The organism is Peptoniphilus indolicus, from assembly GCF_900454665.1.
Taxonomy (GTDB): Bacteria; Bacillota; Clostridia; order Tissierellales; family Peptoniphilaceae; genus Peptoniphilus; species Peptoniphilus indolicus.
Map to the genome: position 1 here is coordinate 977,769 of NZ_UGTH01000001.1, position 115,343 is coordinate 1,093,111.

A 115,343-nucleotide genomic window follows, 5' to 3' on the forward strand; every position below is an offset into this window, starting at 1 on the left:
ATATTGCGATTTTGCAGATTTTAATTTTTCTTTTCCACTCTCTATCTCAAGTTTTGCAGCATCTAATTTTTGCCTTGCTGTATTTAATTCTCTCTTACCTTCTTCGTACTTAGCTTCTCCATCTTTAAATTTTAAAAGATTTTCTCTGTATTCTCTTTCTCCGGCCTCAGCTGCTTTTATTCCCTCTTCAAGCTGTTTCTTTCCCATTTCTATAGTCTTCTTCGACTCTTCCAATTGAACAGCAGCTCTGTCTAATTCTCTCCTGCTTTCTTTTAATTTGTCCACGCCTGCTCTTGCTAACTTCAAATTCGCAAGTAATGAATCATATTCTTTTACAATATCTACTCCGCCATATTTCATGCTCAACTTTGAAATTTCACTTTCAAATTGTTTTTTTAATTCCATTGCGGCATTGTAACTTTCTCTTGTAGTTTGCACGTCCATCTTCAGCGAATCTATCTGAGCTCTCTTTTTAATTATTTCACTTTCTAACTCAGCATATCTTGAGCTAGAAGAATCTATTGAGTTTTTTTCAGTTTCCAATTTTTCTAAATCTTGCTCATAAATTTTTATTTGGTTCTCTTTTTCCTTTATACTTTGTTCTATGGACTTAAGTTCTGCTTCGGCTCTTCTGTACTCTGACAATATCTTTTCAACTAACTTAATATAACTTTCATTTTCTGTTAGCTTTCTATCCACTTCATCTATATTGGCACTTGTTCCAAGTTCAGTTGCTATTTTTTGAAGCCCTTCTGAATATTTTTTCTCTCCTTCTTGATACTGTTGCAACCCCAATTGGTATTTTTGTTCTCCGGCTTCTAACTCTGCCTTTGAACTTTCTATTCTTTGAAGTCCTTCATCAAGTTTTCTACGTCCTTCTTCCAATTGTTTTTTAGCTTGGTCCAAAGTCTTTCGAGAACTATCTAACTCTCCGGAGCCTCTTTCATATTTCTTTTCGCCCTCGTTGTACTCAAGCTCACCATCTTGTAGCTTTTTATCAGCTTCTTCAATTTTTGCTTTCCCGTCTTGTAACTTTCTATTGCCATCTTCAAGCTCTATTTTAGAAGAGTCTAATTTATTTTTTCCATCTTTTAACTTTTTTTCATTTTCTTTTATTTCACGTTCTGATTTTTCTAACTTGTCTTTTGCTTCATCTAACTTATCTCTTCCAACTTTAGATTCCTTGCTTAACTTACTTTCTCCATCTGAAATCTCTGCTTTTCCCTTTTCCAACTTTTCTTTTCCGTCTTCAAGTTCTTCTGCCCCATCTTTAATTTTATCTTCAGCTTCCTTAATATCAGCTTCTCCTGAAGATATTTTATTTTTTAAATCGTCTTTTAAATCATCATATCTTTCTTCGGGTCTACGATTAAAATCTACTTTCAAACTATTTATATGAGGTTTTAATATTTCTTTGTATTCTTTAGATGACGTTTCAATGCCTCGTGTTCCGCTATATATTAACTTTGCAAATTTGACATTAGTATTAAAATTTGCAGGGGATATGTAGCCAAATCCCTTTATTTCTCCAAGCCCTTCAAGGGAAGTTCCCCTACTCCTATTTGAAATATAAGACATACTTTCTACAAAGCCAACGACCTTGTACTCATAACTTATAAGTTTATTTTCATCACTCTTGTCAAAAATTCCGGACTCTTTTCTAAAAGTTAGAGTATCACCTAATTTAAATTCTTTTTCTAACTCTGCATCTAATAAAATTTCTCTGCCATTTCTTATATTTCGACCTGAAACTACAGTAGGTCTTCCAATTTTATATGGCATACTAAAAAGAGACACAAGTTTTCCTGTCGTGTCTTCTTTTAATTGAACTTCATATCCATACTCAAGCTCCTCAATTCCATTTTGAGATTCAATAGAATTTAAATCACTGTCTTCAAATCCTATTACTGAGCTCACCAAAATATCTTCTGTATTTTCTTTTTTTATTTTGTCTTGGGCATTATTTCTCATAGTTGGGGCAGTTGATGTAAGTCCTACCAACACAAAAACACCCAACCCTACAATTATAAGTATGGAAATATATCTTGATAATGAATTTTTTATTTCTCTCAGAGTATCTTTTTCTATATTCTTCATAAAACTACCATTCTATTTCATCAATATTCATTGGCTGTTCATTTATTGTTATTGATTTCACTTTAGCGTCCATAATTTCAATCACTTTATCAGCTATAGGTGCAACAGCCTTATTATGTGTTATTACTATTACAGTTGTGTCCGTTGTCTTAGCTGTGTCTTTTAAAATTTTTAAAACTTGTTTACCTGTTTTATAATCAAGTGCTCCAGTTGGCTCATCACACAATAATAATTTCGGTTTTTTCGCCAAAGCTCTTGCTATTGAAACCCTCTGTTGTTCCCCGCCTGATAATTGTGATGGAAAGTTAAACATTCTATCCTTAAGCCCCAAAGATTCCAAAACTATTTCAGGCTTTAATGCGTCTTTTACTATTTGAGTTGCCAATTCTACATTTTCTTTAACCGTTAAATTTGGAATTAAGTTATAGAATTGAAAAACAAACCCCATATCATTTCTTCTATACATTGTAAGTTCTCTATCGTTTAATTTTGAAATGTCTTTGCCATCTATACTTACAATACCTGAAGTTGGACTATCCATTCCTCCAAGAATATTGAGAAGTGTAGACTTACCTGCTCCTGATGGACCTATTATCAACACAAATTCATTCCTGTCTATTTCAAAATTAATCCCATTATTGGCAAAAATTGTGGTTTCTCCCATTATATATTTTTTATAAAGGTCTTTAACTTCTATAAATGCCATTTTCTCACCTCGGCACAATTATATCACTTGTGTTTTTACATTTAAATGCTTTGAAATTTATACGCTTTTTATAATTATATCCATTATTTAATTTTATTAAATCACTAAATATAGTTAAATCAAATTTTCAATAATTTAACAACAATTCTATATAGTATACTTTTTACAATATATGGGTATATAAAATGTATATATTTATTTTATATAGTACATTTAATTAGATAAGTAGTATCATTTATTAAAAAAGAAAGGCTAAAACATGATTGAATTTAAGGAAATAGCAAAGGTTTATCCCGGCAATCAGGTTGCCTGTGAAGATGTAAACATCAAAATTGAAGACGGTGAATTTGTGTGTTTCATAGGTACATCCGGATCAGGGAAAACGACTTGTATGCGTATGATTAACAGAATGACAGAACCAACTCACGGCTCAATATTAATTGACAACAAGGATATTAAACAAGAAAACCCTGTTGAACTAAGAAAAAAAATAGGTTATGTGATCCAACAAATTGGATTAATGCCTCACATGAGCATTTTTGACAATATTGTTATGGTCCCAAGACTACTCAAATGGGACGAAACTAAACTTAGAGCAATCGCTGAAAATCTTATAGAACGTGTCGACTTGCCTAAAGAATACTTAGATAGATATCCTTCAGAATTATCTGGAGGGCAACAACAGAGAATAGGTGTAATAAGAGCTCTAGCTGCTGACCAAGATATAATCTTAATGGACGAACCATTTGGAGCACTTGACCCTATTACAAGAAATTCTCTACAACAACTTGTAAAATCTCTTCAAAAAGAAATGGGCAAGACAGTAATTTTTGTAACTCACGACATGGACGAAGCCCTTCAACTTTCAGACAAGATAGTTATTATGGACAAAGGCCATGTAATTCAAATAGGATCTCCAGAAAACATACTGAAAAATCCGGCAACTGAATATGTCAAAGAACTCCTTGGAGAAGAAAAATTAAATGAAGCTAAAACTTCTTATAATACAGTAGAAACTATCATGCTCAAAAATCCGGTACATGCTAATTTACACACCACAACTCTTGAAGCTATAAGACTTATGCGTAACAAGCGTGTAGATACATTATTTGTAACAGATGACGACGGAGTACTATTAGGACATATCGGAATATTTGACCTAGTTAAAATAGGTAAGCGAAATGTTCCACTTAGAACTATCTTAACTAAATCTCATCCTATTTTAAATAGCACAAAAGTTATAGAGGCTATTCACCAAATATACAAATTAAAAGTTAAAAATCTTCCAGTTGTAGATTCTAAGCGAAGATTAGTCGGTATAGTTACAAGAGCTTCTATTGTAGATACAATTTACGAAAACTTATGGAGTGAAGATGATATTGTCGAGGATATTATCGATACTTCTTCATCTGATGAACTAAAAAAACTTACCGAGGAAGCACAGGTGAATTTAAATGATTAATTATTTTGTATCCAATGCTAATGAAATTCTTTATAAATCTTTGGAACATCTATTCATCGCAAGTATCGCTCTTTTACTAGGTATCTTATTTGCAATTCCCATCGGAATTTTAATTACTAAAAATAGAGCTGTAGCTAAAATTGTGATGGCTTTTGCATCAGTTTTACAAACCATCCCATCTTTTGCACTTCTTTCCATTATAACTATTATTGGAGTTGGAAAGCTTCCCGCTATAATAGCACTGTTTATATACTCTCTTCTCCCAATTTTGAGAAATACTTATCTTGGGATTGTATCAGTCGATAAAAATTCAATTGATGCTGCAAGGGGAATGGGAATGACTGAAAAACAGGTACTCTTTAAAGTAAAAATACCTCTTGCGCTTTCAGTTATAATGTCTGGAGTAAGACTTAGTGCCGTATATGTAATAGCTTGGACAACCTTAGCTTCTTATATAGGAGCAGGTGGCCTTGGAGATTTTATCTTCAACGGACTTAACAACTATATCCCTCCAATGATCGTGTGGGGAACTATACCTGTTAGTATAATGGCTCTTTTTGCTGATTTTGTTCTTGGAAAAATTGAAAAGAAGCTATCCCCTTACAAAGTATCGGGAGGTGCAAAATGAAAAAGAAATTAATATTATCTATGCTATGTCTATTGCTAACAGCTTGTTCTATGCCTGGATTAGGTGGCAATACTGACACTCAAATAGTAATTGCAGCTGGAAATACAAGCGAAAGACAAATACTTTCTCAAATTGTTTCAGAGATGATTAAAAAGTATACCGACTTAAAAGTTACAATAATAAATAACCTTGGTTCGACCACTCTAATACACACTGCAATGAATGAAGGTGATGTAAACTTAAGTGGTGGAATGTATACTGGTACTTCTATAACCGGCGAACTCGGTTTAGATGCTATAATGAACCCAACAGAAGCATTGAGAGTCTCACAAGAAGAGTATCTAAAGAGATTTAACAGAATTTGGTATGATTCTTATGGATTTTCAAATACTTATGCTTTTATGGTTACTAAAGAATTTGCCAACGAACACAACATCACAAAAGTTTCTGAACTCGAACAATTTAAAGATACTTTAAAAGTTGGTGTAGATTCTTCTTGGATACAACGTCAAGGAGATGGATACGATGGCTTCCAAGAAAAATATGGTTATGGATTTAAAAACATATATCCAATGGAAATAGCTCTTGTCTACTCGGCAATAAATAATGGTGAAATGGATGTTGTGCTTGGATATTCAACTGATGGTAGAATAAACTCCTATGGTCTACAAATTCTTGAAGATGATAGGCAACTCTTCCCTCCATATGATTGCTCCCCTGTAGCAAGTGCTGAAATAGTTAAAAAGCATCCCGAGATAGATGTTATATTAAAAACTTTGAGCGGCAAAATTTCTAGTGAGCAAATGCAATATATGAACAAGAGAAGTGATGAAGATTTAATCGAGCCACAAATTGTAGCTAAAGAATTTTTAGAAGAAAATAATTACTTTAAAGATGAGGTGAAATTATGATTAAAGAAATGTTCACCTATTACTCAATAAATGGGTTGTATGTTGTAGAACAATTCATAAGACACTTTTTAATATCCATTTACGGTGTTTTATTCGCTGCTATTGTTGCGATACCTCTTGGTTTTTTCATATCAAGAAGATATAATTTGTCAGATGTTATAATAGGGTTTGCCAATGTTTTACAAACTATACCATCTCTTGCACTACTTGCAATTTTAATGCTTGGATTAGGTATAGGCTCAAACACTGTTATACTTGCTGTGTTCTTGTATTCTCTACTTCCTATTTTAAAAAATACTGTTACAGCTATTAATTCCATTAAACCTGAAATTATGGATGCAGCAAAGGGAATGGGAATGACTCGAATACAAAGTATATTCAAAGTAGAAATTCCTCTTTCAATTTCCGTAATAATGGGTGGAATCAGAAATGCATTAGTAGTTGCAATAGGTGTCACAGCCGTTGGTACTTTCATTGGTGCCGGTGGCCTTGGAGATATAATTACAAGAGGCATAAATGTTGCACATGGTCAGGCAATAATTTTAGCAGGAGCTCTTCCTACAGCTCTTATGGCAATTCTTGCAGATGTATTACTTGGTTGGGTTGAGAAAAAACTACTGCCTGTATCTTATACTAAAAATAAATAATAAAAAATCCGCTAATGATTTAATCCTATATACTGTACAACACAGTGTAAAGGACGCTTACCATTAGCGGACTTTTTTATTTTACTCTCTTTAAAAACTTAAAGAACTTTATACCTACAAATATAAGCCATATCCACCCAAACAGTGTGATTCCCAAAGAGCCATACTTAATAAACTTAGCTTGAGAATTCTTTTCTACTTTAACTTCTTCTGTATTTTCAGGTACACTCACTACTCTTTCGCAATTTACGAGTAATCTATGTGGCCTTGGTGGTAAAAATGGATCACACGTCAGCAACGTGACCATATCTTTTCCAATAATTGGAATTAGCTTTTCCCATTCAGAAGGATTTATTATTTCTTTATCCTTTACTTCATATTCTAAGCTCTCTCCATTTCTTTCGATAAATATCTTATCTCCAGCAGTTAACTCATCTAAATTCAAAAACATTATACTTTGATAATATCCTCTGTGCCCTGCTATGACACTTCTGTTGTTCACTCCACCAACCGGTAGAGAAGTCCCATCTACATGAGCCACACCTTCTGCCATGTGTTTATTAGATGCATCTAATCTTATTGGTTGAACTAAATCAAGCTTTGGAATTTTTAAATAGGCAAATATTTCATCCGGGTCTTCTGAAATTTCATATTTTGTATTAAATTTATCCGTTGCAAAAGGGTCTACAATCGTAATCTCTTTTCCTTGCAAATTTTGGTTATAAACCTCTATTTTATTTTCTTGTAGCTGTCTCTCTTCATCAGACACCACCCTTTTAGAAAATGAATTGTATTCACTTTTATTTACAAAAATATTTTTTGAAATTCCAGTGAATCCATAGAGAGGTATTGCTATTCCCAATAGAATTAAAATATATCCCAATATTTTTCTATTTTTCTTTTTATTTGTCATCTAAGTCACCCCATTCTTGTTTAAGGCTTTCTAATTTCTTTCTCTTTTTTCTGTATTCATTCCTATAATATAGTGCTAAAGCTGTAGACAATATAGCTACTGGTATCTCAAACATCAACAAGTCTCTATAGCTCATATTAACAATTAATGAATCTGCCACTCCATCATCAAATGGTGGTACATAAGGAATTCTATGTCCTCTCACCAAAAGTCTATGGCTGTTTATCATATATGGTGTACAAGTTAAAAGAGTTGCATAATCTTTCTTATCTTGTACCAATACAGGCTCAAAATCTGAGGGTTCAACTGTCAAAACTTGATCAACTTCATAGGCAAGAACCGTTTCAATATTGTGAAGATAAAATACATCCCCCTCTTTTAGTTTATTTAAGTTCCTAAACAATTCAGCTGTTGGCAAACCCCTATGCGCAGTTATTACAGTATGTGTACTCTCTCCTCCTATTGGAAGTGATGTCCCTTCTAAATGCCCTGCACCCTTTTGTAAAATAGATTCACTTGTACCTGCATATATCGGTATATTAGTGTCTATTCTTGGAATTTCAACATAACCTACCTTTTCTCCAACCTCCAACATTCTCGCATACTCCGATATACCTTCTTTTTCCCTGTCAGTATATGGGTCGGCTAATCTTGACGGGTCAAGAGTATCATTATACGCTCTTGCCAATTCTATTCTTCTCAAAATTTCATTTGAGTCTAAATCTTGTCTCTTCGTTTCAAATTCTACTATTTGTTCATTTGCTTCTATTCTATAGTAATATTGAGAAACCAATGGATACATCAAAACTAAGAATCCAACTATGAACATAATTACAAAAGGCCAAGTACGCTTTTTATTTTTTCTCTTCATAGTCAACTCCTAACTTTTCATTGTTCAAAACAAGAATTTTATTTATTTCACGAGTATATTTTTTGGCTCTTTTTCTATAATGTAGTATCAAATAGATCATTATAAGAATATATACTCCAAGTCCAAAGAATAAATACTTGTACATAAAACCTGTTTGATTTTCAGCAATTAACTTGTTGTCAATAGCCGGGTCATAAGGCACTCGATGCCCACGAACTATCAACCTATGTGTGTTAATCATTATAGGTGTACAAGTTAGTAAGGTTGCATAATCGTGTCCTTCACTTATCAATAAGTCTTCAAAATTCGAAGGTTCTATAACTTTTATTTGGTCTACTTGATAAGCTAAAATTTCTCCCAAGTTGTGTACATAAAATCTGTCCCCCTCTTTTACTTTTCTAAGGTCCGTAAACAACTTTGCAGTTGGCAAACCTGAATGTGCAGTTATTACAGTATGTGTACTATTACCACCAACCGGAAGTGATGTTCCTTCTAAATGCCCTGCTCCCTTTTGCAAAACTTCTTCTGCTGTTCCTGCATATATTGGAATGTCTACATCAATATTCGGTATTTGTATATGGCCTATTTGCTCATGTATCTCAAGCATTCTAGCATATTCCGCTCTGCCTTGATTTTTTTGGTCTTCAGAATAAGGGTCTTCTAAATTATTATTTATTAAAGATGAATTAAATGCTTTTGCAAGTTCAATTCTTCTCTTTACTTCATCAGATGTCAACTTCGCCTTTTCAGCATCAAATGTTGCCACTTGCTGACTTGAGTCTACACGATAGTATATTCTCGAAACTTGTGGATACAACAAAACTAAAAATCCTATTGTAAATAAGATTACGAAAGGCCATTGTCTCTTTTTTCTTTTTTTCTTTTCCTTCTTTATTTCAGACATACTACTCCTCTCAAATTATAAAAATAATAATCTATACAAGCATACTATTAAATTGTGATAGATTCAATATTTTTGCAGCTTTAATTAAATTAATCATCTAATATCTATTTGTATTAAAAAATTTAGCTTTATATAAAAATAGGATGTCACATTTTCACAAGACATCCTAACTGGCTACACTTTAATTAAAATTTTATAACATTTATTCCTATCTCTTCAGAGAATTCTCTATCAATCTTGCCAGATAAAACTTCAACTATAAGTTCTCCCGTTACACATATTGTGGCGCTATTTAAATGACCACCAAATGTATTTTGGTCTTTATCAGAGATTGCCATGTGAAGATGTAGATAAGTTTCTCCATGCATTGTAGAGATATTTCCATGTAAGCTTGTAATTTCGTAATCTTCTTTAAATTTTTTAGAATAGTATTTCTTTTCAGACGTGTTAAAAAGACCTATTTCAACATCTGTAACTGCCCCAAGACCCGTTATATATCCTAAATCTATTTGCTCCTTTATTACAAATTCTTTAAGTTTAGAAATTATTTCTTCGCCTTTGTCCATTCTAACAATGTATCTTGTTCCAAATTTTCTATATTCCATAAGCCTCCCCTAAAAATACTCTTAACTAAATAACACTTAATTGAATTTTATCATTAAATCAGTAATATTAACAGGGTAATGACTAAAAATCATTCCCTAACACTACTCTTTTAGATTTAAGATGATAACTAGCTTCTAATACTAATCACTGACTATGTATTGACAAAATGATATAATAACATCATGGATAATTTAACTAAAGAAATGGTTAAAAATATTACTCATAGGAATTAGCTGAATATAAAAATTTAATTAGTGGTTAATATTAATTAAAAATAAGTTCAGCATAACAGCATTTTTAATGCCCATCTAAAGTTTTATTTTCTATTACATCAATTATACTTTCTATATTAATACTAATATCCGTTAAACAATAGATACAATTGTGTGATTTAATGTAGTATAATAATATTATGAAAGATATACAAAAACAAATTCAAGAATTAGAAGTAGAACTCAAAAAAACTAATAACAAAAGAGAATATATAAGGATTAAAGCCATAATACTAAAACTTAAAGGCAACAGTGCCAAATCCATATCTGAAAAATTAGATGTTGGAAAATCTACAGTATTCGCATGGTTAAAAGCATACAGAGAAGATTCTGTAAACGCATTAAAAAATAAAAAAAGACAAGGCAATCATAGAAATCTCTGCTTTGAAGAAGAAAAAGAATTCCTAAAGCAATTTGAAGAAAAAGCAGAAAGTGGACAAATAGTAACAGCCAAAGAAATAGAAAAAGCATATGTAAAGCTTGTAGGACATTCCATAGGAACGGGTCAAATATATAGAGTACTAAAAAGACACGGATTTAGAAAAATAATGCCAAGAAGTAAACATCCTAAGAAAGCAAGTAAAGAGGTCATAGAGATCTCAAAAAAATTAACAGCAGAGCAAAAGAACTTAGAAACGTTAACCTAGATAAAAAAGTAAGAATAATGTTCCAAGATGAAGCAGGATTCGGTCGCATAAATAAGCCGAAATACTGTTGGTGTAACCATAAAATAAGACCATCAGTACCTTGTCATCATTTAAGAGAATACAGATATACTTATGGAGCAGTAGAACCAACAACAGGAGAAAACTTCTTTTTAATATTGCCGTATTGTAATACAGACTGTACGAACATATTTTTAAAAGAACCCTCCAAAACCTATAAGAATGATATGATACTACTAGTATGTGATGGAGCAACATGGCATAAATCCAAAGGATTAAGAATACCGGAAAACATAGAAATAATGCATATACCACCATATACACCAGAAATGAACCCCATAGAACAGATTTGGAAACAAATTAGGACTATGGGATTTAAAAATGAATTTTTCCACACATTATCAGACGTAGTGGATAGGTTGTGTGAAACGATAAATAAATTAACAAAAGAGATGGTTAAAAGTATCACCAATAGGGATTGGTTATATATCTAGATTTAATAGGATAATAGTATTAGATATCTCCAAAGAATTGTTTTAGAGTAGAATCTTTGAACAGAGTTAACATCAAGCAACTCTTTAATTACATCCTTAAACTTGTCTATTTTAGAAGATTTGTTTCTAGAAAAGGGTTTTTCATAACCATGATAATATTTTTTAATAGTACGTCTATCCACACCAAGTTCTTTAGATAAAGCAGAATAGTTTGGTTTTAAATCATTTGAATCCATAATTATTTTTAATTTTGATAAATCTTTTAACTTTTGTATTTTAATTTTCAAGTTATTTATTAATGAATATTCCATTATTTCCTCCAAAATGTTATATTCATTATTTTATCAAATTGTACATTCCTATTTAATCATTTTTATACATTCTTATTTTACTGTTTACAAATATGTTCTTACTCAGCCTAATAAAAAGATGGCAAGTATATGTTTGAGTGAGTGGATAATAAGGGCTAAGGAGTCCGGTTTAAAGGAATTTAGTTCTTGTATTACTGCTTTTAATAATTGGTTTGATGAGATATGTAATTCTTTTGATTATCCTTGGGCTAATGGTCCTCTTGAGGGTACTCATACTAAGATAAAGACTTTAAAGAGAAATTGTTTTGGTATGAGGAATTTTGATTTATTTAGAAAACGAATTATGTTTTCGTGTAAGTAGTTGGCAAAAGAGTATTAAATTTTCTGAAAACTCCTAGGAGTTTTGTTTGCTATGCTTATTTTTAGTGGTTTTTGCTTTATTTTAGTTTTGGACTTATTTTAGCTGCTATGTGTTGATTTTTACATAAAATGAGAGGCTCGATTTTATGAGCCTCCCCAATGTTTGACATAGAGCCTTAATAAATTATTAAAGCTATTAAAATGCAAACAAACCCAGGGAAAATTCCTGGGTTTGTCTACAATCTGAGGACTTCTATTAAAAGTCCTTTTTCAGAATATATAATTTGAAATAGCTTTTTTCAAGCTCATCAATAATTATACTAATTGAATTATAGCCTTTTCTGCGCCATCTCCAAGACGATTGCCAAGCTTTAATATTCTTGTGTATCCACCGTTTCTTTCTGAATAGTTTGGAGCTATTTCAGTAAATAATTTAGTAACTACATCTTCATCATATATATAAGCTAAAGCTTGTCTTCTTGCATGAAGATCTCCTCTTTTTCCAAGAGTAATCATTTTTTCAGCCATTCTCTTAGTTTCTTTAGCTCTTGTAACTGTAGTAGTTATTTGTCCTTCTCTTAATAGTGAAGTTACAAGATTTCTAAGCATAGCTTTTCTATGTGCAGTTGGGCGACCAAGTTTTCTTAACTTTGCCATGTGTCCCTCCTCTTTATTCGTCTTCTTGTCTCAAACCAAGTCCGAGTTCATTTAACTTATTAATAACTTCTTCTAAAGATTTTCTACCTAAATTTCTAACCTTCATCATTTCATCTTCAGTTTTAGAAGCAAGTTCCTCGACTGTATTGATGTTGGCTCTCTTTAAACAGTTAAAACTTCTAACGGATAAATCCATTTCTTCAACTGTCATCTCTAGAACTTTTTCTTTATCATCTTCCGGTTTTTCAACCATGATGTTGACCTGATCCACATGGTCAGTTAAACCAATAAACAAATCTAAGTGTTCTGTTAGGATTTTTGCAGCAAGAGATGTTGCTTCATCAGCTTTCATAGATCCATCAGTTGTAACTTCGAGTATAAGTTTATCAAAGTCAGTTCTTTGACCAACTCTTGTGTTTTCAACTTTCCAATTAACTTTTTTAATTGGAGTGTAATTTGAATCTATTGCTATAACGCCTATCTCAGAAATTTCATCCTTCTTAAGTTCAGCAGGTTCATAGCCACGTCCCTTTTCTACAGTCAATTCCATATAGACTTCCGCATCTTCATTAAGTGTAGCAATGTGGTGATCAGAGTTTACTATCTCCACTTCTGGTCCTACTTGAATATCAGATGCAGTAATTACCCCTTCGCCCTTCTTTTCTATAATAAGCTTTACAGGTAGCTCTTCATCCATTCTTAGAACTATTCCCTTAATGTTCAATATGATTTGCGGTACATCTTCAAGAACTCCCGGAATTGTATCAAATTCATGCTCAACACCTCTGATGTTGATAAATGAAACTGCAGCACCGGGTAGTGATGAAAGAAGAACCCTTCTAAGAGAGTTCCCTATGGTAATTCCGTATCCACTTTCAAGTGGTTCTACTATAAACTTACCATATTCACCGCTATCACTAATCTCTTCTATTTCAATGCTCGGTTTTTCTATTTCTATCATGGGTCCTCCTCTTTGCGACTACAGGAGTTCGTTAAACTCTCCTACGTTTAGGTGGTCTACAACCATTGTGTGGAATTGGTGTTACATCTTTGATCATTGTTACTTCCAAACCAGAAGCTTGTAATGATCTGATTGCAGCTTCTCTTCCTGAACCCGGTCCCTTAACATAAACTTCTACTTGCTTTAGTCCATGTTCTTTAGCTTTGTTTGCAGCTTCTTGTGCTGCTTCTTGTGCTGCAAAAGGAGTCGATTTTCTTGATCCTCTAAAACCAAGTTGACCAGCACTTGCCCAAGATATTACATTTCCTGACATATCAGTTAGGGTAACCATGGTATTGTTGAAAGTTGAAGCTATGTGAGCTTGACCTTTTTCAATATTTTTACGTTCTCTTCTTCTTACACGAGTCGTTTTTTGTTGTTTTTTAGCCATTATACCCCTCCTTTACTTCTTTTTAGAAACTAATTTCTTAGGGCCTTTTCTTGTCCTTGCATTAGTTTTAGTTTTTTGGCCTCTTACTGGAAGGCCTTTTTTATGTCTCATACCTCTGTAGCAGTTAATGTCTCTAAGTCTTTTAATGTTCATTTGAACTTCACGACGTAGATCCCCTTCTACTTGGTAACTAGCTATTTCTTCTCTTATACGAGCTACTTCTGCTTCAGATAAGTCCTTAACCCTTGTATCAAAATTTACATCGGCTTTAGTTAAAATCTCTTGAGATCTTTTTCTTCCGATTCCATAGATATAGGTAAGACCTATTTCAACACGCTTTTCTCTGGGTAAGTCAATACCAGCGATTCTTGCCATAAGTTCCCCCTTAACCTTGTCTTTGCTTGTGCTTAGGATTTTCGCAAATTACCATTACACGGCCTTTTCTCTTTATTATCTTACATTTTTCGCACATCTTTTTTACAGATGGTCTAACTTTCATTCTGTATTCCTCCTAGTTCATGTGCCCCTATGGGGTATCCCTTTCGGATATAGGATTATTTCTTTCTCCAGGTAATTCTACCCCTAGTCAAATCGTACGGGGAAAGTTCAACAGTTACCTTATCACCTGGAAGTATTCTTATATAGTTCATTCTCAGTTTACCTGAAATATGAGCTAAAATAACGTGTCCATTTTCCAACTCAACTTTAAAATGAGTGTTTGGAAGAGCATCAACTACTATTCCTTCAACTTCAATTACATCTTCTTTGGCCACTCTAAGGCTCCTTTCTCTTAGATATATTGCTTTAGCAACTTTTGTATGTGAGCATCTAAGATATTTGGATGAATTTCTTCAACAGCCTTATAAACTATTAAATGCTTCATCTTCTTTTTCTTAGGCTTTTCAAGCGTTCTTCTCTTGCCATCTACAATCTCAACATATTCGCTGTCTAAAACTTTATAGACTAAAAATATTCCCCCTGCATCACGCCCGGTTTTCGATTTGACAACTTGACCAATATTTATATTATTTGTTAACTCCATTAGTCATTTTCTAACCCTTTTACTACTGCATTAAATACTTCGCTTATTTCTTGTTCGCCATCAACATTTAATAATAATGATTGAGCTTTATAGTAATCAATAAGCGGTGTAGTTTGATCCAAGTAAACTTGGATTCTTGTGCTCACTGTTTCTTCAGTATCATCTGCTCTTTGAATTAGAGGTGTTCCGTCCTTGTCACAAACTCCTTCAACTTTTGGAGGATTGAACTTAACATGATATGTTGTGCCACAAGTCTTACAAATTCTTCTGCCAACTGCTCTTTCAACTAGAATTTTAGGGTCAACTTCAATATTTATAACACGGTCAAGTTTTGTTCCCATTCTATCAAGCATAGCGTCTAAACTAACTGCTTGTTGCACTGTACGAGGAAACCCGTCTAATAGGAATCCATCTTTACAATCATCACGTTGTAATCTATCTTCTACTATTTCAATTACTACTTCATCTGGTACTAAAAGTCCTTTATCCATATAACCTTTAGCTTTTTTACCAAGTTCTGTTTCATTGTTTATATTTTCTCTAAAAATGTCTCCAGTTGATATATGAGGAATATTATATTTCTCTATAATTGACTCTGCCTGAGTACCTTTACCAGCCCCTGGAGGCCCTAGTATAACGAGTTTCATATTCTCCTCCTATTTCTTTAAGAAACCTTTATAGTGTCTCATTAATAGTTGTTGTTCAAGAGTTCTTGTAGTTTCAAGGATTACACCTACCACGATTATCATACTTGTACCACCAAAAGCAAATGGAAGCCCACTAATTTTGTTGAGTAGTATAGGAAGTATCGCTAGTATAGCAAGTGCTATAGCTCCTGGAAATACTAATCTGTTAACAGTTCTTTGTAAATATTCACTTGTTGGTTTTCCAGATCTTATACCTGGAATAAAACCACCATTTTGTTGCATTTGTTTAGAATATTCTACAGTATTAAATTGAATTGATGTATAGAAATAAGTGAAAAAAACTATTAAAAGTACTGTCAATACAATGTAAAGTATAGTTCCAACTGTACCTTGTGTTGTGAAATACTTTAATATGAAATTCTTAGTTGACTCATTTCTTGTAAACATTGCAAATGTAGCAGGTATAGCTACAATTGAACTTGCAAATATCATTGGCATAACACCAGTCATAAGTACCTTAATAGGTATATGAGTTGATTGTCCACCATACATCTTTCTACCTACAACTCTTTTTGCATATTGTACTGGAATTCTTCTTTCTCCTTCGTTAAGAGTTACTACAAAGAAGATAATTCCGATTACAATCAATAAGAACAAAGCAAGGAATATAGGATTTGCTCTGCCTGCTTTTACTAAAGCTATTGATTGAGCTATATCTTTAGGGAATCTTGTAACGATACCCGCGAATATTATTATTGAAATACCATTTCCAATTCCATGTTCTGTAATTTGCTCTCCAATCCAAATTAGGAATGCCGTACCGGCTACTATAGATAAAACAACTACTGCTTTTTCTATAAAGTTTGTTGCCATAACAGCCTTTCCAAAGAATCCAAAAGAATATCCCAAAGCTTGTACTAAAGCTATTACTATAGCTAAATATCTTGTGTACTTTGCTATTGTCTTTCTTCCAGTTTCTCCTTCTTTAGCAAGAGCTTCTAATGAAGGAATTGCTATTGTCAAAAGTTGTAATACAATCGATGCGGTAATATATGGATATATATTTGCTGCAAATATTGTATAATTACTCAAACTACCGCCGCTCATTAAATCTATTAGAGCAAATACTGATTGATTTGCTCCGTTAAATAGTTTTTGAACAACTTGAGCATTCATATATGGAACCGGTATATGTGAACCAAGTCTATACACCAAAAGCATTAAAAGAGTGAATATCATCTTTTTACGCAAATTTGGTATTTTCCAAGCATTTCTAAAAGTAGAAATCATTAGATCACCTCGGCCTTTCCTCCCGCAGCCTCAATTTTTTCCGCCGCAGACTTTGAGATATGTTGAGCTTTTACAGTTAGCTTAACATTAATGTCGCCGTTGCCTAGAATCCTAACTCCGTCTTTAGCTTTTCTTGCTTTTACAAGACCTTGTTCAATTAAAAGTTCAGGTGTAACTTCTGTTCCTTCTTCAAATACATTTAGAGCTTCAAGATTTATTACAGCCCACTCTTTTGCGAAGTTGTTAGTGAAACCTCTCTTAGGTAAACGTCTGAATAAAGGCATTTGACCTCCTTCAAATCCAGGTCTTACTCCGCCGCCACTTCTAGCGTTTTGCCCTTTGTGTCCTCTTCCGGCAGTCTTTCCTGTACCAGAACCGATACCTCTACCAAGTCTTTTTTTGGCTTTAACTCCGCCGCCTTCTGCAGGTCTTAAGTCATGTAATTTCACGTCTTACACCTCCTTATTCTTCGATTTCAAGCATATATGCTACTTGCTTTATCATACCTCTGATTTGAGGATTATCTTCTTTTTCAAGTACTTGTCCTAATTTCTTGAATCCAAGCGCTTTAACTGTTTTTTTGTGAGTCTTTTGTCTACCGATAGGGCTCTTTACTAATTTAATTTTCATAGTCTTCTACCCCCTTATCCTAAAATCTCGTCTACAGACTTATTTCTAAGTCTTGCTACACTTTCAGCACTCTTAAGTTCAGATAGTGCTTTAACTGTAGCATTAACTACATTTCTCGGATTTGAAGTTCCCAAGTTGTGAGTACGAATATCAGTAATACCTGCTAATTCACATACCGCACGAACAGGTCCCCCTGCGATAACTCCGGTACCTTCACTAGCTGGTTTTAAAAATACTTTACCCGCTCCAAAAATTCCTGTGATTTGGTGAGGGATACTTGTTCCTAGTAAGTTTACTTTTATTAAGTGCTTTTTAGCATCTTGTGTTGCTTTTCTGATTGCCTCTGGTACTTCTAGTGCCTTACCAGTTCCAATACCTACGTGACCATTTCTATCACCAACAACAACAAGTGCAGAGAATCTGAAGTTCTTACCGCCCTTTACAACCTTAGCAACTCTATTTATTGCTACTACTTTGTCTTCAAGGTCTAGTTCTCTAGCATCGATTAATGAACGTTCCATATTTCCCTCCCCTGTTAAAATTTTAGTCCGGCTTCTCTTGCTGATTCTGCAAGAGCTTTTATTTTTCCGTGATATAGATATCCGCTTCTGTCAAATACAACTTCAGAAATGCCGGCTTCTAAAGCTTTCTTTGCTACAGTTGCTCCAATTACCTTTGCTGCTTCAATATTTTTAGTGTTTTCAAGTCCTAGTGACTTATCTAAAGTTGAAGCACTTACAAGTGTATTTCCGTTTACATCATCTATAACTTGTGCATAAATATGTGCACTTGATCTGAAAACAGAAAGTCTTGGACGTGACTCGGTACCGGAGATGTGATTTCTAATTCTTTTGTGTCTCTTTATTCTATTCGCATTTTTGTCGATTTTTTTAAACACTGTTTACCTCCTACTTACCTGTCTTACCAACTTTACGTCTTACATATTCATCAACATATCTGATACCTTTTCCCTTGTACGGTTCAGGTTGTCTATATTTTCTGATTAATGCAGCGTATTGACCAACTTGTTGTTTATCAATACCTGATACGACGATTTTAGTTGGAGCTGGTACTTCTGTTTCAATGCCTGCTGGATCTTCAAGCTCTAATGGATGAGAAAAACCTAAATTTAGGGCTAATTTCTTACCATTTTTAGCTGCTCTATATCCTGTACCAATTATTTCTAATTCTTTTTTATAACCTTCAGTAACTCCCACAACCATGTTTTGAATCAAAGTTCTTACAAGGCCATGTAATGACTTATGTTTTTTGCTATCGGATGGTCTTTCTACAGTAAGACTTCCATCTTGTAAGCTTATTTTCATGGAGCTATCAAAAGTTTGAGATAATTCTCCTTTGGGACCCTTTACTGTTACAGTGTTTCCGTCGAACTTTACGTCAACGCCACTTGGGATCTCAATAGGTTTTTTTCCAATTCTTGACATATGTCCTCCTTACCAAACGTAGCAAATAACTTCTCCGCCTACGTTGTTTTGTCTCGCTTCTTTATCTGTTAACATTCCCTTAGAAGTTGAGATAATTGCGATTCCAAGACCCCCTAAAACTTTTGGCACGTCTTGACTCCCAACGTACACTCTAAGTCCCGGCTTTGAAATTCTCTTTATACCACTAATTACTTTTTCGTTATTTTCACCATATTTTAAATCTATTCTAATAACACCTTGTTTGTCATCATCAATTACTTCAACATTCTTGATGTAACCTTCTTTTAATAAGATGTTTGATATTTCCTTTTTAATGTTTGAAGCAGGTATATCTACAGACTTATGTCTTGCATTGTTACCATTTCTTATTCTGGTGAGCATATCTGCGATTGGATCTGTCATCATGTGCTTTCGCCTCCCTTCTTAGGTTTACCAGCTGGCTTTTCTTACTCCGGGGATTTGTCCTTTGTAAGCCAATTCTCTAAAACAAATTCTACAAATACCGTATTTCTTAAGTACGGCATGCGGTCTCCCACAAATACTACATCTTGTATATTCACGACTGCTGAACTTTTGTTTTCTTTTTTGTTTAGCAACCATTGATTTCTTTGCCACAGTTACCTCCTACTATTTTGTAAATGGCATTCCCATTTTTTCTAGGAAAGCTTTAGCTTCTTCGTCTGTGTTAGCAGATGTTACTATAATGATATCCATACCTCTTATAGCATCAACTTTATCATATTCTATTTCAGGGAATATAAGTTGTTCTTTAAGACCCAAAGCATAATTTCCTCTGCCGTCAAATGCTGTTGGCTTAATTCCTCTGAAGTCTCTAACTCTTGGAAGTGCAACGTTCATTAACTTATCTAAAAAGTCATACATCTTGCGACCTCTAAGTGTTACTTTACATCCTATTTTATGACCTTCACGAAGTTTGAAGTTCGCGATACTCTTCTTTGCATAAGTTATAACAGGCTTTTGTCCTGAAATAAGAGTTAAATCATTTATTGCTGATTCAAGAAGTTTAGGATTATCTTTAGCTTCTCCAAGTCCAATGTTAATTACGACTTTTTCCAGCTTAGGAACTTCCATAATATTCTTATAACCAAACTTTTCAAGTAGATAGTTTACTACTTCATCTTTATATTTTTCTTGTAGTCTTGAAGTCATATTCTACCTCCTTACTTAATAGTTTTTCCGTTAGATTTTGCATATCTAACTTTCTTGCCGTCTTCAATTCTGTAACCAATCTTTGAAACTTTTCCGTCTACAAAGTATTGTACATTTGAAACATGAATTGGAGCTTCTTGCTTCTCAATACCGCCTGCTTGTTGTGGTCCTCTAGGTTTTAAATGTTTAGTTACTACATTTACCTTTTCTACTACAACTCTATCTTCTTTTGGGAAAGTCTTAAGTACTTTACCGGTAGCTCCTTTGTCTTTTCCGGCAATTACTTTAACTGTATCACCTTTTTTAATACGCATTTCTACCTCCCGATTATAGTACTTCCGGTGCTAAAGAGATAATCTTCATGAAGTTTCCGCCTCTAAGCTCTCTTGTAACCGGTCCGAAGATACGAGTTCCTACCGGACTCTTATCATCCTTTATTATTACTGCTGCATTATCATCAAATTTTATATATGATCCGTCTGCACGACTAATTCCTCTGCTTGTTCTTACGATTACTGCTTTAACTACAGAACCTTTTTTAACAACACCGCCCGGTGTTGCACTTTTAACAGAACATACTACAACATCACCAATGTTTGCGATTCTTCTGTTTGTACCACCTAGGACTTTAATGACAAGTAGTTCTTTAGCTCCGGAATTGTCAGCAACACGTAGTCTAGTTTCTTGTTGTATCATTGATCTCTCCTTACTTATTGAGCTTTCTCAATAATATTTACAAGTCTCCATCTCTTGTCTTTAGATAGTGGTCTTGTTTCCATAATTCTTACTTTATCGCCGATTCCACATTCATTCTTTTCGTCATGTGCTTTGAATTTAGTAGTCTTCTTGAATCTCTTCTTATAGATCGGGTGAACTTTGAAAGTTTCCACCGCTACTACTATTGTTTTATCCATTTTATCGGAGACAACTGTTCCTGTGATTTGTTTTCTATGATTTCTTTCCATGGATTATGCCTCCTTTCCAACTTCTAATTCACGTTCTCTAAGAATGGTTTTAACTCTGGCAATATCTTTTTTTACCGCTCTAATACTTGCAGGATTTTCAAGTTGTCCTGTTGCAAGTCTGAATCTTAAGTTAAAGAGTTCATTCTTAAGTTCATTTGCTCTCTTATTTAGTTCTTCACTTGACATTTGGCGAACTTCTTTAGCCTTCATTAGATTCACCATCCTTTTCTTTCATAACGAATCTTGTCTTAATTGGAAGTTTCATAGCTGCAAGTCTCATAGCTTCACGAGCTACTTCTTCGCTTACTCCACTCATTTCAAACATGATACGTCCCGGTTTTACAACTGCTACCCAATATGAAGGAGCCCCTTTACCAGAACCCATACGAGTTTCAGCTGGTTTTTCAGTTACTGACTTATCAGGGAATATCTTAATCCAGATATTACCGCCTCTTTTGATATATCTTGTCATAGCACGACGTGCCGATTCTATTTGATTTGAAGTAATCCATGCAGGTTCAAGTGCTTGAAGACCATATTCTCCGTAAGTAAGGGTGTTTCCACGAAGTGCCTTACCCTTCATTCTACCTCTATGAACTCTACGATACTTCACTCTTTTAGGCATTAACATACTGTTTTCCTCCTTTTAAAAAGCTCAGTTTGATCTTTCTTTAGAACCTCTTTGGTTATTACGATCGTTTCTAAAGTTTCTCTTTCTGTTGTTCTTGTTATCTCTATCTTTTTGATCTTTGTTTTTAGGTCTTCTCTTTCTGTTGTCATCGTTAACTCTGTTTCCTGACACTCCTGGAAGAACTTCTCCCTTATAAAGCCATACCTTTACACCGATCTTACCATAAGTTGTATCAGCTTCAGCAAATCCGTAATCAATGTCAGCTCTTAGTGTTTGTAGAGGTATAGTTCCTTCTGAATAACCTTCAGTTCTCGCCATATCAGCTCCCCCCAAACGACCTGAAACAGCTGTTTTGATACCTTGCGCTCCTGATCTCATACTTCTTTGGATAGCTTGTTTCATCGCTCTTCTGAAAGAAACTCTTCTTTCAAGAGATTCAGCAATTGATTCAGCAACAAGTGTTGCATCTAAATCTTGGTTTTTAATTTCTTCTATATTAATAACTACGCTTTTACCTGTTAATTTTTCAAGTTCAGCTCTAAGTTCTTCAACACCTACTCCGCCACGTCCGATTACCATTCCCGGTTTAGCAGTAGATATTGAAACTTTAACCTTGTTTGCAGCTCTTTCAATTTCTATTTTAGAAATTCCGGCTGTATAAAGTTTTTTCTTTACATATTTACGAATTTCGTTGTCTTCAAGTAATAGTCCCGCAAAACTCTTCTTGTTTGCATACCATTTTGAATCCCAATCTTTGATTATGCCGACACGAAGTCCATGTGGGTTAACCTTTTGGCCCATTAATACCCTCCTTATTCCATTTCTGCTACTACAACGCCGATGTGACTTGATCTCTTAAGTATCGGATAAGCCATACCCTTAGCCTTAGGGCGAAATCTCTTCATTGTAGGACCGTCATTAGCAAATGCATTCTTAACGTATAAATTTTCTCTATCTATATTTAAATTATTTTCAGCATTAGCTACAGCAGAATGAAGCACTTTATAAAGTTCTTTAGCTCCTCTTTTTGGAGTAAATTTCAACATTGAAAGGGCTTCGTCAACTTGCTTTCCACGAATTTCAGCACAGATGTAGTTTACTTTGAGCGGTGAAATTCTTACATATTTTGCAATTGCTCTTGCTTCCATCTTATCCCCTCTCTTACTTCCTTGTAGTCTTTTCGTTCTTAGCAACATGTCCTCTATAAGTTCTTGTTGGAACGAATTCACCAAGTTTGTGACCAACCATATCTTCAGTTATAAAAATTGGCACGTGCTTTCTACCGTCATGAACTGCAATAGTATGTCCTACCATTTCAGGGAATATAGTTGAACGGCGAGACCATGTTTTTACAACTTTCTTTTGATTTGATTCATTTAATTCATCTATCTTCTTTAGCAAATGTTCATCTGCAAAAGGTCCTTTTTTAAGTGATCTACTCATTCTATACCTCCCGCTTACTTAGTTCTTCTTCTTACGATATACATATCGCTCTTCTTGTTTTTCTTTCTTGTCTTAAGACCAAGAGCCGGTTTACCCCAAGGAGTCATTGGCGAAGGTCTACCTACCGGAGCTCTACCTTCCCCACCACCATGAGGGTGATCAACAGGGTTCATTACAGTTCCTCTTACATGAGGTCTCTTTCCAAGATATCTGCTCTTTCCCGCCTTACCAAGAGTGATAAGTTCGTGAGATGCATTACCTACAGAACCAATTGTAGCTTTACAGTTTAAGAATACTCTTCTAAACTCACCAGATGGAAGTCTAAGTTGAGCAAATCTTCCTTCTTTAGCCATTAATTGAGCTTCTGTACCTGCACTTCTTGCAAGTTGTCCGCCCTTTCCAGGTGTCATTTCAATATTGTGTACTGTTGTACCAACAGGAATATCTTTAAGCTCAAGAGCATTACCCACTTTGATATCAGCTTCTGAACCTGATTCAACAGCATCTCCAACTTTTAATCCTTCCGGAGCGATGATATATCTCTTTTCTCCATCGGCATAATTTAAAAGTGCGATGTATGAAGTTCTATTTGGGTCATATTCAATTGATGCAACCTTTGCAGGTACTCCATCTTTATTTCTCTTGAAATCTATAATTCTGTATCTTCTCTTTACTCCGCCGCCTCTGTGACGTGAAGTGATTCTACCTTGAGCATTTCTACCGCCTGAACTCTTTAAGCTTACTGTTAAGCTCTTCTCAGGAGTGGTTTTTGTTATTTCCTCAAAAGTAGAAACAGTCATCTGTCTACGCGCAGGAGAGGTTGGTTTATATCCTTTTATAGCCATTGTCTACCTCCTTATTCCATTCCTTCAAAGAATTCAATTGCCTTAGAATCCTCTGTAAGTTGAACTATTGCTTTTTTCCAGTTAGAACGTCTTCCTTGGTGAGCACCTTGTCTCTTAAGCTTTCCTACCATGTTCATAGTTCTTACAGTCTTAACCTTTACGCCAAAAACAGTTTCAACCGCTGCTCTTATTTCAGTTTTAGTTGCGCGCTTATCAACTTCGAAAGTGTACTTACCATTTTCGATAAGATCCATACTTCTTTCAGTTACTATCGGTTTTTTAATAATGTCATAGTAATTCATTAGTTAAATACCTCCTCAACCACTTTAAGTGCATCTTGAGTGATTACTAATGAGTTGTACTTTAATAAGTCATATACATTGATGTTACGAGCTTCAGAAATTTGAACATTAGCTATGTTAGCTCCAGCTCTTACAACATCTTTATCATTCTCAGCAGTTACCACTAATGCTTTTTTGTCAGCACCTATTGCGTTTAACATTTTTTGGAAGTTCTTTGTCTTAAGTTCATCAAATTTGATGTTATCAAGTACAATTATTTCTCCATCTCTTAACTTAGAAGTCAATACACTCTTAAGAGCAAGTCTTCTAACTTTTTTAGGAGTTGTGTAAGAGAAATCTCTTGGTTTTGGTGCAAATACAACTCCACCACCTCTGAATTGAGGAGATCTTATACTACCTTGACGAGCACGTCCTGTACCCTTTTGTCTCCAAGGTTTTCTACCGCCACCACGCACTTCTGAACGAGTCTTAGCACTCTTTGTCCCTTGTCTCTTATTAGCAAGAATGTTCTTTACTACTAAGTAAACCGCGTGTTCATTTACTTCTATATCAAAAATTTCTTCGTTTAATTCAACTTCAGAAATATTTTCACCGTTCATATTAATAACTTGAACTTTAGGCATTTAAAACCCTCCTTTCACTTACTTATGGTTCTTTACAGTTTCTTTAACTGTTACAAGACCTTTTTTATTTCCCGGAACAGCTCCTTTTACAAGAATTAGGTTCTTATCCGCATCAATTCTAACAATTTCAAGATTTTGAACAGTAACTCTGTCATGACCCATTTTGCCAGCCATTCTATGACCTTTGAATACTTTTCCAGGATAAGAAGCAGCTCCCATACCACCAGGCATTCTATGGAACTTAGAACCGTGAGTTTCTCTACCACGAGCAAACCCATGTCTCTTAATAACACCTTGAGTTCCCTTACCTTTTGAAGTTCCAGTTACATCAACAAATTCTCCAGCTTGGAAAATATCAACTTTAATTTCATCACCAACATTGTAAGAATCTACATCTTCAGTTCTGAATTCTCCGAGATGCTTTTTATAAGCAACAGACGCTTTGTCAAAGTGTCCTTTCATTGGTTTGTTTACTCTTCTATCTTTAACTTCACCAACAGCTACTTGAATAGCGTTGTATCCGTCAACCTCTACAGTTTTCTTTTGAACAACTACATTAGGTTCAACTTGAATAACTGTAACCGGTGTAACAACTCCACCTTCATCGAAGATTTGAGTCATTCCGATTTTTTTACCCATTAATAATTTCAATGTCTACCTCCTAAATTTACAGCGGATTGCTTAGCAATCATATAAAGAACAATTATTAAAGCTTGATTTCTATCTCAACACCAGCCGGCAAATTGAGTTTCATTAGAGAATCAACAGTCTTTTGATTTGGATTAACTATGTCAATTAGACGTTTGTGAGTTCTTTGTTCGAATTGTTCCCTTGAATCTTTGTACTTGTGAACAGCTCTTAGAATTGTTATGATTTCCTTTTCTGTAGGAAGTGGAATTGGACCTGAAACAGTAGCCCCTGTTTGCTTTGCAGCTTCCACAATTCTTGAAGCAGAACTATCTAATAGTTCGTGATCGTAAGCTTTAAGTCTGATTCTAATTTTTTGCTTGTTTGCCATTTTATTCCTCCTAATCGCTACGTTTTGCGAATAGGGTTATTGATACACACTCCCCGGTGTTTCATGCCAGGGATTAAAAAAAGAAAAAATAACCCACGCTGAAGTCCAGCTTCAACTTCTCGTTCATAATTACCTTAAAATCCCTTTTTCCCTCAAGATTTCAAGCAACTTATGAAGTCATCGCATATAAATATATTTCAAACGCCTATACATTATACAAAAGCCAGACTTAGTTGTAAAGAGCTTTTTTTGTGTTTTTATAATGTTTTTTCTAGAGGTAATTGTAAAATTGAATTAAACTAAAAAATTCCTTTGAAATTAAATTTAGTATAATTGAATTGTCTCAACACAAACCCAAAAATAAAAAACTATGGAATATAATAATATTAACAACCTCAATGAAAAATAAATATTTAAACCACTTAGAAATAAGCCAAATTCAAACTTTACACCACAAAAATATCCAGTATATAGAATAACAAAAAAGTAAAAATATATGTTAGGACTTTTATGAAATTTTTTCTAATTCAATTTAACATACACAAAAAATAAATTGGCCGGTTTCCCGACCAAATTAATTCTCAGCTCTTAAAATATTTATATCTTTTCCTTCTATTATTCTATTCATATTTCTAACAGAACACATCTTTCCACACATAGTACAAGAGTCTCCATGCATAGGCACACTCTCTTCTCTATATCTCTTACATTTTTCAGGGTCCATTGAAAGTTCAAATTGAGCGTCCCAATCCAAAACTCTACGAGCTTCTCCCATCTTTCTGTCCCATTCAATTGCTCCTTTCACTCCCTTAGCTATATCCCCAGCATGAGCGGCAATTCTACAAGCTATAATCCCCTCTCTCATATCTTCAACAGTTGGAAGCCTCAAATGTTCTGCCGGTGTTACATAACATAGAAAATCAACTCCAGCCGCAGCAGCCATAGCTCCTCCTATAGCCGAAGTGATGTGGTCATAACCGGGAGCAACATCAGTTACTAAAGGTCCTAATACATACAACGGAGCTTCATGAGTTAATTTTTTTGCTACCTTTACATTTGTAACTACATCATTTATCTGAATATGTCCGGGTCCTTCAATCATGACTTGAACGTTCTTATTCCAAGCTCTCTTAGCAAGCTCTCCTAACAAAATCAACTCATGTATTTGACTTGCATCAGTTCCGTCCACAAGACAGCCCGGTCTCATTCCATCCCCCAACGAGATAGTTATGTCATGCTCCGCACAAATTTCAAGCAACTCGTCATAGTATTCAAAATAAGGATTTTCTTTCTTATTCAATTCCATCCATGCATAAGTTAAAGAACCTCCCCTTGAAACTATATTCAACAATCTTGGATTTCTTTTAAAAATTTCTGCCGAAGAAAGATTCACACCCGCATGGATAGTTACAAAATCCACACCATTTTCCCCATGCTTTCTCACAACATCCAAAAATTCCTTAGCAGTTATATCTTGTAATTCCTTATCATAAAATCCAACTGCATCATATATTGGTACAGTACCTATCATAGCATCTGAAACTTCGATAAGTCTTTTTCTAAACTCCTCAGTTTTTCCAAAAGAAGAAAGGTCCATTATCGCATCAGCTTTCATTTCAAGCGCATCTTTTACTTTTACAATCTCACACTCAACATCAGGACAATCCCTTGAAATCCCAAGATTTACATTTATCTTAGTCTTAAGTCCCTTACCAATGCCCGCATAAGTTTTTCTCTTGTGATTTTTATTCGCCGGAATTGCAATCTTGCCCTCTTTTACTCCATTTAAAATAAAATTTACATCTAGCTCTTCTATCTCTGCAACAACTTTCATTTCATCAGTTACAAAACCTGCCTTTGCAGCTTCCATTTGTGTCTTATAGTTCAAGTTATTCTTCCTTTCTTAAAAATAATAAATTTTTAAATTGCTCCTAGCTTGACTAACTTTTCCCCATATAAAAAAACATAGAATCCTCGTCAAAAAGTATTCTACGTAAATTACGAATATTCCCCAACGTTGGCATTATCCAAATCTGGTTATAGGTCAAAGCTTTTTAGCTTACTCTCAGCCCACTACTATGAGCTCCCTTTTATAATTAAATGATAACACAATTTTTTTATTAATGACAAACTTTTACAACAAAAACTCTCGAGTTCCCCCGAGAGTTTTAAAATTAGTTATATTCATAAAAACCTTTTTTAGTTTTTCTTCCAAGTTGTCCGGCTCTAACCATTTTTCTAAGAAGAGTGTGCGCTCTGTACTTAGGGTCTTTAAATTCATCATAAAGAACGTCCATTATAGCAAGAACTACATCTAATCCAACTAAATCCCCTAATTCAAGAGGTCCCATTGGATGATTAGCGCCAAGTTTCATTGCGTTGTCGATATCCTCAACACTTGCAACTCCCTCAGCATAAATTCCAATACCTTCGTTGATCATCGGAATTAAAATTCTATTTACTACAAATCCCGGAGCTTCAGCAACTTCAACAGGAGTCTTTCCAATCTCATTTGAAAGGTCAATTATAGTTTTCTTAACAGCTTCATCAGTAAGTTGTCCTGAAATAACTTCTATAAGCTTCATTGCAGGAACCGGATTGAAGAAGTGCATTCCAATTACTTTATCAGGTCTTGATGTAGCAGCCCCTATGTCAGTAATTGAAAGAGAAGAAGTATTTGATGCAAGAATTGTAGATTCTTTGCAAACTTCATCAAGTTCTTTAAAAATCGCTTTTTTAATAGTCGGATTTTCAGTTGCAGCTTCAATAATTAAATCTGCATCTCTAATATCCTCTATTGAATCTGAAACAGATAAGTTTTTAAGAGCTTTATCCATTTCATCTTGAGTCATCTTACTCTTAGATACATTCTTTTCATAACCTTTTTTTATTCTTTCTTGAGCTGCTTTTAAAGCTTCCGGTGCTATATCTCTTACAACTACTTCATGCTTTGGAGCTAAAACTTGAGCTATTCCAGAACCCATAGTACCTGATCCTATTACTGCTATCTTCATCTTTTCCTCCTTATTTATTTTGAAATTCCGGCTTTCTCTTTTCAAGGAAAGCTTTCATGCCTTCTTTTTGGTCCTCAGTTGCAAAACATAGACCAAAAAGTGATTTTTCTATATTCATGGAAGTATCTATATCAACCTGCATACCTGTATTCATTGACTCTTTACAGTTTCTAATCGCAATCTTAGAATTTTTAGTTATTTTTTTTGCTATTTCATAAGCCTTATCCATCAATTCTTCAGGTTCAACAACGTGAGCCACAAGCCCTATTTCATAAGCTCTTTCAGCCTTAATAGGTTCAGCTGTAAAAATTAATTCCTTAGCTTTAGAGAGTCCAACAGTACGTGCAAGTCTTTGTGTTCCACCAAATCCCGGAGTAATTCCAAGCCCTACTTCAGGTTGCCCAATTAAAGCCTTAGTTGATGCAACTCTTATATCACATGAAAGAGCTAACTCACATCCACCGCCAAGAGCAAATCCATTTATAGCTGCAATTACAGGTATCTTTAGCTTTTCTAATTTTAAGAATACATCCATACCTCTCTTAGCAAACTCACTTGCTTCAGCAGCATTTAAAGTAGCCATTTCAGAAATATCCGCACCGGCTACAAAAGCCTTTCCAGCTCCAGTTATAACTACAACATCTATATCCGTTGATAACTCAATTTCAGTAAGACATTGATCAAGTTCATTGATAACTTCAGTGTTAAGGGCATTCAAACTCTTTTCTCTGTTTATAGTAAGAGTTAAAATATTGTCGTTATTTTCAAGTTTTAAAAATTTGTAATCCATTATATCATTTAGCCTCTTTCAACTGTAAGTGCAGTTCCTTGTCCCCCACCTATACATAGAGTAGCTAAACCTTTCTTAGCATCTCTCTTCTTCATTTCGAAAAGTAAAGTAGTTAAAATTCTTGCTCCACTAGCTCCGATAGGGTGACCAATAGCAATAGCTCCACCATTTACGTTTACTTTTTCCATATCAAAACCAAGTTCTTTAGCCACAGCTCCAGCTTGTGCAGCAAATGCTTCATTAGCTTCAATTAAATCAAGATCTGCAACACTCCAGCCAGCCTTGTCAAGAGCCTTAGTTGATGATGGTATTGGACCAGTCCCCATAATTTGAGGGTCTACACCAGCTGATGCATAAGATACAACAGTTGCAAGAGGTTCAATTCCAAGCTCTTTAGCCTTTTCTTCAGACATAACAACCATAAAAGCTGCTCCATCATTTATACCAGAAGCATTACCAGCTGTTACTGTACCATCTTCTTTCTTAAATGCAGTCTTTAATTTAGAAAGAGTTTCTTCAGTTACGCCGTCTTTAATATATTCATCTTTATCAACAACAGTTACATTTCCTTTTCTGTCCTTTATTTCAACAGGAACTATTTCATCAGCAAATCTACCATCTCTACGAGCAGCTTCAGCTCTGTTTTGAGAAACAGCTGCGATGTGATCTTGTTGTTCTCTTGTAATACCAAATTTTTCAGATACATTTTCAGCAGTTATACCCATGTGGTAATTGTTAAAAGCATCCCAAAGACCGTCTTTAATCATAACATCGACCATCTTTCCATCTCCCATTCTGGCTCCCCATCTCGCATTAGTAAGAACATAAGGTGCCATAGACATGTTTTCAGTACCTCCAGCAAGAATTATTTCAGCATCTCCAGCTTTTATAATTTGTGCTGCTAAAGAGATAGCTCTTAAACCAGAACCACAAACCTTGTTTATAGTTAATGAAGGAACTTCCTTAGGTATGCCAGCTGCCATCGATACTTGTCTTGCAACATTTTGTCCAAGACCCGCTTGAAGAACATTACCAACTATTACTTCATCAATTGTTGCAGAATCTATTCCAGCTCTCTTAATAGCTTCTTTAGCCGCAACTTTACCAAGTTCTATAGCTGTAACATTTTTAAAAGCCCCACCAAACGAACCTACAGGCGTTCTAGCCGCACTTGCAATAACTACTTTTGTCATAAATTTTCCTCCTAAAATTAAATCCTATAAGCCTTTAAGCCAATTGATTTATTTGCATTTTTTCTTCATACTTTTCCATTAGAATACATTAATCCCCTAATTAGAATCCCCTAAAAATTCTTGAAATTATATATCCTAAAATTAACTTCAAAACAATTAAAATACTATTTTAAAGTTATGTATAAGCATAATATACACTTTTTAGCACTTAGAATATACTTTATCCTTTAAAAGGATATCTATCCTATCAAATTAAAATCAAACCATAGTACTAACCCATACTAATATACCCATTAGAAAACTCTAATCAACATCAAATGAGATAAAACCATATCTCATATTGTGGAATACGATCGAAAGTTTTCCATTAAAAATTTTAACATATTACACAATAAAAAGCACCCTATATTCTAAGGTTAAAACTCTAAAAATAAAATTCAACACCTCTTAAAACGTACTAATTTAAATTTGCATATAAGACACAAAAGTAGAAAAGCGCCCCGTCGCCAAGGCACTTCTCCATTCAAAGTTTATATATTTTTGGAGTTTTATTTAAGGACAATCATAAACTTTTATTTTTAAAAGCTCTTACTTTTCGGAAATAACCTTAACCATTTGATGTGTTCCATCAGCTTTTTCTTTTGATTTTGCGTATTCATAAGAATTAGTTGCTGAAACCATATCTAAATAGTACCATGCGTTTTCGTCTAAGTCAGAGAATTTCGATACGTCTGATGGTAGGTTTTCTTTCCCAAGAGTTCTGTTTTGCATTCTGTTTAGTATTGTTACTACTTCTGCTCTTGTTATGCTCTTTTCCGGCTTGAATGTTCCGTCTTCGTATCCTTTGATTCTTTGGTTTGCGAATGCTTGGTCAATTGCTTTTTCTGCCCAGTGCCCTTTTACATCGCCAAATGGTGATACTGCTGTATTTGCTTTATCTAAGTTCTTTAGAATTTGTGCAAATTCTGCTCTTGTTATATATTCGTTTGGCTTGAATGTTCCATCTGGGTAGCCTGACATTATTCCTGCTTTTACTACTGCGTTGATATATTGGTTATACCATGCGCTTTGAGTATCTGCGAATGCTGGTTGAGACATATCTGTTAATGAGTATCCCATTAATCTCGCTACCATTGCAGCTGCTTCTGCTCTTGTTATTTCTCCATATGGTCTCACACTTCCATCTTTGTATCCGAAGATGTATGCTTTGTGTGTTCCTATTACTTTTGCTATTGCTTCTTCTTTCTTTGGAGCTACAACTTGAGCTTTTTCTCCCCTCTTTTCTGCTGGGGCTTTTACAAATCTAAAGTCTATTGAGCCTGCGTTATAGTTGTTGTCGTTTCCGTCTCTTTCACGAGGTTCTGGTCTGTAGTTATCTCTTCCATCTATTATTGTTTGTGATGGAGTTAATACTACTCTATCTTTTCCATTTTCTCTAATAGTTACATTTCCTCTATCATCAACTTTGATACTATTTGAATCAATTGTTGGATTTGTTTTCTTAACAGCTTCTTTGATTAAATCTTTTTCTAAATCTGTTAACCTGTTAGGGTCTCGTACTACAATCTTAGAAGATGGAACATTTATTTTTATTTCTTCTTCTCCAGGTTCTACTGGAGCAGTTTTCTTAACAAGTACTTTTCCCGGCTCTAGTTCTGCTTTAACCTTTTCTGTATCTACTGTTACTTTTCCACTCTTCGGATCTACCTTGATATTATCTTGTGTTAATCCAAGATCTGGATTTGCTTTTAGAACAGCTTCTTTGATTTGTTTTTGTTCTTCTTCGCTTAAGTTTGCCGGATCTTCTACTTTTACGACATCTGTTGGCGCTTTTAATTCTCTAATTACTGGAGCAGTTTTCTTAACAAGTACTTTTCCCGGCTCTAGTTCTGCTTTAACCTTTTCTGTATCTACTGTTACTTTTCCACTCTTCGGATCTACCTTGATATTATCTTGTGTTAATCCAAGATCTGGATTTGCTTTTAGAACAGCTTCTTTGATTTGTTTTTGTTCTTCTTCGCTTAAGTTTGCCGGATCTTCTACTTTTACGACATCTGCTGGCGCTTTTAATTCTCTAATTACTGGAGCAGTTTTCTTAACAAGTACTTTTCCCGGCTCTAGTTCTGCTTTAACCTTTTCTGTATCTACTGTTACTTTTCCACTCTTCGGATCTACCTTGATATTATCTTGTGTTAATCCAAGATCTGGATTTGCTTTTAGAACAGCTTCTTTGATTTGTTTTTGTTCTTCTTCGCTTAAGTTTGTCGGATCTTCTACTTCTACGACATCTGCTGGCGCTTTTAATTCTCTAATTACTGGAGCAGTTTTCTTAACAAGTACTTTTCCCGGCTCTAGTTCTGCTTTAACCTTTTCTGTATCTACTGTTACTTTTCCACTCTTCGGATCTACCTTGATATTATCTTGTGTTAATCCAAGATCTGGATTTGCTTTTAGAACAGCTTCTTTGATTTGTTTTTGTTCTTCTTCGCTTAAGTTTGCCGGATCTTCTACTTTTACGACATCTGCTGGCGCTTTTAATTCTCTAATTACTGGAGCAGTTTTCTTAACAAGTACTTTTCCCGGCTCTAGTTCTGCTTTAACCTTTTCTGTATCTACTGTTACTTTTCCACTCTTCGGATCTACCTTGATATTATCTTGTGTTAATCCAAGATCTGGATTTGCTTTTAGAACAGCTTCTTTGATTTGTTTTTGTTCTTCTTCGCTTAAGTTTGCCGGATCTTCTACTTTTACGACATCTGCTGGCGCTTTTAATTCTCTAATTACTGGAGCAGTTTTCTTAACAAGTACTTTTCCCGGCTCTAGTTCTGCTTTAACCTTTTCTGTATCTACTGTTACTTTTCCACTCTTCGGATCTACCTTGATATTATCTTGTGTTAATCCAAGATCTGGATTTGCTTTTAGAACAGCTTCTTTGATTTGTTTTTGTTCTTCTTCGCTTAAGTTTGCCGGATCTTCTACTTTTACGACATCTGCTGGCGCTTTTAATTCTCTAATTACTGGAGCAGTTTTCTTAACAAGTACTTTTCCCGGCTCTAGTTCTGCTTTAACCTTTTCTGTATCTACTGTTACTTTTCCACTCTTCGGATCTACCTTGATATTATCTTGTGTTAATCCAAGATCTGGATTTGCTTTTAGAACAGCTTCTTTGATTTGTTTTTGTTCTTCTTCGCTTAAGTTTGCCGGATCTTCTACTTTTACGACATCTGCTGGCGCTTTTAATTCTCTAATTACTGGAGCAGTTTTCTTAACAAGTACTTTTCCCGGCTCTAGTTCTGCTTTAACCTTTTCTGTATCTACTGTTACTTTTCCACTCTTCGGATCTACCTTGATATTATCTTGTGTTAATCCAAGATCTGGATTTGCTTTTAGAACAGCTTCTTTGATTTGTTTTTGTTCTTCTTCGCTTAAGTTTGTCGGATCTTCTACTTCTACGACATCTGCTGGCGCTTTTAATTCTCTAATTACTGGAGCAGTTTTCTTAACAAGTACTTTTCCCGGCTCTAGTTCTGCTTTAACCTTTTCTGTATCTACTGTTACTTTTCCACTCTTCGGATCTACCTTGATATTATCTTGTGTTAATCCAAGATCTGGATTTGCTTTTAGAACAGCTTCTTTGATTTGTTTTTGTTCTTCTTCGCTTAAGTTTGCCGGATCTTCTACTTTTACGACATCTGCTGGCGCTTTTAATTCTCTAATTACTGGAGCAGTTTTCTTAACAAGTACTTTTCCCGGCTCTAGTTCTGCTTTAACCTTTTCTGTATCTACTGTTACTTTTCCACTCTTCGGATCTACCTTGATATTATCTTGTGTTAATCCAAGATCTGGATTTGCTTTTAGAACAGCTTCTTTGATTTGTTTTTGTTCTTCTTCGCTTAAGTTTGCCGGATCTTCTACTTTTACGACATCTGCTGGCGCTTTTAATTCTCTAATTACTGGAGCAGTTTTCTTAACAAGTACTTTTCCCGGCTCTAGTTCTGCTTTAACCTTTTCTGTATCTACTGTTACTTTTCCACTCTTCGGATCTACCTTGATATTATCTTGTGTTAATCCAAGATCTGGATTTGCTTTTAGAACAGCTTCTTTGATTTGTTTTTGTTCTTCTTCGCTTAAGTTTGCCGGATCTTCTACTTTTACGACATCTGTTGGCGCTTTTAATTCTCTAATTACTGGAGCAGTTTTCTTAACAAGTACTTTTCCCGGCTCTAGTTCTGCTTTAACCTTTTCTGTATCTACTGTTACTTTTCCACTCTTCGGATCTACCTTGATATTATCTTGTGTTAATCCAAGATCTGGATTTGCTTTTAGAACAGCTTCTTTGATTTGTTTTTGTTCTTCTTCGCTTAAGTTTGCCGGATCTTCTACTTTTACGACATCTGTTGGCGCTTTTAATTCTCTAATTACTGGAGCAGTTTTCTTAACAAGTACTTTTCCCGGCTCTAGTTCTGCTTTAACCTTTTCTGTATCTACTGTTACTTTTCCACTCTTCGGATCTACCTTGATATTATCTTGTGTTAATCCAAGATCTGGATTTGCTTTTAGAACAGCTTCTTTGATTTGTTTTTGTTCTTCTTCGCTTAAGTTTGCCGGATCTTCTACTTTTACGACATCTGCTGGCGCTTTTAATTCTCTAATTACTGGAGCAGTTTTCTTAACAAGTACTTTTCCCGGCTCTAGTTCTGCTTTAACCTTTTCTGTATCTACTGTTACTTTTCCACTCTTCGGATCTACCTTGATATTATCTTGTGTTAATCCAAGATCTGGATTTGCTTTTAGAACAGCTTCTTTGATTTGTTTTTGTTCTTCTTCGCTTAAGTTTGCCGGATCTTCTACTTCTACGACATCTGTTGGCGCTTTTAATTCTCTAATTACTGGAGCAGTTTTCTTAACAAGTACTTTTCCCGGCTCTAGTTCTGCTTTAACCTTTTCTGTATCTACTGTTACTTTTCCACTCTTCGGATCTACCTTGATATTATCTTGTGTTAATCCAAGATCTGGATTTGCTTTTAGAACAGCTTCTTTGATTTGTTTTTGTTCTTCTTCGCTTAAGTTTGCCGGATCTTCTACTTTTACGACATCTGCTGGCGCTTTTAATTCTCTAATTACTGGTTTTACAGTTGCTTCAACAGTACTACTTTCACTTTTCCCTGTCACAGCTTTTAATTCAAGAACTTCTTGTTCTTTCAATTCTCTATTTACAGCAACTGAGAATTTTCCATCTGAACTGACTATTCCACGACCTATTTCAGTTTGATTTTTATCTTTTACAACAATAATATCCCCTGATTTTCCTGTTCCTTCTACTAATTTTGTTTCTGGTTCCGCTACTATATCTTTAGGTTCATGTGCAGCTTTGTCATAACTTTCTTCATCATAGAACACTACTTGAATTTTACCATCTTTTAATTTTTGTCCCCATTTTTCTGCCGTTAAACTTACTTCAAAAGAATCTCCGGCTTTTGTAATTTGATTATCTTTAACAACATCTCCTAAAGTAGCTGGTACAGGATTTTCGTTGTTGTTCGCATCCACTACGATTCCTTCTCCAGGTTTATCACTATTAAGAAGATCTTTAAGAGTAGTAGTTTCTATATCCTTTAAAATATAACTAGCTTGTTTATTCTTATTATTTCCTAGAGGTACTTGAATAATACTTTGTTTTATTTTCAAATCCGGTGTAGCAGGAACCAATCTTGCATATACTACACGTATATCTAAATCATTCCCTTTCTTAGGTGTTCCTTTGTTGAAATATGCATAAAAAATTGCATTTTCAGCTGCTTCATCCCCTTGATATACTTTCTTATCATTTTTTGTTAAGATATTATAAGTTTTCGGAATATATGAACTTGTTTTCCCTAATTCATATCCTTCACTCTTTCCAGTTTTAAACTCAGAACCATTTACTTCGCTAACACCCTTAATCCCTATAGTCCCATTTTTTGCATCAAAATATGAAAATTCTAATTTATAGTTTGTATTACTATATACCTTTTGTGTAAGTTCATATGCCGATTCACTATTTTTTCCATTATCCCAAAATCCACCTTGATGCACTCTAAGCACTTTTTTACTTGGCGCTTTATCTTCCTTAAGCTCACTTACTTCAACCCTTGTATTCGCTTTAACTTTTCCCTTTTCAATACCTTTTTCAGTATTTTTAACGAAATAAACTACAGGAATTTTACTTTCATCAACTTGAGTTGGCGGAGTAAATTTATCATCTATTTGTGACTCTACTATACCACTTGAAGCAAGCAACAAACTCCCCACTCCATTTGCACTTGCCGTTGCAACATCTCCAAAAAGAATAGCAAATCCTAACATACATGACACAAATCCAACACTTAGTTTACGCATTGCATATTTGGGTTTCTTTTTAGTTTCTAGTTTCTTCCTTAGATTACTTTGATTTTCCATTTCTACCTCCATTTTCAAAATACAATATAATTTTGTTTTCACAAAACATTTATATATATATATATATATAAATGTTTTTGAGATGCTTAGACATAATTTTATTTAGAGTAAGACCATGCAATTTTTATCAATAGTACCTTTAGATTTTATAAACTTTATTTCTTCTAGTTAAATTTTCGCTTATAGTTAAACTAAAATCTATTAATATACAATTTCCATTAATTATACGTTCTTGTTTCTAAATAATATTTTATTTGCTTATAAATAGATGTTATCATTATTCAAACGCGGGGTCAACGGCTTTTGAGCCATATTTTTAGTATAATTAATCAAATTTATTATGTATAAATTACACTATCTAAATATCTTTCACGACTTTTGCTTATATCATTCTTGTTGTTAAGGTTAATATAAACTATTCTACTAATTTATAAGTATCAAAAGTTAAATATAAACCCAAATTACTGCGAATATATTTTTATTAAATGTTGCAAATTTACGATAATTTACTACCTATTTTGAAACAAATCATTATAAATCTCTCCAATTTTTTTATAGTTTATTTTAAACTTTATATGCTTTTTATTTTAAACATCTACTTAGTTTTAATTAGGTATTGATTTTCAAGCTTTAAGACAAATAAAAAGGAGCTTTCGCTCCTCTAAAATTTCTTTTCAATTATATCTATTATTCTAACTGCTGCTCTTCCATCTCCGTAAGGATTTACTGCGTGCGCCATTTTATTATATGCTTCTTGATTATCTATTAGTTCTAAAAAGTTTTTATATACATTTTCGTATTTTGTTCCAACAAGTCTGGCTGTGTTTGCTTCCACACCCTCCATTCTCTCTGTCTCTTCTCTTAGAACTAATACAGGTTTCCCAAGTGCCGGTGCTTCTTCTTGTACTCCACCTGAATCAGTTAATACTAAGTGGACTTTGTTCATCAAATTTGAGAAAGGTAAATAGTCAAGAGGCTCTATCATGTGAACTCTCTCTTCTTCTTCAAAATATTTTTTAGCTATCTCTCTAACTTTTGGATTTAAATGAACAGGGAATATAACCTCTATTTCTTCTCTTTCTCTCACAACCTCTTTTACAGCTTTAAATATATTTTCCATAGGTTCGCCTATGTTTTCTCTTCTGTGTGAAGTCAACAGTACTACTTTTTTTGAATAGTCTATATTGTTTAAAACATCATCTTCAAATACAAAATCTTCTTTTATAGCTATTTTTAAAGCGTCTATTACTGTATTACCTGTGATGTAAATTTTATCATCACTGTAGCCTTCCCTTAAAAGGTTTTGTCTATTTCCATCTGTTGGGCAGAAGTGAAAATCTGTCAACACTCCTGTCAACATGCGATTTGCCTCTTCCGGGTATGGCGAATACAAATTTCCTGATCTCAGTCCCGCTTCAACATGACCTATTTTTATTTGCTTATAAAATGCCGCAACTGCTGATGCAAAAACTGTTGTAGTGTCGCCTTGAGTTAAAAGCAAATCCGGTTGTTCTTTATCTAAAATCTCTTCAAGCCCCAATAATGAATTTACCGTTATTTCTGTTAGAGTTTGACCGGGTTTAAATATATTCATATCATAATCCGGAACTATATTAAATATTTTCAAAACTTGGTCTAACATTTCCCTGTGTTGTCCTGTTACGGCGACTATAGTTTCTATATTTTTTCTCTTTTTAAGTTCCAAAACTATCGGAGCCATTTTTATAGCCTCAGGTCTTGTCCCAAAAACACAAATTACTTTCATCTATTCCTCCTTGGACTTAAACATTCCACTAAATATACCCATAACTATAATTGCCGCTATTACCAGTGCTGATATGAAAAGTCCCATCTTAGCATCTACTTCAGCTACTACTATTGCAAGTAATCCGAATATAACCGATATTACATATAGGATTAAAACGGTTTGTTTTTGTGTTAGTCCTAAAGCCAGCAGTCTATGGTGTAAATGTCCTTTGTCTGCTTGCATTATCTTTTTGCCGCTCAGTTTTCTTCTTACCATAGCAAATGTTGTATCAAAAACCGGCACTCCAAGTATCAACACAGGCACTATAATTGTAAGTGCAGCTGCTGATTTCATTATCCCTTCAATCGATATATAAGACAACATAAACCCTAAAAACAAGGCTCCTGTATCCCCCATAAAAATCTTTGCCGGATTAAAATTGTACGGCAAAAATCCTGCACAAGCCCCCGCCAAAAGAGCCGCTATTGTAGCTATGTTCCCGTATCCAAACTTATTCGCTATAAACATTAGAGAAATCGAACAAATCAATGACACACCAGCTGCCAATCCGTCCATTCCATCGATAAGATTAACTGTATTTGTAATTCCAACTATCCAAAAAATTGTGATTGGAATTGACAATGCTCCTAAAAATATTACACTCTCTCCTATCGGAAATGGATTTGTAAAGAATTCTACTCTAACATTTCCAAATATCAGTATCCCGGCTGCCGTTAGCTGAAACAACAATTTCATCTTAGGGCTCATATCCGTTTTATCGTCTATAAGCCCTGATAGTAAAACTAATGTTGCCCCTAGCATTACGCAGATTAGTTCTCTATTTAGTTTTAAAAATACAATCATTCCAATCATTAGGGCAAAATACATTGCCACCCCACCTGAGAGTGGTATTGGTTTGTTGTGCATTCTTCTGGCATCCTTAGGTATGTCTAAAAACCCAAATTTTTTAGCAAGCTTTATGACTATAGGTGTCATTGCAAGCGATACTAAAAATGCCAGAACAATAGGTTTTAAGAGTTCTGCCATTTCAAATACCTCTTACTTAGTCCCAAAAAGTCTGTCTCCTGCATCCCCAAGTCCCGGTAAGATGTAGGCATGATCATTAAGTTCTCTCTCAACTGATGCAACATATATATCAACATCCGGATGAGCTTCTTGAACTGCTTTGATTCCCTCCGGCGCCGCTAAAATATTAAGCGTTCTTATGCTTGTTGCTCCTGCTCTTTTCACTTCATCTATCGCTTCTATTAGCGACCCCCCTGTTGCAAGCATTGGGTCTAATAGAATTATTGTTCTCTCTTCTATATCTTTGGGGAATTTTGAATAATAAGTAACCGGTTTTAAACTTTCCGGATCTCTATACATCCCAATATGTCCAACCCTTGCACCCGGAACTACTGATAAAACCCCATCAACCATTCCAAGCCCCGCCCTTAATATTGGAACAATACCTATCTTCTTTCCCGATATTTCTTTTCCTATTGTCTTTTCAAGTGGTGTTTCTACTTCTATATCTTTAAGTTCTAGATCTCTTGTAACTTCGTACCCCATAAGAGCTGCCATTTCTGTTACCAATTGCCTAAAATCCTTAGATGATGTATTCTTGTCTCTTAAAATTGTAAGTTTGTGTTGTATTAATGGATGGTCTGTAACTACTAATTTCCCCATATTTCCTCCTTTAAAGTCCAAATACTACTCTACCCGAACAAGCTTTTAAAAGCCTGTTCATAATGCTAACTCCAAGGCCTCGTAACTCAAAGCCTTCTACATAAATCATATCTACTTTTTCATCATCGCACTTTCTCAAATCTTCAAATAGATTTGATGCTATCTCTTCTAAATTTTCTCTTGATCCAAGGGAAGTTATGAAGTGTGCTCCCTCGTAGCCATCTATTGTCTCATCTGTGGCTAACACTGCTATTTTTTCGTTCTTTTGTTCGGCAATTCGCTTGTTGATTTCTTTTACAACATTATCTAAGTTCCCAACAAAGCAATATGCTTCTGCTTTTGGTGCATAATGTTTATACTTTTGACCGGGAGATTTTGGAATTATCGATTCATCTTTAGATATAATTGACTCATCAATACCTATGTTAGGTACTATTACTTCCAAATCCTCTCTTGTAATTTTACCCGGTCTTAATATCAAAGGAGGATTTACTGTGGTGTCCACTACTGTTGACTCTATTCCAACTGAAGCTTTTCCTCCATCAACTATTATTTCAACCTTGCCATTTAAATCTTCAAATACTCTTTCAAAAGAAGTGGTTGAAGGTTTGCCTGAAAGATTCGCTGAAGGTGCAGCAATAGGTTTATTACAATATGAAAGTATATCTCTGGCAATTTCATGTTCCGGCATTCTGACCGCAACTGTTTCAAGTCCTGCTGTTGCTTCATTTGGAACGTCTTTAGTCCTATTCATTATCAAAGTCAATGGCCCCGGCCAAAACATTTCCATCATATTTTTAGCATCTTCACTAATATTTTCTACGATACCTTCTAATTGAGATGTTTCTGCAATGTGTAGGATCAATGGGTTATCTCCAGGTCTGTTCTTAGCTTTATAAACTCTTTTCAAAGCTTCAGGATTCAATCCATCTGCTCCCAGGCCGTAAACTGTTTCTGTAGGAAAAACTACTAATCCACCCAAGTCAAAAACTTCTTTTATATCTTTAAGTTGGTTTTCTGTAATTTTATTATCTACTTTTATAATTTTAGTTTCCATGATGTTCAACCTTTCTTTCTGCATTAAATTATAACAATTAGTCAAATATCATACAAGTTAAGATAGTCTTAAATTTGTTATTGCCTTTTATTACCATTCCCTTTGTGATATACTTTTACTTAAGATTACATATGGAATATTTTAGGAGGTTTACATGGCTAATCAATTTGAATTTGATGATTTTATTATCAAAGGTGACACTCTTGTTGGAATGACAAGACAAGGTAAAGACAAAATTAAAAACGAAGGTATTACTCATATGCCTATCCCTAAGGAAGGTCCAGATGGAACTCCAATTAGAAAAATTGCACAAAACTGTTTCTACCGTAGAAAGTTATCTACTTTTGAAATTCCTGAAACAGTTGAAGAAATTGGTTATGATGCTTTTGGCGTTAACAACATTTCTGAAATCACTATTCCTGATTCAGTAAAGAAAATAGACGGTTTCGCTTTTTATAGAAATAAATTAACTTCTTTAAAACTGCCTTCTGAACTTACTCATATCGGGCCAAGTGCTTTCGCTCTTAACAACATTTCAAATGTTGAATTTAATGACAAACTTGAACTTATAGATACATCATCTTTCTATGCAAATGCACTTGAAAAAGTTGAATTACCAAGTTCATTAAAGAAAATTAATATGTTTGCTTTTAGAAAAAATAATATCTTTGAAGTTGAAGTTCCAAGCTCTGTTGAAGAATTACACAAAGATGCTTTTGAAACAACTACAGTAGTTAACAAATAATTAAGTTATTTTATTCCCGAGAAATCTCGGGAATTTCTATTTTTCTTGATTTTTGAGAAAGCTCCTCAACCTTGACTTTTAATTTAGCTTAAAATATACTTTTTAAAAAAGATAAAGAGGAAGTTTATGATATATATACTCACCGGTCCCTCCGGTTCCGGGAAAACTACACAAGCAAATATTTTAAGTAAAAGAGATGACTTTAAAAGAATAATAACCTGCACAACTCGACCAATGAGAGATGGCGAAGTTAATGGAATAGACTATTTTTTTAAAACTAAAGATGAATTCAATTCTATGTTGGAACAAAACGCTCTATTAGCTGTTACTGAATACTCAGGAAATTTGTACGGCGTACCAAAACAAAGCTTACAAAAATATGTAAACTCAAAAGAAGAACATATCGTAATAGTACTGGATGTAAATGGTGTTAGAGAATTAAAAGAAATGGGAGCATACTGTATATGTTTAACTTTAGATGCCCCAACTTTAAAAGAACGTATGCTTGAAAGAGGCGATGATATAACTGATGTTATGTCTAGGTTAAACGATGGCCTCGGTCTAATAAGTTATTGTGATTTCTTTGTGGATTCAAGAAGACCCATTGAGTTTAATTCAAATGCAATTAGTGAATTTATAAAATCTACATGCAAATAGGACCCCAAATTGGGTCCTAAAATTTTATTTCTTCTTTTAATGTCATTATAGCTTTTTCAAGCATTTGTGTTGTTAACTGATGTGCTGTCGCTTCCCACTTAGTAAATCTAATTCTGTCTTTTTCCAGATAGTATTCCTTGGCTTCTTTATAAAAATTTTCTTGTGTTGTTGGAGAAATTATATCGTCTTCTTCACCATTATACATTATCATTTCCCTATCAACCAAATTAGATAGGTGTTCTTTAGGGCTCATCTGCAACATGAATTCATTTATTCTCATCATTTCATATGAAACTTCTCCGCTTGCAGTTATTTCATCAACTATCCACTTCCAATCACATACTCCATTAAACAACATTGCCACTTTCAAACTCTGTTTAAAAGTAAATAGTCCCGATGCTGTGATAGCTCCCATAGAATGACCCCCAACCGCTATGTGTTCATCATCTGTATCTAAATTTTCAACTACATATTTGTGGATTTTAGGGAACTCTTCTATGTTATGCATTATCACTTCACAAATTCTGTTTCTAAATACGTCCTTGTCTTCGTAGTCAAGTTCACCTCTTGTACCATGGTATCTAGCCTCTGGAAGTATTACTTGATAGCCATAGCTTGCCAAGATATTAGCTCTAAAAATTTGGTTTTGTGCACTTGACCCCCAACCATGATAAAAGATAATTGTCTTATACTTCTCAAAATCTCCTTTTGGTCTGACTACATATACCGGTACATCATCTATTTCAATTAAATTTATATTTATAAAATCACTTCTTAAAAAATCCATTTAATTATCAATCCTCCAATCTATTGGCCTGCATCCGTTAGCTTCCAAAAATTCATTGGTTTTGGAAAAAGGCTTTGATCCAAAAAATCCTCTGTTTGCAGACAGCGGACTTGGGTGTGGTGCCTTTAAAATCAAATGTTTTGGATTGGTTATCAATTTTTCTTTGGAAGCTGCATGTCTTCCCCACAAGATAAATACTACTGGAGAATCTTTTTTATTTAATATATCTATCACACTATCAGTCAGTATTTCCCAGCCTATTTTAGAATGACTCATTGGTGTATGTGCCCTAACGGTCAATGTTGTGTTTAAAAGTAACACTCCACTTTCAGCCCATTTTACAAGACTTCCATGTCTTGGCGGTTCATATCCCAAATCGCTTTTTAACTCCTTATAAATATTTACAAGTGATGGTGGAATTCTCTGCCCCACTTTAACTGAAAAGGACAATCCTTCAGCTTGATTTATATTGTGGTAAGGGTCTTGCCCCAAAATCACACACCTCACATCTTCGTAAGGAGTCTTTTTAAATGCATTGAAGATATCTTCAGGCTTTGGAAAGATTTGAAAATTTTTGTATTCTCCTATCAATAACTGTCTTAAATTTTGATAATATGGTTGGTTAAATTGCTCTTCTAATAATTCATCCCAACTATTCCCTATTATTTTATTCATATTCTCTCCTTATGAAAAAATGCTTTGTATAAAACTTCTCCTATTGTCTATTCCCAAAAATCTGTTTAATTTATCTTTACTTTCATTTTTACAGAATATAACAAGGTTGTCTCCATTTTCAATCACTGTCTTTCCTCGCGGAATAACTGCCATTCCATCTTTTCTTATTATCCCGCCAACCAACATTCCTTCCGGAATATTTATCTCCATCAAACTCTTTCCAATTAAATTAGAATCGTCTTTTAATTTAAATTCATATACTTCAGCTTGATTATTAAATGCCATATATATTGAAATCCCTCTATCAGACCTAAGTTCTTTTATTATTTGATTCGCAACTACATCCATTGGCTTTAAAACCAATGTAAAATTCATCTCATCTATTATGGACTCATAGCTTATATCTGATAATTTTACCATGACTTGGTTTATTCCCTGTCTATTTGCAATTATTCCAAGTACTATATTCATCTCGTCATTTTCAGTGGTTATAATTGTAGCGTCGTAATTTCTAAAATTCTTAAAGAATTCTCCACCTTTTAACTTAGCTTTGTGAATGTATACATTTGAATAAGCTGTTCTATACTTTCTAATTTTTTCTATATCTTCTTCTATTATTGTGATGTCATATTCTTTAAAGACTTCTGCTATTTGCAAGCTAAATTCATTTACACCAACTAACAATATTTTTCTATTTGGCTTGTGTTCCAATCTAAAATGTTTATGTTTGAAGTTCAATATATCTTTTGAAAGCCCCATAATATATAGATAATCATCTTCTTCTATTACGGTTTCTCCATTTGGAATAAGTATTTCGTCTTTTCTCGTTATACCTACAACTAAAACAGTCTTTAACTCTCCTATATTTTTAAGCTGTTGACCAACAAAATTTTTATCCATTTCTACAGAATGCCCAACAACTTCTATTCTGCCCTTTCCAAAAACATCTGATTGATAACTCAAATTATCCTTTATAATTCTTTCAACTTCAGATGACATTTCAATTGCCATATTATACATCCTGTCAATTCCTATACTTTCTTTTAAAAATGTCAGCTGTTCTACAGAATCCTTTTGAAATATCGAAGCTATTGTACATTTCGTCCCACTTTTCTTAGCCATTGTAGACAACAAGATATTAGTTTTGTCGGAGTTTGTAACAGCAACTACAAAATCGTACTTTTGCTTAAACAAATTTAAGGCAAAATTTCTGTCTTCTATATTTCCATACACAGGATGTATATTATCAGTCTCAACAATTTCCTTTATGCTGTTTCTGTCTTTATCTACTACAGTTACATCCATTTCTGAAGAAATTGCCGATAAAATTTTTAATCCAATGTATCCATTTCCAACTAAAAGTACTTTTTCCATTAAAAATCTCCTCTTATACTTTGCTTAGGTGTTATCAATGCTATTACTGTGAAAAATTCCAATCTTCCAAGCAACATTAAAAACGAAAATAACAATTTATATCCCCCTGAATAGAATTCAAAAGTCCTTGTCGGACCTACTAACTTAAATCCGGGCCCAACATTCGATAGCATTGTGGCAACTGAAGAAATTGAAGTCATTATATCAACTCCACTAAATGTAATTAATATACTCGCACCTATGAAAACTGCCATATATATTCCCAAAAATGCAAAGATTCCCATAATAATTTTGTCATTTATAATTTTTCCATTTACCTTTATAGGTATTACCGCTTTTGGATGGATAACTTTTATAATTTCTCTTTTGATAGTCTTTAAGACTATCAATATTCGTATTATCTTTATCCCGCCGGCTGTTGAGCCTGCACATGAGCCGAAGAAATATAAAATTAGTAGAGTAAATTTTGATGCTGATGGCCAAAGATCAAAGTCTGCATTTGCAAAACCTGATGTAGAAGCTATAGATGTTACTTGAAATATGGCTTTTATTAAAACTTCTTTTAGTGAACCAAAGCCATTTAAAAATAAATTTAAAGATATTATTAAAATTGCAAAAATTATTATTGTATAAAAAGTTTTTAATTCTTCATCTTTAAATACTAAACTTAATTTCTTTTTATAAAGATAATAATGCAGTGTAAAGTTAGTCCCGCAAATCATCATAAATGCGCTCATTACAAGTGGGATATAATCCCCCTTAAAATATCCTACTGATTCTACTTTTGAAGAAAATCCACCCGTACCCACAACTCCAAAAGTATGTATTATGGAGTCAAACGCATTCATCCCGCCTAACATCAACAATACAAATAAAATTAATGTTATCACTATATATATCGAATACAATCTCTTCGCCGTTTGGCTCATCTTAGGGTCTATTTTCCCCGCTATTGGTCCAGGCGACTCAGCTTTAAAAATTTGAAATCCACCGACGCCGATCTTTGGCAAAAGTGAAAGGGTTAGGACCAAAATCCCCATCCCACCGATCCAGTGGGTTGTACTCCTCCATAAAACTACTGATTTTGGCACAGCAGATATATCTGATATTACACTCGCCCCTGTAGTTGTGAATCCTGATACTATTTCAAAAAATCCATCAATATATGTCGGAACAGAATCAGATAAATAAAGTGGCAATGCTCCTAATAAAGAAACTATAATCCACCCACAAGTGACTATTGCCAACCCATCTTTTGGTGTAACTGAGGCCTTTGTATTTATTAAAAAATATGCTGATATCCCAACCACAAATACTACTGCCAACGCTATCAAAAATGAATTCAGTGCTCCATCATTAATGAACGCTGAATGCATAGCTGAAGGGAGCATAAAAACTCCCTCTATCAAAACTAATATTCCCAATATTTTTATAATAAATAATTTATTCATATAAACCACCTCTTCTTTTTATTGAAGAAATAGTTCTTGAGATTTCCAACTTGTCTATTAGTTGCCAATACTATTATCCTGTCGCCTTCTCTTAAGATATCTTCTCCTTTTGGAATTATTACACTATTCTCTCTCACTATTGATGTAATTAACATTCCCTCAGGTAAATGTATATCTTTTATTGGCTGGTTTAAAACTTTAAGCCCGCTATTTAATAAAATTTCTGAGAATTCAGTTTCTCCATCACTCATCAAGTTTACAGTTATAGAACCTGAGCCCCTTATAGTTCTGATTATCTCATTTGCAGTTATATATGCCGAATTAAAAGCTGCGTCAACTTCTAATCTATCAAGTATTTTTTTGTAATTTTGTCTGGAAATTTTAGCAACTGATTTGTACATACCAAACTGTTTTACGGCAAGAGCCATTAATAAATTTGTCTCGTCTATTCCCGTAGCGCAAACGAAAGCATCGTACTCTTTTAACATTTCTTCTTGCAATACATTAAAATCTGTCCCATCAGCATTTATAATCATACTTTCAGGTAATTGTTCCATTAATTTATAACATCTACTCTTAGAAATCTCGACAATTGTAGTCTCTATCTTTTCTTTACTTAACAACTTCCCCAGATATAAGCCAAGCTTCCCTCCGCCTACTATCATAACTTTTTTAAGAGAACGATGTTTATTTATACCCGAATGTTCTTCGTCAAACTTTTCAATTGTGCCGCTTTCTCCAACAATCATTATAACATCTTTGCTCTCTAAGACAGTTTCTCCATTTGGGATTATAGTTCTTCCACTTCTTGATACCGCTGCTATTAACATATCTTTAAAACCTGTAAGTTCTTTTATTTTTTTGCCTACAAAAGTTTCATCTTGTCCTATGTTAAAATCTACAAGTTTGACTTTTCCACCGGCAAATTCATCACTCATAAGCATATATCTCTTCAATAGATATTTCTCTATTGCCACTGCCGTTGCATAGTCAGGATTGATTACATAGTCTATTCCAAGTTCCTCTTTAATTATTTGAATTTGATTGTTGTACTCAGGATTTCTAACTCTTGCAATAACTTTATTAACTCCAAGTTTTTTAGATATACTTGACATCAAAACATTTGACTCATCACTATTTGTAGTCGCAAGCAATAAATCATATTCTTCAATTTCAAGTTCCTTTAGCACTTCAAAATTAAGTGCATTTTCATTTACAGTTAAAACATCAAGTGTATTATTTACATAATCTATTACCGTTTCATCTGAATCTAAAATTGTCACATCACAATTTTCTGCTATAAGCGTTTGGGCTAATTTTATTCCAAGTTTTCCCGCTCCTGCCATCAATACTTTCATCCTAAAATTCCTCTTTAAACACCCTGTCTATTTTTACAACTTTTCTTAGTCCCTCTTCACCTAAAATTTCTAATACTATATTTTTAACTCCAGCTTCATCTCTGTCAGTCTTTACTAATTTACCATCTACAACAATATCCACGCTTATCTCATCTCCATTTAACGACAAGTCGTGGAATGAATAAAATCTTTTATCTTCTTCTATAAGTTTATTAAGCTTTGATATAATTTTGGTTTCAACTTCTGAATATGAACCAACAGGGTCTAAGTGTATACTCGCATGATACCCCTTTGTTTCATATATCTCTCTTTCAATTTTATCAATTATATTATGTGCTTCAATAATGCTCATCTTATCGTCAAGCTCAACGTCCATCCACGCGTAAACTTTTTCAGGGCCAAAATCTACTATCATAATATCATGTACATCTATGATTTCACTATAAGACATTACAATTTTTTCAACCTCTACCATTTCTTCAGGATTAGTTCTACCAATAATTGCACTTATAGTCTCTTTTATCAAATCATAACCTTGATACAAAATAAAAAAGCTGACCAAAAGGCCTGCCCATCCATCTACTAAATAACCTGTAATTTTGTATACAAAAATTGAAATTATTACAACTCCTGTCACAAAAACATCTGATATAGAGTCTTTTGATTGAGCTAAAATTGGATATGAGTTAATTTTAGTCCCCACTTTTTTATAGAACAAACTCATAAAAAATTTCACTACACACGAAACAAACATTATCGCTATACTCAAATTAGTATAGCTAACACTTGATGGATTTATTATCTTTCCTATTGATGCCCTTATAAATTCAAATCCTGCAAAGAGAACCAACGCTGATACAACTAATCCCGCAATATATTCCATCCTTCCATGTCCATAAGGATGCTCTGAATCTGCAGGCAAATTTGACATTTTTGCTCCTATAAGTGTTATGAACGAAGACATTGAGTCCGTGAGATTGTTTATTGCATCTGCCAAAACTGAAACTGAACCAGTTCCAAAATAAACAAATACTTTCAGCGTAACTAAAAATAAATTAGACAATATGCCAACAGTAGCTGTCCTAAATACTGCACCCTCTCTATTATCTTTTAAAATTATCTTTTCTATTTCAATACCCCCCTTATTTTAACGTTATTATACAATAGATATTTTTTTTATTAAAGCTTTATAATCTAAAAGTTAGATTGAAGTTACTAACACTCTAATGTAAAATTAATATAGAATTTATGTTTGTTAAACATAATATTATTTTGAATCAAAGGTGATGAACATGACAAGTCTTGTTATAAAATGTGACCATTCAATAATTGACGATTTTAAATATGAAGTTTTTGATGATGATAGACTTATTTATGAGGGCTATGTAGATATCTATTCTCCAATTGTAAATTTAGTTCGTGGAGAGGGTTTCTATTCTTCCAAAATAAGAGTTTTTAATAGGTCTGACGAACAAGTTTTAATAATTTATAAACATATTAAAAATATTGTAAACGACAATTTATTTACTATTAAATCAAATGCTTCTTCAATTACTGTTCGAGAAGGTAGAAATTTTCGAGTTCCCGATTTATACTTTAGAACTCCTCTTGGTAAAGTTACATTATGGGGAGAAGTAAAATCTCAAACATATTCCCTTATGTTAAAAGACAAAAAAATCGCGTCTATAAATGGAAAGTTAATCCGTTCTCAAAAAGTCTACACATTGTCTTTTGATGAAAAATATTCAGAACATGAGCTTATTTTTTTATCCAGTGTATTTATCCTGGATTCTATGTACCATGATTATTAAGGAAAAGGATGATTTATGAAAGAAAATTTAAAATTGCAAACACAAGAACATGATGGGCAGATTGTATATTCAACCTATTCACATAAGTCTCTTGCACTTATTGTATTTGGAGGAATATTACTATATTTCTTCTTTTTGAAATTCTCATCTGTTCAACTTATATTCTCCAAAATCATATCTATTTTGTTCCCATTCTTGCTTGGGGGTGCAATTGCATTTGTACTTAAAATACCTATGAATTTTTTTGAAAAGTTAATATTAAAACACACCAATTCAAAGTTTTTAAAGAAAGCTGCAAGAGGTATTTCACTTTTTGTCTCAATACTTTTGGTAATATCAATTATTATCTTTATGATGTCAATGGTTATTCCTCAACTTATTATATCTTTGCAATCATTAGAAAAACAAATACCTGCTTTCTTTGAAAAATTAATAGAATTTGTAAACAGATTCCCAAAACTGTCCCCTATTGCTGAAAAAATTCAAACTTTTTACAACTCTTTGAGTTTAAATTATATTTTTGAGCAAGTTAAACACTTCTTCTTAACTGAAGATTTAAGTTTTAATACAAATGCTGTGCAAACTGCCTCAGGCATTGCAAACACAATTTTTTCAGGTTTTACCAATGCGCTTTTGGCTTTTGTGTTTAGCATCTATGTACTTTTGGATAAGGATAGACTTGGCAGACAAACTAAGAGGATTTTATATTCTGTTGGCGGAACTAAAATTGGAGCGTTTATAATACACATTGGACACTTGATAGATTTCTATTTCTTCAACTTTGTAAAAGGTCAATTACTCGATGCCCTCATCATAGGTGTTATGACATTTGTATCTATGTTTGTCTTTAGAATGCCTTATGCAGCTATGATTTCAGTGCTGGTTGGATTCTCAGATTTAATTCCAATCGTAGGACCGCTTATTGGAGCGGCAATAGGTTTTATATTTATCCTAATAGACTCTCCATTCCAAGCCATGCTGTTCTTGGTGTTGATGGTAGTTCTACAACAGATACAAGGAAATATTATCTATCCTAAAATTGTCGGCGACAAACTTGGCATACCCGCTATGTGGTCCCTATTTGCAACTATTGTAGGTGGTGCACTTGGAGGAATTGTAGGAATGTGGGTATTCATACCGTTGGTTGCCGTAATATATACCTTACTCGGTGAATATACCGAATATAGATTAAAAAAATTAAACATGAACTCAGAACTTCAGGAGGATTAGATTAAAATGAGTTATCGCATCTGTTCACTTTATTTTTCAGCAACAACTACCACAGACAAAGTTGTTCACGAATTTATTTCAACATTAAAAAAAGAGTTAGAAATATCTGAGCACACAGACTATGATTTCACTCTACCCCATGCAAGAAAAACAATGCCCGAATTTAACGAAAATGATATCGTAGTAGTTGGAGTACCTACTTATGCCGGACGTGTTCCAAACTTACTTCTGCCATATCTAAACCAAATAAATGCAAAAGGTGCACTGGGAGTTTCAATCGTACTATATGGTAATCGAAACTTTGACGACTCACTTATAGAACTTACTGAGTTGATGACAAATGGCGGAATGAAAGTTGTCGGCTCCGGTGCATTTATCGGAGAACACTCTTTCTCCACAACACTTGGCGCAAAACGCCCTGACGAAAGCGATATGAAAATTGTCAGAGAATTTGCAACCTGCGTAGCTCAAAAAATTAAGACAAATAACTTATCAGAATCAAAGCCAAAGGGTGAAAGCCCTATAAGACCTTATTTCACACCACAAGACCGTCATGGAAATAAAATTAACTTTGTAAAAATAAAACCTATGACAAATCTTAAAGCTTGTATAAACTGTAAAATTTGTGCTAAATCTTGCCCACTTGGTTCAATAGACTTCGAAGATGTGTCACAAGTTCCGGGAAAGTGCATGAAGTGTTGTGCCTGTGTTAAAAAATGTCCTACCGGAGCAAAATATTTTTCAGATGAAGGATATTTATTCCATCAAAGAGAACTTGAAGAAATCTATGAAAGACGTAGCGAGCCAGTTTATTTTTTATAAAAATTTCTGACTTATCCTAATTGGAAAAGTCTTTTAACTATAAAAGGAGTCAAAATGAAAAAATTATTAATTCTATCTGTACTTACATTTCTTTTAGTAGGTTGTTCAAAACAAATGTCAGATCCAACTTATTCAAACTTAGTTGACGACAAAATGATTGAGTCCATTTCTGAAAAACTTGTTGCAAATGGAGTTTCATCATCACAAGTTGAAACTTTTAAAAAACAGCTTTCAAATTTTTATGACACTGTAGGAACCGAAAATATGGTATCAGATTTTGAATCTATAAAAGAGCCAACATATGACCCATATACTTTACAAGATAAATGGTTATCTAAAAATAACTATGTTGGATATAATTGCAGAATAACCTCCTACACTCTATATAAAGATTTATTCCAAGGAAATGGGTTCGATGAAAATTCCACATCTCATCTCTTATTTGACTACGAAACTTTAAATCAGGATAAGTTTTCACAAGACGATATAAATAAATTCAACACTTTATTCCAAAGTTTTGATACTGAAAACGCCAAAGATTTGAAAGTTCATAAAGAGAATATCAAAAATGGTTTTAAAAAATATGGTTTTAAATTTGCCGACTCGAATATAAAATTAGTTTCAGTTTATTTGCACGACCAAGTAATAAAACCCGACACTGATATTTTATTTGTAGGGCACACAGGTATATTAATCGAAGAAAAAGACGAATTATTATTTATTGAAAAACTAGCTTTTTCAGAACCTTATCAAGTTGTAAAATTTAGTGACTTAAATCAACTTGCAGAGTATTTATTAAATAAATATGATTTTTCTGACGGGCAACCTGAAGCACGACCTATAATAACTTTAAATGACAGTTTTCTAAATTAATAATTCATAAAAAATGAGCCTTGCATTGCAGGGCTCTAAATATTTTAATCTTCTTTAGCTTCTCTATTTATTGTTTCTAACTCTTTTTCATGCTCTATTTTAACTCTCTTAACTTCTTCAGCCGGAATATCTATTGTAACTTTTTCAATTTTGCCTATTTCAACAGGCCCACCAATTATATATTCTATTCCGTTTGTGAAATCAGCAAAAATTTCAAGCTCTCCATTTGGATTTTTAATTATTGCTTCAAAATCAGGATCTTCTTTTGCATTTAACACATATGCTGCCGCTATAGAGCCTGAAGCACATGAACCCTCTCTAACCAAAGTTTCAGCAGATGGCACATTAACATAAGGAACTATTTCTTTCTTCTCTACATTTAAGAAAATAACTCCATATGCATCAGAACTAAATTCAAATTTTAACACGTTCAAAGCTTTTTGAACAAACTCAGGGTCTTCTCCTCTTTCCGCAACCAAGTGAATTATGCCGGAGAACACAACCGCCTTAAATGTATCTTCATCAATTTTAACATCTACAATTTCTTTAGGTTTTTCAACTTTAACATATGCAGATTGTTCTTGTTGATTTACTATTACATTAACAGGGCCTTCAGTTCCGGAAACATACACTTCTATTTGCACATCTCCTTCACTTTCATAAAAACTTGCTGAATAAAGTCCGTACGCTCTCGTTGCATTACCGCAAAATTCTCCGCCCATCATATCCATTCTAAGTGGTGCTCCATCATAACTTGGACTTATGAACCCCACTTGTTCAACTGAAGGGTCTCTCTTTATAATTTCCTTTGCATAAGCTCTTCTATATCCCGGATATACAGGAGTTATTACATATCCGGTTATATTGCCGGCCGGATTTGCTCTAAAATATTCAAATGATTTTTTCATAACAACCTCTCTTTTCTTTAGACTTCTACCCAAGACCGTACTAATTTACACTACTTTTTTGCCTATTATTTCAAGAACCTTCTCAATTTCTTCATATGTATTAAAAGTGGATAAAGACATTCTTACCATACCCCTGCTTGCTGTTCCAAGAGCCTTATGATGAAGAGGTGCACAATGTATCCCCGCCCGTGTCATCACTCCGTTATATGCTAAGTACTCGGAAATTTCTTCTGAAGCGAACCCGTTTACATTAAATGATACAATTGGCGCTCTCGTACCTTCAAAATTATGATAGAATTCAATTTTTTCAAACTTCTTAAGTCCAGTATATAGATACTGCATCTTATCATTTAACTCTCTCTCTATATCTTTAATGCCCTTAGAGTTCACATACTCAACCCCGGATTTCAAACCGGCTATCGAGTGTATATTTCTCGTTCCGGTTTCAAAAATATCAGGGATTACTTCCGGTTGTCTTTCGTTAAAAGAATCAAACCCACTTCCCCCACTAAACACTTGTGTCGGCTTCCTATCCGTCAAAATTACCATTCCACCTGTGCCTTGAGGCCCATATAGAGATTTATGCCCTGTAAAACAATATACCATTTCCGGCAATTCTCTATTCAAGTTCACTTCAATACAGCCCGCCGATTGAGCCCCGTCTACTATTAAAAATAAATTATGCTTTTTACAAAATTCATATATGAACTCAATATCTATAACTATCCCCGATACATTTGAAACATGACTTATAACTACAGCTTGTGTATCAGGTTTTAAAAGTTTTTCAAAATCTTCATAAATCAAATTTCCATCAGAATTCAATCTGACATATGATACATCATCTATATAATCAAACAACGGCCTTAAAACTGAGTTATGTTCATTTTGAGTAGTTATGACATGTTTATCTGATTTCAAATAGGCTCTTATCGCTATATTCAACGATGCTGTTATATTTTCTGTAAACACCACTCTCATAGAGTCTTCTATTAAAAACAAATTTGCCACTGCGAGCCTTGTATCCAGACCCAAACCCAAAGAATTCATTGAGTATGGATAAACCCCTCTTGATGGATTAGAAAATTCTCCACTTGCAATTGTATTGTACACTGCTTCGGCAACTTCCTTTGGCTTTTGAACAGTGGTTGCCGCATTGTCAAAATATATTTTATTCAAAGATTTCATATTTAATCCCATTCTCTTTCAAAATTTCTTCTACTTCTTCTAAATGTTCTTCAACTCTTAAGCATAGACCACAACCCGCATCGATTTTAGTAGGAAGCGGAATCAATCTAACTCCGCTTAAATCTATTAACCTGTCTGCAGTCATAGCATGCCCCGAACTTTCAAAAGTCACATACTTTAACATGGTTTTACTGTTTTATATTTTAATTGTAATTCGCAAATTCTGTACATATTAGTTGCTGTTCCAATTTTTAATTTTTCTTTTAATCCGTAGTTTTCCAAACATAGCCCGCAAGATAATATTTCAGTTCCCTTTTGCTCTAAAACTTTCAAGTCTTCCACTGTCTTTTCATTTATAGTAGTGATTTCAACACCTTTGTTGTAGCACACAACATACTTTGGAACTCTATCTTGTTCAGTTAGTGCATATACAAACCCATTTAAAAGAGTCTTTGAGAAAGATTCTTCTCCCCCGCCTAACTCATTCGATGAAAACACAACTATAAATTCATCTGTTTCAGGTTGAATCTCCATAATTGAACACACGCCTTCTTTCTTGTTCATAACAACCTCATATTCTGCATTTGAAATTTTATTTACTTCAGCACTAAATCCAAGTTGTTCTGCCATTTTAGATAAATTTTCAGTCGCTATTTCATTATCTACTTTCACCAAAACTTCTTCTAAATTTTCTTCAACAATTGCCTTCTTAGTCATTATAACCGGTCTTGGACAAGCATGTCCCATTGCATTAATTTCTTTCATTTCTCTACCTCACATAAATTTTATAATCTCGTTTTTCTACTACATTTCCAATTTTTGAAGCGTCTATTCTATTTTCTATAAGCTTATCGAATAGTTCATCAGCATCTTTCGATGAAACACTTATGAGTAGTCCTCCCGAAGTCTGAGGATCAAACAAAACTTCTTCCATTGCAAAATCGTTTACTTCAAAATTTACATTCTTACTATACGCTCTTCTGTTTCTCTGCCCGCCGGCAGTGAATAAAAAGTCTTCGGCAGCCTTTTTAGCCCCACTTAAAAATTTTATATCTTTTGAATTTAAAACCGCAGAATATTCTTCCATCATTTCAGATAGATGACCAAGCAAACTAAATCCGGTAACATCAGTAAGAGCATGAACATCATAATTTTTTAAGACATCAAAAGATTCTTTATTTAATCTTACCATGCTTGCCACAGCTTTTTCATAATCTTCGTGCTTAACTTCTCCTATACTGTAGCCACTCATGAGTAAGGAGACACCAAGTGGTTTAGTGAGTATAAGTACATCTCCGGACTCAGGTGTGTTGTTTCTATAAAACCTATTCAGATTTACACTTCCAAGAACACTCAAACCGTATTTTATTTTTGCATCATGAATTGAATGCCCACCCGTCAAAGTGCACTCAGCCTCTTTACAAACCTCTGCCCCCCCTCGTAAAATTTCTTCTAAAATCCCCAAGTCTTCACCCTCAGGAAAACAAACTAAGTTCATGGCGCTAATCGGTTCAGCTCCCATTGCATATAGATCAGAAAGCGCATTTGCCGCAGCTATTTTACCGAATAGATATGGATCTTCCACCATTGGAGGAAAAAAATCCACCGAAGTAACTACGCCAATGTCATCTGTTACCTTTATAATGGCAGCATCCTCATTTCCATCAAAACCAACTACCACATCATTTCTTTTGTGAATTTGTAAACTCTTTAAAATTCCGGTTAAGTCTCCTGCTCCAATTTTAGCATTGCAACCACCACATACATCAAGTTTCATAAAATCCCTCCGATTATTTAATTTTATCACAATTTTTGATTTTGGTTAAATAAATAACTAAAATCCTTTAAATGAGATTATAATCTCTTGTTTTTATATGTTTTATTAAAAGTCTCTTCATGATAACCTTTTATAATTTTATTATTGGTGCTACCATATAAATGGAGGTGTATCAATGAAAAAAATATTTTTATTAATCTTTTTAAGTACTATATTCTTGTTGACTTCTTGTACAAATTCTAAAAATAAGAATATAAATCTTGAAAACTTAACTCATGATGTAACTTATATTCGTACAAATACTAAAAATCTTAAACTCATAGAAAAGAAAAAACTTCAAAATGGATACCATTTGAAATCTGAAAAATATACAAATTTATCAGAACTGTCCAATGATTTAGAAATAAGTTTTATCAACTCAACTTATTTTTCTAATCAAGAATACTGTGCAAAATATTTTCAAGACGGTGTACTCTCTCAAATAGTTGTATTCCCTTCAAATATGATTTTTGATTCTCTTATAAATTCTTTTGATTTTAAAGTTAGTGATCCACCTTTTCTTTCTATTGAATGGGTCAATAATCCTATTCAAAAAGGCATCCCTAAGGAACTGATGGGAAACTTTAGTATTGAAGAAGAATATAAAATAGCTAACACTACTGTATATATAATCAAATCCGGTTCAGAAGAGGCGCCTACATATCTTGGAGTTTTTAAATTTGATAATAAGGCATATACTATAAATAACGTAAAATCTATTGCCGAATTGAAAAATATTATAGATAGTTTTGAATTTTAATAATTATGTTATATTGCGAGATGTATTGACATCTCGTTTTAAATTACAAAAAGACACCTTGTCTCCAAAGTGTCTTAAGCTGCTTTTATGTTATTTATAATATCTCTGTAGATATGTTGTATCTTATAGATAAAACCTTTTTGTAAAACTCTATCTTTTACTATTACATCTTGTTTTAAAATCTCTTCTCCATCCATAGTGTAAGTAATTTTACCCACAACTTCACCAGCCGGAATTGGAGCTAAAAGACCTTCTTTTAGCGTTACAGTTTTTTTAATCTCACTTTTCCCGTCCCAAAGCACATTGCCCGTAGATTTTTCAAATACATTTACTTCCCCTGCCTCCGAATTTTCTACTTTTAACTTTGCTACGGGTTCTTCAAGATTTCCTATCACTGTGTATCTATATTTCTCCAGTCCGCCACCAACTAATTTCTTTGCAGCTACATATCTAGCCCAGTCGCTTGGAGCTCCTGTTATAATTCCTATTAACCTTGTGTCTAAACTCTTTCCTTCCCCCTTTTTTAGGGCTGTTGCCATAAGACATCTGCCTGCTGCATTTGTGTATCCTGTCTTTAATCCATCTACACCTCTTACAACCCCTAAAATCGGATTGGTATTATATTCTTCAAAGTTTCTCTCAGGCTCAATTATCGATTCTATTGAAGTGTACTTCAATGCCTCAGGATAATCATTTATAAAATGTCTCGCCAATATAAACATTTCTCTTGTGGTCATCTTATTATATGTTTCATTTGAATAATCTGTAAGCCCTGTTGGATTTACCATCTCGGCATGTTTAAGTCCAAGAGCTTTACACTTTTCATTCATTTCATTTACAAATTCTTCTTTCGAGCCGTATATATGTTTCCCAAGAGATGTTATCGCATCATTTCCTGAAACTACTAATGCCGCTTTTATCAAGTCCTTGACCGCCACTATGTCTCCCTCTTTCAACTTGTACGTTGAACCTGTAAGTCTTGCCGCCTCGGAATCGATAGTAACTTTATCTTCCATAGAAATTTTATTTGCCTTTATCGCATCAAATACAACATAAACTCCAACTATTTTAGACATTGATGCCATCGCTCTAACTTCATCTATATTATATGATTCAAGTATTTTCCCGCTTTTATAGTCCCCCAAAATATATGAGCCGGTTAAACTTTCCAAAGGTCGTTCTTCTAAACTCTTTATCTTGTCAGCTTCTGCCTGTGTTGCCTTCTGAACACCTTTTTTAGTTGGGACTAAAATATTTTGATTTCTAATCTCTTTAATTTCTGTCTCTACATTGGATTCCTTTTTTTCAGGAGTTTTAACTTCAGAATTCGCATATACTAAGTTTTCACCAAGTAAGACTAAAGAAAGAAGAAAAATTGTCAGTTTCTTCATATTTCACCTCTCAAATATTTTATCAGAGTTTTCAAAACATATAAAACTTTTTATAAGATTGTTTTATATAAATTCTCTCTCTTCGATTTTTAAATATGAATAAGCTTTTCTAAGTTGCTCTTCAGCATCTCGATTATTTAAAAACTTCGGACTGTGAGCATCATATCCTATTGCAAATTTAGGCCCTATTTCTGACATTGTCTTAAATACTTTTTTGTATGGATAGTAGTTAGTTTCCTCTCCGTCAACTATCCCTTTTGATATTAAAAAGCCTTTTAAATTCAACTCCACATAAACACAATTTTCTTTTGCCGCTATTGCAATCTGCCTAATAGCTTTATCACATTCTTTGGAATAAGTTTCTCTTGCCCTCATAAAATAATCCGGGTGTGCTAAATATTTAAAATACCCTGTGCTAAGCCCTTTGCACACAATTTCAGCCATCTTTCTAACTTCATAATCAGTTGCACTATCATGTAGATATAAATCAGTTCTCTCAAGAGAGTGTTGACCTAAAATCAAATAATCAACTCTCTCTGATGTCTCTTTTATATAACTGTCCATATCTTTAAAATATTCTGTTTCATATCCTAATTTTATTTTTATTTCGGGATATTTACTCCCTAATTCTCTTACAATTTTTTCATATTCAACTTTTTCCGCCATTGTAGGCCTTTCATGTGGAACTATCCAATCTTCAAAAGGCAAGTGTTCGCTAAAACCCAAAACTTTAAATTGCGATTCAATTGCAGACTTAACATATTCTTCTTCTCTTCCAACCCCATGTCCACATCTATATGTATGTGTATGGTAATTATACTCTTGCATCTTATCACCTGATGTATATTATATCACTCAATAAAAAATTCGCCTCACTATGAGGCAAATTAATTAAATGCTATTTTTATTAAGATAATCTAAAGCCACTTGACAATAAATTGCAACACCTTTAGCTAAAATACTTTCATCTATATTAAACTGCGGATTGTGATTATTGAACTTGTACCCTTCGTCCGGAGACCCCGCGCCAATTTGAACAAATACTGATGGAACTTTTTGTGAAATATATGCAAAATCTTCTGTTCCCTTCATTGCATTGACCACGTGTATTTTTTCTTTATTAATTACCTGCTCTATAGAGCTTATAACTTCATCTACCAATTTTTCATCATTGTATACTGACGGAGCTTGCATTGTGTGGATTATTTCAACACTTGCTCTGTATGTGTTAGATATTCCTTCGGCAATTTCTTTCATCCGCTTATTTACAAATTCCCTTACAGATTCCTTTCGTGTTCTTATACTGACTTCTAACTCTGCTCTACCAGCAGTTGTATTAACCGTTGCTCCACCCAAAATTTTCCCAACTAATAATACACAACTCTCATCAGATGAAATTTCTCTTGCTAGTATATTTTGTAAACCTATCGCTATATGGCAAGCTATTATCACAGCATCTATTCCTTTTTCAGGTGTGGAGCCATGAGATTGTTTTCCATTTACTATTATCCTATACGCATCCGCACTTGTTGAAACTTCCCCTTTTGAAATATATACGTGTCCAATTTTATTATCATCTTCTCCCGACATAACGTGTTGTGCTAATGCTCCATTCACTTTTGGATTTTCTAATATTCCATTTTGCAGCATATCTAATGCCCCTTTAAGTAATTCCTCTGCAGGTTGGAACATCAATTTCACTGTGCCATTTAATTCTTCTTCTCTATTTTTTAGTATTTTAGCAGTTGCTAGTAACATTGCCGTATGAGCGTCATGCCCACAACTATGTGTGAATTTATTTTTCGAAGTATATTCAACACAAGTTTGCTCTTCCATTGGTAAGGCATCCATGTCTGCTCTCAATAGAAAAACCGGCTCCCCTTTACCAATTGTAACTTCTATCCCCGATCTGCCGCATTCTTCTGGTTCAAGTCCGTAGCTTTTCAATTCATTTTTCACAAAATTTAAAGTCTCAGGCAATTCAAACCCAATTTCCGGATTTTGGTGTAATCTTCTTCTATTTGAAATTATTTCTTCTTGTATATCTAAAGCATCTTTTAAAAATTTATTCATAACTTCCCCCTATAAAAATTTGACTAAAACTCCTGCAATTATTACAGAAAATATAGTTACTGTAATAAATCCTGCTGTCAACATCTTTGGCTCAAGATAATCCACTATAATCTTTTTTTCTGTTTCATTTCTTCCTATCGCTTCAGCTACTTCATTTGGTATAAAAAATGTAGTAGGAAATCCAAATGTACAAGTTAGTATCAACGATATCGCAAGTTTATAACTGATTCTAAAAACCTTAGCTAAAAAATATCCTGAAAATACTGCGAATATAAGTCCTGTAAAAAGACAAATTAAAAGCGGATATAAAAGTTCTATAATTTTAAAAATTGTTACATCAGCTAAATTTGAAAATATAACTAATGTTGTTAAAAATAAAACTAAATTTGCACTGTCTGTCCTTTTCAAGCTATCCTCTTCTAAAAATCCAATTTCATAAAAAACTATTCCCAATAGCAAACAAATTATAAAATAGTGTATACCAGTAGCGCTAGATAATACACTTGCAAAAGAAGTAACTATTCCCAACCTAACAAAATGTCCCATAGGTCTATCTAAAACATCTGGCATATTAAATTTAACCTTGTATGCTTTTTTAGTGATATCTGTAAGTCTTTTCTCTAAATATTTTTTATTTTCTATATATTCTTTGGCTTCTCTTCTCAATAAATATGATGAAACTGGAATACCCACAAACCCTTGAGTAATTAACATCATTATGCAAAATGTCTGAACGTCTTTAAATCTGATTGTATTTAATTTCTCCATCATAACCAATGCCGCAGCATTTCCTCCTGCAAATATCGGGGCTCCTGCCAAAGCATATTGTCGATTTATTATAAAACTGCCAATAGCTATAATCCCGAGCACACTAATACTCGTGCCAGTTAATGCTATCACTACAGTTCTCCACTGTTTTCTCAATTCTCTAAAATTTATCCTTGTTCCAAGTGATGTAAGCAATAATCCCACAATGTTCATCGAAAATGGTATTATCTTTGAATCCTCAAAAATAGTCTTTGGTATTAATGTTCCAAAACCAATTAATAAAGTTATTGAAATAACTAAAGTAATTGATAGCCTTGCCCTTGTTTTCTCTGCCACTATTTCTCCAAACAGATACACAAAAGCCAAAAAAGTTAATGCAAATATTGGTTTCATAATTTTCTCTCCTTCTTTTTAGAGATTGAATGAGAAGGATGAAAATCTAATTTATGTAATAAAAAAAGACTTTCATCCCAACTGGGACAAAAGTCTGTAACTTCTGCGGTACCACCCAAATTTGCTTGCGCACACTCATCCAATACTATCATATTGGTCCCAAGATAACGGTAGGGTTCCGTTGGGCAATACTCTGCTACGCATTTCCTCCCACCCTCAAAAGTCCATTCACTATAAACGAATTTATGATCTTTCACCAAACAATCACTCTCTACAAAATTCTATTTATACCTACTCTTCTTTTTTAACGGCTTGTTGAAACGATTTTAGAATAAATTTTAATCTATGTCAAGTTTGAATTTAATTTATTTTGGATTTAAGCATTAACCATTTCAACTGTTTACATAAAAATATCCAAGCATAAAAGCTTGGATAGATTTATAATATTTTTCCAAAGAAGTCTTTAGTTCTCTCTTCTTGCGGATTATTAAATATTTCTTCCGGAGTATTTTGTTCTACAATATATCCTCCGTCCATAAATATTACTTTGTCTGCAACTTCTTTAGCAAATCCCATCTCGTGAGTTACTATGACCATTGTCATACCATCCTCAGCCAAAGTTTTCATTACATCTAATACTTCCCCTACCATTTCAGGATCAAGTGCTGATGTAGGTTCATCAAAAAGCATAACTTCAGGCTCCATAGCAAGCGCTCTGACAATTGCAATACGTTGTTTTTGGCCACCTGATAGAGATTTTGGATAGCTGTTCTTTTTATCTTCTAATCCAAATCTTTTTAGAAGTACCAAAGCTTTTTCCTCTGCCTCAACTTTATTCATGCCCTTTACATTTATTGGTGCCAAAGTTATATTTTCTAAAATAGTCATATGTGGAAACAAATTAAATTGCTGAAAAACCATTCCCATTTTTTCACGCACATGGTCTATATTCACACCTTTTTGATTAATTTTTTCTCCATCCACTATTACATCACCCTCATCCGGAACTTCTAATAGATTTAAACATCTCAAAAATGTAGACTTTCCTGATCCGGATGGTCCGATAACTACAAGCACTTCCCCTTTATCTATTTCTTGGTCTATTCCCTTTAAAACTTCTAAATTGCCAAATCTCTTTTTAAGTCCTAGCGTCTTAATCATTTGCCATCCTCCTTTCAATTCTATTCATTGCTTTTGAAAGTGTAAATGTCATTATGAAATAGCATATTGCAGCGTATATCATAGGCCTTATAGGTTGGTAAGTTGAAGCTTTAATTGCATTTGCTCTATAAATTATATCCGGCATTCCAACCATTAAGACTATGGCAGTTTCTTTTATCAAGGCTACAAATTCATTCCCTAAAGCCGGCAAAATTGTCTTAAAGGCCTGCGGCAATATAATTTTTCTCATCGTTTGTCTTTGAGTAAGACCTAAACAACGACCGGCTTCAAATTGACCTTTATCTACAGATAATATTCCACCTCTTATTAACTCAGCTATATAAGCTCCGGCGTTCATAACTATCGCCAATGTACACAAAAATATTGCATTTGTAAAAAAAGCATTTGTGTCTTGTAAATATACTTTAAGACCAAAAAACACGATAAGTAATTGGACCATAAGTGGTGTTCCTCTTATTACTTCCACATAAGTTGTACCTATCGTCCTCAAAACTTTGTTGTTACTAAGTTTTAACCAGGAAATTAAAAAGCCAAGTAAGGTTCCAAACACTACTCCCAATATTGAAAAGAGCAGTGTCATCCCCGTACCGGCTAAATAGGATTGCCAGAATTTACCAATAAATTCTAATTCCTTTTGTATCATCTCATTCACCCGCAGATTGTGAATATTGGTCTATCCACGCTTCGATTTTACCTTCTGCCTTTAGTTTATCTATGGCCTTGTTGATTTCTTCAACAAGTGCAGTATTTCCCTTTTTAACTGCTGCTGAATAACCGGGTTCATTAGGAGCTCCAATATCTACCGTAGCTAACCCTTCTTGCATAGAAGCAAATTTCTCAGCAACTATTTTTGCTGCAAATACAACATCATAAGTTTTATTTTTAAGTTCCATTACAACTGCATTATTATCTTGAATAGATTTAACTTCAGAATCTTTGAAGTTTTCTTTTGCATAAGATTCTTGAACAGTTCCAAATTGTGTTCCAATTGTAAGCCCCTTTAAATCTTCAACCGACTTATATTTCTCAACGTCTTCTGCCCTTACAAGTAAAACTTGACCTTGTTCATTGTACGGAATTGAAAAATCTACTGCTTCTTCACGTTCCGGAGTGGACGCCATACCTGACATTACAAAATCCATTTCTCCTACATTAAGAGCTGCAATAAGACCATCAAAAGACATATCTTTTATTTGTAACTCAACACCTAAATCTTCAGCTACTGCTTTAGCAATTTCTATATCAATTCCAACTATCTCATCTTTTCCATTTTCTATGTTGTGGAATTCATAAGGCGGATAGTCTGCACTTGTTCCAAGAATAATAGTGCCACTTTCTTTTATCTTGGCTAAAGAATCTTCAACCTTAGTTTCTTTTTTATCTCCTGAACATGCAACTAAACCCATTAGCAATACTCCCATTGCCATAATTGATACTAACTTTTTCATTTTTCTTTCCCCCATTAATTTTTATTTACATAAGTTATATCTCTCAAAAAATTAATCGGTTCTCATGGGTTTGGAAAAGTTTAAGGTTATTTTCCATGTTCTCTTGCAGCTTTCTAAGTAACCCAAGATTAAGGCCCCCTTTTTTTAAAAATTTAAAATATTATATTAAAATTTTAAAAAAATTTCAAGTATTAAAATATGAATAACTATTGGTATAGAAATTTCCATAGGTTTATATTAAAATCTAAGTTATGAAAACAATTTTTATAATAAGCTCTAAATCTAGAAATGAGTATGCAGATTTAAAAAAGGAAATAATAAGCATATATTCTAAAGCTGATTTGGAGTTTGAAATATATACAACTGAAAATAAAAATAGTATAAAAGAAATAACTCGCAAGTATTCGGATAAAGAGTGTATCATCTATGTGTGCGGCGGAGATGGAAGTTTAAATGAAGCTGCATCAGAGCTTGTGAATAAAAAAGCTGCACTTGGCTTAATTCCACTTGGCACTGCAAATGATTTTTCAAAAAATTTTGATTACTCTAAATTTTCATTAGACGATACTCTAAATCCCGTTGTCAAAACTTGCGACATAATTCAGCTAAATGATATGTTTTGTATAAATATATTAAGCTTTGGACTTGATACAATAGCTTTGTCAAATACATATAAAGTTCTTGAAAAATTTCCATTTTTAAAAGCAAAAGCATATCCTTTCGGAATACTCAGATCTATTTTTAAGCCTTTTGCTTTACACTTAGATATTGAATTGAATTTAAGGGATGGAAAAATATATAAAGCTGATGATTTATTTACTCTTGGAGCTGTTTGCAATGGCAGTTATTATGGCGATGGTTTCAATCCTTCTCCAAACTCAAGAGTAGATGACGGAATTTTAGAAGTTGTTTTAGTAAAAAAATTAAACCTAATAAATATTTTAAAAATACTCCCTTCTTATAAAAAGGGACTACATTTAAAATATCCTCAAATAGATATTTTGGAAGTTGAGTCTGGTACTATTAAAAGCAACGATACTATACTATCTAATGTAAATGGTGAAATTTTTGAAACTAAACAAATTGATTTTAAAATTTTAAAATCTGCAATTAAATTTGTATACTTGGGAGGACTTTAATTTTGAAAAAAGTACTTATAACCGGTGGCGCTAAGGGAATTGGCAAAGCAGTATCTGAAAAACTATTTGCAGATGGCTACCAAGTTTTAATCAACTACAATAGCAGTAAAGACGCTGCCGAGGCATTGGCAAAAAACCTCAACACAAAAGCTTACCAAGCTGATGTTTCAAATTATAATGAAGTTAAAACTATGATTGATAAAATAAAATCCGACTTCGGAAATATAGATGTCTTGATAAACAACGCCGGAATTTCTGTGGTATCTCTATTTCAAGATTTAGAAGTTGCAAAATGGAAAAAGCTATTTAACGTCAATGTAGGCGGATGTTTTAATACTATTCACTGTGTCCTTCCCGATATGATATCAAATAAACGAGGAGTAATCTTAAACGTATCTTCTATTTGGGGTTCTCATGGTGCATCTTGTGAGGTTGCTTACTCTGCAACTAAAGGCGCAATAGAATCTTTGACAAAATCTTTGGCACTTGAATTGGCACCTTCCAATATAAGAGTAAATGCCATTGCTCCCGGAACTGTGAATACTGAAATGATGAAATGCTACACCGATGAAGATTTAAAATACATCTGTGAGAATATACCTATGATGAGAATGGCGGAACCAACTGAAATAGCTGAGTTAGTATCATTCTTAATCTCGGATAAAAACTCATATATGACAGGTCAAATAATTTCAACAAATGGCGGTATGGGTGTATAAATTGATTTACTATCTATTCTTTTGGAAGGAGGATATATGAACTACATTCAAAATTATATTTCACCTATCGGAGAAATGTTTATGTTTAGTGACGGAGAGAATTTAATAAATTTATCTTATGTCAACGCAAAATACTATCAAGAACTCCATAAATCAAATGCTATAAAAAATAACCTTCCAATTTTTGAGACCACTAAATCTTGGTTGGATATTTATTTTAATGGTGGAATCCCAAACTTTACACCCTCTATCAAGCTAAAAGGCACTGACTTTAGAATAAAAGTCTGGAAACTCTTGATGGATATTCCATACGGAACTACAACAACTTACGGTGAAATAGCTAAAAAAATATCTTCACAAAATAATTTAAAACAAATGTCAGCTCAAGCTGTTGGCGGAGCCATAGGTCACAATCCAATCTCAATAATAATTCCTTGTCACAGAGTTGTCGGAAGTGACGGATGCATAACCGGGTATGCCGGTGGTATCGACAAAAAAGTTAAACTACTTAAAATTGAAGGAGCATATAAAGATAATTTCTACCTTCCAAAAATATAAGAGCAGATATCAAATTAGATACCTGCCTTTTTAATCTATATATTTTTTTAAATTTTCAGTGTCTGTTTTGCCGCCATTTTCAATTACAACTGTCTTGGCACCTTTTGTTATGACATCTTTTTAATTACCATTTTTCCAACCTGTTTGCTAAATTTCATTCTCTTCAAATATATTTATCAAATTTTTAATAAATCTATTAAACGTATCCTACAAATAAAAGATTGTCACCAATTTAGGATAACAACCTCTTATTGTAATTTATTTCTTAGATGGCTCTAGAACTTTGACTCCATCCATTTTGTCCACATGCACATACTTTCTAAAGTCAACAATGTTCATTATTGTAATTGCAATTACAACTATCAAAAATATTTTCATTATAAATTTCATTCTATCCTCTTAGAGTATTGGCGATAAAAGTCTTGAGAAACCCTCTCTCACCTTTATATGCCAAGGTCTGTTTTTGTAATTTTCCAATGTTATTTCTGTTGAGCTCTCAACGTCTCTATAAAAGTCTTCAACTAATTTAGCATTCATGTCTCTATCAAAAATAAATGCATTTACTTCAAAGTTTAATTCAAAACTTCTTATATCAAAATTAGCAGTGCCCACACTTGATACTACATCATCTGAAATAACTATCTTGTTGTGCATAAAACCGCCTTCATAGTAATATGCCTTACAGCCCCAATGCAACAACTCTCCAATAAAAGAAAGTGAAGCCCAATGTACGAATATATGGTCCCTTATTCTCGGTATCATTATATTTACTTCTACTCCTGAAAGAGCTGCGACTTTAAGTGATTTAAAAAGTCCTTCGTCCGGAACAAAGTATGGAGTTTGTATAAAAATTCTCTTCTTTGCTTTTGTTATCAGCTTTTCATATCCGTTTCTAACAGAGTCAACTTTTGTGTCCGGTCCACTGGTAACTATACAAACTTCTGAACCTTTGGACGCCAAATCTTTTTCAGTTTTAATAAATGTCATTGGCGCCATGCTTGCTCTTTTACCAGATGCAAATTTATAATCTAGATAAAATCTAAATTCTAACCCTCTTATAGCATCTCCAACTATTCTAAGATGAGTATCTCTCCAAAATCCAAATTTTTTGCTCCTTGAAATATATTCATCTCCTATGTTGTATCCTCCGACATATCCAATTTTATGATCTATTACAATTATCTTTCTATGATTTCTGTAGTTGATACGCGTATTGATGTTTTTAAAAATTCCCGGAAAAAATACTTCCACTTTTACTCCAGCTTCAGCAAGTTGTCTCCTATCCTTGCTCTTAAATTTTCTTCCACCCATACCATCTACTAATAAGATTACTTCCAATCCCTGTTTAGCTTTTTCTTTTAAAAGATTTATTATCTCTGTTCCCAAATTATCAGATTTGAAAATATATGACTGGATATAAATTGAAGTCTTTGCCGCTTTAATATCATCTATCAAGGTTTTAAAATAACTTTCCCCATCTATAAATCTTTCAATTTGATTGTTGGAATACATTATTTCATTTTCACCCATGTTAAACATATGAATCATATCCAAATATCCATATATACTTTCGCCTTTTTCAACTTCTCTTTCCAATGTAGCTATTTGGTTTCTTGCAATATAGTACATCTTCTTTTCAATTTTCTCTTTTTTGTCGAAAATTTTTATCTTTGAAAGGTCTTGTCCTAATATCAAATAGAGTATGAATCCTATTATTGGTAAAAAATTAATTGCCATGACCCATAACAATGTAGATGTTGGTTTTCTCTTCTCTGTAAAAATAATTATCACAGAAAAAACTAAGTTTAATATAAATATTATTCCATACGCAGAGAAGAAACTAACCACTCTATCCATGCTAAAAAATGGTGTAAACACTTTACCACCTACTTATTTTTTTTAGATTTATATCTTATTTGTGAATTTAAAATTTTCTTTCTTATTCTAAAAGTTACCGGAGTAACTTCTATTAACTCATCATCTTCAATAAATTCAAGAGCTTCTTCTAAAGACATATCTACCGTTGGAGATAGTTTGAGCGCTTCATCTGCCCCTGAAGCTCTGACATTGCTTTGTTTCTTAGTCTTAGTTACTGAAACTTCAATTTCAACGCCCTTTGGAGATTGCCCAACAACTTGGCCTTCATATACTTCTTCTGAAGGTTTTACAAATAAGTCTCCTCTTGATTGAGCATTGTTAAGTCCGTAAGCAGATGCTGTACCTGTGTCAAAAGATACTATTGAAGCATCCATACGTCTTGGTATATCCCCCTTATATGGCTCATAATCTAAGAAAAGTGTATTTAATATACCATTTCCCTTTGTATCACTCATAAATTCTGAGCGATATCCTATTAATCCGCGTGCCGGCATTTTAAATTCAAGTTTTGCATATCCGCCTGTTGGCTCTTGCATTGAAACAAGTTCTGCTTTACGTCTTCCCAGTTTTTCTATTACGCTCCCAACGTGTTCATTTGAAACGTCTATCGTAACAATTTCCATCGGTTCATGTAATTTTCCATCTATAGTCTTGTAAAGAACTTCCGGTTTAGAAATTTGGAACTCATATCCTTCACGTCTCATATTTTCAATTAAGACTGAAAGGTGAAGTTCTCCTCTTCCTGAAACTTTAAAAGAATCTGTTGAATCAGTATCTTCAACTCTAAGTCCAACGTCTGTTTGGAGTTCTCTGAAAAGTCTTGCTCTAATTTGCCTTGATGTTACAAATTTACCATCACGTCCTGCAAATGGAGAATCATTTACTGAAAAATTCATAGATAGTGTAGGCTCTGAAATCTTTACAAACTCCAATGGGGTTGGATCTTCTGTAGAAGCTATTGTATCTCCTATGTTTATATCCTCAATTCCGGAAACTGCAACTATACTTCCCGCCTTTGCCGTTTCAGCCGGTACTCTTTCAAGTCCTTCATATTCATATATATTTGTTATCTTAACTTTCTTGCATAGTTCAGGTTTTTCCTTGTTTACTATTACTACTGTGTCACCTTGGTTAAATTGTCCTCTTTCAACTTTTCCAACTCCAATTCTACCAACGTAGTCATTGTAGTCTATAGTTGAAATTAAAACTTGGAAAGGTGCTTCTACGTCATAATCAGGTGCCGGTATATAATCGATTATGGTATTAAATAGAGCACTCATATCTGTTGTCTCATCATTTAAATCAAGCTTTGCTATTCCAGCTTTTGCTGATGTAAATACGTGAGGACTTTCAAGAGCGTCATCACTAGCTCCTAAATCTATAAATAAATCTAATACTTCATCTACTACAGTTTCAGGTCTGGCTCCCGGTCTATCTATCTTATTTATTGCAACAATTACCGGTAAATCTAATTCAAATGCCTTTTTTAAAACAAATTTAGTTTGAGGCATCGGTCCTTCAAATGCATCTACTAAAAGGACAACCCCGTTTACCATCTTTAATACACGTTCAACTTCTCCTCCGAAATCGGCATGCCCCGGGGTATCTATTATGTTTATCTTAACCCCATCATGCATTACAGATGTGTTTTTTGAAAGAATTGTAATTCCTCTTTCTCTTTCTATTGCATTCGAGTCCATTACTCTCTCTTCTACAACTTGATTTTCTCTAAAAATACCTGATTGTTTTAATAATGCATCTACAAGAGTTGTCTTGCCGTGGTCTACGTGTGCAATAATAGCTATATTTCTTATATCGTCTCTTTTATTCATCTTTTCACTCCAATCTCTAAAAATTATATCACAGCTTGTTTATTTGTATATAAAAAATCACCTTAAATAAGGTGATTTAGCTAAAAATATTTATAATATTAAAAGTGCTTCAAAACAATTACTTCATTTTTATTAAAAACTAATTTATCTGTCAGTGCTTCTACTAATATGAGCCCTCTTCCACTACATTTTTCACTATTAAAACAATCATTTGAAGAATATTCTATAATTCCACATCCCTCGTCTACTACTCTTATAGTGATAGAAGTATCTTTTAGTACAACATTTAAATAAACATACTTTTCTTGATTGAGTTCATTACCATGTAATGCTCCATTCACCACCAACTCGTCAAGAATTAATTTCAAATCAAAAATTGTTTCTTCATCAAATATATATTCTTTTATTCGCTTTAACACATCCTCAACAAAAGGTTTGATCTGTTCAAGTTCACTTGAAACTGCCCCTTGGTAGGTGTATATCGCATCCATAGTCTCACCTCTTTTCATATATTTTATTTTTTACCCAATTATATATTTTTGTAACTTTTTTGATAAGATTTATATAAAATATTTTTTGGAATAAAGAAATATATACAAATACCGACAAAGTGTATGGTGCTTCACAATCACTCCACATCACCCACTTAATCCAATAAAAATCGCTGCAGTTTTTTTACCCATAGATTTCCATTATGTTTTTATGCAACTTCTGCAACCTCTTTATTAAATGAATTCTTTCTCAACAAGTTCACTATTAAACTTCATCTCTGCCCTCTTCTCAGTCCTTTTATTCTGATTGAATTTATATCCAATTTTAAAAAAATTAAAATAAAAACGGCTATTACTCTTTTTAAGCAATAACCGTCATATGTTATCTTATTGAAATTCTTTGGCTGTCTGTACCATTTGAATTTTTAATAGTAAAGTTTAATTGATAACCTTCCATTTTTGCATCTACTACTTCTTTATCAGTGTTGTAAACCATTCTACCAGTTCTATCATAAATTTGGCTCTTATCAGAATTTGCCTTTGAAGCAAATCTTATTATTGTGTAGTCTCCAACTTTAGTAGCGCTCATATAAGCTGCTCCGTTGTTTACTTTTTCGCCCTTTTCAGTTAAAACTGTTCCATCTTTGCTTTCTACATAGAAAGTTGTGTTGCCAAGGTTGATAGCTGTAGCTGCTGATATATTTTTGTTGATTATTGAAGATTCTTTGCTTATTCTGCCCTTTTCTAAATCATAGCTATAGTATCCATCTACAGAAGAAAATAGTAACTTATTTCCTTCACGGATAAATGATTTAATTTCCATGTCTGAAACTTGTTCAGATTTATTTCCTATCAAACTATCTTTAAATAATCTGTAAGAAGTTCCATCTGTTTTAACAACATAGTAATTTCCATTGTAGAATTCAGTCTTTGAATAGTCTTCAAATTTACTTTTCTTTCCCTCAATCTTTATATCAGATTTTGTTATTTCAGCTTTTTTAGAATTGATTACCAATCCTTTTTGGTGTGAGAAGTCATAGTCCCAATCAAATTCATCAACACCAAATCTCCAAGTCATTGGGAAATATGTCACATCTCTAAATGTTAGAAGTGGATATTGTTCTGTTCTATTGTTTATAGATTTACCATTTACCGCAATTGCAAATTCAGGTACTGAAACTTGATATTTGTCATTGTTTTTAACATTAGTTTGATAGAATTCAAACTTTCCTGCAATACCTGTCTTATTTATCTTTAGACCTGTTGCTTCGCTCCAATTTGTTTCAACACCTAAAAATCTTGATGTGTGATAAGTCATTGGGAAATATGTGATGTCTTTATAAACTAAAAGTGGATACTCAGCATATGTGTTATCTACTTTTTGTCCGTTAAGTGTGACATCAAATCTTGGTAATGTTGCATACTCTGTTCTAGCTTCTACTTTCACTGATAATGTTATTAAAAATGTAAGTACAAGCATTAATGAATAAATTTTCTTTTTCATTGTAATCATCTCCTTATCATATATTCTAACCTACATAAACAGTATATCAACTCTAATACAGTTACAGTTAGGAGTCAATTTTGTTTCAATAGTTAAGAATTAGTATATTCCTTTACGAACCGTTCCCTCTGAAGGGTCTATTGTCACAATATCCCCGGTGTTTATCCTTGTAAGAGCTCCATCAGCTCCAACAATTGTTGGAATACCTAAACTTATTGCAGTAATTGCCGCATGTGAAGTGTATCCGGCAGCTTCAGCTATGATTCCACCCGCACGCTCAACAAATGAAATTATCTCTTTATCTGTATTTGACACAACAAGTATGTTGCCTTCTTTAAAATTATTGATTAAATCATTTACCGAGTTTACTACCACAGCTCTTCCAGTTACCAACTCTTTTCCAATGCCTGTACCTTGAGTCAGTACCTTTGCTATAGTTTGTACTTTAATCAAGTTTGTTGAACCCGAAAGACCAACCGGTACCCCTGCTGTAATTACTACTACGTCTCCTTCTTCAACAAGCTTTTCTTCAATAACTCTGTTTATTGAATTTTTGAAAACTTCATCTGTTGTGTTTAAAGCCGGCACCAATATTGAAACTGCACCCCATGTCAAAGCAAGTTGTCTTCTAACTCTCTCTGAAGTTGTCGCAGCTATTATTGTAGACTTAGGTCTGAACTTTGAAATCGCCCTTGTTGTAGAACCTGATGTCGTCGCTGTAATAATTGCCTTTGCGCTTAAATCTTGAGCTATTGTACAAGTACTCTTTCCTATTGCATTTGTCACAGAAGTTGAAATTTCAGAAATTTGTTTTTCTAAAAGCTCTTGATAATTTATAGAATCTTCTGTCACTTCTACAATTTCTCTCATCACCTTTACAGCATTTAGCGGATATTTCCCACTTGCAGTTTCCCCTGATAACATAACCGCACTTGTCCCATCTAGTACCGCATTTGCAACGTCATTTGCTTCAGCTCTGGTAGGTCTTGGATTTCTCATCATAGAATCCAACATTTGAGTTGCAGTAATTACTGACTTGCCGGCAATATTACATTTTTTAATCATTTCTTTTTGAGCAAGGGGAACTCTTTCCGTTGGGATTTCAACTCCCAAATCCCCTCTGGCAACCATTATACCATCAGAAACGGCAAGTATTTCGTCTAAATTAGCCAACCCTTGTTCCGACTCTATCTTTGAAATAATTTTAATGTCATAGTTTCCGGCATCTTCAAGAACTTTTCTAATCTCCAACACATCTTCTTTACTTCTTACGAAAGACGCTGCGATAAAGTCTATATCGTTTTTAACCCCAAAAATTATATCAGATTTATCTTTATCGTTTAATAGAGGTAATTTTAAGTCCACTCCGGGAGCGTTAACTCCCTTCCTTTGAGAAATTACCCCTCCATTTTCAACTTCTGTATAGATATCTGTATCTGTCTTTGAAAGTACTCTGAGACCAACTAACCCATCGTCTATAAGTATTCTTGAGCCAACTGTAATGTCTCTAGGTAAATCGGCATACGATATAGAGGCTATAGTTTCGTCCCCTTCAACATCTCTATTTGTGAGTGTATAGTTGTCTCCGCTTTCAAGACGAACTTCCATAGAATCTTTAAAAAGCCCAAGTCTTATTTCAGGGCCTTTTGTATCTAACATTATCGCCACCGGAAGACCCATTTCTTCCCTAACTTCTTTTATTCTATCAATTTTAACTTGATGTTCTTCGTGACTCCCGTGAGAAAAGTTAAGTCTACAAACGTCAACTCCCTCTGTAAAAAGTTGTTTTAATATTTCCTTTGATTCCGTTGCCGGGCCTATTGTTGCCACTATTTTAGTCTTTTTCATAAAATCTCCTCAAATAGATGTCACTTCAAGTATATGCTTTAAATCATCTTTGAACTCTTTCTTAGTATTTAGCGCTTCTTCTAAATCAAATACTTCAACAGTTCCATCTTTAATACCTATTGCATGACTACCTTCATTATCGCAAATAAACTCCACAGCCTTGCTTCCCATAGCAGAGGCCATTATCCTATCGGATACATTAGGGCTTCCCCCTCTTTGAATGTAACCTAAAATAGTAACTTTAGTATCTATTCCCGTTAACTCTTCAAATTTTTCTGCTATTTCAAAACTATTTCCGGCACCCTCTGCTGCAATTATGATGTGGTGTCTCTTGCCTCTATTTTTCCCAACCAAAGCTTTTTTAGCTATTTCATCTAAATCAAACTCCCTCTCCGGAACTAATATATTTTCAGCACCGGAAGCTATTCCGGCATATAGGGCAATATCCCCACAATTTCTTCCCATTACCTCAACAACATTCGCTCTGCCGTGAGATTCAGTAGTATCTCTTATGTGAGAAATTGCATCCATTACAGTTGTAATTGCCGTAAAAAATCCAATTGTATAATCTGTATATCCCATGTCATTATCTATTGTAAGCGGAATACCCATCACGTCAATGCCGTGTTTTGAAAGTGCCATTGCACCTTTCATACTTCCATCGCCACCGGCCACTATTAACTTATCTATCCCAAATATTTCTAAAATATTTATAGCTTTTAATTGTCCCTCTTCAGTCATAAATCTCTCTGATCTTGAAGTCCCGAGGATTGTCCCCCCTCTGTGAATTATATCCGCCACAGAAGACTCATTCATCTCTATCAAATTCCCATCTATCAAGCCTTCATATCCGTTCTTAACTCCATAGACTTCAACTCCCTTGTAAATTGCAGTTCTAACCACAGCTCTTATAACTGCATTCATCCCCGGAGCATCTCCACCGCTTGTAAGTATAGCTATTTTCCCCATAATTACCTCAATATAAATTTATTTCCATCACCAATATAAGCTTTCAAACCACTTCTCAAATCTTCCGCTCTGTTCTCGTCAATCCAATATTTCTTTTCAGTTGCGTAAGCTTTTTTCTCATCTTCAAAGTAAAATATTACAGGTATATCTCCAGAATATTTTACCAATTCAGCTTTAACAGAATTTAGCAAGTTTGATTCTTTACTTCTCAAACTCAAATACAACTTTTTAACACTTTTTAACTCATCTTCATAATCTTTCAAAAGACTTATTGAGTCCACCAATATCTTAGGCTCTTCAATTTCAGACGCTTGTATATGCCCCTCTACCAACACGACATTTTCTTCGACAATAATATCCATGTACTTTTCATATACATTTGGAAAAATAACCAAATCAATTTGCCCTAAAATATCTTCAAGAGTTGCAAATGCCATCATCTTTTTGTTTTTAGTTATGAGAATTCGCTTACTCTTTATTATACCTGCAACTCTCAAATTTCTCATAATTAAATTTGTATTCATAGAATACTCTTCCATAATTCGGTTTGAATTTGTAGAACTCATTCTGTTTATCAACTCTACATAATCGTCCAACGGATGCCCTGATATATATATTCCCAATATTTCTTTCTCTAATTCAAGTTTAACCTTTTGTGTGAAATCTTTTAGTCTTGGTAGTTCCTCATCCATTTTCTGTTCTTCAAAAATTGAAAACTGTCCGCTTATATTATTTCTAAGAGTACCCAATACATTGTCAACAGTTTTTTCGTAAACTGCCAAATACTGAGTTCTGTTTCCTCCTAAACAGTCCAGCCCTCCGCACTTTATTAAATACTCCAGGGCTCTCTTATTTACTGCACTCGGATTTATTTCAGCAACTCTCTTTACAAAGTCGTTAAGAGATATAAATTCTCCACCCTTTTCTCTGGCTTCAACAGCAGCATCGATAAAGTTCTCGCCCATATTCTTAATAGCTTTTAACCCAAATCTTATCTTTCCATCTTCAACAGTGAATTTTTTAAAACTCTTATTTATATCAGGTGGCAATATATCTATTCCAAGCCTCTTACACTCTTCTACATACAGCGAAACTTGAGACATTCTTCCCATAAACGAAGTTATCTGCGCCGCCATAAACTCAACCGGATAATAATATTTCAGATAAGCCGTTCTATAAGCTACTACCGAATACGCAACAGAATGTGACTTGTTAAATGCATAATTTGCAAAATCTATCATTAAATCATAGATTTTATTGGCAGTCTTCTCATCTACTCCATTTCTTATAGCTCCGGCTATAACCAATTCGCCATTTTCTTCCTTACCATAAATGAAGTTTTGTCTCTCCTCTTCCATTACAGACATCTTTTTCTTACTCATGGCACGTCTTAACAAGTCAGCTTGTCCAAGAGAATAGCCGGCTACTTTTTGAACAATTTGCATAACCTGTTCTTGATATACAATGCACCCATAAGTAGTGGATAAAATATCTTCGACTAGAGGATGTGGATAGGACAACAGTTCGGAATTATGCTTAGATTCTATGAACTTTGGAATTTGACTCATTGGTCCCGGTCTGAACAGAGCATTTGCAGCAACTAAATCTTCAAAAGCGTCCGGTTTTAATTCCCTCAAGAAATTTCTCATCCCCTGAGATTCAAATTGAAATACGCCAAGAGTTTCAGCTCTTGCAAACATCTCAAGTATCTTCGGGTCATTCAATTCCACAAGAGAAAAATCAATCTTTATCCCATGATTTTCTTCAATTAACTTCAGAGCATCTCTTATTACCGTAAGAGTTCTAAGCCCTAAGAAATCCATCTTTAAAAGTCCAAGCTCTTCAAGCTCGATCATGTTGAACTGAGTAGCTATTATATCTCCATTTCTCGTGAGCGGAACATAATTTGTAACTTCATCTTTTGAAATTACTACCCCTGCCGCATGAGTTGAGGTGTGCCTTGGAAGTCCTTCAAGCTTTAAAGCCGTATCTATCAAATACCTGGTTTCATCAGAAGTTTCATATTCCTTTTTTAAAGTCGGACTCATTCCAAGAGCTTTTTCAATTGTCATATTAAGTTCTTCAGGAACTTGTTTGGCGATGTAGTCCACTCTTCCATAGCTTATGTCCAGGGCGCGACCAACATCTCTTAAGGCACCCCTTGCACCCAATGTACCAAAAGTTACTATTTGAGCTACATTTTCAGCACCATATTTTCTTATTACATATTCAATTACTTCTTCTCTTCTCTCATAGCAGAAATCTATATCTATATCCGGCATCGAAACTCTCTCCGGATTTAAAAATCTTTCAAATAGCAAATTGAATTTCAACGGGTCTATATCAATTATTCCAAGCGCATACGAAACTATTGACCCCGCTGCTGAACCTCTCCCGGGACCAACTTGAATATCAACACTTTTTGCATACCTTATAAAGTCCCATACAATCAAAAAATAATCAGTATATCCCATAGTTATTATGGTGTTGAATTCGTACTCAAATCTCTTCTTTATATCGTCCGTAACATCTCTATATCTGGCTTTTAAACCGTCCTCTGCAAGTTTTCTCAAATAGCTTACATTGTCATACCCTTTAGGAACTTCAAAATGCGGTAAGTGTAAATTGTGAAACTCTATTTCAACATTACACCTATCTGCAATTTTCACAGTATTTTCAAGAGCTTGTAAATCATTTGGAAATATTTGAGCCATTTCTTCGTAACTCTTTAGATAAAATTCCTCAGTCTCAAACTTCATTCTCTTTTCCGCATTTATAACAGTTCCTGTTTGAATACACAACAAAACGTCATGTGCGCTTGCATCTTCTTGCTTTAAATAATGAGCATCATTTGAAGCTATTAATTCTATCCCCGTTTCAATCGATAACTTTCTCAAAAGCTGGTTCACTTTTTTCTGAGCTAAGATTCCATGATCTTGTAACTCTAAAAAGAAATTTCCCTTTCCAAAAATATCTTGATAGTTAAGAGCCGTTTCTTTTGCTCCATCATAATCTCCGGAATGCAATTTCCTTTGAACTTCCCCGGCAAGACACGCGCTAGTGGCAATTATTCCCCTGCTATACTTCCTTAGAACTTCGTGGTCTACTCTAGGTTTATAGTAGTAACCGTGGACAAAACCTTCAGAAACTATCTTCATAATATTATTAAAGCCTTCGTTGTTTTCAGCTAATAATATTAAATGGTATCTCTTGTTGCTCCTGTCAAATTTTAAATAACTCTCTTCTGTTACATATACTTCACATCCCATTATCGGCTTTACTCCCGCCTCTTTACAGGCCTTATAAAACTGAATCGCTCCATACATATTCCCGTGGTCTGTGAGTGCAACAGCATTCATTCCCAAATCTTTTATTCTATTCGGTAACTCTTTAATCCTCGAAGACCCATCTAAAAGTGAATATTCACTATGGACATGAAGGTGTACAAAATCATTCAAATTATCCCTCTTCTATAATTTATACTAAAAAAGAGTTTTAATATTAATATTAAAACTCTATCAACTTATATCATTATAAATTTATTTTCTACCAAGTCTATTAAATTGTCAACTGCCTTAGTCTCGTCTTCACCATCGCAAGTAATGGTGATTTCTTCACCACTAAATACCCCTAAAGACATAATCCCTATGATACTTTTTGCATTTACAGATTCCCCTCTTGCTGTGAGAGTTATTTCTGATTTATATCTGTTGGCTGTTCTCACAAACAATGCTGCTGCACGTGCATGTAACCCATCTTCATTACTCAATGTTACTTTCTTTGTAACCATTTTGTTCACCTCTTATTTCATTTGCAATTTCTCTTATCTTGTTAAATCTATGGTTTACTCCAGACTTTCCTATTTTTGGGTCTAGCATCATACCAATTTCTTTCAAACTTAGAGACTCATCTTCCAACCTCAACCTTGCCACTTGTTGCAAAGATTCAGGTAGAGAATTCAACCCAAGTTTTTCTTCTATTAAATTTATATCAATAACCTGTTTTACAGAATTATTTACTATTTTGTTCAAGTTGGCACTTTCCATGTTAACTAAGCGATTTACATTGTTATTTAAGTCCTTATAAACTCTGATATCTTCAAACTTGAGCATAGACCTTTGAGCACCCATCAAGCTAAGTAAATCAGATATCTGTTCCGCACCCTTTATATAAGTTATAAAATACTCTTTTCTCGCTATGACTTTGGAATTTAAGCAGTATTCATTTAAAATATCACTCACGAAGTTTGCATGTTCCTCGTTATTTGAAACAAACTCCAAATGATAATACTTCTCCGGATTGGAAATTGAGCCCGCTCCCAAAAACGCAGCTCTAATATAAGCTCTCTTTGCACTATCCCACCTAATTACTCTGTATGGAGAATAGCTCTGTACAAATACGTTTTCACCGGTTATAAACTCGGAATCGTAAAATAGAAGCTTACAAGCATTTTCATCCTCAAGCACAATCGTATATATATTATTCTTTTTTAATTGTCTTGATTGAGATATCTTAACCTCTACATCCTTAGAATAGAAGTCTTTCAAAAAAGTGAAAATCCTTCTACCGATTGCAGCATTCTCTGTGTTAAACCTAACCCTTATCCCATCTCCTGAAAGTTGTAGCGCTCCACACATTCTTATGTAAGCTGATAATTCGGCAATAATATCTGCAAGATCGTTGAGTTTAATCCTCGCCAACTCATTTTTTACATCAAATGAAAAACTCAACACATCACCTCATCTATTTGCAAACGACTTACCGTAAAATATTATACCCCACACCCTCTATTTTTAAAAGACTTCTGGAGAATTTTTGATAAATCTTAATAATGCTATAAAAAATTTCAAAATACATTTTCAATTAAATTATACCACATAGTATTTACCTTTTTTAAAAAATATAGTGTTCATCAATTGTATTTAATTTAAATTAACTTTTTAAAATAAATTAGGTTTTTAATATTCTCAAAATACAGAACATTAAAAACCTAAAGCTCACATTATTTTTTTTAAATTCTCTTTAAAATATAAAACAGCCTCTTCTAATTCTTCTTCAGTTGCCATTCTGGACTTTAGCCCGGCTTCAATCATTTGTTCCCTTATTTTTGCCGGAATCACCTTCGCTGCAAATCCTCTTAATTTATTTATGAGAATAGGATCTACTAATCCCGGCAATCTGAACTCTCCAAGAGAATTTTTATCAACTAACATAGCTTCCAAATTTTCTTTTACCTTGAGTCCGTGTTCAGAATTCGGCATAGCTCCAAGTGTCATAAACAAACCCAAATTTTTTTGTTTTGTCTTATCTAGGACCTTTTTAATCTTCCCATCCGGCAGTGCCTTATCTATCCACCCTCCTAAAAGTGCAAAATCATAATCATCAATTTTTTTATTTTCATCTACACTGGCTAAATCCATCTCAGCGACATCCTTTAATCCTTCATATATATACTCTGCAGCTCTTTTAGTGTTTCCCGTCTTAGATGAATATATAACTATCCCTTTCATGCTTACCTCCCAAAACTAATATATTTTATATTACCCACAATATATAATTTTTGGACAATTTTTTACAATAACTTTTGCAATAAAAAATAGTTAACTCTCATTAACTATTTCTATCTTAAACTATTCCAATTAAATCCTTAGCTGTTATATTTTTCCCCTTTAAAAACTCTTCAAAATCTTTTAAAATATCCATTACTGCATTTGGATTCATAAAATTAGCCGTACCTATTTGAGCAAGTGTGGCACCTGCCATCATAAATTCTGCTACATCAAGCCCGGTGGAAATCCCTCCGGCCGCTATCACAGGTATGCTCACATTTTTTGCAACTTGATGCACCATTCTAAGCGCAATAGGTTTTACAGCAGGTCCTGAAAGCCCGGCGTATACATTGTTAAATACAGTCCTCTCTGCATAAGGGTCTATAGCCATTCCAAGCACGGTATTTATTAGTGATACACTGTCTGCTCCCGCTTCTTCAACAGCTTTTGCACACTCTACAACATCTCGTGCATTGGGAGATAACTTTACAATCAAGTTATGTTCTGTATGAGCTTTTACAATTTTTGTAACTTCAGCTGCAGTTTCAGACTCTATTCCAAAAGCCATTCCCCCCTCTTTGACATTAGGACAAGATATATTCAACTCTATTGCAAAAAAATCGTGTTCATTTAACAATTCCACACTGTTGATGTATTCTTCAATTGTATTTCCACCAAGATTTACAATAATATTTTCATTTAAGGTCTGCATTTTTTGAAGCTTCCCATTTAAAAATTCATGTATTCCCGGATTTTCAAGTCCAATTGAATTTAAGATGCCACTAGGAGTTTCCCAAATCCTAATTCCTTCGTTGCCCGGCTTTGGATTCCATGTTATTCCCTTTGATATTAGAGCCCCCAATTCACTTGGAGAATAATAGCTCTCGTATGCCTCTCCATAACCATAAGTGCCTGAAGCCGGAAGCAGTGGATTCTTTAAAGTTTTCCCAAAAATTTCAACTTCAGTTCTCATACCAATTCACTCCCATCAAATACAGGTCCTTCAACACACGCTCTCTTATTTCCGGTTTTGGTTTTACATGAACAAGAAAGACACGCTCCAACTCCACAGCCCATACGATTTTCTAAAGACACATATACCTTGCAGCCATTTTGTGTCCCCAAACTTTCAACGGCTTGCATCATTGCACTTGGACCACAAGTGTATATCAACTTCTTATCAAATTCTAAAACTTCAGTAATAAGTCCACCCTTTTTGATTATAAAATTTACTTCCAAATCTTCAAATGCCTTCTCAAGATTTTGAGTTTCTCTCTCTCCAATATAAAAATCTATTTTAACTTCAGGATTTTCTTTCTTCAAGCACTTAACTAAATAATAAAAAGGAGCCGCTCCAACAGAACCCCCAACCAAAGAAATCTCATCTATATTTTCATAGCAAAAATGATTTCCATGAGGGCCATCAGCCATTATCTCATCTCCGACTTTTAAATCCCTTATTATCTTCGTCCCTTCTCCCCTTACTTCATAAAAGAACACTATCCCGTCATCTTCAACATCATATATTGAAATCGGTCTTGAAAGCGTAGGATACTTGTTCCACGCTCTAAGCATATAAAATTGTCCCGGTTTTACATCATCTACCTGATCTATCTTAATCAAGTAGTAATTTAAATCTATGTGTTTATTATATATTACTCTTGCCATATCTACTCGTTATATTTAGTAAGTGAATCACAGTATTCACATCTATATTCTTCAGTTTCAGCATTTGCCAAAGTAAATTTGTGGTCCTTTACCTTTTCAATATTGCTGATGCATCTTGGATTCTTACACTGCATTACACCTTCAACTTCTTTAGGTAACTCAAGTCTAACTTTCTTGACTCTTTCTCCGCCCTCTACAAAATTTACAGTAGTTCTTGGAGCAATTAAGCCGAGTACAGTATAATCAAGTTCAAAATCAGTTTCAATCTTTATCAAATCTTTTTTGCCCATTGCAGTTGACGGTATAGATTGCATTATAACTACAGGGTCCTTAACTTGGTCTAACTTAAGCGCAGTGTAGATAACCTTGGCCTTTCCGGCTTCAATATGATCAAGCACTATCCCCTTTTTTATCTTTGATACATTTATCATCTTAAGCCTCCAATCCCAATAAGAACATTATAAGCGCCATTCTCACATACATCCCAAACCTGGCTTGTTCAAAATAAACAGCCCTTGGGTCGTCGTCAATCTCCGTTGAAATTTCATTTACCCTTGGAAGCGGATGGAGAACTATCATATCTTCCTTAGCCAAATTCATCTTTTCCTTATCCAAAATGAAGAAGTCCTTTAGTCTTAAATACTCTTCCTCAGATACAAATCTTTCCCTTTGAACCCTTGACATATACAATATGTCTAGTCCATTCTTAATTGCCTCAGATAAATCAGAAGTTTCAATATAATTTTCTTTAGCAATCTCATCTTTGAAAGTCTTAGGCATTCTCAACTCATCAGGAGATATGAACACAAACTTCACTCCCTCATATCTGTTCATCGCCCTTACAAGAGAGTGTATTGTCCTTCCGAATTTTAAGTCCCCACAAACACCTATTGTCAAATTATCAAATCTTTTTTTGTAATAATCTATGGTCAATAAATCAGCAAGAGTTTGAGTTGGATGTTGATGTCCTCCATCTCCGGCATTGATTATAGGCATTCTTGTCATTGCCTTAGCCGCAAGTAGTGCCGCGCCTTCTTTAGGATGTCTCATTGCGCATATATCAGCATAATTTTCCACAGTCCTTATGGTGTCTTGTAAAGACTCTCCCTTGGCTGTTGAAGATACTTTCGCATCAGAGAACCCAACAACTTGTCCCCCAAGTCTTAGCATTGCAGACTCAAAAGATAATCTTGTTCTTGTAGAAGGCTCAAAAAAAAGACTGGCCAATAATTTCCCCTTACAAACATCCAAATAATTTTCAGGATTTTGTATAATCTTATTTGCCAGTCTAAATAAATCATCAAACTCTTCAGTTGTAAAATCTAACGGTTGTATTAAATGTCTTAGCATATTTCCTCCTCACTTGGAGCGCACTAAGCCAAAAAGATATACATTTACCTTTTTAGCGTCCCGCACTAAATTAAAAGTAATTTCTTCCTCGACTAAATATACATTAATATTTGTATTCTGTCAATTAATATTTCCTCAATTTCAAACCACATTCTAAATAAACTTTAATTTAATTTTTAAGCAATATAAAATCATAAACTATCCATTTTATTTGTCTTTCGCAAGTACACCTCGCAAAACGCATAATGAAATTTTTATGATTTACAAAAATCGTAGGGGGCGCACGAATGCGTAAGCATGAGGCCGACCCGCCAAACCCAATATCAAATAACCCCATACAATATAATAAAAAATAAAAACGAAATTTTATAAAATGCGGGCGAACCTCGTTACACTCGTGCCGCCCCTACATTTAATTGATAAAACAACTAATTCCCTACTTAACCCCTCTTTGCTCTCTTTCATACAACATATAAGAATAAATTGTAGGCACTATTACAGCTAGAATAATCATCCCAAATATAACAAATGCTGAATTTTTTAAAAATATAGCACAAATAAGTCCGAAAATTCCTGATAATACAAAACTAAACCCTGCAACCCTGTGAGTTTTCTCCCAAATATAATCGCTGCTCAACGTCCATTGATTTCTAATTCCCATTGTGTAATTTCTCTTTGCCTTAGGCAAAAAATTGCCCATCACAATAAATAAAATAGATATCATTATAAAGACAATTTTACTTACATCAACCTTTGCTCCCAATCCAATAGTTATAGTTATTACACTGATCACAAGAGTTAAAATCGGAATAATATAAAGAGATACAACATATAGCTTTTCATTTTGATATTTCTTTCGTGGATCCTTATTCAACTGAAAAATCAACAAAGCTTGAACACACACCATTATCAGAGGAAAATTGAATAGAGCACTTGCCTTAGAAGAATACTTATCAGCAGTTCCATCAAACCCAAAATGAGTAGGCAACATATCCGGCATCTTGTTATAAAATATTGCGCCTAAAATCAATGGAACTAATAACAACAAAAAACTAATTACTACACTCTTTTTATTTCTCATATCCATCCCCCTTAAACTCAAAAAAATAAGCCAAAACCTCTTCAAAAACAGAAGCATTCATAGAATACACTCTGTAATTTTTATCTTTCTCATCAAAAATCAGCCCGGCGTCCTTCAAAATCTGAAGATGATAACTTAAAGTTGCATTAGTCATATCAAAATGCTCAGAAATTTCCCCTGCCGTTAAACTATTTTTCTTTAAAAGACTTAAAATCTCTCTTCTGTTTTTGTCGGCAAGAGCCTTAAAAGTCTTTTCTAAACTCATAAACACTTCTCCTTATTATTTATAATAGAGGCCTCCTAATCTATCATTCTCATCAAAAGTTATAGTAAAAATAACCTTAGCATTTTTATAACTTGCCTCTTGTACAACTGTAAAATATATATGATTTTCTTTCTTATCTTCTTTCGATACAACCTCATTTTTGCCAAAAGATTCAAACTCTCCATTTTTAGACAAATCCTGAACTATTTTATCGCACGTCTCAACATTAAGCGCCTCTTTCATTTCCTCAGTTACATTTTCTTTAACTTTTTCGAAATCACCTTGATTTAAAAATTTAATTACTTCTTGCCCCAAGTTTATATATTTGTCTGAGTTTTCCACTTTTTTCGCTGAACTACAACCCACTAACAAACATGCCATCATTAAACCAAATAAAATTTTCTTCATACTTACCTCCAAATTTTCTTAATTTTAAATATATATGCCAACAATCCCAAATCTATTACCATCCATGTAACATATAGCCCAATAAAATTCAAATTTAATAATGGCGCTATAAAAATTAGATAATCAAATATGAAGTGCATAAAAATTGCTACTAAGAGAAATTTAATTTCTCTATTCAAAATAAAACCTCTCCAAATTATAACCGTCATACACACGTGGAAAATAATAGCTAATATTCTTTCAAAAATATTTATCCAAACTATATCAACAGTAATGTCTGTGCTTGAATATAAAATTATTCCCACTACCATAATTACTTCCATTACTCCATGCCCTAACCCAAAAATAACAGGTTCAGATAAAGTATAATTACTCTTTACAAAATATCTTCTTAAAATATATCTCCCCCCTTCTTCAAATATTCCAGCACTTAATGCAATTAGAATATAGGTTAAAATTTTATTTTCACTTTCAAAAATAGAGTATTCGAAAGTCGAATATATGTATTTTAAAATTGGCAATCTAGTCAACATCTGTGTTATTAAAAAACAAAACATCCCCAAAATAAAAATTTTTAAATTATGATTTTTATACATTTCATCCTCCCTCTAATCTATTTAGAATATTATCTAAATAGATAGTACATCCATCAAAATAATTTGTCAATTCTATTTTGAAAATTTTCTAAATAGTTGCATAAAAAAATACCCCGAAGGGTATTTCTAAAATTCTAATATGTCTCCAACAGCTTTTTTCATTCTCTCTATTGCCAAATCAATTTCAGCTTCGTTTATGATAAGTGGAGGATTAAAATATAAAACATTCCCAAGAGGCCTTAAAACCAATCCATACTCAAGCGCTCTCTTATAAATTTGGTAACCAACTCTCAGCTCAGAATCAAAACCTTTTTTCGTTCCTTTATCTTCTACAAGCTCAATCGCATTTATCAAGCCAACATGTCTTATTTCGCCAACGTTTTTGTGATTTAAAAATTCCTCACAAAATCTTCTGTGTAAGTACTCAGCAGTGACTTGCGCCTTCTCTATTGTCTTATCATTTTCCAAAATATCCAAAACTCCAAGAGCAACAGAACACCCAAGAGAGTTCCCACTGTAAGTATGAGAATGCATAAATGCTTTTTGGTCGTTGTACTCTGCATAAAACGCATTGTAGATTTCATCAGTAGTTATAGTTATCGCCATAGGCATGTAACCACCGGTAAGTCCCTTTGAAATCGCCATTATATCAGGGCTTATTCCGGCATTATCCACCGCAAAAAACTTTCCCGTTCTTCCAAACCCGGTTGCAATCTCATCAGCTATCAACAAAACATCATACTCATCACATAATTTTCTAAGCTTTGACAAATACTCTGCCGGGTAAATTTTCATCCCGGCTGCGCCTTGTAAAATAGGTTCGACAATTATGCTGCAAGTTTCATCTCCATGCTCTTTAAAAGCCTGTTCAGCTTTTTCAAAACACTCTACACTACAACTGTCCCTATCTTTGCCATAAGGACACCTATAACAATCCGGAGCTTCTATCCTTATAGTGTCAATTAAAATGGGATTGTACATCTTCGCATATAAGTCCAAACTTCCAACACTAAGGGCCCCGATTGTTTCTCCATGATATCCATCAGAAAGACACATAAATTTTTTCTTGTGCTTGTTTCCGGTTTGATAATGGTATTGAAAACTCATCTTTAACGCACATTCTATCGCTGCAGAGCCATTATCAGAAAAATTAAACTTTTTAAGCCCTTTAGGTAAGTGCTTCGCCAACCTTTCACACAACTCTATCGCCGGTCTGTGTGTGAAATTAGAAAATATTACGTGTTCAATATTTTCAAGCTGATCTATCAATCTTTGATTTAAAATTTCATTCCTATGCCCTAAGAGATTGCACCACCAAGAACTCACAACATCTATGTAATCTTTTCCCTCTATGTCATATAACATAACACCCTTGCCACTTTCAATTACAATAGGAGGAAGCTCCTCATAATCTTTCATCTGAGAACAAGGATGCCAAATGTACTCCAAATCTTTCCTTTGTAAATTTTCAACGTCCATACTTAAAATAATCCCCTTAAAACACTCTCTTCAATATCCAAATCCGTATTTCCATGCTCAACCTTTGCAATAACAGGAACACCTATCAACTCCTCAATCATCTTCAAGTTGTCCCTTTGCATTAAACTTCCGTCATAATTATTTAAAATAACTCCCTTTAACACCAAACCTTTCTGTTTCATATAATATGCCGTTAAAAAAGTGTGATTTATAGTTCCAAGACCTGCATCAGCAATCAATATAGATGGTAAATTTAACTCAGTTATAAAATCTTCAAGCATAAGTGTATTTTTGCCATAATTTATCGGGCAGATAATTCCGCCGCTACCTTCCATTACAACATAATCATATTTTTCAGATAGCCTTTTATATCCCTCGACAACTTTTCCAAGCTCAACTGCATTCCCTTCAATTTGAGCTGCTAAATGCGGCGAAACTGCAGTTTCATATACATAAGGCACCAAATTTTCAACACTCTCTTCAATACCTGAAATCTCTTTTACATAAGCAGCATCTCCGGGAACTAATTTCCCATCAACCAATTCAGCTCCACTAAGCGCCCCCTTATAATAAATTGCGTTCATTCCAACTTCCAACATCTTTTTTAACAAAAGCGCAGTTACATAAGTCTTGCCTATGTCAGTGTCCGTTCCTACTATAAATAAACCCTTCATCTAGCGCCCCCAAGAGCCTTTAAAATCTTTTTGCCTGAAATAGTGGATACCAGACATAAAAATAAATCCCCGGGAACAGCAAGCAAAAAACAATATAAAATTACATTCTTTACACTAAATGGCGTTCCAATATAAAAATTGCTTATCATGTAGTAATAAACCATTCCAAATAAATAAACGAAAAATAAATTGATTATAGAAGATATAAAAATGTTCTTTGAAGAATAGCCATTTATTTCTAAATATCTTCCACCAAGATAAGTTCCAACCACAAAGCCAATCAAATATCCAAAAGTTGGCATCAATATGTATGCAGGTCCACCACCGCCAGTAAAAACCGGTATTCCAATAAGGCCCAATAAAATGTAAACCCCAACACTCAACGCACCAAGTTGTGAACCAAGTATTATCCCCGCCAAATTAGTAAACAAAAATTGTAACGTAAACGGCATATTGGGAACCGGTATCTTTATAAACGCACCAAGCGCAATAAGCGCCACGAAAAGCGCCACCCTCGTCAAACTCATAGTCTTAATTCTACTCTCCAAATAAATCCCCCTTTGCTAAAATAATCTTAACAACACGGGTCAATATTGTCAATTTAAAAATATATTAGGTTAACTATTTCCTTTGTGATATTTTATTGTTATCTTTTTTTAATTACACGGGCGGATCCACAAATACCAAAAGAAAATTATGTGTATATAAACGTAGGGGCGGCACGTATCCACAATAAAAATAAAGATTTGAAACTAATACAAAAAAATTAAAAATTCAAATAGAAAAACAGCAAAGGCCCGCCCGTCAACATAATAAAATGAAATATCAAAAATTTTAAAAATATCAATATAAACAACAACCGTAGGGGCGGCACGTGACTTCAAGAAAATTTATGAAATAAAAAAACAATAGACAAATAAAAAACTTAAACAGCAAAACAGCAAAGGCCCGCCCGTCAACACAATAAAACGAAATATAAAAAATTTTAAAAATATCAATATAAACAACAACCGTAGGGGCGGCACGTATATGCAAGGTAAATAATGAATTAAAAAACAATAGACAAATAAAAAACTTAAACATCAAAACAACAAAGGCCCGCCCGTCAACATAATAAAATGAAATATCAAAAATTTTAAAAATATCAATATAAACAACAACCGTAGGGGCGGCACGTATATGCAAGGTAAATAATGAATTAAAAAACAATAGACAAATAAAAAACTTAAACATCAAAACAGCAAAGGCCCGCCCGTCAATACCGATAATTTCCAAAACCGTAGGGGTGGCACGTATACAAAATAAAAAAGCGACATCCCTGTCGCTCAAATAATTATACATCCATTAAAAAATCAATAATATTTCTGTGAATTATACCATCCTGACTAAAATCAACCTTATCCATAGATAAAACATACTTCGGATAATTATCATTTAGTTGCTTATAAATCCCAAACTCCCTTTCCCTTGTGCTCTCACTTTCCATAAGATAGGTAACCTGAAAATAAATAATCCCCTCAGAATTCTCAGCAATAAAATCAATCTCTCTATCCTTTAACTTCCCAATCTTTACCTTGTATCCCCTAGAAAGAAGCTCAATAAAAACAATATTCTCAAGAACACGCTCAATGTCCCTACTGTTTGAAAATCCTTTAGCCTGCCTAAAACCATGGTCAGTCAAAAAATATTTCTCATCAACCTTTAATAATTTCTTTCCAACAGTATCATAACGCGGAACCTTCTTTAAAATAAACGCACGATTACAATACTCTAAATAATTCAAAATAGTATCAATCGAAATATTTCTATTCTCGCTTTTAAAATAATTCCTTATCCCATTCGCAGAAAAAGTGTGCCCAATATTTTCAGTTACATATGACAAAATCCTATTGAAAACGTCAATATCCCTTATGTCATAATACTGTAGCACGTCCTTGATTAAAACAGTATTATACACATCCCCCAAATATTTAAAGCTGGATTCCTTATCCAATCCAAAAAAACTTAAAAACGGCATTCCACCAAACTCTATAAAATGATTAAATAACTCATCCCTAGATAAACCACTATAACTAAAAATTTCCAAAAACTCACTAAAAGTAAAAGGCTGAATTTCAAAATCAACATACCTTCCAGCTAGTAAAGTTGCTAAATCAGAAGAAATAAGAGTTGAATTAGAACCGGTTAAATAAATGTCACAATCCACATCAACATTAATTCCATTAATCACTCGTTCCCATCCATTAACCAATTGCACCTCATCAAAGAAAAAATAAATCTTTCCAGAAGTATTTTTTATAATTGGCAGTAAATAATCAAGCAGTGAATTTGCATCACGAATATTAATTAACTCCAAAGACTCAAAATTCAAGTGTATTTTATTTTCAGGCAGAACATCAACTAAAATTTCATCACTAATAATTTTAAGAAGAGTAGACTTTCCTACACGTCGCATGCCGGTTAAAATTTTTATAATTGGCTTATCAATAAACCCCTCAATTTTTTTTATATATTTATTTCTTTTAATATAATTCATAAAATCACCTTAAAATAAATTATAATCGATAAAAGCACTTAAAACAATAGATTTATCGATTATAATCAAAGCTATTGCTGATACTTTAAAATTTATCGATTATAGTCGAAATTTTTAGCAGTGTTTTTCTTTTTATTAAACGCCAATCCCGTAGGGGCGGCACGTATCCACAAAAAATAAAGAATTAAAACAAAAATAGAAAAATAATAAATATAAATAACAAAACAGTATAGGCCCGCCCGTCAACATAATAAAATGAAATATCAAAAATTTTAAAAATATCAATATAAACAACAACAGTAGGGGCGGCACGTGACTTCAAGGAATTTTATGAAATAAAAAACAATAGACAAATAAAAAACTTAAACATCAAAACAGCAAAGGCCCGCCCGTCAACATAATAAAATGAAATATCAAAAATTTTAAAAATATCAATATAAACAACAACAGTAGGGGCGGCACGTATATGCAAGGTAAATAATGAATTAAAAAACAATAGACAAATAAAAAACTTAAACATCAAAACAGCAAAGGCCCGCCCGTCAACATAATAAAATGAAATACCAAAAATATAACAAATATTAATATAAACAACAACCGTAGGGGCGGCACGTATCCACAATAAAAATAAAGATTTGAAACTAATACAAAAAAATTAAAAATTCAAATAGAAAAACAGCAAAGGCCCGCCCGTCAACACAATAAAATGAAATATCAAAAATTTTAAAAATATCAATATAAACAACAATCGTAGGGGCGGCACGTGACTTCAAGGAATTTTATGAAATTAAAAAACAATAGACAAATAAAAAACTTAAACAGCAAAACAACAAAGGCCCGCCCGTCAACACAATAAAACGAAATATAAAAAATTTTAAAAATATCAATATAAACAACAACCGTAGGGGCGGCACGTGACTTCAAGGAATTTTATGAAATAAAAAACAATAGACAAATAAAAAACTTAAACATCAAAACAGCAAAGGCCCGCCCGTCAACACAATAAAACGAAATATAAAAAATTTTAAAAATATCAATATAAACAACAACCGTAGGGGCGGCACGTATCCACAATAAAAATAAAGATTTGAAACTAATACAAAAAAATTAAAAATTCAAATAGAAAAACAGCAAAGGCCCGCCCGTCAACACAATAAAACGAAATATAAAAAATTTTAAAAATATCAATATAAACAACAACCGTAGGGGCGGCACGTATCCACAATAAAAATAAAGATTTGAAACTAATACAAAAAAATTAAAAATTCAAATAGAAAAACAGCAAAGGCCCGCCCATCAACATAATAAAATGAAATATCAAAAATAATTTAAATTGAAAATAAAAACCTGAATGCATATAATGAAATTGAGGACATACAGATGGTCGCCTAATAAATTCATTAGGAGGAGTGACTATGAGTGATTATGAAATTCTATCAATAATAATAGAATTTGCAACACTTATAGCGCTCATCTTAACACTTACAAAAAATAAGTAGTTAAATGAAAAAACCACCTGTATCGGCTTAGGTGGTTTTAAACAAAACAACTATAAGGCGACCGTCTTTAACGGTGTCCTCTTTAAACATATTATAACACATTTAAATAAATTAACAAATTCAAAATCATTTCAAAAAAACCGGGCGGGCCTCGCAAACTCGTGCCTCACCCTACGTTTTTTAATATTATTCTGTTCTCGCATACTATATACTCGGGCGGACCTATACTTCTTTTTATCTATTTTTTCTATTTGTTCGTTTGTTTTTTAATTCATTATTTACCTTGCATATACGTGCCGCCCCTACATTTTGATTTCCAAAATAATAAGTATTGTTTACAAAACGTAGGGGTCGCACGAATACGTCAGCGTGAGGCCGACCCGCCAAAACCAAACAAAACGAAATATCAAAAATATAGAAACATATATGTAAAAACCAGCCCAAAAAGCGTTTTGAGGGTGTAGGGGATGGGTGCTCGAGGGAGAATCGAAAGGTGAATTTTTTCGACAGAAAAAAGAGAAGTTACCCTGGGGCACAACACCCTTAGCCCTCCCTCGAAATAATATAATTATAAAACATTTTAAATATCACATAAGCTAACAATCGTTTGTGTTGTGAAGTATAAATAATCTCAAATTTAAAACATTATAACACAATTTAATAACCATATAAAACAAATAGACCTTGCTCCTCTCGTGCCTCCCTCACCAGCTTCTAATCCTCCAACAACCAATCAACAATATAAACAATCTCAATCCCATCAATTGTTTTCTCCTCATAATACTTCCCGGTGATCACAATCTTCCTATAATTGTCATTAACTAAAAGTAAATTATCCGTTTCATGCTTATTATTCGGTAATTCATACGAAACTTGCACATATAAAACCTCGTCCATTCTCTTGGCAATAAAATCAATTTCCTTAGAATCAATCCTTCCAACATCAACACTATACCCTCTTCTTACAAGCTCAGTATAGACTATATTTTCAAGACGATTACTATAATTCCCACCCCTCATCCCAACCGAAATTCTTCTAAGACCATTATCGACAATAAAATATTTATTATTCGACCTTAAATACTCCTTCCCCCTAACATCATACTGCCTTACCTTGGAAAATAAAAAAGCATTCTCCAAAAGCTCCAAATACCTCGATACAGTGTGATTAGAAACACTGAGCCTTTCATTCTTAAACACATTCGAAATCTTAGTCGGATTCACTATCTGACCAACATTATCCGCCAAAAAATTTATAATCCCCTTTAAAATTTCCGTATCCTTAATTCCCGACCTAAATGCAACATCATTTAACACAATCGAATCAAAAATTCCGGACAAAACCGTGTCCTTTATTGCCTTTTCTGCAATAACCACACTTGGGAAACCCCCATAAATTTCATACTCCGAATATGCAGTATCAACATACCTTGAATTTAAATCAATTCCCTTAACGTACAAAAATTCCTTAAAAGAAAATGGATGCACAGGTATTTCAACATACCTTCCACTCAAAAAAGTCGCAAGTTCTCCAGATAACATATTTGCATTTGAACCGGTGATTACAATGTCCGCCTCAAAACTTATGCGCAGTGAATTTATAACTTTTTGCCAACCATCAACAAATTGAATTTCATCAAAAAGAAAATAATATTTAACATCCTTTTTTAAATTTAATGAGCTAATTAACTCGTGGAAATCACGTTCATTTTTTATATTCTGATACTCAAACAATTCAAAATTAATGTAAATAATATTTTTCCCAGATATGCCCAAACTTTTTAAATATTCACTATATAATTTTAAGATAACAGACTTTCCAGAACGTCTAACACCAGTTATCACTTTTATAAAATCTGTGTCTTTAAATCTTTTTAATTTTTCTAAATACATAGGTCTGTCGAACATACGCTACCTCCTTTTGGAAATAAACTTCTTATTTTTTTAAATTATACCATTTCAGGAAGTTAACTTCCAATTTTTATTTTTCGTTAACGATCGGACCGCATAATAAAATTATCAATATAACCAACAACCGTAGGGGCGGCACGTGACTTCAAGGAATTTTATGAAATTAAAAAACAATAGACAAATAAAAAACTTAAACATCAAAACAACATAGGTCCGCCCTCAAACACAATAAAACGAAATTTTAAAAAACATTAAATTTATCAATATAACCAACAACCGTAGGGGCGGCATGTATTTGCAAGAAAATTTATGAAATAAAAAACAATAGACAAATAAAAAACTTAAACATCAAAACAACACAGGTCCGCCCTCAAACCTAATAAAACTAAATATCAAAAATTTTAAAAATATCAATATAACCAACAATCGTAGGGGCGGCACGTATTTGCAAGGAAATTTATGAAATAAAAAACAAGAGACAAATAAAAAACTTAAACATCAAAACAACATAGGTCCGCCCGCAAAACACAATAAAATGAAATATCAAAAATATAAAAATATCAATATAACCAACAAACGTAGGGGCGGCACGTATCCACAATAAAAATAAAGATTTGAAACTAATACAAAAAAATTAAAAATTCAAATAGAAAAACAGCAAAGGCCCGCCCGTCAACATAATAAAATGAAATATCAAAAATAATTTAAATTGAAAATAAAAACCTGAATGCATATAATGAAATTGAGGACATACAGATGGTCGCCTAATAAATTCATTAGGAGGAGTGACTATGAGTGATTATGAAATTCTATCAATAATAATAGAATTTGCAACGCTTATAGCGCTCATCTTAACACTTACAAAAAATAAGTAGTTAAATAAAAAAACCACCTGTATCGCGAGTACTGGTGGTTTTAAATTAAACTTACCGTAAGGCGACCGTCTTTAACGGTGTCCTCTTTGAACATATTATAACACATTTAAATAAATTAACAAATTCAAAATCATTTAAAAAAAAACGGGCGGGCCTCGCAAACTCGTGCCTCACCCTACGTTTTTTAATATTATTCTGTTCTCGCATACTATATACTCGGGCGGACCTATACTTCTTTTTATCTATTTTTTCTATTTGTTCGTTTGTTTTTTAATTCATTATTTACCTTGCATATACGTGCCGCCCCTACACTTTTTAAATTCTAATCTGTTTTCATATTTTACATACACGGGCGGACCTCGTTTATCTCGTGCCGCCCCTATATTGTCCCGTTCAATACAAATAAAAAAGACAACACCCCCGGAAAAATCCGAGAGCATTGCCCATAAAACATATTTAATTTTCCACTTTCACACTAACCGTATCGTTGTCCTCTCTGACAAGTCTATAGCCAATCGCAGAAAACACCCCTCCGACCAATACCATCAACAAGAGAGTTATATCCCCCGTCTTCGGAATTACAATCGGCGGTTTTTCAGGAGCAATCGGCGGCTCAACAGGCGGATTAGACGGCGGCACTTCAGGAATTCTCCTATCCCTGATTTCAATCATCTGGTTAAAACTACCCTCTTCTATGACAAATCTCACAGAATCAGAAAGAGCAGAATGACCCTTAGGAGGTTGAGTTTCCCATAAGAAATACTCCCCGAAAGGCAAACCGTCAACGGTAAAATAACCCTCAGCAGTTGACTCGACAACATACTCGACATTATTTATCCTCATCTTTTCAAAAATATCCCCAACCTTTTTAGTCACCATAAACTTCGCACCCGTCAAAGGAGTTCCGTCCTCAGAAATCTTCTTGAACTTGAAACCGCCCTCGCCGGCACGATAGTTCACTATCCTGACCTCAGTGCTTCTTGAACTGTTGATTGTAAAATAAGTTTCAGCCTGTCTAACCATATATCCGTTTGGAGCCTTCAACTCCTTAAACATATAGTCCCCAATCGGCAAATCATATAAAACTATCTCCCCATTCACATCAGTAGTCAAAATCTCATTCCTTGACCCGCTCGGCGAATAGACATTTTCCTTCAAAGGCACTCTTTCAACCCCGTCATTCTTTACAAAATAGAGTTCAAACTCAGCCCCTTGAAGCCTTGTCCCGTCAGTAGATACCTTTATAAGTTTGGTATTACCGGGCGGAATGTCAAATCCCCCCTTGGGAATAACCTTAAAATTTTTCTCACTCACGGTGAACACAAACGGATAAACCTTAACCGCACTGTCAGTGATTTCCCTCGCATAATAAGTTCCACTCTCAAGCTCGATATTGATTATCCCGTCTCTATTTGAGTATTCTGTGGAAATAGGAGCTGAATACCTTTTAGTAATCTGCTCATCACTTAAATTTTTTAAATTTTCAGCAATATTCACCTTTTCGTCTTCCAACAAATCAGAAGATACCTTCCAAAGGCTAAGACGTCTGTTTGAAAAGTCCGAGCTTTCGCTCTTCCCTTTCAAATCAATTGTCACACTGCTTTTTGCAAAAACATCATTTGGAAGTACCATGTTAATGATTAAGATGGCAAAAACAAATGCCCTTATTAGATTTTTATTTATTTTATTTAACATAAAGTCCTCCCGACTATGTTTAATTAAGCTTCTTCTTGTTCTTCATTTCTCTTCTTCATTGCGTAGAAAGCTCCGCCCATAATTGCAAGACCTGCTACAGTGAAGATTACAGTACCAATACCACCTGTTTGTGGGATAGTTACTTTATTATTTTTGATTTGCTTAGCATCTTTATCTTGAGTTTTTTCTAATTCATAATTAATTCCGTTTTCTTCTGATGTATAAGAACCTTTTTCTACTTTAAATGTAAAGCTTCCGCCACCTGTAGGAAGTGCATATCCTGCAGGAGCTTGAGTTTCCACTGCTTGATAATCTCCATAAGCCAAACCTTTAACTTCAAATTGACCTCTGTCATTTGAATAGAACTTAGTTGCTTGCTCCTTATCTACCCAAGTATAATTTAAGTTAGCTTTTACAAATGCTTCATTTCTAGCTTTTTCTAATCTATCTACTTCACCTTTTATAGCTTGGTCGCTATCAAAATTATCTACTTTATTTTCTGCTGAAATTTTACCTTTTGCTAATGCTTCATTAACTTTTTTAATAAACTCTTGATAATTTTTTTCTGCTTTTAAATATTCAGATTCCCCTACATTTGAGTCATTAATCTTTAAATATTTTCCATTGTTTGTATTATCATTAGTGTTTTTGTTTTGAATAACAAATTCAGCACCAGCAAGTCTTTTTAATTCATTACCAGCTTTATCATTTGTCTTAACAAATTTCTTTCCACCTGTTACAATTTCTGGAGTCTTTGGCACTAAAGGTGTTCCAGGCTTTTTATTGTTGTTCAATTTTATAGTTCCATTTTCACTTGTTGTATATTCTGGAGTGTAACCTTGAACAAACTCTTTTACATAGTAGTCTCCATCTTCAAGATTTGAGAATGTATGACTAAAATCTTTTGTCTTAATAACTGAATCTACTAGCGTATCTGTAGAAAAGTCTCCACTACCTTTTTTGTATAGGTAGTATGTTACTTTTGCATCTGCTGGAGCTTGATTCGATGAACCATCCGCCCATGTTTTTTCAACTTTAACTTCTGTCCCTTTTACTGTTTTTTCTCTTGGGTCTGTATTTTCCCCTGGCTTATTATTATAATCAAAAGAAATATTGTTCTTATCCGGTTGGTCAACAACTGCCTTGCTATTTACTGTAGCATGATAAGTTAATTTTACATAAATATCTTTGTCAGCAGCTGCTTTTTCAAGTTTTTCAATACCAGCTTTTTCTAAAGTTAAAATAAATCCTGAATCATTTTGTTCTATTTTATAATCAGCTGGAGTTTCTAGTTTAGTATTAGCTGTATCTGCACTTTCTCCATATTTAATCTCTAAATCTTTTTTATAAGTCAAACCTTTAGTCATGCTATCTTGCCATACTAATCTTTGATATAAAGATTTAGCAGGTATTTTTGTAACTACTTCATATGGAATTTCTTTACCAATTTCTGCACTTACAGTTGCTTTTTCTTTTTCATAATTAGTTAAAACTGCTCCTACATCTTTAAGAGCTTGAGCATCGTCTCCAGCGAACCCTTTAGCCGCTTCTAAACCATGTGTCTTAACAAAGTTCTTATCTATTTCCGGTGCATTTGTTGTATTCTTTGGATACACGTGTAAAGCATCTGTTTCACTAAATTTCTCGCCATTTTGTTTGTATACCGGTAACTCTAAAAGGAAAGGTACCGCTACTGCTCCTGCAAAAACTTTATTTCCATCTCTAACTGTTGTTTGATCTTCAATGAACCAATATGAACCTTTATCAAGAGTAAAAGTTGCCCCTGCATTTCCTCGTCCTGTAGTTTGTGTTTGTTCTTGAGTAAATTTATCTTTCTTATCAGAAGCTTTAATTTTTTCTTCTGTATCATACTTCGTTTTATTTGTAGAATCAGCTAATTCCTTTAATAGATCTGAATCAGTTACTTTATATACAATAAATTTAACATTCTCCAATTCCTTAGACTTATCCCCAAATATCTCTGTATAATCTTGAGGTTTAATTTCTCCACCATTGTAACCCTTTTGCTTTGCTTTTTCACTCACATCTTCCAATCTTTCTTGGTGCATTTTGTGTACTACTACTTTTGTTTTCCCACTATCTACTGCCTCAGCCGCAAAAGCCTCAAACGGTGCGAATACACTTAGCATCATTACAAGAGCAAGTAGCGATGCCATAATTTTGTTTTTGTTCATCATGTCTCTCCTTAAGTGTTTTAAAATTTTTAATATACGTATTATATGTAGTAATTTAAATTACTACATATAATTCTCTTTTGTTGTTTTAATTTTTTTCAATTTTTATCTTTAGTATTGCTTGTTTTAGCTTTGATGAGAAAATTTTTAATCTTCTCCCATCAAAGCCCTTTATTCTCTCTTCAAAAATGACTTTCTGCAAAGTGGGGGTAACTTTTTAATTTGTCCCACCCCCTTTGTTATCATACTTCCTCTTTCTAAGCTCATACCAAGCAAGAGCCATCAAACTAACCCCCGCTCCAACAAACGGAACAGTCCCCATTCCACCTGTTAATGGATAAACAGGTTTAGTTTTGGTGTTTACTATCTTATGAATAGTTCCATCACTTTCTGTTAGTTGTATCCCATTATAAGTTTTTACTTTTTTTATTTCACCTATATCATTTACTGTAAATGTTGCTACTTCTAATTCACTTCCTATTTCAGGATATCCGGCCGGTGCTTTTGTTTCGTAGAGTTGATAATCTCCCGGCGATAATTTTTCAAAAATAAATTCATTAGTCGAAGTATTGCCAATAGAATTTATTTCCTTAACGACATCATTTATTTTCTTTAATTTGAATTCTGCTCCCTTTAAGGCTTCTCCATTTTCATTTACTTTGTAAAATTTAATTTTATTTGGATAGTTTATAACTGTCTTTTCTGTTGGTGTAATTGGAGCTTTTTTATTTGTTACTGTTATTTCATTTTTGGAGCCATCGACAATAGACAATAAATCATCTGAAGCACCAGATTTTTTTATAACATTTATTATATTTCCCTTATCATCAACGGTTATTTGAACTTTCCATGGTGACGATGGTTTCTGATATCCGCTTGGAGTTATAACTTCTTCTAGGATGTAGTCTCCTGCCTTTATCTTTGTGAAGTATAGTGTACCCTTACTAATATTGTTTTGAGAATCCTGGCCTGTTTTAGCATATTGAAGGTATTTTTCTTCTCCTTCTACGCTTGTAAGTTTAAAGACAGCACCATCAATAGCTGTATTATCTTCACTATCTTTTTTAACCAATTTTATGGCCTTGCTATAATTTATAGTTGCACTTGGTTTAGCTTGGATAATTTCGTCGTTAAATCCTATTACTTCACCATTGCCTCTTCTCATAGAAGCAAATAATCTTATTGGAATATCTCCCGTTTCATATGGTGCTTTTATCCTTATAACGTACCCATATTGTTTTGGATTATTTCCTTCTCCGCCACCATTTATTGTTAATACTTTTGCTTGTCCATAAGTTGCAGGCCTATCTTCTACCGAATAATCTGTGCTTACTGTTAATTTTTGCTCAGTTTGTAATGAAGCTTCTGTCAACCCAAAACTTTCCGGCATTATATCAGGGTTTAGCTTTTCTGTATTAATAAGAGACTCAAATGGATGCTTTACTTTATAGATACTAATATCCGTTTCACTATTAAATAAATCAATAGCAGAAAAGCGATAATAAGGGTACAATTGATTACCAGTATTAGTATATAATCCCACTGTTATTTTATCTTGAGGCAATTTTTCACCATAAAGATAAACATAACTTATTGTATAAGGACTTGGATTTTCTTTTTTTATTGGCTCACCTTTAGAGTCCAACTTTGGTCTACCTGTTGCTAGATCAAGTTCAATCTTATCCGTATTGTAGTAGATAGCAGACCCTATATTATCATTACTTCTTTTGGCTCTTATAGAAAATCCACTATAATCAACACTAATTTGATTTTCATATACTTTTTCAACTGCAGTTTGTGCTAGTTCATTATCCTTACCCTTTGAAGGAATTGTATTTTTTATAGTAAGTAAAGCATTTTCTTTAACCTTATCCCTATTTACATAAAGTGGTGCTTCTATTTCTATCTCAAAATCTTGTTTATTGTTAACTGCACTAGTCAAGGTATACTTGTAAGTGTTGTCTCCATTTTTATTAGTAACTTTTATTAATTCTTCTCCCAAATATGATTTTATTGGAAGTATTTCGTCTTCTATCATCTTGTTACCTAGTCTATTTAAATTTTCATCATAGGTAATATAGAAATAGTCTCCTTCTTTAGCTTGTGCCGGTAAATTTATTTTAAATTTAACCTTGAGATATTCACCCTTATTCGGATAGACTGTGGCTTGATTATTGTCATTGCTTGATACTAGTTCATAGTCACTTACTTCAAGTTTTTTTATTAATTGACCGTCAAATACATTTTTATCTCTTTCTTTTTCTTTGTCTCCTTCACCAACTATAGTGCTTGTTGTATTAAATAATTCGTCAGGATCACCATCTTCTTTCAATTCTTCTCTATCTAATATATCAAATACTTTTCTATCTATTACTTGAGTATTGCCACTTTGATGAACTATTACCACATAATCATCACTTGCCTTGTAACCATCAGGAGATTTTGTTTCTTTAAGTATATAAAGCCCTGGTAACAGTCCAGTAAACTCTATACCATTTACATCTTCTATCTTTTTCTTTACAGATTCAAAGCTTTCAGGTAATTTTTCATTTTCTTTTTTAGACAAGGTAAACTCAGAACCAAGTATAAATTGTTGGTTTTCATTATTTTTCTTTAATCTAAACTTGCCTTTCCCTGAAAATTTTGTGTTTATAACTTTATGAATATCTTCATTAGATTGAACCAATTTTATACCATTATAAATCATTACATTGGTTATAGTTCCATCTTCTTTAACAGTGAAACTTGCTGCAGTTTGATCTGCAGGTGCTGAGAAGTCTTCTGGAGTTTGTGTTTCCTTCACTAAATAATTCCCTGATGAAAGTTTTTCATATTTTATAATGCTTCCAGATTTTTCAGAATTTTCAACCTCAATGTCACCTTTAAATAATTTAAATTTTGCACCATTTAAAGAATTTCCTTGGGCATCAACCTTGTAGAAAGTGATTTCGTTTTTGTAGTTTCTAAATAGTACTTCTGGCGATACATAAGGGCCTTTTTTATTTTTAATAGTTACAAAATTATCTTTAATTTCTACACTATCATCTGCATTTGTATAGTAGTTACTTACTGTCACATTCTGATTGTCAACATCAATATAAAGTTTCCAAGACTCTGACTTCAGTTTCTCATATCCCTTTGGCGGACTAATTTCTGTTAAAACATACTGGTTATTGCCTTGTTTCAAGCCTGTAAATACAAGTTCCCCTTTTGAATTGGTAGTCCTTGTTTGACTATAATTAGGATTCCCAGAAGTCCCTCCTTGTGTCAAAGTAAATGTTGCTCCTGGTAAGAAATTCTTCCCACTCTCATCTGTCTTTTTGATGATTATTTTTGGAATTTTCTTGATTTCTGCTTGACTTGATCCTTTATCTACACCAATTCCATAAACAAATGATAATGGTCGCAAATATCCGTAATAATCATAATTTTGTATGCTTGATGTTACACTTATATCTTGCTGTTTTTGTAATATTTTTGCTCCTGTTATCTTAACATTATATCTATTAGAATTACGATCCCCAGGTAAAGTTATATCTATACCTCCCTTAGTTTTATCTACTTTATCTGAGTTTACAAGATTTGAAAAATCCATAATCCCCGGTCCAAAGGATGCCGGCCTTTCCTTACTTTCTCCAATGTACCCATAACCATCTTTTTTTGAGATCACTATGTCAGCATTTGTAAAGTCAAGATTACCAGCTTCTATTGTTAGAATAGGATTCGCTATTCCATAGGTGGATGCTTGTACATAGATATCAACCTCTTGAGCTTTAGGATATATAAACGGCACATGGCCTACTTCAATATAATGAGTACTGCTCTTATATTGACCATAATAAATATTATCAAACTTAAAAGAGTCCTGTTTTTTTCCTGCTATGGTATTGATGAACGTTTTAGAAATATCGTCATTTGTCCAAATTTTATTTCTGTCTATATAGAGCGGTCTTGTTCCAGATAGAATTAATTTTTCACCTTGTTTAAATTTATCTGTTACTTTATAAATGAATTGATATGATTCATCAATGTAAGATGTTCCTATATGTTCCGCTACAGTTTCCCCTTTCTCATCAATAAACGGCTCTTGAGTCCTATCTTCAAGAGAAACCCCTCTCATATTTAAATTTTTATCTAATTTAATTGTAAATGTATCTCCTGGCATTGTATCCTCAGGAAATTCTAAATTAAAATCCATCCAGAAAACTCTTCTGTGCGCATCGAATCCACTTTCACTAATATTTTTATACATTTTATATCCAGTTATGTCAATTCTACCATCAAGGTTCATTGGTGTTGTTCTTGACTTTGATTCATCTATATCAATATTTGGTTTTGTAATATCGCCTTCTATTGGATATTTTTCTGGCGTATATTTATCAGCATCTACAATGAATGTGTTTCCATTTTTTTGTACTACAACTACAAACTTTCTAACATCTTTAACATATCCATCAGGCGACTTTGTTTCTTCAAGGTCATAAGTTCCCGGTGGAAGATTGTCAAAGTCGACCTTTCCATTTTTTTGCGTTGTCTTTGTTTGAGCTTGGAAATCCTCCTTTACTTGATGTGTTTCCGGCAATGGAGTTTTACTATCTCCATAGCTCATCTTTTTAGAAAGTTTAAAAGTAGCCTCTACTAATAAGTTTTCACCACTTTCATCCGTCTTATGAATTATAAACTTTCCATATTTGATATCTTCTTTTTCGTTTTTAATCTCTAGTTCTATCTTATTTGACGTATAAGTTGAACCAGTTCCCAATGAAGAGCTATCATAAGTAGCTATTCCTGAAATCATACTAACTCTACTTGATGGATTATTATTTACCAAGCTAGCAACTTGCGCCAAGTAGGTTCCTTGAATTTGTCCTTGTGGATAAATCATATTGCTATCAACAACTACAACATATTTGTCAGTACCGATATTATCAAATTGAACTGTAGCCTTTCCATAGTCAATTTTTATTTTATCTTTAAATTGGTCAGTTACGTCCTCCAGCTTATCTTTCTCATAGATAACTGCATTTGATAGACTTTGTCCAGATTTTACTTTGTAGACTTTTATTGCTGTTGCAATTGGTGAAATATTTGCTTTTATATAGCCATTTTTGTAATTACTATCTACATAAGGTGTAATTTCCAAATGTGTTGGAACTGTAATATTACTTCCCTTTTGGTTTACATATATAACTTGACTATACTTACCGTTTTGGTCATTGGTATAATCAAATGAAGCATTCATATTTAAACCATCATTACTTGACTCTCCTTCACTATATGAAACTTGCTTATTAATTGTGCCGACTGTATTTCCAACACTGGCTTTAAAGTCATAGCTTCCATTATTTTTAGCACCATATACATCTACTGAATAATCAAGTTTAAAAGAAAATTTTACACTTTGTAAGTCTTTTACAAAGGTATATCTGATTATTTTTTCGCCACCTAGAGAACTTTTTAAAAGTGTAGGCACCGCAATCTTTTCCCCAGCAATATCTGTAATAGTAGGTTGGTTTGGCTTGTCAGGTTGGAGCATGTTATAGTGAATGGTCTCTGAAATCTTTAGGTCAAAATAATCTCCGGCTTTTACATCTGTTGCTGTAAAATCGCCTTCAATTAAGATACCGTTTGAGTCTTTCCCAATTTCTAATGGACCATTTGGTGCTTTAGGTGTGGATAATGTTATGGTTCCGTTAAGTTTATTTGATATATCTTCCCCTTTTACTTCTTGTGGAGTTACATTATCCTTTTTCTCATTGACAAATATTGAACCCGTTGGTGAAACATATACGTTCCACTCTGTTTCTATCTTCTTGTATTTATCAGGAGCTTTGGTCTCTTTTAATATATATTCTCCCGGTGGTATATTATCAAATGTTGCTATACCATTTGTTGTCGATTCAGCTGTAAGGGTTTTTGTGCCATCTTTTTTAGTAAGAGTAAATTCTGCTCCTTGCAATTCTTTGTTATCAGCTTTATCTGTTTTCTTTATAATTAACTTAGCAAAGATTTCATTTGAAATAGTTGCTGTAGCTACAGTAACTTGGTGTTTGGTTATATGAGTACCTATATCGGCTGATGTAACATTTCCATTTTTATCAAGACCAGTTATATATTCCTTGACATAAAAATCTCTATTTTCATCAAACATTGATTTTGAAATTATACTATTAAAACCTAAGTTTGTTATCTTTAATTTATTATACCTATTTATCAAGGAATTATTTACATTCCCTAGCCAAGATTCACTATACGTGTAATTGAAAACTTTATTAATATTTGTACTAGATAGTTCTCTTAAAGCTCTATCAGCATTACTCCCATAATAGCTACCTTCAAATAATGTTATAAGAATATTTTCGGTATTTGGACTGTCTCCAAAAATTTGAGCTGTCTTTGTAAATGCTTGATCCATCCAGCCTTCAGCATTATTGTTATCTGGAAATTTGAAGTCTCCGCCTATATTAAAGGTCACTACATTTGTATTTTTTGGAGTAGTCCCTGCTAAAATAATACTTACTTTTCCTTTTAGCCCTGGTGTGTTTTTAAATGCATCATATATACTTGCTGCCGTTGTTCTATAATGGCTATATCTTTCGGTAGTTCCCTTTGGATATCTGTTCTCCACGGCTATAACTATATTAAGTTCTTTGCCATCATATGATAAAAGTGTTTTTTTGTCATTTTCAACAGATATATCTTTAGAAAGATTTGTGTCTGATTTAATGCTTGTATTTCCAGCATTATCAACAGTAATTGTTGCGGTTTCTTCAGTTTTAGTATAGCCATCAGGTGCTTCTGTTTCTTTTAATGTATAGATACCAGGTGACAAATTATCGATTGTCAAACCCTCTTCGTTATCCTTTAATTCTATAGTTCTACTTGTTCCATTTCCTTCTAATGAGAACTTAGCACCTTTTAGTGGTCTTCCATTTTTATCAGTCTTTTTAAGAATAAATTTACCCAAAGGGCCATCTGGATTTTTAGGGTTTTCTACAACAAAAACGTCTACTCCGTAATTATTTGATGTGGAGTCTTTTTTTATCAATTCTCCATCTATATTTATTTGTCCATCATTATCCACTCTAACTTTTGCAATTTTATCTGTTTTTTGATAGCCAATTGGCGCCTCTTCTTCTTTTAGTGTGTATTCTCCTTGAGGTATATTTGAAAAAGTTATTTCTCCTTCATAATTTCCTACTTGTTCTTTATTAAAAGTTCCAGAACTATTTTTCAAACTAAATTTAGCTCCAGGTAATCTATTATTTGTTCCTTCTTCAAGTTTAAGTAGTTTAAATTGTGCACCCACACTATAAGGAATTATTTTCTTTTCAATTTTATAACTAATAAGATTTTGGAACGTTTCGTTATTTACAGGTTTAAATACACGTATTTCAACTCTATTATAGTCTTGTGGTTGAACGTTTTGAGACTTCTCATATATCTCATTCATAGCTTCAATCAGTTTTCCTTGATCTTGTGTATTGGTAATATGCTTCTTTATTGCAACGTAAGTATCATCACCATCTGTATATCTCCAAATCACACCTTGAATCATATGATAAAAAGTTTGTTCTTTATTCCCACCTGTTAAGTTTACGTCTTTCAGCAGACTTTCTTTATTTGTATCGGCATAATAAATAGCCTGCTTAATCTTTTTTATTAGTTCTTCATTATTAGTATAATTTTTATTCGTTATTAACGAGCTAATGTTATCTATACTAGTTTCTTCAAAAGGATATTTTGTACCAAAACTAGGGAATGTTTTATTTGTGTTTATGCATAGAGCTTTTTCCCATTTACCATCTTTATCCTCAACACTTAAATAACTACCTCTTGCAGAAATAAAACCTCTATAATTTCCTTCTTGTCCACCTTGGGTTTTCAAAGATATTGTTCTTGATTGTTTCTCGCCAATAGATGAATTATTATATGACAATGTCATAGTTTGTTCTTGAGACACTGAATTTATTTTTGTAACAATCTTATATTCTCCACTTGAGTTATTAGGTGTCAATGTAAAATTATATTTCGACTTATTAACCAAATTACTTTTTAATTCTGGACCTGATATAGTGTTAGCTTCTGTTACATTTTGTCCATTACCTAATGTGATTTCAATTTTTGCATTCTTTGAAACATCCGTTGCCTTGATAGTCCATGTGATTGTATTTCCTTCAAGCTCTCCTCTAGCTTCTATTTGTCCATTACCTATTATTATTGGTACAGCACTATCCCATATATTTGTATTTATAGTTCTAAAATTATTTAGTTTTTGGCTTATACTCAGTTCGTCAGTTCTTAATTCAATTTTTTTAGAAATAGAATTGCCATTTTTACTTTTCTCTTCTATTTCTAATAAAATATTGCTGTTTTTTGTTTCCTTTACACTTTCTGCACTCTTTTCTTTTATGATAAAGAATATATATTTATATCCTACTTCTAAATCTTCTGATAACAGCACCGGATTTGTAACCTTTTCTGCATTTCCTGAAACTCTGTATTTTAAATTGTCTACAGTGATATCTTTTTCATCAAATCCGTTAGTTTTTACTATTCTATCTACTTTTATATTGTCCGATGTTTTTGTCAGCGAGTTTATAAAGCTTAATTTTACTTCTTTAATATCAGACATTTTTTTCACATCTAGTGTGACTGTATATATAGATTTATTTTCGTCTAAATTAAGTCCCCAATGAGATACATCTATATTATTTTTATCTCCTATCGAAGTTATTTTTGAGTAGTCTTGAACAAGTGTTATTGGAACATATAATTTTTGATAGTCCTTATAAGCTATACTTATATGTGTTTCTACCGGTTTGGCTATTTTTTTTGTTCGCTCTAATTCTTCTTTTAAATTTCCCTTTTCTCTCTCCAACTCATTTTTGTCAATTGTTACATCTTTTTCTATATCCTTATATGTAACAATTTTTGATTTTGAGTTTTCATCTTTTATAAAAAATACATAATCTTTTAAATTTAATTCGTCTGTTACTGACAAGTTAAGTTTATCTACTGATAAAAGACTTATTATCTTTTCTTTTTTACTTGCAAGATAGTCTCTTATCTCCTTAGTTTCAGTTATAGAAAGTTTTCCATCAGGAACTGTATGTTCCGCCTTGGGGTCTACTATCTCTGTTTTAAGTTCTGCTATAGCTATCTCGCCGGGTGCAAGTTCAATTGTCTCTACTGTGTTTGACTTAAAGTTTTCTTTTAATTCTTCTGCACGATTTAATCTTTCCACTATTACATCTGTAGGGATTGTGCTTATTGTTTCTGGTTTTGGTTCTACTTTTTCTTTTGGTTCTGTGTTAGTTTCTGTTGTGTCTTCTACTTTTGGTGATGAGTTCTCTTCTATTGTCGTTTCTGTCTCTTGTCTTTTAGGTACTCCATTTTCAGCTTCAAGGCCTTCAGCTGCTATGCTTGCTGCCAGTGTTGTGCTTGCTGTTGCCGTCGGTGCCGTCTTTACTATTTGTGGTACTTCTTCTGTATTTTCTGTTTGTTCTTTTGATTTTGTTTGTTGTTCTTCCGGTTGTTCTATTTCTTGTGATTGGTTTATTTCCGGTTGATCTGTTGTTTTATTTTCTTGAGTTATTTTTTCTTCCTCAACTGTTTTTTGAGCAAGTTTAAACATGCCAAAAGTTGTCATTTCGTTTTTGGACTCTATTTCTTTCTCAACTTTTTGTACTTGATTTATCTTTGCCGATTCTTCTGATAATGATTCTATCTCTCTTACTTCTTTTTCAGCTAAGACTTCTTCATATCCTTTTTCTGTAAGTTTGTATTTTTTTATTTGTATTGGGTTTGTTATTTTTTGTGATTTATCAGGTGTAAGGTCTATTGTGACATTTTGTAGTTCATCTGTTGTATTTACAACTGTCTTTAGCCAGTTTATTGTGTTTTCTCTTTGAATTCCATTGGTTAGAACGGCATTGTATGTGATTGTGTTATCTGTGTTTATTGTAAATGTCTTATAAGAATTTTTGATTTCTCGTCCTATTTTTGTTTCTGTTCTGATTGTCAGTGTATATGAATTTTGTTGTGCTAGTATAGGTGTTTTTACTATTGTTTGCGTCACTTTGTTCGGTACTAGACTGTTTACTTCTGATGTTTCTTGTATTGGACTTGAGATATTTCCTGTTGTTATTCTCTGTATTTGGTTTTGTATATCTCTGTAAGTTATGTTTGTGTATGGGTTGTATGTGTTTTCGCCTTCTGTTGTGTCAAATTTTCTTGTCTCTATTAGCGGGTAGTTTAGCCCTGCATCTCTTATTGTGATGAAGTTATTTGTCTGTTCTAGGGCTTCTCCTTCTGTTTTTGTTTTGTACACCCATGTTATGCTTTCTGCTTTTCCTGTTTCGTCTTTGTTTATTATTGCTTCTATTTTATTTGTTAGTGTTGTGTTGCCTATTACTTCCGGCGTCTCTAGATAGTTTGTGCTTCCTTCTATTAGGTTTTCTTCTATTGTTGGTTCTTTTCCTAAGTAGTTTTCTATGTTGTTCCAGTCTAAGCCGTAGTTGTTGTTTTTTATTATTTCTCTCAGTGCATCGCCCTGTGGTTGGTTTTGAATTTTTTTCATGTCAAAAATCATAGGTTGGGTTTCAGCTTGTGTGTTCACTTCACCTATGTTTTCTTTTTCTTGTATGTTTTTTACTGTTTTCGACTTATTGTTTTCTTCTGCAGTTTCTTTTGCAGATTCCAATATTATCTCAGTTTCGCTATTTTTATTTTTTTCTTCGGAATACTGTTGGTCATTACTTTCTACAAGACTTCCCGTTGTGTCACCAACCAAATTAGCTGCTCTATCGTCCATCCCTGCTGCTATTACTTCTATAGGAAGAGCTCCTATCATTGTTATTATAGCTAATAAAAATATTCCTATTCTCTTACTCAATTTTAAATCCTCCACAAATTTTTAATACAATCTAATTTAAACTTCAAATATTATATACTATATTTATATTTTTTTAAACCCTTATTTGAAAAGTTCTCAGTATTTATCTAAGATTTATTATTTTTTAATTTTTTCTGAATTTTTCAATGATTTATCGAATTATTATTTTCAGCTTTCCTTCATTGATTTTATAGGGTTTTATTTAACTATTTTTGTCTCTTTAATATTTTGCCAAGATTTTTTATTTAAAAGTGAGTTTTTATTTGCTGTTTTAAATTTGTAAGTTGTTTTAATATGTTGAGTTTTCGTTATTCCTTTTAATTTGCTTTTTTTATTTTTTATATTTAAATTATATTTTTAGTTTAATCGTTTCTATCAGTTCAAATTTTTCTACGATGTACCTATTCTTTATTATCGTGAATATTTGAGTTTGTTTTTTATATACTTGATCTATTATTTTTTGATTTCCCACATATTCAACTGCGTTTTTATAATATTCATAGCTATAAGGCATTGAATATATTTTTTTAAATTTATTGTCTTCGTTATATTTTATAAATGCTAATTTAGCTTCAATGTGTTGAGCCAATTTTATCTTTGCCCTTTTTATTTTTTCTAACACGCATTTTGTCATCTCAACTTCTGAGTCTTCTATAACCATTTTCCAAATATAATTTTTTCAAGTCTCTTCTATTATTCTTATTCTGTGCTCTGTGCTATTTTATAACTTTTGTAGCTGTGTGTTTCATTTTGCAGCTCAATGCTCGTCTGTCTTAAAAATGTTGTGTGAGTTCCCATTTCATAGATGTATTCATACTTTTTTGTTTTTTCAGGCAAGATATTTTATTGTTCTTTAAATATTTTTTAGTTTTATTTATGGGTCGTTGTCACGAGCAAAGCTGCAAATATCGGCTAATTACAATTTTAATTGATTAATTTTACTTGAAATATAAACAATGTATGGTCAGCACGTTTTTGTGATATTGGTTATGGAATTAAAATAAAATGGATAAATTGAAAAAGTGGATAAGAAAGAAGTATAGGCCCGCCCGTTTATATTATTTTATATTTTAGAAATTTTATTTGCATTATATTCTTAACGTAGGGGCGGCACGTTTTTGCAAGATAAATAATGAATTAAAAAATAAATGGACAAATTGAAAAGATGGATAAGAAAGAAATACAGGCCCGCCCGTTTATATTATTTTATATTTTAGAAATTTTATTTGCATTATATTCTTAACGTAGGGGCGGCACGTTTTTGTGATATTGGTTATGGAATTAAAATGAAATGGATGAATTGAAAAGTGGTTAAGAAGAAATATAGGTCCGCCCGTTTATATTATTTTATATTTTAGAAATTTTATTTGCATTATATTCTTAACATAGGGGCGGCACGTTTTTGTGATATTGGTTATGGAATTAAAATAAAATGGATGAATTGAAAAAGTGGTTAAGAAAGAAATATAGGCCCGCCCGTATTTTCGTTTTTGGGATTCGTTTTAGATTTGTTAATTTTTTTGAATGTGATATAATGTGTTTAAAGAGGACACCGTTTAAGACGGTCGCCCTAAGGGTTTATTTTAATAAAAAACCACCTATGGTTGCAATACAGGTGGTTTTTTTATATCCTAATTTACTTTAATAGTGTTAGGATGGCTATTATAAGTGTTGTTATCTTTATCACTAATAATAAGATTTCATAATCACTCATAATACACCTCCCAATTTTGATATTGGGCAACCATCTGTATGTCCTCATCTTTATTATAGTCATTTATTTTTTATTTTCAATTTATTGGTCCTTTTTTGGTTGACGGGCGGGCCTATATTGTTTTGTTATTTATATTTTTATTTTTCTATTTTTGTTTTTATTCTTTATTTTTCTTGCAGTCACGTGCCGCCCCTACGGTTGTTGTTTATATTGATATTTTTAAAATTTTTTATATTTCGTTTTATTGTGTTGACGGGCGGGCCTATATTGTTTTGTTATTTATTATTTTTATTTTTCTATTTTTGTTTTGATTTTTTATTTTTCTTGCAGCCACGTGCCGCCCCTACGGTTATTGGTTATGTTCGTATTTTTTATAAATATACAATTTGGTTTTGGTGTATCAATCTCTCTGTCACATTCGTGAGACATAAGTTTTTTATTGCCGGATTTGTTTTGGATTTGTTAAATTTTTTGAATGTGGTATAATGTGTTTAAAGAGGACACCGTTTAAGACGGTTTGCTCGTTGTATAGGTTTTTTATTTATACCTATCTGTAGTGCAAATACAGATAGGTATTTTGCTGTCTATTTCTTTTTTTGAAATAGGGCTATGATAGTTACAGCTAATGTTAGATACATAAGCATTATGCTTAGTATTTCAAATTTACTCATACTATCACCCCCAATCTTTGTTGATTGGAGCAAACCATCTGTATGTCCTCATCTTTATTATAGTCATTTATTTTTTATTTTCAATTTATTGGTCCTTTTTTGGTTGACGGGCGGGCCTATATTGTTTTATTATTTATTATTTTTATTTGTTTAATTTTGTTTTGATTTTTTATTTTTCTTGCAGCCACGTGCCGCCCCTACGGTTTTTGAAATTGTCGGTGTTGACGGGCGGGCCTATATTGTTTTGTTATTTATATTTTTTATTTTTCTATTTTTGTTTTAATTTTTTATTTTTTTGTGGATACGTGCCGCCCCTACTGGTTTTGAAATTATCGGTGTTGACGGGCGGGCCTATATTGTTTTGTTATTTATTATTTTTATTTGTTTAATTTTGTTTTGATTTTTTATTTTTCTTGCAGCCACGTGCCGCCCCTACGGTTTTTGAAATTGTCGGTGTTGACGGGTGGGCCTATATTGTTTTGTTATTTATTATTTTTATTTGTTTAATTTTGTTTTGATTTTTTATTTTTCTTGCAGCCACGTACCGCCCCTACGGTTTTTGAAATTGTCGGTGTTGACGGGCGGGCCTATATTGTTTTGTTATTTATATTTTTTATTTTTCTATTTTTGTTTTAATTCTTTATTTTTTTTGTGGATACGTGCCGCCCCTACTGGTTTTGAAATTATCGGTGTTGACGGGCGGGCCTATATTGTTTTGTTATTTATTATTTTTATTTTTCTATTTTTGTTTTTATTCTTTATTTTTTTTGTGAATACGTCGCCCCTACGGTTTTTGAAATTGTCGGTGTTGACGGGCGGGCCTATATTGTTTTGTTATTTATTATTTTTATTTGTTTAATTTTGTTTTGATTTTTTATTTTTCTTGCAGTCACGTCGCCCCTACGGTTATTGGTTATATTCTTATTTTTTATTTTCCGGGTTATATTGTCTGTATATTCTATCTAAGTCATTAGATCTGGTTTCTAAATATTCTACCAATTTATCTATTATTTCATCTTCTTTTCCAACGCCTAAAATAACATCTAAGTCTTTTCTTACATTTCCACCGTTTAAGATAAGTCTTTTAATTTTCTCTTGATCCTCTAAACTTACATCTTTATCTCCGTTTCTCAGCATATCCATTGTTCTATTTGATCTTTCGCTAAATTCCCCTATGGCTGTATGGATTCTATCTAGATTGCTTGGAGATAAGTTTTCTCTGCGATCAACTTCAGGTAAATTAAATCTAATTCTTTCATAAATACTTTCAGGAGCTGTCTCAATCACTTGGGATGCTCTTTTATCATCTACTTCTACTTGAGTTTGTTCAGCATCTGTATGTTGTTCTTCTAAAACTTGAACTTCTTTTACTTCTACAGCTTGCGTATCTTCGCTTACTTTTTGTCCCATGCCGGAAGCTGACACCGGGCTGATTATTGAGTGTGGAGGTTTTTCTTTTCCTTGTTGTTCTATCCTTAAAGCCTGTTGAGCCGCCTCAGATTTTTCTACTATCTTTACTTCAGAAGCTTGCTCGCTTGCCACAGCGCCTGTTTCTTCAGTCTTAGCTTCAATTTCTATATTTTGTTCCATTACTTTAAAATCTTCAGCTTTTGAAATAGTTCCTTGTAAGACAAGATGACTTCCTTCATTTTCTACTTTAGCTATAGGTGCAGCAGCTTCTGTCTTCTTCACATCTTCATAGTGTTCTTTTTCGGTGTTTTGTTCAATTCTGTCTCTATCCTCTATTCCGGTAGCTTT

The 115,343-nt window shown here is 33.4% G+C and carries 110 protein-coding genes and 1 other annotated feature (2 of these 111 cut by a window edge); of the genes, 17 read left to right on the plus strand and 93 right to left on the minus strand.

Going from position 1 to position 115,343, the window contains the following annotated elements; all coding sequences use genetic code 11:
- Both DYE58_RS04685 and DYE58_RS04690 read right to left on the minus strand, forming a co-directional pair.
- Positions 1-2,097, minus strand: partial view of an FtsX-like permease family protein gene (locus DYE58_RS04685; protein WP_004820397.1) — the 5' portion only. The gene continues 1,995 nt to the left of window position 1, outside the view; only the first 2,097 of its 4,092 coding nucleotides appear in the window; it begins with the start codon at positions 2,095-2,097; its stop codon lies beyond the left edge, outside the window.
- Between the two features lie 4 nt (positions 2,098-2,101).
- Positions 2,102-2,803 carry an ABC transporter ATP-binding protein gene (locus DYE58_RS04690; RefSeq protein ID WP_004820396.1) on the minus strand — a complete coding sequence of 234 codons (702 nt, stop codon included), beginning with the start codon at positions 2,801-2,803 and terminating at the stop codon, positions 2,102-2,104.
- Between the two features lie 259 nt (positions 2,804-3,062).
- On the opposite strand from DYE58_RS04690, the gene DYE58_RS04695 reads away from it, so the two are divergent.
- From DYE58_RS04695 to DYE58_RS04710, 4 genes are read left to right on the plus strand one after another with little or no spacing between them, the layout of a single operon-like run.
- On the plus strand, positions 3,063-4,265 hold the full coding sequence (locus DYE58_RS04695) for an ABC transporter ATP-binding protein (RefSeq protein WP_115312070.1): 1,203 nt from the start codon (positions 3,063-3,065) through the stop codon (positions 4,263-4,265).
- Positions 4,258-4,893, plus strand: a complete 636-nt coding sequence (locus DYE58_RS04700) for an ABC transporter permease (RefSeq protein ID WP_004820392.1) — start codon at positions 4,258-4,260, stop codon at positions 4,891-4,893. Before DYE58_RS04695 ends, DYE58_RS04700 begins: the two co-directional genes overlap by 8 nt.
- Complete coding sequence (locus DYE58_RS04705; protein ID WP_004820390.1) at positions 4,890-5,804, plus strand: osmoprotectant ABC transporter substrate-binding protein; 915 nt, start codon at positions 4,890-4,892, stop codon at positions 5,802-5,804. Before DYE58_RS04700 ends, DYE58_RS04705 begins: the two co-directional genes overlap by 4 nt.
- The gene (locus tag DYE58_RS04710; protein ID WP_004820389.1) at positions 5,801-6,451 is read left to right on the plus strand and encodes an ABC transporter permease; all 651 of its coding nucleotides are present in this window, start codon (positions 5,801-5,803) and stop codon (positions 6,449-6,451) included. The genes DYE58_RS04705 and DYE58_RS04710 overlap by 4 nt, the downstream gene beginning before the upstream one ends.
- A 76-nt stretch (positions 6,452-6,527) precedes the next feature.
- On the opposite strand, the gene DYE58_RS04715 is transcribed toward DYE58_RS04710, so the two are convergent.
- The 4 genes from DYE58_RS04715 to DYE58_RS04730 all read right to left on the minus strand — a co-directional run bounded on the left by DYE58_RS04715 (position 6,528) and on the right by DYE58_RS04730 (position 9,744).
- Positions 6,528-7,364, minus strand: coding sequence for a class C sortase (locus DYE58_RS04715; protein WP_004820387.1), 837 nt, complete (start codon positions 7,362-7,364; stop codon positions 6,528-6,530).
- Complete coding sequence (locus tag DYE58_RS04720; RefSeq protein ID WP_004820386.1) at positions 7,354-8,235, minus strand: class C sortase; 882 nt, start codon at positions 8,233-8,235, stop codon at positions 7,354-7,356. Before DYE58_RS04720 ends, DYE58_RS04715 begins: the two co-directional genes overlap by 11 nt.
- Positions 8,219-9,139 (minus strand): class C sortase, encoded by a 921-nt coding sequence (locus DYE58_RS04725; protein ID WP_115312071.1) that lies wholly within the window; start codon positions 9,137-9,139, stop codon positions 8,219-8,221. The genes DYE58_RS04720 and DYE58_RS04725 overlap by 17 nt, the downstream gene beginning before the upstream one ends.
- A gap of 185 nt (positions 9,140-9,324) precedes the next feature.
- Positions 9,325-9,744 carry a PPC domain-containing DNA-binding protein gene (locus DYE58_RS04730; RefSeq protein WP_004820382.1) on the minus strand — a complete coding sequence of 140 codons (420 nt, stop codon included), beginning with the start codon at positions 9,742-9,744 and terminating at the stop codon, positions 9,325-9,327.
- 413 nt (positions 9,745-10,157) lie between these two features.
- Between DYE58_RS04730 and DYE58_RS04735 the strand changes: the two genes are divergently transcribed.
- Positions 10,158-10,664, plus strand: a complete 507-nt coding sequence (locus DYE58_RS04735) for a helix-turn-helix domain-containing protein (RefSeq protein ID WP_115312072.1) — start codon at positions 10,158-10,160, stop codon at positions 10,662-10,664.
- A gap of 17 nt (positions 10,665-10,681) precedes the next feature.
- The gene (locus DYE58_RS04740; protein WP_115312073.1) at positions 10,682-11,176 is read left to right on the plus strand and encodes an IS630 family transposase; all 495 of its coding nucleotides are present in this window, start codon (positions 10,682-10,684) and stop codon (positions 11,174-11,176) included.
- A gap of 2 nt (positions 11,177-11,178) precedes the next feature.
- Here DYE58_RS04740 and DYE58_RS04745 read toward each other — a convergent pair whose 3' ends face one another.
- Positions 11,179-11,487, minus strand: coding sequence for a hypothetical protein (locus DYE58_RS04745; RefSeq protein WP_115312074.1), 309 nt, complete (start codon positions 11,485-11,487; stop codon positions 11,179-11,181).
- Between the two features lie 13 nt (positions 11,488-11,500).
- On the opposite strand from DYE58_RS04745, the gene DYE58_RS04750 reads away from it, so the two are divergent.
- Positions 11,501-11,848, plus strand: coding sequence for a transposase (locus DYE58_RS04750; RefSeq protein ID WP_115312075.1), 348 nt, complete (start codon positions 11,501-11,503; stop codon positions 11,846-11,848).
- 314 nt (positions 11,849-12,162) lie between these two features.
- Here DYE58_RS04750 and rplQ read toward each other — a convergent pair whose 3' ends face one another.
- From rplQ to DYE58_RS04945, 39 genes are all read right to left on the minus strand, one after another.
- Positions 12,163-12,504 carry a 50S ribosomal protein L17 gene (gene rplQ, locus DYE58_RS04755; RefSeq protein WP_004820380.1) on the minus strand — a complete coding sequence of 114 codons (342 nt, stop codon included), beginning with the start codon at positions 12,502-12,504 and terminating at the stop codon, positions 12,163-12,165.
- A 13-nt stretch (positions 12,505-12,517) separates the two neighbouring features.
- Positions 12,518-13,465 carry a DNA-directed RNA polymerase subunit alpha gene (locus DYE58_RS04760; RefSeq protein ID WP_004820378.1) on the minus strand — a complete coding sequence of 316 codons (948 nt, stop codon included), beginning with the start codon at positions 13,463-13,465 and terminating at the stop codon, positions 12,518-12,520.
- 31 nt (positions 13,466-13,496) lie between these two features.
- Complete coding sequence (gene rpsK / locus DYE58_RS04765) at positions 13,497-13,895, minus strand: 30S ribosomal protein S11 (protein WP_004820376.1); 399 nt, start codon at positions 13,893-13,895, stop codon at positions 13,497-13,499.
- 12 nt (positions 13,896-13,907) lie between these two features.
- Positions 13,908-14,270: a 30S ribosomal protein S13 gene (gene rpsM, locus DYE58_RS04770; protein WP_004820373.1), complete on the minus strand. Its 363-nt coding sequence runs from the start codon at positions 14,268-14,270 to the stop codon at positions 13,908-13,910.
- Between the two features lie 10 nt (positions 14,271-14,280).
- Positions 14,281-14,394 carry a 50S ribosomal protein L36 gene (gene rpmJ, locus DYE58_RS04775; protein WP_004820371.1) on the minus strand — a complete coding sequence of 38 codons (114 nt, stop codon included), beginning with the start codon at positions 14,392-14,394 and terminating at the stop codon, positions 14,281-14,283.
- Between the two features lie 55 nt (positions 14,395-14,449).
- On the minus strand, positions 14,450-14,668 hold the full coding sequence (gene infA / locus DYE58_RS04780; protein ID WP_004820369.1) for a translation initiation factor IF-1: 219 nt from the start codon (positions 14,666-14,668) through the stop codon (positions 14,450-14,452).
- Positions 14,669-14,685: 17 nt separating this feature from the next.
- Positions 14,686-14,937 carry a KOW domain-containing RNA-binding protein gene (locus DYE58_RS04785; protein WP_004820367.1) on the minus strand — a complete coding sequence of 84 codons (252 nt, stop codon included), beginning with the start codon at positions 14,935-14,937 and terminating at the stop codon, positions 14,686-14,688.
- Positions 14,937-15,584: an adenylate kinase gene (locus DYE58_RS04790; RefSeq protein WP_004820365.1), complete on the minus strand. Its 648-nt coding sequence runs from the start codon at positions 15,582-15,584 to the stop codon at positions 14,937-14,939. Before DYE58_RS04790 ends, DYE58_RS04785 begins: the two co-directional genes overlap by 1 nt.
- Before the next feature lie 9 nt (positions 15,585-15,593).
- A complete protein-coding gene (gene secY, locus DYE58_RS04795) occupies positions 15,594-16,874 on the minus strand; it encodes a preprotein translocase subunit SecY (protein ID WP_004820363.1) in 1,281 nt (426 codons plus the stop codon).
- A complete protein-coding gene (gene rplO, locus DYE58_RS04800) occupies positions 16,874-17,323 on the minus strand; it encodes a 50S ribosomal protein L15 (protein WP_004820362.1) in 450 nt (149 codons plus the stop codon). The genes secY and rplO overlap by 1 nt, the downstream gene beginning before the upstream one ends.
- 13 nt (positions 17,324-17,336) lie before the next feature.
- Positions 17,337-17,504, minus strand: a complete 168-nt coding sequence (rpmD, locus tag DYE58_RS04805; protein ID WP_004820360.1) for a 50S ribosomal protein L30 — start codon at positions 17,502-17,504, stop codon at positions 17,337-17,339.
- Between the two features lie 14 nt (positions 17,505-17,518).
- The gene (gene rpsE / locus DYE58_RS04810) at positions 17,519-18,025 is read right to left on the minus strand and encodes a 30S ribosomal protein S5 (protein ID WP_004820358.1); all 507 of its coding nucleotides are present in this window, start codon (positions 18,023-18,025) and stop codon (positions 17,519-17,521) included.
- Positions 18,026-18,039: 14 nt separating this feature from the next.
- Positions 18,040-18,402: a 50S ribosomal protein L18 gene (rplR, locus tag DYE58_RS04815; protein WP_004820355.1), complete on the minus strand. Its 363-nt coding sequence runs from the start codon at positions 18,400-18,402 to the stop codon at positions 18,040-18,042.
- Positions 18,403-18,412: 10 nt separating this feature from the next.
- Positions 18,413-18,949 (minus strand): 50S ribosomal protein L6, encoded by a 537-nt coding sequence (rplF, locus tag DYE58_RS04820; RefSeq protein WP_004820353.1) that lies wholly within the window; start codon positions 18,947-18,949, stop codon positions 18,413-18,415.
- 9 nt (positions 18,950-18,958) lie between these two features.
- The gene (gene rpsH / locus DYE58_RS04825) at positions 18,959-19,354 is read right to left on the minus strand and encodes a 30S ribosomal protein S8 (RefSeq protein ID WP_004820351.1); all 396 of its coding nucleotides are present in this window, start codon (positions 19,352-19,354) and stop codon (positions 18,959-18,961) included.
- Positions 19,355-19,378: 24 nt separating this feature from the next.
- Entirely contained in the window at positions 19,379-19,564 is a 186-nt protein-coding gene (locus DYE58_RS04830) for a type Z 30S ribosomal protein S14 (RefSeq protein WP_004820350.1), read from the minus strand.
- Between the two features lie 12 nt (positions 19,565-19,576).
- Positions 19,577-20,119, minus strand: coding sequence for a 50S ribosomal protein L5 (gene rplE, locus DYE58_RS04835; protein WP_004820348.1), 543 nt, complete (start codon positions 20,117-20,119; stop codon positions 19,577-19,579).
- 11 nt (positions 20,120-20,130) lie between these two features.
- Positions 20,131-20,433, minus strand: coding sequence for a 50S ribosomal protein L24 (rplX, locus tag DYE58_RS04840; protein WP_004820345.1), 303 nt, complete (start codon positions 20,431-20,433; stop codon positions 20,131-20,133).
- 13 nt (positions 20,434-20,446) lie between these two features.
- Positions 20,447-20,815: a 50S ribosomal protein L14 gene (rplN, locus tag DYE58_RS04845; RefSeq protein ID WP_004820344.1), complete on the minus strand. Its 369-nt coding sequence runs from the start codon at positions 20,813-20,815 to the stop codon at positions 20,447-20,449.
- Positions 20,816-20,829: 14 nt separating this feature from the next.
- The gene (gene rpsQ, locus DYE58_RS04850) at positions 20,830-21,084 is read right to left on the minus strand and encodes a 30S ribosomal protein S17 (protein ID WP_004820342.1); all 255 of its coding nucleotides are present in this window, start codon (positions 21,082-21,084) and stop codon (positions 20,830-20,832) included.
- 3 nt (positions 21,085-21,087) lie between these two features.
- Entirely contained in the window at positions 21,088-21,294 is a 207-nt protein-coding gene (gene rpmC, locus DYE58_RS04855; RefSeq protein WP_004820340.1) for a 50S ribosomal protein L29, read from the minus strand.
- Complete coding sequence (rplP, locus tag DYE58_RS04860; protein ID WP_004820338.1) at positions 21,284-21,715, minus strand: 50S ribosomal protein L16; 432 nt, start codon at positions 21,713-21,715, stop codon at positions 21,284-21,286. The genes rpmC and rplP overlap by 11 nt, the downstream gene beginning before the upstream one ends.
- 24 nt (positions 21,716-21,739) lie before the next feature.
- Positions 21,740-22,516, minus strand: a complete 777-nt coding sequence (gene rpsC / locus DYE58_RS04865) for a 30S ribosomal protein S3 (RefSeq protein WP_004820337.1) — start codon at positions 22,514-22,516, stop codon at positions 21,740-21,742.
- Positions 22,517-22,527: 11 nt separating this feature from the next.
- Positions 22,528-22,863 carry a 50S ribosomal protein L22 gene (gene rplV, locus DYE58_RS04870; RefSeq protein WP_040552264.1) on the minus strand — a complete coding sequence of 112 codons (336 nt, stop codon included), beginning with the start codon at positions 22,861-22,863 and terminating at the stop codon, positions 22,528-22,530.
- Between the two features lie 13 nt (positions 22,864-22,876).
- A complete protein-coding gene (rpsS, locus tag DYE58_RS04875) occupies positions 22,877-23,158 on the minus strand; it encodes a 30S ribosomal protein S19 (RefSeq protein ID WP_004820333.1) in 282 nt (93 codons plus the stop codon).
- A gap of 14 nt (positions 23,159-23,172) precedes the next feature.
- On the minus strand, positions 23,173-24,003 hold the full coding sequence (gene rplB, locus DYE58_RS04880) for a 50S ribosomal protein L2 (RefSeq protein ID WP_004820332.1): 831 nt from the start codon (positions 24,001-24,003) through the stop codon (positions 23,173-23,175).
- An 11-nt stretch (positions 24,004-24,014) separates the two neighbouring features.
- Positions 24,015-24,305, minus strand: coding sequence for a 50S ribosomal protein L23 (rplW, locus tag DYE58_RS04885; protein WP_004820330.1), 291 nt, complete (start codon positions 24,303-24,305; stop codon positions 24,015-24,017).
- Positions 24,305-24,928, minus strand: coding sequence for a 50S ribosomal protein L4 (gene rplD / locus DYE58_RS04890; RefSeq protein ID WP_004820329.1), 624 nt, complete (start codon positions 24,926-24,928; stop codon positions 24,305-24,307). Before rplD ends, rplW begins: the two co-directional genes overlap by 1 nt.
- Before the next feature lie 18 nt (positions 24,929-24,946).
- Positions 24,947-25,579, minus strand: a complete 633-nt coding sequence (gene rplC, locus DYE58_RS04895; protein WP_004820327.1) for a 50S ribosomal protein L3 — start codon at positions 25,577-25,579, stop codon at positions 24,947-24,949.
- Between the two features lie 55 nt (positions 25,580-25,634).
- Positions 25,635-25,946: a 30S ribosomal protein S10 gene (rpsJ, locus tag DYE58_RS04900; protein ID WP_004820326.1), complete on the minus strand. Its 312-nt coding sequence runs from the start codon at positions 25,944-25,946 to the stop codon at positions 25,635-25,637.
- A gap of 574 nt (positions 25,947-26,520) precedes the next feature.
- Positions 26,521-27,834 (minus strand): phosphomethylpyrimidine synthase ThiC, encoded by a 1,314-nt coding sequence (gene thiC / locus DYE58_RS04905; protein ID WP_040552262.1) that lies wholly within the window; start codon positions 27,832-27,834, stop codon positions 26,521-26,523.
- A 286-nt stretch (positions 27,835-28,120) separates the two neighbouring features.
- Positions 28,121-28,960: a 3-hydroxybutyryl-CoA dehydrogenase gene (locus DYE58_RS04910; protein WP_115312076.1), complete on the minus strand. Its 840-nt coding sequence runs from the start codon at positions 28,958-28,960 to the stop codon at positions 28,121-28,123.
- 10 nt (positions 28,961-28,970) lie between these two features.
- Positions 28,971-29,750, minus strand: coding sequence for an enoyl-CoA hydratase-related protein (locus DYE58_RS04915; RefSeq protein ID WP_004820320.1), 780 nt, complete (start codon positions 29,748-29,750; stop codon positions 28,971-28,973).
- Positions 29,751-29,758: 8 nt separating this feature from the next.
- Complete coding sequence (locus DYE58_RS04920) at positions 29,759-30,943, minus strand: acetyl-CoA C-acetyltransferase (protein WP_004820318.1); 1,185 nt, start codon at positions 30,941-30,943, stop codon at positions 29,759-29,761.
- A 588-nt stretch (positions 30,944-31,531) separates the two neighbouring features.
- On the minus strand, positions 31,532-37,381 hold the full coding sequence (locus DYE58_RS04925; RefSeq protein ID WP_172463320.1) for an S-layer homology domain-containing protein: 5,850 nt from the start codon (positions 37,379-37,381) through the stop codon (positions 31,532-31,534).
- Positions 37,382-38,042: 661 nt separating this feature from the next.
- Positions 38,043-39,146: a non-hydrolyzing UDP-N-acetylglucosamine 2-epimerase gene (gene wecB / locus DYE58_RS04930; protein WP_004820315.1), complete on the minus strand. Its 1,104-nt coding sequence runs from the start codon at positions 39,144-39,146 to the stop codon at positions 38,043-38,045.
- Positions 39,147-40,175 (minus strand): glycosyltransferase family 4 protein, encoded by a 1,029-nt coding sequence (locus tag DYE58_RS04935; protein WP_004820313.1) that lies wholly within the window; start codon positions 40,173-40,175, stop codon positions 39,147-39,149.
- A gap of 12 nt (positions 40,176-40,187) precedes the next feature.
- On the minus strand, positions 40,188-40,817 hold the full coding sequence (gene upp / locus DYE58_RS04940; RefSeq protein ID WP_040552261.1) for a uracil phosphoribosyltransferase: 630 nt from the start codon (positions 40,815-40,817) through the stop codon (positions 40,188-40,190).
- Positions 40,818-40,827: 10 nt separating this feature from the next.
- Positions 40,828-41,874, minus strand: a complete 1,047-nt coding sequence (locus DYE58_RS04945) for an L-threonylcarbamoyladenylate synthase (RefSeq protein ID WP_040552259.1) — start codon at positions 41,872-41,874, stop codon at positions 40,828-40,830.
- A 154-nt stretch (positions 41,875-42,028) separates the two neighbouring features.
- Between DYE58_RS04945 and DYE58_RS04950 the strand changes: the two genes are divergently transcribed.
- Both DYE58_RS04950 and DYE58_RS04955 read left to right on the plus strand, forming a co-directional pair.
- Complete coding sequence (locus DYE58_RS04950; protein WP_004820306.1) at positions 42,029-42,619, plus strand: leucine-rich repeat domain-containing protein; 591 nt, start codon at positions 42,029-42,031, stop codon at positions 42,617-42,619.
- A 126-nt stretch (positions 42,620-42,745) separates the two neighbouring features.
- Entirely contained in the window at positions 42,746-43,276 is a 531-nt protein-coding gene (locus DYE58_RS04955) for a guanylate kinase (RefSeq protein ID WP_004820304.1), read from the plus strand.
- Between the two features lie 16 nt (positions 43,277-43,292).
- Here DYE58_RS04955 and DYE58_RS04960 read toward each other — a convergent pair whose 3' ends face one another.
- The 6 genes from DYE58_RS04960 to DYE58_RS04985 are packed head-to-tail and all read right to left on the minus strand — an operon-like array spanning position 43,293 to position 50,056.
- A complete protein-coding gene (locus DYE58_RS04960) occupies positions 43,293-44,063 on the minus strand; it encodes an alpha/beta hydrolase family protein (protein WP_004820303.1) in 771 nt (256 codons plus the stop codon).
- Positions 44,064-44,738 carry a uracil-DNA glycosylase gene (locus DYE58_RS04965; RefSeq protein WP_004820300.1) on the minus strand — a complete coding sequence of 225 codons (675 nt, stop codon included), beginning with the start codon at positions 44,736-44,738 and terminating at the stop codon, positions 44,064-44,066.
- A 9-nt stretch (positions 44,739-44,747) separates the two neighbouring features.
- Positions 44,748-46,112 (minus strand): TrkA C-terminal domain-containing protein, encoded by a 1,365-nt coding sequence (locus DYE58_RS04970; protein ID WP_004820299.1) that lies wholly within the window; start codon positions 46,110-46,112, stop codon positions 44,748-44,750.
- Positions 46,112-47,563, minus strand: coding sequence for a TrkH family potassium uptake protein (locus tag DYE58_RS04975; protein ID WP_115312077.1), 1,452 nt, complete (start codon positions 47,561-47,563; stop codon positions 46,112-46,114). Before DYE58_RS04975 ends, DYE58_RS04970 begins: the two co-directional genes overlap by 1 nt.
- A complete protein-coding gene (trkA, locus tag DYE58_RS04980; RefSeq protein WP_004820293.1) occupies positions 47,560-48,921 on the minus strand; it encodes a Trk system potassium transporter TrkA in 1,362 nt (453 codons plus the stop codon). Before trkA ends, DYE58_RS04975 begins: the two co-directional genes overlap by 4 nt.
- Before the next feature lies 1 nt (position 48,922).
- Positions 48,923-50,056, minus strand: a complete 1,134-nt coding sequence (locus DYE58_RS04985; protein WP_040552257.1) for a cation diffusion facilitator family transporter — start codon at positions 50,054-50,056, stop codon at positions 48,923-48,925.
- A 157-nt stretch (positions 50,057-50,213) separates the two neighbouring features.
- Here DYE58_RS04985 and DYE58_RS04990 point away from each other — a divergent pair, with 157 nt between their 5' ends.
- From DYE58_RS04990 to DYE58_RS05005, 4 genes are read left to right on the plus strand one after another with little or no spacing between them, the layout of a single operon-like run.
- Complete coding sequence (locus tag DYE58_RS04990; protein ID WP_115312078.1) at positions 50,214-50,732, plus strand: hypothetical protein; 519 nt, start codon at positions 50,214-50,216, stop codon at positions 50,730-50,732.
- A 15-nt stretch (positions 50,733-50,747) separates the two neighbouring features.
- Positions 50,748-51,962: an AI-2E family transporter gene (locus DYE58_RS04995; protein ID WP_004820286.1), complete on the plus strand. Its 1,215-nt coding sequence runs from the start codon at positions 50,748-50,750 to the stop codon at positions 51,960-51,962.
- Between the two features lie 6 nt (positions 51,963-51,968).
- Positions 51,969-52,784 carry an EFR1 family ferrodoxin gene (locus DYE58_RS05000; RefSeq protein WP_004820285.1) on the plus strand — a complete coding sequence of 272 codons (816 nt, stop codon included), beginning with the start codon at positions 51,969-51,971 and terminating at the stop codon, positions 52,782-52,784.
- A gap of 54 nt (positions 52,785-52,838) precedes the next feature.
- Positions 52,839-53,657: a DUF4300 family protein gene (locus tag DYE58_RS05005; protein ID WP_004820283.1), complete on the plus strand. Its 819-nt coding sequence runs from the start codon at positions 52,839-52,841 to the stop codon at positions 53,655-53,657.
- Between the two features lie 44 nt (positions 53,658-53,701).
- On the opposite strand, the gene DYE58_RS05010 is transcribed toward DYE58_RS05005, so the two are convergent.
- From DYE58_RS05010 to selD, 5 genes are read right to left on the minus strand one after another with little or no spacing between them, the layout of a single operon-like run.
- Entirely contained in the window at positions 53,702-54,565 is an 864-nt protein-coding gene (locus DYE58_RS05010; RefSeq protein ID WP_040552254.1) for a histidine racemase CntK family protein, read from the minus strand.
- A gap of 45 nt (positions 54,566-54,610) precedes the next feature.
- Complete coding sequence (locus tag DYE58_RS05015) at positions 54,611-55,753, minus strand: aminotransferase class V-fold PLP-dependent enzyme (protein ID WP_040552253.1); 1,143 nt, start codon at positions 55,751-55,753, stop codon at positions 54,611-54,613.
- Entirely contained in the window at positions 55,737-55,937 is a 201-nt protein-coding gene (locus DYE58_RS05020) for a putative Se/S carrier protein (RefSeq protein ID WP_004820277.1), read from the minus strand. The genes DYE58_RS05015 and DYE58_RS05020 overlap by 17 nt, the downstream gene beginning before the upstream one ends.
- The gene (yedF, locus tag DYE58_RS05025) at positions 55,931-56,518 is read right to left on the minus strand and encodes a sulfurtransferase-like selenium metabolism protein YedF (RefSeq protein WP_004820276.1); all 588 of its coding nucleotides are present in this window, start codon (positions 56,516-56,518) and stop codon (positions 55,931-55,933) included. The genes DYE58_RS05020 and yedF overlap by 7 nt, the downstream gene beginning before the upstream one ends.
- Positions 56,519-56,522: 4 nt before the next feature.
- Positions 56,523-57,530, minus strand: coding sequence for a selenide, water dikinase SelD (selD, locus tag DYE58_RS05030; RefSeq protein WP_004820274.1), 1,008 nt, complete (start codon positions 57,528-57,530; stop codon positions 56,523-56,525).
- Positions 57,531-57,705: 175 nt separating this feature from the next.
- Here selD and DYE58_RS05035 point away from each other — a divergent pair, with 175 nt between their 5' ends.
- A complete protein-coding gene (locus DYE58_RS05035; protein WP_004820272.1) occupies positions 57,706-58,329 on the plus strand; it encodes a hypothetical protein in 624 nt (207 codons plus the stop codon).
- 74 nt (positions 58,330-58,403) lie between these two features.
- On the opposite strand, the gene DYE58_RS05040 is transcribed toward DYE58_RS05035, so the two are convergent.
- From DYE58_RS05040 to DYE58_RS05075, 7 genes are all read right to left on the minus strand, one after another.
- Positions 58,404-59,720, minus strand: a complete 1,317-nt coding sequence (locus DYE58_RS05040) for a D-alanyl-D-alanine carboxypeptidase family protein (RefSeq protein ID WP_004820270.1) — start codon at positions 59,718-59,720, stop codon at positions 58,404-58,406.
- Between the two features lie 63 nt (positions 59,721-59,783).
- Complete coding sequence (locus tag DYE58_RS05045) at positions 59,784-60,548, minus strand: PHP domain-containing protein (RefSeq protein WP_004820268.1); 765 nt, start codon at positions 60,546-60,548, stop codon at positions 59,784-59,786.
- A gap of 63 nt (positions 60,549-60,611) precedes the next feature.
- Entirely contained in the window at positions 60,612-61,793 is a 1,182-nt protein-coding gene (locus tag DYE58_RS05050; protein WP_004820266.1) for a M20 metallopeptidase family protein, read from the minus strand.
- Between the two features lie 9 nt (positions 61,794-61,802).
- Complete coding sequence (locus DYE58_RS05055) at positions 61,803-62,954, minus strand: hypothetical protein (RefSeq protein ID WP_004820265.1); 1,152 nt, start codon at positions 62,952-62,954, stop codon at positions 61,803-61,805.
- Positions 62,955-63,033: 79 nt separating this feature from the next.
- Positions 63,034-63,271: a binding site (T-box leader), on the minus strand.
- Positions 63,272-63,392: 121 nt separating this feature from the next.
- Positions 63,393-64,115, minus strand: coding sequence for an amino acid ABC transporter ATP-binding protein (locus DYE58_RS05065; protein WP_004820261.1), 723 nt, complete (start codon positions 64,113-64,115; stop codon positions 63,393-63,395).
- Positions 64,108-64,779 carry an amino acid ABC transporter permease gene (locus DYE58_RS05070; RefSeq protein ID WP_040552248.1) on the minus strand — a complete coding sequence of 224 codons (672 nt, stop codon included), beginning with the start codon at positions 64,777-64,779 and terminating at the stop codon, positions 64,108-64,110. Before DYE58_RS05070 ends, DYE58_RS05065 begins: the two co-directional genes overlap by 8 nt.
- A 1-nt stretch (position 64,780) precedes the next feature.
- A complete protein-coding gene (locus DYE58_RS05075; RefSeq protein WP_050794613.1) occupies positions 64,781-65,584 on the minus strand; it encodes a transporter substrate-binding domain-containing protein in 804 nt (267 codons plus the stop codon).
- A gap of 251 nt (positions 65,585-65,835) precedes the next feature.
- Here DYE58_RS05075 and DYE58_RS05080 point away from each other — a divergent pair, with 251 nt between their 5' ends.
- Genes DYE58_RS05080 through DYE58_RS05090 form a run of 3 tightly spaced genes read left to right on the plus strand, consistent with a single transcriptional unit; the run spans position 65,836 to position 68,000 of the window.
- Complete coding sequence (locus DYE58_RS05080; protein WP_004820255.1) at positions 65,836-66,723, plus strand: diacylglycerol/lipid kinase family protein; 888 nt, start codon at positions 65,836-65,838, stop codon at positions 66,721-66,723.
- A 2-nt stretch (positions 66,724-66,725) separates the two neighbouring features.
- Entirely contained in the window at positions 66,726-67,442 is a 717-nt protein-coding gene (ymfI, locus tag DYE58_RS05085) for an elongation factor P 5-aminopentanone reductase (protein ID WP_004820253.1), read from the plus strand.
- Between the two features lie 36 nt (positions 67,443-67,478).
- Positions 67,479-68,000, plus strand: a complete 522-nt coding sequence (locus DYE58_RS05090; RefSeq protein WP_004820251.1) for a methylated-DNA--[protein]-cysteine S-methyltransferase — start codon at positions 67,479-67,481, stop codon at positions 67,998-68,000.
- A gap of 258 nt (positions 68,001-68,258) precedes the next feature.
- On the opposite strand, the gene DYE58_RS11550 is transcribed toward DYE58_RS05090, so the two are convergent.
- The 29 genes from DYE58_RS11550 to DYE58_RS05230 all read right to left on the minus strand — a co-directional run.
- Entirely contained in the window at positions 68,259-68,390 is a 132-nt protein-coding gene (locus tag DYE58_RS11550; RefSeq protein ID WP_004820249.1) for a hypothetical protein, read from the minus strand.
- A gap of 9 nt (positions 68,391-68,399) precedes the next feature.
- Complete coding sequence (gene cls, locus DYE58_RS05095; protein WP_004820247.1) at positions 68,400-69,878, minus strand: cardiolipin synthase; 1,479 nt, start codon at positions 69,876-69,878, stop codon at positions 68,400-68,402.
- A gap of 8 nt (positions 69,879-69,886) precedes the next feature.
- A complete protein-coding gene (gene typA, locus DYE58_RS05100; RefSeq protein WP_004820245.1) occupies positions 69,887-71,710 on the minus strand; it encodes a translational GTPase TypA in 1,824 nt (607 codons plus the stop codon).
- Between the two features lie 98 nt (positions 71,711-71,808).
- On the minus strand, positions 71,809-72,201 hold the full coding sequence (locus DYE58_RS05105) for an ATP-binding protein (protein ID WP_115312079.1): 393 nt from the start codon (positions 72,199-72,201) through the stop codon (positions 71,809-71,811).
- 382 nt (positions 72,202-72,583) lie between these two features.
- Positions 72,584-73,705 (minus strand): hypothetical protein, encoded by a 1,122-nt coding sequence (locus DYE58_RS05110; RefSeq protein WP_004820243.1) that lies wholly within the window; start codon positions 73,703-73,705, stop codon positions 72,584-72,586.
- A 99-nt stretch (positions 73,706-73,804) separates the two neighbouring features.
- Positions 73,805-75,553, minus strand: coding sequence for a pyruvate kinase (pyk, locus tag DYE58_RS05115; RefSeq protein WP_004820241.1), 1,749 nt, complete (start codon positions 75,551-75,553; stop codon positions 73,805-73,807).
- Between the two features lie 9 nt (positions 75,554-75,562).
- On the minus strand, positions 75,563-76,522 hold the full coding sequence (pfkA, locus tag DYE58_RS05120; protein ID WP_004820239.1) for a 6-phosphofructokinase: 960 nt from the start codon (positions 76,520-76,522) through the stop codon (positions 75,563-75,565).
- Between the two features lie 2 nt (positions 76,523-76,524).
- Positions 76,525-79,980 carry a DNA polymerase III subunit alpha gene (locus tag DYE58_RS05125; RefSeq protein WP_004820237.1) on the minus strand — a complete coding sequence of 1,152 codons (3,456 nt, stop codon included), beginning with the start codon at positions 79,978-79,980 and terminating at the stop codon, positions 76,525-76,527.
- A 65-nt stretch (positions 79,981-80,045) separates the two neighbouring features.
- Complete coding sequence (locus DYE58_RS05130; RefSeq protein ID WP_004820236.1) at positions 80,046-80,312, minus strand: HPr family phosphocarrier protein; 267 nt, start codon at positions 80,310-80,312, stop codon at positions 80,046-80,048.
- On the minus strand, positions 80,284-81,255 hold the full coding sequence (gene whiA / locus DYE58_RS05135) for a DNA-binding protein WhiA (protein ID WP_004820234.1): 972 nt from the start codon (positions 81,253-81,255) through the stop codon (positions 80,284-80,286). Before whiA ends, DYE58_RS05130 begins: the two co-directional genes overlap by 29 nt.
- 264 nt (positions 81,256-81,519) lie before the next feature.
- A complete protein-coding gene (locus DYE58_RS05140) occupies positions 81,520-82,032 on the minus strand; it encodes a flavodoxin family protein (RefSeq protein ID WP_004820232.1) in 513 nt (170 codons plus the stop codon).
- A 115-nt stretch (positions 82,033-82,147) separates the two neighbouring features.
- Positions 82,148-83,044: a dihydroorotate dehydrogenase gene (locus tag DYE58_RS05145; protein ID WP_004820230.1), complete on the minus strand. Its 897-nt coding sequence runs from the start codon at positions 83,042-83,044 to the stop codon at positions 82,148-82,150.
- The gene (locus tag DYE58_RS05150) at positions 83,041-83,739 is read right to left on the minus strand and encodes a dihydroorotate dehydrogenase electron transfer subunit (RefSeq protein ID WP_004820228.1); all 699 of its coding nucleotides are present in this window, start codon (positions 83,737-83,739) and stop codon (positions 83,041-83,043) included. Before DYE58_RS05150 ends, DYE58_RS05145 begins: the two co-directional genes overlap by 4 nt.
- Positions 83,740-83,741: 2 nt before the next feature.
- Positions 83,742-84,170, minus strand: coding sequence for an aspartate carbamoyltransferase regulatory subunit (locus DYE58_RS05155; RefSeq protein WP_004820226.1), 429 nt, complete (start codon positions 84,168-84,170; stop codon positions 83,742-83,744).
- 1 nt (position 84,171) lies between these two features.
- On the minus strand, positions 84,172-85,089 hold the full coding sequence (gene pyrB, locus DYE58_RS05160; RefSeq protein WP_004820224.1) for an aspartate carbamoyltransferase: 918 nt from the start codon (positions 85,087-85,089) through the stop codon (positions 84,172-84,174).
- A 436-nt stretch (positions 85,090-85,525) separates the two neighbouring features.
- Positions 85,526-86,170, minus strand: a complete 645-nt coding sequence (locus DYE58_RS05165) for an SdpI family protein (RefSeq protein ID WP_040552241.1) — start codon at positions 86,168-86,170, stop codon at positions 85,526-85,528.
- The gene (locus tag DYE58_RS05170; protein ID WP_004820221.1) at positions 86,160-86,435 is read right to left on the minus strand and encodes an autorepressor SdpR family transcription factor; all 276 of its coding nucleotides are present in this window, start codon (positions 86,433-86,435) and stop codon (positions 86,160-86,162) included. The genes DYE58_RS05165 and DYE58_RS05170 overlap by 11 nt, the downstream gene beginning before the upstream one ends.
- A 15-nt stretch (positions 86,436-86,450) precedes the next feature.
- On the minus strand, positions 86,451-86,843 hold the full coding sequence (locus DYE58_RS05175) for a DUF3887 domain-containing protein (protein ID WP_004820219.1): 393 nt from the start codon (positions 86,841-86,843) through the stop codon (positions 86,451-86,453).
- A gap of 2 nt (positions 86,844-86,845) precedes the next feature.
- The gene (locus DYE58_RS05180; protein WP_004820217.1) at positions 86,846-87,439 is read right to left on the minus strand and encodes a YhfC family glutamic-type intramembrane protease; all 594 of its coding nucleotides are present in this window, start codon (positions 87,437-87,439) and stop codon (positions 86,846-86,848) included.
- Positions 87,440-87,565: 126 nt separating this feature from the next.
- On the minus strand, positions 87,566-88,918 hold the full coding sequence (gene bioA, locus DYE58_RS05185) for an adenosylmethionine--8-amino-7-oxononanoate transaminase (RefSeq protein WP_004820215.1): 1,353 nt from the start codon (positions 88,916-88,918) through the stop codon (positions 87,566-87,568).
- Between the two features lie 2 nt (positions 88,919-88,920).
- Positions 88,921-89,592: a dethiobiotin synthase gene (gene bioD / locus DYE58_RS05190; RefSeq protein ID WP_004820212.1), complete on the minus strand. Its 672-nt coding sequence runs from the start codon at positions 89,590-89,592 to the stop codon at positions 88,921-88,923.
- Complete coding sequence (locus DYE58_RS05195; protein ID WP_245946054.1) at positions 89,589-90,140, minus strand: biotin transporter BioY; 552 nt, start codon at positions 90,138-90,140, stop codon at positions 89,589-89,591. Before DYE58_RS05195 ends, bioD begins: the two co-directional genes overlap by 4 nt.
- Before the next feature lie 785 nt (positions 90,141-90,925).
- Positions 90,926-92,128, minus strand: coding sequence for an ATP-binding protein (locus tag DYE58_RS05200; RefSeq protein WP_004823434.1), 1,203 nt, complete (start codon positions 92,126-92,128; stop codon positions 90,926-90,928).
- A gap of 2,213 nt (positions 92,129-94,341) precedes the next feature.
- Positions 94,342-95,535 carry an ATP-binding protein gene (locus DYE58_RS05205; RefSeq protein WP_004820208.1) on the minus strand — a complete coding sequence of 398 codons (1,194 nt, stop codon included), beginning with the start codon at positions 95,533-95,535 and terminating at the stop codon, positions 94,342-94,344.
- A 1,334-nt stretch (positions 95,536-96,869) separates the two neighbouring features.
- The gene (locus DYE58_RS05210; protein ID WP_004820206.1) at positions 96,870-98,108 is read right to left on the minus strand and encodes an MSCRAMM family protein; all 1,239 of its coding nucleotides are present in this window, start codon (positions 98,106-98,108) and stop codon (positions 96,870-96,872) included.
- A gap of 23 nt (positions 98,109-98,131) precedes the next feature.
- On the minus strand, positions 98,132-100,303 hold the full coding sequence (locus DYE58_RS05215; protein ID WP_004820204.1) for a pilin N-terminal domain-containing protein: 2,172 nt from the start codon (positions 100,301-100,303) through the stop codon (positions 98,132-98,134).
- A 217-nt stretch (positions 100,304-100,520) separates the two neighbouring features.
- Entirely contained in the window at positions 100,521-111,200 is a 10,680-nt protein-coding gene (locus DYE58_RS05220; RefSeq protein WP_115312080.1) for a SpaA isopeptide-forming pilin-related protein, read from the minus strand.
- A 349-nt stretch (positions 111,201-111,549) separates the two neighbouring features.
- Positions 111,550-111,861, minus strand: coding sequence for a hypothetical protein (locus tag DYE58_RS05225; protein WP_115312081.1), 312 nt, complete (start codon positions 111,859-111,861; stop codon positions 111,550-111,552).
- Positions 111,862-114,506: 2,645 nt separating this feature from the next.
- Positions 114,507-115,343: the 3' portion of a hypothetical protein gene (locus DYE58_RS05230; RefSeq protein ID WP_004820199.1), read on the minus strand. Its footprint extends 1,326 nt past the window's final position; the window shows 837 of its 2,163 coding nt (coding positions 1,327-2,163); its start codon lies beyond the right edge, outside the window — the gene reads right to left on this strand; it ends in the stop codon at positions 114,507-114,509.

What these genes read in the sequence shown, in the direction of transcription:
- DYE58_RS04990 (WP_115312078.1), top strand. Translation starts at nt 50,214, where the DNA reads ATGACAAGTCTTGTTATAAAATGTGACCATTCAATAATTGACGATTTT.
- DYE58_RS04725 (WP_115312071.1), bottom strand. Translation starts at nt 9,139, where the DNA reads ATGTCTGAAATAAAGAAGGAAAAGAAAAAAAGAAAAAAGAGACAATGG.
- DYE58_RS04745 (WP_115312074.1), bottom strand. Translation starts at nt 11,487, where the DNA reads ATGGAATATTCATTAATAAATAACTTGAAAATTAAAATACAAAAGTTA.
- DYE58_RS11550 (WP_004820249.1), bottom strand. Translation starts at nt 68,390, where the DNA reads ATGAAATTTATAATGAAAATATTTTTGATAGTTGTAATTGCAATTACA.
- rplE (WP_004820348.1), bottom strand. Translation starts at nt 20,119, where the DNA reads ATGACTTCAAGACTACAAGAAAAATATAAAGATGAAGTAGTAAACTAT.
- wecB (WP_004820315.1), bottom strand. Translation starts at nt 39,146, where the DNA reads ATGAAAGTAATTTGTGTTTTTGGGACAAGACCTGAGGCTATAAAAATG.
- DYE58_RS04750 (WP_115312075.1), top strand. Translation starts at nt 11,501, where the DNA reads ATGTTATATTCATTATTTTATCAAATTGTACATTCCTATTTAATCATT.
- rpsM (WP_004820373.1), bottom strand. Translation starts at nt 14,270, where the DNA reads ATGGCAAGAATCGCTGGTATTGACTTACCCAGAGAAAAGCGTGTTGAA.
- DYE58_RS04715 (WP_004820387.1), bottom strand. Translation starts at nt 7,364, where the DNA reads ATGACAAATAAAAAGAAAAATAGAAAAATATTGGGATATATTTTAATT.
- DYE58_RS05105 (WP_115312079.1), bottom strand. Translation starts at nt 72,201, where the DNA reads ATGGATGCGATATACACCTACCAAGGGGCAGTTTCAAGTGAACTTGAA.
- DYE58_RS04790 (WP_004820365.1), bottom strand. Translation starts at nt 15,584, where the DNA reads ATGAAACTCGTTATACTAGGGCCTCCAGGGGCTGGTAAAGGTACTCAG.
- rpmD (WP_004820360.1), bottom strand. Translation starts at nt 17,504, where the DNA reads ATGAAAATTAAATTAGTAAAGAGCCCTATCGGTAGACAAAAGACTCAC.
- typA (WP_004820245.1), bottom strand. Translation starts at nt 71,710, where the DNA reads ATGAATAAAAGAGACGATATAAGAAATATAGCTATTATTGCACACGTA.
- rplP (WP_004820338.1), bottom strand. Translation starts at nt 21,715, where the DNA reads ATGTTAATGCCTAAAAGAGTGAAGTATCGTAGAGTTCATAGAGGTAGA.
- DYE58_RS04955 (WP_004820304.1), top strand. Translation starts at nt 42,746, where the DNA reads ATGATATATATACTCACCGGTCCCTCCGGTTCCGGGAAAACTACACAA.
- DYE58_RS05000 (WP_004820285.1), top strand. Translation starts at nt 51,969, where the DNA reads ATGAGTTATCGCATCTGTTCACTTTATTTTTCAGCAACAACTACCACA.
- DYE58_RS05075 (WP_050794613.1), bottom strand. Translation starts at nt 65,584, where the DNA reads ATGAAAAAGTTAGTATCAATTATGGCAATGGGAGTATTGCTAATGGGT.
- DYE58_RS05080 (WP_004820255.1), top strand. Translation starts at nt 65,836, where the DNA reads ATGAAAACAATTTTTATAATAAGCTCTAAATCTAGAAATGAGTATGCA.
- pfkA (WP_004820239.1), bottom strand. Translation starts at nt 76,522, where the DNA reads ATGGGGAAAATAGCTATACTTACAAGCGGTGGAGATGCTCCGGGGATG.
- rpsQ (WP_004820342.1), bottom strand. Translation starts at nt 21,084, where the DNA reads ATGGAAAGAAATCATAGAAAACAAATCACAGGAACAGTTGTCTCCGAT.
- DYE58_RS04950 (WP_004820306.1), top strand. Translation starts at nt 42,029, where the DNA reads ATGGCTAATCAATTTGAATTTGATGATTTTATTATCAAAGGTGACACT.
- DYE58_RS04970 (WP_004820299.1), bottom strand. Translation starts at nt 46,112, where the DNA reads ATGGAAAAAGTACTTTTAGTTGGAAATGGATACATTGGATTAAAAATT.
- DYE58_RS04735 (WP_115312072.1), top strand. Translation starts at nt 10,158, where the DNA reads ATGAAAGATATACAAAAACAAATTCAAGAATTAGAAGTAGAACTCAAA.
- trkA (WP_004820293.1), bottom strand. Translation starts at nt 48,921, where the DNA reads ATGAAAGTATTGATGGCAGGAGCGGGAAAACTTGGAATAAAATTAGCC.
- rpsH (WP_004820351.1), bottom strand. Translation starts at nt 19,354, where the DNA reads ATGATGACAGATCCAATCGCAGATATGCTCACCAGAATAAGAAATGGT.
- rplW (WP_004820330.1), bottom strand. Translation starts at nt 24,305, where the DNA reads ATGAATTACTATGACATTATTAAAAAACCGATAGTAACTGAAAGAAGT.
- DYE58_RS04700 (WP_004820392.1), top strand. Translation starts at nt 4,258, where the DNA reads ATGATTAATTATTTTGTATCCAATGCTAATGAAATTCTTTATAAATCT.
- yedF (WP_004820276.1), bottom strand. Translation starts at nt 56,518, where the DNA reads ATGAAAGAAATTAATGCAATGGGACATGCTTGTCCAAGACCGGTTATA.
- DYE58_RS05130 (WP_004820236.1), bottom strand. Translation starts at nt 80,312, where the DNA reads ATGGTTACAAAGAAAGTAACATTGAGTAATGAAGATGGGTTACATGCA.
- DYE58_RS05065 (WP_004820261.1), bottom strand. Translation starts at nt 64,115, where the DNA reads ATGATTAAGACGCTAGGACTTAAAAAGAGATTTGGCAATTTAGAAGTT.
- DYE58_RS05045 (WP_004820268.1), bottom strand. Translation starts at nt 60,548, where the DNA reads ATGCAAGAGTATAATTACCATACACATACATATAGATGTGGACATGGG.
- DYE58_RS04945 (WP_040552259.1), bottom strand. Translation starts at nt 41,874, where the DNA reads ATGGAAACTAAAATTATAAAAGTAGATAATAAAATTACAGAAAACCAA.
- DYE58_RS05110 (WP_004820243.1), bottom strand. Translation starts at nt 73,705, where the DNA reads ATGAAAAAGAAAATTTATTCATTAATGCTTGTACTTACATTTTTAATA.
- DYE58_RS04920 (WP_004820318.1), bottom strand. Translation starts at nt 30,943, where the DNA reads ATGACAAAAGTAGTTATTGCAAGTGCGGCTAGAACGCCTGTAGGTTCG.
- DYE58_RS04925 (WP_172463320.1), bottom strand. Translation starts at nt 37,381, where the DNA reads ATGGAAAATCAAAGTAATCTAAGGAAGAAACTAGAAACTAAAAAGAAA.
- DYE58_RS04935 (WP_004820313.1), bottom strand. Translation starts at nt 40,175, where the DNA reads ATGGCAGAACTCTTAAAACCTATTGTTCTGGCATTTTTAGTATCGCTT.
- DYE58_RS04995 (WP_004820286.1), top strand. Translation starts at nt 50,748, where the DNA reads ATGAAAGAAAATTTAAAATTGCAAACACAAGAACATGATGGGCAGATT.
- DYE58_RS04720 (WP_004820386.1), bottom strand. Translation starts at nt 8,235, where the DNA reads ATGAAGAGAAAAAATAAAAAGCGTACTTGGCCTTTTGTAATTATGTTC.
- rplV (WP_040552264.1), bottom strand. Translation starts at nt 22,863, where the DNA reads ATGGAAGCAAGAGCAATTGCAAAATATGTAAGAATTTCACCGCTCAAA.
- rpmC (WP_004820340.1), bottom strand. Translation starts at nt 21,294, where the DNA reads ATGAAGGCTAAAGAAGTTCGCCAAATGTCAAGTGAAGAACTAAATAAG.
- DYE58_RS04915 (WP_004820320.1), bottom strand. Translation starts at nt 29,750, where the DNA reads ATGGATTACAAATTTTTAAAACTTGAAAATAACGACAATATTTTAACT.
- DYE58_RS05175 (WP_004820219.1), bottom strand. Translation starts at nt 86,843, where the DNA reads ATGAAGAAAATTTTATTTGGTTTAATGATGGCATGTTTGTTAGTGGGT.
- DYE58_RS04690 (WP_004820396.1), bottom strand. Translation starts at nt 2,803, where the DNA reads ATGGCATTTATAGAAGTTAAAGACCTTTATAAAAAATATATAATGGGA.
- DYE58_RS05225 (WP_115312081.1), bottom strand. Translation starts at nt 111,861, where the DNA reads ATGGTTATAGAAGACTCAGAAGTTGAGATGACAAAATGCGTGTTAGAA.
- rpsE (WP_004820358.1), bottom strand. Translation starts at nt 18,025, where the DNA reads ATGGAACGTTCATTAATCGATGCTAGAGAACTAGACCTTGAAGACAAA.
- DYE58_RS04705 (WP_004820390.1), top strand. Translation starts at nt 4,890, where the DNA reads ATGAAAAAGAAATTAATATTATCTATGCTATGTCTATTGCTAACAGCT.
- DYE58_RS04710 (WP_004820389.1), top strand. Translation starts at nt 5,801, where the DNA reads ATGATTAAAGAAATGTTCACCTATTACTCAATAAATGGGTTGTATGTT.
- DYE58_RS05210 (WP_004820206.1), bottom strand. Translation starts at nt 98,108, where the DNA reads ATGTTAAATAAAATAAATAAAAATCTAATAAGGGCATTTGTTTTTGCC.
- DYE58_RS05140 (WP_004820232.1), bottom strand. Translation starts at nt 82,032, where the DNA reads ATGAAAGGGATAGTTATATATTCATCTAAGACGGGAAACACTAAAAGA.
- DYE58_RS05010 (WP_040552254.1), bottom strand. Translation starts at nt 54,565, where the DNA reads ATGAAAAAATCATTTGAATATTTTAGAGCAAATCCGGCCGGCAATATA.
- DYE58_RS05150 (WP_004820228.1), bottom strand. Translation starts at nt 83,739, where the DNA reads ATGGCAAGAGTAATATATAATAAACACATAGATTTAAATTACTACTTG.
- rplB (WP_004820332.1), bottom strand. Translation starts at nt 24,003, where the DNA reads ATGGCTATAAAAGGATATAAACCAACCTCTCCTGCGCGTAGACAGATG.
- DYE58_RS04760 (WP_004820378.1), bottom strand. Translation starts at nt 13,465, where the DNA reads ATGATAGAAATAGAAAAACCGAGCATTGAAATAGAAGAGATTAGTGAT.
- DYE58_RS04910 (WP_115312076.1), bottom strand. Translation starts at nt 28,960, where the DNA reads ATGAAGATAGCAGTAATAGGATCAGGTACTATGGGTTCTGGAATAGCT.
- bioD (WP_004820212.1), bottom strand. Translation starts at nt 89,592, where the DNA reads ATGAAGGGTTTATTTATAGTAGGAACGGACACTGACATAGGCAAGACT.
- DYE58_RS05165 (WP_040552241.1), bottom strand. Translation starts at nt 86,170, where the DNA reads ATGAGAAATAAAAAGAGTGTAGTAATTAGTTTTTTGTTGTTATTAGTT.
- DYE58_RS05035 (WP_004820272.1), top strand. Translation starts at nt 57,706, where the DNA reads ATGAAAAAAATATTTTTATTAATCTTTTTAAGTACTATATTCTTGTTG.
- rpsC (WP_004820337.1), bottom strand. Translation starts at nt 22,516, where the DNA reads ATGGGCCAAAAGGTTAACCCACATGGACTTCGTGTCGGCATAATCAAA.
- pyk (WP_004820241.1), bottom strand. Translation starts at nt 75,553, where the DNA reads ATGAAAAAGACTAAAATAGTGGCAACAATAGGCCCGGCAACGGAATCA.
- rpsS (WP_004820333.1), bottom strand. Translation starts at nt 23,158, where the DNA reads ATGAGTAGATCACTTAAAAAAGGACCTTTTGCAGATGAACATTTGCTA.
- DYE58_RS05020 (WP_004820277.1), bottom strand. Translation starts at nt 55,937, where the DNA reads ATGTTAAAGTATGTGACTTTTGAAAGTTCGGGGCATGCTATGACTGCA.
- DYE58_RS05090 (WP_004820251.1), top strand. Translation starts at nt 67,479, where the DNA reads ATGAACTACATTCAAAATTATATTTCACCTATCGGAGAAATGTTTATG.
- DYE58_RS05050 (WP_004820266.1), bottom strand. Translation starts at nt 61,793, where the DNA reads ATGAATAAATTTTTAAAAGATGCTTTAGATATACAAGAAGAAATAATT.
- DYE58_RS05015 (WP_040552253.1), bottom strand. Translation starts at nt 55,753, where the DNA reads ATGAAATCTTTGAATAAAATATATTTTGACAATGCGGCAACCACTGTT.
- bioA (WP_004820215.1), bottom strand. Translation starts at nt 88,918, where the DNA reads ATGGACGTTGAAAATTTACAAAGGAAAGATTTGGAGTACATTTGGCAT.
- rpsK (WP_004820376.1), bottom strand. Translation starts at nt 13,895, where the DNA reads ATGGCTAAAAAACAACAAAAAACGACTCGTGTAAGAAGAAGAGAACGT.
- DYE58_RS05145 (WP_004820230.1), bottom strand. Translation starts at nt 83,044, where the DNA reads ATGAGAACTGAAGTTGAAATTTTTGGGAAAACTTTAAAGAATCCACTG.
- upp (WP_040552261.1), bottom strand. Translation starts at nt 40,817, where the DNA reads ATGGGGAAATTAGTAGTTACAGACCATCCATTAATACAACACAAACTT.
- DYE58_RS05055 (WP_004820265.1), bottom strand. Translation starts at nt 62,954, where the DNA reads ATGAAACCAATATTTGCATTAACTTTTTTGGCTTTTGTGTATCTGTTT.
- DYE58_RS05155 (WP_004820226.1), bottom strand. Translation starts at nt 84,170, where the DNA reads ATGATAAATGTATCAAAGATAAAAAAGGGGATAGTGCTTGATCATATT.
- pyrB (WP_004820224.1), bottom strand. Translation starts at nt 85,089, where the DNA reads ATGCTAAGACATTTAATACAACCGTTAGATTTTACAACTGAAGAGTTT.
- DYE58_RS05070 (WP_040552248.1), bottom strand. Translation starts at nt 64,779, where the DNA reads ATGATACAAAAGGAATTAGAATTTATTGGTAAATTCTGGCAATCCTAT.
- rplN (WP_004820344.1), bottom strand. Translation starts at nt 20,815, where the DNA reads ATGATACAACAAGAAACTAGACTACGTGTTGCTGACAATTCCGGAGCT.
- rplF (WP_004820353.1), bottom strand. Translation starts at nt 18,949, where the DNA reads ATGTCAAGAATTGGAAAAAAACCTATTGAGATCCCAAGTGGCGTTGAC.
- DYE58_RS05180 (WP_004820217.1), bottom strand. Translation starts at nt 87,439, where the DNA reads ATGTATAAAAATCATAATTTAAAAATTTTTATTTTGGGGATGTTTTGT.
- rpmJ (WP_004820371.1), bottom strand. Translation starts at nt 14,394, where the DNA reads ATGAAAGTTAGACCATCTGTAAAAAAGATGTGCGAAAAATGTAAGATA.
- secY (WP_004820363.1), bottom strand. Translation starts at nt 16,874, where the DNA reads ATGATTTCTACTTTTAGAAATGCTTGGAAAATACCAAATTTGCGTAAA.
- DYE58_RS05205 (WP_004820208.1), bottom strand. Translation starts at nt 95,535, where the DNA reads ATGTTCGACAGACCTATGTATTTAGAAAAATTAAAAAGATTTAAAGAC.
- DYE58_RS04785 (WP_004820367.1), bottom strand. Translation starts at nt 14,937, where the DNA reads ATGGAGTTAACAAATAATATAAATATTGGTCAAGTTGTCAAATCGAAA.
- DYE58_RS05200 (WP_004823434.1), bottom strand. Translation starts at nt 92,128, where the DNA reads ATGAATTATATTAAAAGAAATAAATATATAAAAAAAATTGAGGGGTTT.
- rplQ (WP_004820380.1), bottom strand. Translation starts at nt 12,504, where the DNA reads ATGGCAAAGTTAAGAAAACTTGGTCGCCCAACTGCACATAGAAAAGCT.
- DYE58_RS04960 (WP_004820303.1), bottom strand. Translation starts at nt 44,063, where the DNA reads ATGGATTTTTTAAGAAGTGATTTTATAAATATAAATTTAATTGAAATA.
- selD (WP_004820274.1), bottom strand. Translation starts at nt 57,530, where the DNA reads ATGAAACTTGATGTATGTGGTGGTTGCAATGCTAAAATTGGAGCAGGA.
- DYE58_RS04695 (WP_115312070.1), top strand. Translation starts at nt 3,063, where the DNA reads ATGATTGAATTTAAGGAAATAGCAAAGGTTTATCCCGGCAATCAGGTT.
- rplD (WP_004820329.1), bottom strand. Translation starts at nt 24,928, where the DNA reads ATGCCTAAAGTTCAAGTTATTAATATGAACGGTGAAAATATTTCTGAA.
- rplX (WP_004820345.1), bottom strand. Translation starts at nt 20,433, where the DNA reads ATGCGTATTAAAAAAGGTGATACAGTTAAAGTAATTGCCGGAAAAGAC.
- DYE58_RS04740 (WP_115312073.1), top strand. Translation starts at nt 10,682, where the DNA reads ATGTTCCAAGATGAAGCAGGATTCGGTCGCATAAATAAGCCGAAATAC.
- DYE58_RS04965 (WP_004820300.1), bottom strand. Translation starts at nt 44,738, where the DNA reads ATGAATAAAATAATAGGGAATAGTTGGGATGAATTATTAGAAGAGCAA.
- DYE58_RS04975 (WP_115312077.1), bottom strand. Translation starts at nt 47,563, where the DNA reads ATGAATAAATTATTTATTATAAAAATATTGGGAATATTAGTTTTGATA.
- rpsJ (WP_004820326.1), bottom strand. Translation starts at nt 25,946, where the DNA reads ATGGCAAACAAGCAAAAAATTAGAATCAGACTTAAAGCTTACGATCAC.
- DYE58_RS05040 (WP_004820270.1), bottom strand. Translation starts at nt 59,720, where the DNA reads ATGAAGAAACTGACAATTTTTCTTCTTTCTTTAGTCTTACTTGGTGAA.
- DYE58_RS05005 (WP_004820283.1), top strand. Translation starts at nt 52,839, where the DNA reads ATGAAAAAATTATTAATTCTATCTGTACTTACATTTCTTTTAGTAGGT.
- DYE58_RS04730 (WP_004820382.1), bottom strand. Translation starts at nt 9,744, where the DNA reads ATGGAATATAGAAAATTTGGAACAAGATACATTGTTAGAATGGACAAA.
- DYE58_RS05170 (WP_004820221.1), bottom strand. Translation starts at nt 86,435, where the DNA reads ATGAGTTTAGAAAAGACTTTTAAGGCTCTTGCCGACAAAAACAGAAGA.
- DYE58_RS05215 (WP_004820204.1), bottom strand. Translation starts at nt 100,303, where the DNA reads ATGAACAAAAACAAAATTATGGCATCGCTACTTGCTCTTGTAATGATG.